This is a genomic window from Haladaptatus sp. QDMS2, assembly GCF_029338295.1.
Classification (GTDB): Archaea; Halobacteriota; Halobacteria; order Halobacteriales; family Halococcaceae; genus QDMS2.
Window position 1 is genome coordinate 2,364,463 of the sequence record NZ_CP119791.1, and the last position, 109,130, is coordinate 2,473,592.

A 109,130-nucleotide genomic window follows, 5' to 3' on the forward strand; every position below is an offset into this window, starting at 1 on the left:
TACGTTCATCCGCGCTTCGGGCTTGTAGATCAGCGGCAGATCGCTTCCTTCGCAAGGAAGAGGCCCCGGGTTCAAATCCCGGCAAGTCCACTATTACTTTCGCGACACAACACGACTAGCCCAGCGAGTTGCTGTGTCGCGTAATCATCGTCCGACGAAGCCGGGATTTGAAGCCCTGTGAGTCTCGTTAGCAGAGCGAACGAGACGGCGGCAGAACGTGTTCTGCCGGGAGTCGCAGCATCCGAACGCAGTGAGGATGACCGTCTCACTCCGGGTTCAAATCTTGAAGCGGCGTTCGCCGCTTCAAAGTTCGCACCTCCGCAGGAGGTGCGCACTCCCGGCAAGTCCATTTCCTTCGTTTCACTCAGTCAATGGACTTGCCGTACCTCGCAAACGCTTCGCGTTTGCTCACTCCCCGGCAAGTCCAAATTACTTACTTTGCGACGCCAAATCGACGAGCGTAGCGGCCAGTAGTGGCCAATTGATTAAAGCAAGACACTGCAGTCTAACCCACATACTCGAGCGATGGCACTCGTAATGTTGGGTTTGGCGTTAGGGCTAGCCGCGGTACACATTTTCGCGAGAAAGCTACGGTTTTTCGATGGAGTCCCCCGCAGCTGGTGGCTCTCTGCTGCCGGCGGTGTCTCGGTTTCGTACGTCTTCGTCCATTTACTTCCAGAAATCGTCAAGCATCAAACGCGCGTGGAGAACGAGACGTTGGCCGCACTCGGCTTCGAGCAAGAACTGTTTCTCGTGGGGTTGCTCGGGTTCACCGTTTTTTATGGGCTCGAACGGTGGGCGAGACGAGCGCGCACGCAGGCTATAGAGCATACGATTCATCGGAACGTCCACTCACGAACGCCACCTCGCGTGTTCTGGGTCCATATCGGCTCGTTCACCGTGTACAATCTGCTCATTGGCTACTTGCTCTTTCACCGCGAAGAAACCGGGTTCGTGAATCTCGTGCTGTATTTTATCGCAATGGCGCTTCACCTCGTCGTCAACGACGTTGGCCTCCGAGAACTCCACGAGCGGGCGTACGACCACATTGGGAAGTGGCTGGTTGCAACTGGCGTCATCGTCGGCGGCGTGATTGGAGCGCTCAGTGCGGTCCCCTCGATTCTCGTGAGTCTCTTGCTTGCATTTATAGCCGGCGGCGTCATCCTGAACGTGATTAAAGAAGAATTGCCGGACGAACGACAAAGCCGATTCTGGGCGTTCGCCGTCGGTGCTGGGCTCTATACTGCACTCATGATAGTGGTTTAAAGGGGAGTATCGGATTCGAGATTCGCGCTGGTCGAGTTGTGCAGTGCAGTTATCTCCGCCCGGGACGAGATGTCGTACGTTTACTCGCGGTTACGATGGACAGAACGACGGTAAATATCAATTAACCACAAATAGCAATCGGGACGATTGTCAAAAGCAGAATCAGTGAGTTTCGACCCACATTATCCATGTTGCGTGAGGTTTCACACAACCGTCCAGAGTAATAGTCTGTTTATACTGACAGTTAGTGAATAGTTTTCTTCTCTAGTCGCGTAATTGCACTCTCAGGTGGTAAATACTATGTCAGCAACAGAACCGTCCGCGATGGAGACTGAAACTTCGACCATGCAGGAAGTAAAGCGGGTCGCGTTTTACATTTCGGTGCTGGCGACGCTCGCTGCCTTCCTCATCACGACCGGGGAGCTGTTCTTGCTCCTCGGACTCGGGTTCGTCATCGGTGAGGAACTCGGCATCCACCAACTACACGTGATGGGCATCGCAATTGGCGTGTTCTTCGCGTTCCTCGGCGTGCTGGTACAACTGTACAAGCCCATACGACGGGTCGCGTCGTTCCAGGCGGCCGCGATTCTCCTGCTCATCGCCGCCATCATCTTCACCGTGATTCCGAACGAGACGGCAGTCATCCTCTACCCGTTCGTCGGCGCGTTCATCCTGATGGGCATCCTGCACCCGGCGGGCACGAAGCTCCTCACGGTACGCAACCGGTACAGTCCGGCGGTCCTCGGACTGACGCTGCTCGCGGCGATTCCGCTGCTCGCGTTCGCTGTCGACCAGTTGACCCTGCAAATGTCCGGTGACGAACACGCGCTCATGGGCCACTACGGCATGATGGCGACGGTTAGCCTGACCATCCTCGCCGCGGGCCTGCTTGTGTCGTTCCAGTCGATTGGCTACCGCCTGCTCGGCTGGCTTACCGCGTTCATGACGGCGTACTTCGGGGTGCTCTCAGTGGCGCTCCAGCCTCAGGCGTCGAACGTCGGCGTCCTCTGGGGCGCGCTCGCCATCGTCTGGGCGATCGCGCTCGTCGTCGCGACCGAAATGACCCTTCGCAACCCGGAGTCGGCCTACTTCAACCGCATCCTGGGCGAGCGCGAGGAGACGGTCACGGGCAAGCCTGCCTGAGCGACCCCTTTTGTCGTCGAAATAGCCCCTTATTAGCGACAATCGATTCATTATCATCTCCTCACCGTACGTCTGTACGCCTACAGAGTGATTTCCATGGCAGTTACAGAATCGACATTCGACCAATCGACGACCACGACGATGCACCGTGTAAAGCGCGTGGCGTTCTACCTCGTCGTCCTCGTGACGCTCGGCATCTTCGTATTCACCGCAGGCGAGTTGCTACCGTTCCTCGTTCTCGGGTTCACGATGGGTGCTGAACTCGGTATCCACCAGTTCCACGTGATTGCACTCGCGAGCTTCGTCGCGTTCGTCACCCTCGGCGTCCTCGTCCAGCTTTACAAGCCCGAGACGAGGGTCGCGACGTACCAAGCGACGTTCCTCGCCATGGCCATCTTGACAGCCCTCTCAGTCTTCACGGGTGACCTGTTCATCCTGCTGTACTTCGTTCCAGTTGTGCTGATCGGACTCCTGCACCCGGCAGGTCGCCGACTGCTCACAATTGGTGAACGATACAGCCCCGCCATCCTCGGCCTGACTCTCGTGACCGCAATCCCGCTGTTGGCCTACGCCGGAAACCAGTTCCAGCTGCAGGCAACCGGTGACGAACACGCGCTGTTCGGCCACTACATGCCGATGGTCGCTATCGCACTCACGATACTCGCTGCGGGCCTGCTCGTGGCCTTCGAGTCCGTCGGCTTCCGGCTGCTTGCGTGGCTGACCGGCCTGTTCGCCGTGTACGTCGGATTCGCGTCCATCGTGCTCCCGACGCTCGCATCGAGTGCTGGCACGCTCTGGGGTGCGCTCGCAATCGTCTGGGCCGTCGCCTTCGTCGCGGCGACCGAACTGAGCGTGCGCGAGTCCGCCTCGTCGTACTTCAGCCGGGTGCGCACCACTCGCGAAGAGAGCGTTCCGGGGAAACCAGTTTGAGCGCCTCCTGAATCGAGCGGGGAACACTGATTTTTGCGCACAAAAGCACGCAGAAAGTCAACACAAGCAATTAACAAGTGTGCCCGTATACACCTAGTCGAACGACCAACGCATGTTACCCGCAGAGCGAAAGCGAAAAATCGTCGAACTGGTCACCGCACGAGACGGGTGTGCCGTAGACGACCTCGCAACGGAACTCGATTTCTCGAAGGCGACGATTCGTCGCGACCTCCGTCAACTCGAAGACGACGGACTCATCGAACGCTCCCACGGCGGGGCAGTCCCGGTGACTGCCGTAGGGCGCGAACAGAGTTACGGCCAGCGCGACGTCCAGCGTCTCGAACAGAAAGCGGCCATCGCGGAGGTTGCAGTCGAGCAGATTCGCCCCGGACAGGTCGTCTTCTTCGACGCGGGGACGACGACGATGCAGGTCGGTAAACGCGCGCCAAAAGACGGATCGTTTCTCGCGGTAACGAATTCACCGCTGCTCGCGATGGAACTTACGAGCGACGAGAACGAAGTGAAACTCACGGGTGGAACACTCCGCAGGCGGACTCGTGCACTCGTCGGCCCGAGTGCGACTGGGTTCATGGAACGCATGAACTTCGACCTCCTGTTTCTCGGCACGAACGCCATCGACAGCGATGGAGGCCTGAGCACCCCGAACGAGGACGAGGCCCTGGTCAAAGAGGTCATGATCGAGCGGGCAGCACGCGTCGTCCTCGTCGCAGATGGGTCGAAAGTCGGAAAGCGGAGCTTCATCGAGTTCGCAGACCTGGAAGGCGTGGACGTGTTCATCACCGACCGGTCGCTCACCCGGGCGGAGCAAGAAACGTTCGACGCAGCAGACGTCGCGGTCCTGGAGACTCCCGAATGATTCTCACTGTCACGCTGAACCCCGCGGTAGACCACACGCTCACCCTCGACCAACCACTCACCCACGGCGCGGTCGCCCGGACCGACGACGCCCAGTACGACGCCGGTGGGAAGGGCATCAACGTTTCGAAGTACCTGACCAAGCGGGACGTCGAGACGTATGCGACGGGCCTCATCGGCGGTTTTCTCGGCGAGTTCATCGAGACGCGTCTGGACGAGACGGGCGTGCATGCGGATTTCGTCGAAATCGCGGGTCGCACGCGGTTGAACACGACACTGCACGCGCCGGATGGCGAGTTCAAGATAAATCAACACGGACCGACCGTCGGTCTTGATGCAATCGACCGAATCGTCGAACGCGCCCACGAACACGACCCGGATTCGGTGGTCGTGGCGGGAAGTCTCCCCAAGGGACTCGACGCGTCTGGCGTAGACCGCATCGCGAGGGCTGGGCCGTGGGAGACCGTCGTCGACGTGGGTGGCGACTTACTCACCGAACTCGACGCGGAGTTCGCACTCTGTAAACCGAATCGAGAAGAACTCTCGGCGGCGACCGGACTTCCGACGGAGACGCTCGACGAGTGTATCGCGGCGGGAAAAGCGCTACAGCGGCGAGGATACGACCGCGTCGCGGCGTCGCTTGGCGGAGACGGTGCGTTGCTCGTCACTCCAGAAACCGTGTTCCACGCGACTGCGCTCGACGTGCGCGTCGTGGATACGGTCGGTGCAGGAGACGCATTCCTCGCTGGATTACTCTCCGCGTACGCACGCGGGACCGGTGACGAAGGAGCGCTGAAAGAGGGCGTCGCAGTCGCCTCAGAAGTGGTCACGACGCCCGGCACCACAGTACCGATACTGTCAAACGTACAACTGAACACCGGTCGTGTGACTGTTTCTGTTTGCCAGTGATTACGAGTTTTCAGCGCGTTATCCGTTGGTTTCGAAGAGATTGTGAAAATCGGTAGGAAAATTTTGACAATATCTTGTGCAGAAACAATCAAATCCGAAACATCTTTTGAACACTCTCTCTAGGTTCTGGGCAGACCATGTCATCTAGCGATTCGGCAGAAACGGCACTTCGAGCACACGTTACCTCCGTAAAGGAGAACCTGATGACCGGGGTTTCGTTCATGATTCCGTTCGTCACCATCGGCGGTATCTTCCTCGCGCTCGGTTTCGCCGTCGGCGATACCAGGACTGTGCTCGACAACACTGGCTCACTCGGCTGGTTCCTCGCACAGATTGGTTCGGCGGGTCTCACGCTCATGGTGCCGGTTCTCGGTGCGTACATCGCGTACGCAATCGCGGATCGTCCGGCGCTCGCACCCGGATTCGTCCTCTCGTATTTGCTCCAGCAGGGAACGATCGTCACTGAGGCGGGCAAGTTCATCGGTCTCGACGCCGGCGGCCTCGGCGCGGGATACCTCGGTGCCCTCGTCGCCGGACTGCTCACCGGATACGTCGCTCGCTTTTTCAAGAACCTGAACGTCCCGCGCGTCCTCGCCCCGATGATGCCGGTGCTCATCATCCCTGTCCTCACGACAGCGGTGCTCGCCCCTGTCGTCCTCTTCGGGATTGGCGCACCGGTCGCCATCGCAAACGAGTCTCTCAACACCTTCCTCAAGAGTTTACAGGGAGGACAGGCGGTCGTCATCGGCCTCATCCTCGGCGGGATGATGGCTTTCGACATGGGCGGCCCCGTAAACAAAGTCGCCTACCTGTTCTCGGTCGGCCTCATCAGCGAGCAGGTGTATGCACCCATGGCCGCCGTCATGATCGCTGGCATGACACCGCCAATCGGCATGGCGATTTCGAACTACATCTCTCCAGAGAGGTACGCATCAGAGATGAAGGAAAACGCGAAAAACGGCTTTCTGATGGGCTTTTCGTTCATCACGGAAGGAGCGATTCCCTACGCCGCGGCCGACCCGCTTCGAGTCATCCCCGCACTCGTGGCTGGGAGCGCTGTCGCGGGTGGCGCTTCGATGTCGCTCGGCGTCACGATGCCCGCCCCGCACGGTGGCATGTTCGTCGTGTTCCTCTCGAATCAACCGCTCCTGTTCATCGGCTGTGTCCTGCTCGGGTCGCTCGTGACCGCGGGCGTGGCAACCGGCCTCAAGTCAGCTGTTGGCGAGACTGTCACAGGAACTACGTCGCAAACGTCCGATTGACTACTCACTCGAACAACTCCACCTTTTGGCTAACCCATGAATCCAGAAACTATCGACACCCTGCTCCCGACGACACACATCTCCCTCTCGGGAGCCCCGACCGAGAAACGCGCGTGTATCGAATACCTCCTCGACCTGTCAGTCGATGGCGGTCGCGTTTCAAACCGAGAAAAAGCCCTCGCTGCACTACTCGAACGCGAACAGCAGACGACGACCGGCGTCGGCATGGGAATCGGCATTCCCCACGCGAAGACCGACGCCGTGGACGAGCCGCTCGTCGCCTTCACCCGCGTCGAAGACGGTATCGACTTCGGCGCGATGGACGACGAACCGGCTCACCTCATCTTCATGATTCTCGTCCCGGCCGCTGGTAGCGATGACCACCTCGAGATACTGAGTTCGCTCTCCCGTGCGCTCATGCACGAGGATGTCCGCGAGTCGTTGTACGAGGCGGAAACAGAGCAGGACGTTCGCGACACCTTAGCGGAGGCGGTCGCCTGATGGAGCGCACCGTGACCGTCGTCCCAGAGGACGGCCTCCACGCTCGCCCCGCCGCTAACTTCGTCGAGACCGCGGGCGAGTACGACGCCGAAATCACCATCGCCCCCGTCTCCGGCGACGCGGTAAACGCCGGGAGCATGCTCGCCGTGACGAGCCTCGGAGTCGCCGCGGGCGACGACGTGGTCATCGCCGCGGACGGGCCGGACGCCAAAGCGGCTCTCGACGCACTCGAAGTGATTCTCACGACATCAGAAGGTGATTGATAGTGGCTCGAACGGCCATCGGAACCGGCGCAACCCCGCTCACAGACGTGGGTACCGCCCGCTGGTACCGGCCCGAGGCTGACCTGCCCGACGACGAGTCGGCCGGGACTCCCACAGAGGAACAGGCCCGATTCGACGCTGCCGTCGAAACGGCCCGTGAGGAACTCGAAGCAGAGCGCGAGCGCACTCGCGAACTGATCGGTGAGGAGGAAGCCGGCGTGTTCGACGCCCACATCCAGTTCCTCGCCGACCCGCAAATCGAAGACAGCGTCATAGACGCTATCGAAGACGGCCTCGCCGCGGGAACAGCCGTCGAGGAGGCATTCGCCGACCCCATCTCGCAGTTCGAAGCGATGGACGGCATGATGGCAGAACGGGCGGACGACCTCCGCGACGTGCGCGACCGCCTCCTGCGCATCCTCGCCGACGGTGAACGAATCGACCTGTCGGCCCTGCCGGCGGGAACTGTCCTGCTCGCAGAGCGCCTTACACCGAGCGACACCGCTCAACTCGACCCCGCCCGAATCGCCGGGTTCGCAACGGTCGAGGGAGGACGGACCTCACACGCGGCGATTTTCGCCCGGTCGCTCGGCATCCCCGCCGTCGTCGGCGTCGGGTCGGAACTCGACGCCATCGAAGCGGGAACCGAAGTCGTCGTGGATGGGGACGCAGGCGAGGTCGTCGCCGAACCGGATTCGGCACGCAAAGCCCGTACAACGGACGAACGCACCGTCGGGGTGCGGAACGAACCAGTCGAAACTGCGGACGAATTCCCCATCGAAGTCGCCGCAAACGTGGGTACGCCCGCGGAAATCGAATCCGCCGTGGAGCACGGCGCGGATGGAATCGGCCTGTTTCGAACCGAATTCCTCTTTCTCAACCGCGAGGCTCCGCCCGACGAGGACGAGCAGTACGAGACGCTAGTGGAGACGCTTTCTGCGTTCCCCGACGGCCGCGTCGTCGTCCGCACCCTCGACGTGGGCGGCGACAAACCGATTCCGTATCTCGACCAGCCAGCCGAAGCGAATCCGTTCCTCGGCGAGCGCGGCATCCGCCGGTCGCTCGACGTGGACGAGTCGCTGTTTCGCACGCAGATGCGGGCGCTCCTTCGCGCCGCCGCGAGCGAGCACGGCGACGGACTTTCGGTGATGTTTCCCCTCGTCTCGACTATCGAAGAACTGGACCGGGCGCTCGAAACGGTCGAAGACGTGGCCGCGCAACTCGAGGCAGAAGGCGAAGCCTGGGCGCGACCCGAACTCGGCGTGATGATAGAGACGCCGAGTGCGGTGTTCGTGGCTCCGGAACTCGCCGCCCGCGTGGACTTCTTCAGCATCGGGACGAACGACCTCACCCAGTACGTGATGGCGACCTCCCGCGAGAACGACCGTATCGCCCACCTCCACGACCCGTGCCACCCGGCCGTCCTTCGGGCCATCGACCGAATCGTCTCGGTGGGCCACGACCACGACTGCTGGGTCGGAATGTGCGGCGAGATGGCGGGAGACCCCGCCGTGCTCGAACTTCTCGTCGGCCTCGGCTTAGACGAACTCAGCATGAGCGCCATCACCATCCCCGATGTGAAAGCCGCGATTACCGAGACGATTCGAGACGACGCGAGGACACTCGCCAGCGACGCGCTGGCCGCAACGACTTTCGATGACGTACAGAAACACCTCAATCCATGAAATTCGTCGCAGTCACAGCCTGCCCAACCGGCATCGCACACAGTCAGATGGCAGCAGAGAACTTAGAACAGCACGCCCCGAAGAAGGGCCACGAAATCAAGGTCGAAGTCAACGGGGCGATGGGCACCGAGAACGAACTCTCGGCGGATGACATCGCCAGCGCTGACGCAGTCATCGTCGCCGCCGACACGAAGGTACAGACCGACCGCTTCGAGGGCAAACCACTCGTCAAGGGGACGGTCAAAGACGCCGTCAACGACCCCGAAGCACTCATCGACGAAGCCGCGTCGGTGGCCGGCGACGCAACCGCAGAAGCTGCACCCGAGACGGAGACGGACGTGACCTCCACCGAGACTGAGTTGGCCGCAGACCAGTCGAGTACCGACGAGGACGACGGCGGCCTGTTCGGTAAGGTCAAAAAGCGATTTACCTGAGAACGTCCGACCCATTTTTCGCGGTTTACCGTGACGCCGACACGTCGCTGAGTAGCGCCAAGGCGCTCGTGTCTGTTTGCTCGACCGGGCGATTAGTCAAGACAGATACCTGTCCAGAATCCATGACAGGAATTTATACCGAATGACCATGTGAGTAATTCACAGTTAGGCACCGGCCATGATTGACCTCACGCTCGAAATGAAGCAGTACGATTGTCCGTTCATCGACACCACAGACGACCTCCCGGTGTCGTTTACCGCGATGCAGTGGGATTTCGACAATCGCTCCCAGCAACTGGAGACGCGGATGCTCGTCGAAGCACCGAGTCGCTCCGCGCTGGACGACGGCCTCCACGCGCTCGCAGACCACAGGCACATGCACGACCTCGAACTGCTCTCGAAGCGCGAGGACAGAGCGCAGGTGAAAACCGCTATCGGCGAGACCCACGCCATGGCGACGGTGCGCGAGTTCGACGGCTACATCACCGGGCCGTTTCACATCGAGGGAGGGTCCGAAACGTGGCACGTGGGCGTAGACGACGGTGGTCTCGCCGACGACTTGCTCGCCGAACTGGAACACCACAACGATTTCGGCGTCGAGGCCCGCCGAACCTACGAACTGAGCGAACTGTTCGACCTGTTGCGAAACGCCGGTCCGGCCATCTCCCTACTCGAAAGCTGTCGGAATCTCTCGACGGTCGAGCGCGACACTCTCACGACGGCGGTCGAATCCGGCTACTTCAACAGTCCCCGGGACGCGAACCTCGCGTCGCTCGCAGACGAGTTCGACATCTCGAAAACCGCCGTCTCGAAGAACCTGCGACGGAGCCAGCAGAAGCTGCTGGAGAACGTCATCGCGGTGATGGCTGACCTCGAGTGAGCCGGACGTTTACATATTAACCCGCTGCTATTTCGCAGTTTGTGAGGAAAATTGGTGTGTGACAGCAGTCGGCATGCGAGACGAAGTCGGTTGTCGATGGACGCAGCCTCTGCACGCGACAGACACACAGCCATGACTCACGAGATTTCTCCAGACGACGGAATGGACCGACGAACGATGCTCAAAGCCGTCGGCGGGACGGCGCTCGCCGCGGCCCTCGCCGGGTGTAGTTCGCTCATCGGTGCGGGCACGAACGAAAACGACACGGGTGGCACGCAGAACGTGCCGGACGAACCGATTCAGGCCGGCCTCCAGACGTTCACCGAGGGGCCGGCGTCCGTTCTCGGCCTGCAAGCCCAGTACGGCGCGGAACTCGCCATCTCCCGCATCAATGAGGCAGGCGGCGTCGCGGGTCGCGAAATCGAACTCGACGTGAAACACGAGGCAGACGCCTACGTCGAGAACTACAAGCAGTTCGTCTCCGAGGGCAAAGACGTCACCTTCGGCCCAATCTCCTCGGGTGGCCATGCCGCGCTCGCCCCGGAAGTCGAGGCACAGGGTGTCGTGAACGTCGCCACCGACGGGACGGTGACCACCCTCTACGAGGAAACGGTTCCGGACCCGACCTACTCGTTTCGCTTCCAGAACTACGACGTGATGGAGTGCGTCTCCGCCGCCCGCGAGACGGTCAACCGCCTCGGCGCGGAGAACGTGAACACCGTCGCGGGCATCAACCCGAACTACGCGTTCGGGAAAGACGAGTGGAAGGTGTACACGACCGCGCTCAAGAAACTGACCGACGTCGAAATCGTCCACGAAGGCTTCCCCGACCTGCTCGCAGACGACATGTCCACCCACATCACCGAGGTCAACAACGAGCAGCCGGACGTGACCTTCTCCAGTCAGTGGGGTGGCGACGTGGTGACCCTGATGAACCAAGCCGCCGCGAACAACATGTTCGAGAACACCCAACTCGTCGGCACGGTGCTCTACTCCGCCGTGAACGACCTGAGCCAGGACGTCGTCGAACAGGCCCAGGCGTTCTCCGGCTCGCGCAACTACTACTGGGGTGAACCGGAGCCATCTCGCTGGAGTCCCGGCCAGCAGCTGCTCGACGACGCTCGCAACCAGTGGGACATCGTCCCGAGCGGGCACTTCATGAGTGGCTACGGTGCAGTAACCGCATGGGCAACCGCCACCCAGAAGGCGGTCGATATGCTCGGCGGGTGGCCAAGCCAGGAACAAATCGCCATGTCGCTCGAAGGACACGGCTTCTTCACGCCCGCCGGCTACCACGTCATGAGCGAGCGACACCAGGGTCTCTCGACTTCTTACTACGGCGAGATGGAGTGGTCCGGTGACGTTGGTGCGCCGATTCTCACCGGCGTCAACTCCTACACGCCACAGGAAGTGTCGCCACCCCCGGGAACGACCGCTATCGACTGGATCGGGAGCTGGTGAGCACGCCCATGAAACCTACTCGAAATCCATGAGCGTCCTCACCAACTTCATCACGCACACGCTCCACGGCATCCAGTACGGGTTCATCCTGTTTCTCATCGCCTCGGGGTTGACCATCATCCTCGGCATCCTGGACGTGCTGAACCTCGCCCACGGCGAGCTGTACGCCCTCGGCGCGTACGTCGCCGCGAGCGTCGTCGGCTACGTCGTGGGTCTCGTCCCGCCACCGACCGACCCAGCCTCGCAGGCCATGTTCGTCGCCGTCGTCCTCGGCGGGGCCGTCCTCACCGCCGCCCTCGTCGTGCCCGTCGGCGCGGCCATCGAGGCGGTGCTGTTGCGCCCCATCTACGACCGCGACGAGGTGTACCAGTTGGTCCTCACGTTCGCGCTGCTCCTCATCATCAAGGACGCAATCAAGTTCGGCTGGGGCCCGCAACCCGTCCGCCTCCAGAGCGTCTTCAGTGGCATCAACAGCATCCCCGCCGCCTCGCTCGTCGGGTTGAACTATCCGACCTACAACCTCGTCATCATCGTGGTCGGGGCGATTACTGTCGTGGGTCTGTTCTACTTTTTCAACCGGACGAAAACGGGGCGCATCATCCGCGCGACGGCCATCAACCGCGAGATGGCGACGGCAATCGGCGTGAGCACCGACCGCACCTTCACGCTCGTATTCGCCGTGGGCGCGTTCTTCGCCGGCTTCGCCGGGGCGATGGCGCTGCCGCCGACGAACGCGACGTTGGAGATGGGTGCGAACCCGCTCGTTCTCTCGTTCGTCGTCATCGTGATTGGCGGGCTTGGCAGCCTCCGGGGCGCGTTCGTCGCCGCGCTCGTCGTCGGAATTCTGAGTCGGTGGGCGACGTGGCAGTACCCGCCCGCCGAACTCGCCGCCCCCTTCGCCATCATGGCGCTCATCTTGCTCGTAAAGCCCGACGGCCTATTCGGAACGTGGGGTGAAATCGATGGGTAGCCGCCTTCCCGGTCTCGTCACCCGCGACGGCGAGCGCAAAGTGCGGGTGATGCGTGGACTCGAACTCACGCTCCGACAAACTGCACTCGCGCTTGTTGGCCTGCTCGTCCTGTTCGCGTTGCCGGACATCGCGCGGCTCTCGCCGTCGATTCAACTCAGCGTCCTCCATCAGGGAATCGTGTTCGGCCTCGCCGCAGTAGGCCTCAACTTGCTCGTCCGGCACACGCAACTCGTCTCGTTCGGGCACGCCGCCTTCTTCGGGACGGGTGCGTACACCACGGCGGTGCTCGCCGCGAAGTACGACGTGACTGAATTCGCCCTCTTGTTGCTCGCGAGTATGCTGCTCGCGACGCTCATGGCGATGCTCATCGGCTTCCTCTCGCTTCGCCACACCGGGCTCTACTTCTCCCTGCTGACGCTCGCCTTCGGCCAACTCCTCTACGCGCTCGTTCAGGGGCAGTCGTTCTTCGGGTCGAGCGACGGCCTGCCCGTCCGCCCGGGGCCGAACATGCGCCCCGACGTCTTCGGGTTAGGGCTGCCGCCGGACGCTTACAGCGTGTTGCTGTTCTACCTCACCGTCATCCTCTCAGTCCTCGGATTGCTGGTGATGTGGCGCATCATCCACTCGCCGTTCGGAGCCGCACTCGACGCCATCGGGCAGGACCGGACCCGCGCGAAGTTCATCGGGATTCCAGTCCGCCGCTACGTCTGGCTCGCGTTCGTCATCTCCGCCGTCTACGGCGGGATGGCCGGCGCGCTCTACGCGATGGTCCAACAGCACGTCCGTCCGGGGCCAGTGCTCTACTTCCTGCGCTCTGGTGACATCCTGTTCATGGCCATTCTCGGCGGGTATCAGACCCTGCTTGGCCCACTCGTGGGTGGCATCGTCCTCGTCCTCCTCCAAGACGTGGGCCGTGACCTGACGAACTACTTCGACGCGCTGACCGGCCTCGTCCTGCTGGCGCTCGTCTTTGGTTTCCCGCAGGGCATCGTCGGGTCGCTCAAGCAGGGCGGGCGCGTCCGCGAGGCCGCCGCGAGTTTCAAAGACGACCCCGCAGTCGTCGGGTCGTGGCTCTCGTCGTTCGCAGAATCGCTCGTCACCGCCGCGAGTCGGTCGGTGCAGAACGTGAAAGTCCTCGTCTTCGGGGTGAAGTGAGATGTTAGAAGCCAAACGCTTGAGAAAGCAGTTCGGAAGTCTGGTCGCGACGAACGACGTGTCGGTCGAATTTGGCCGTCACGACGGTGAAATCGTCTTCATCGTCGGGCCGAACGGCGCGGGCAAGACGACGCTCGTGAACCTGCTGACCGGCCTGCTCGAACCGGATGCCGGCAGCGTCGTCATGGACGGCGAGGACGTGACGGAGATGGCTCCCGAAGAGCGCGTCCACGCCGGCCTCGTCCGTAGTTTCCAGGTCGTCCAGGTGTTCGACGAGATGACCGTCCGTGAAAACGTGCGCACCGCCGTCCTCTCGAAGGAGAAAAAGCTGATGAGCCTGTTCAGCTATCGCGACGAACACGAGGAGGTAGAGCAGAAGGTCGACGACCTCCTCACCAAGTTCGGCCTCGACGAACAGGCCGACTCGGTCGCAGAGGAGTTGCCCCACGGGACGCGCAAACTCCTCGACGTGTGCATGTCGTTCGGTCTCGAACCGGACTACCTGCTGCTCGACGAACCGACCGCGGGCGTCTCCACGAAAGAAAAGGAGTACGTCATCGACACCATCGCGAGCGTCTCGAAGGAAGAGGGCGTGACCACGGTCACAATCGAACACGACATGGACATCGTGAAAGGCTACGCAGACCGCGTCGTGGCGCTCCATCAGGGAGCGATTCACGGCGAGGGCGACCCATCGATTCTCGAAACTGACGCCGAACTTCGCCGCCTCCTGATGGGGGTGGAAGAATGAGCGACCCGCTCCTCACAGTCGAGAAATTGAACGCCGAAGTCGAGGGATTCCAGGTGACCCACGACGTGTCCTTCGAGGTAAACCGGGGCGAAGCAGTGGGCCTCGTTGGCCGCAACGGCGCAGGCAAGACCTCTACGTTCCGAGCCATCATGGGCCTGACCCCCATCCAACGCGGGTCGGTCCGATTCGCGGGCGAGGAACTCACCGCGATGCGTCCAGAACTCATCCCAAAGCGCGGCATTGGCTACCAGCCAGAAGACCGCAAACTGTTCACCGGGATGACGGTGGACGAGAACCTCCGTCTGCCCATCTGGACCGCCGGGAAGGCGCGCGGTATCGACGACGAGGACGCCGTCGTCCGCGACGTCTACGAGGTGCTCCCGGAACTCGAAGAACGGTCGAACGCGAACGTCGAGAACCTCTCGGGCGGACAGGCGAAGATGGCGGCCATCGGTCGCGCGCTCGCGCTCAAGCCAGACCTACTCATCTTAGACGAGCCACTCGAAGGCCTCGCTCCCGTGGTCGTCGAGAACCTGAAAAAACACATCAGAGCCATCAACGAGCAGGGCATCGCCGTGCTCATCGCCGAGTCGAACGTGACCCACGTCCCCGAAATCGTAGACCGCATCGTCGTCGTCGAACGCGGCGAAGTGGTCGATTCGGGCGACCCCCACGAACTGAAAAAGAAGCCGGCGATTCAGGAACTGATGCAGGGCAGCGGCCAGGAGTAGTCAGTTCGCGAGTTCCCGTTCGCGCAGTTCTTTTCGCTGAATCTTCCCGGTCGTCGTCTGTGGCAGTGTCTCGACGAACTCGATTTCGCGTGGATACTCGTACTTCGCGAGGTTCTCTTTGACGAGGTTCTGAATCTCGACTTCGAGCGCCTCGCGCTTCTCGACGTCCGATTTCACCTGCACGAACGCTTTGATAACCTCCCCTCGGCGCTCGTCCGGGACGCCGACGACGCCGACCTGTTCGACGTCGGGGTGTTCGAGAATCGCGCTCTCGACTTCGCCCGGGCCGACACGGTAGCCACTCGTCGTGATGAGGTCGTCGTCGCGCGACTTGAACCAGATGTAGCCCTCGTCGTCGCGCGTCGCGAGGTCGCCGGTGAGGTGCCACGGGCCGACGCGGGAGGCCGCCGTCTTCTCAGGGTCGTTCCAGTACTCTTTGAACAAGACGGGGTTGCCTTCTCGCCTGACCGCGATTTCGCCGACATCTCCCACGGCGCACTCCTCGCCCGTCTCTGGGTCCACAATGGCCACGTCGTGACCGGGAACCGGCTTGCCCATGCTGCCGGGCAGGGCGTCGAACCACTGACGGCAGTTGGTGACGAGCAGGTTGGCTTCGGTCTGCCCGTAGAGTTCGTTCACGGCGACGCCGTCGAGTTCGTCTGCGGCCCAGTCGAGGATTTCCGGCGTGAGCGGTTCGCCCCCCGAGCAGATGGCGTGCAGGGAGAGGTCGTACTTCTCGGTCGGCGACTCGACGTCCATCAGCATCCGGATGGCCGTCGGGGGGAGGAACGTGTCGGTGACGCCAAACTCCTCCATGAGCGAGAAGGCCGTCGCCGAATCGAATTTACCCATCGGGTAGCCGACGACGGGGCGGCCGTAGTGCCACGCCGGGAAGACGAGGTCGCCGAGTGCGCCAATCCACGCCCAGTCTGCGGGCGTCCAGCAGACGGCGTCCTGCACGTCGTGTTCGAAGTACATTCGAAACGCCGGGCAGTGGCCCACCCAGACGCCGTGACCGTGGAGCGCGCCCTTTGGTGGCCCGGTCGAGCCGCTCGTGTAGATGATGATAGCGGGCGTGTCTGCGTTTGTCTCTACGATGTCGAACGTGTCCGGTTGGCCCGCGAGCACCTCCTGAAACGAGGTTTCGACGCTCCCGTCTCCGCCGTCGACTTCGACGACGTGCTGGAGGTCAGGACACTCGTCACGAACTGCCCTCACCACGTCCGTCACGCTCTCGTCTCCGACGACGACCGTCGCCTCGCTGTCGCGCAGGCGATAGCCCACCGCGTCCGGGCCGAACAGTTTCGACAGCGGCAGCGAGATTGCTCCGAGTTTCCAGCACGCGAGGTGGGTGAGCAGGTTCGCCGGTTTCTGCGGGACGAGGACGGCCACGCGGTCGCCGCGCTCGACGCCGAGGTCTGCGAGGCCGTTTGCGAGTTGGTTCGACAGGCGGTCGAGTTCGTGGAAGGTGTACGCCTCGCGTCGTCCGTCGGGATACGCCTGATAGAGGGCAATCTGGCCCGGGTCGGCGTGTTTTCGGACGAGGTCGTAAGCAAGGTTGTAGCTCTTCGGGATGTCCCACTCGAACTGGTCGCGGGCTGCGTCGTAGCTATCCCCCGGAATCGTGACGTGCCATGGCATGGCAAAAATTACGCGGGCTGCTGACTACAATCCGCGGGTTGATATGTGAATTTTATTCGTCGTCTACCGCGTCGTCCTCGTCGTCGTCGGAGACGACTTTGAGCCCGCGGCTGTTGACCGCGTAGGGGTCGAGGCCGACTTCTTCTAAGAACTGCTTATACTGGCGCTCGCAGGTTTCTGCGGCCTTCTGTCGTTCGGAGGCGCGGTCACAGAGTTCGACGAGGTTCTCTGGCACGTCGTTCTGGTAGACGATCCAGTGGTTGATGAGGTCAGAGAGGCGGCGAATCGGGCTCGTGAAGTGGCCGTAAATCTCGAAGTTGAGCGCGTGGTGGCCCCCGAACGGGTCGTTCATGTACTTCGCGCGTGGCATCACCTTCATCACGGCCCACTGAATCTTGTTGAGTTGGCGACCCGGCGCGTTCTCGATAGTCGCGTTCACGGCCTTGCGCGGGTCGTCCCACGTGCTGCCGGGAATCTTCACGCCGTCTAAGTCCTGAATCTCCTGCAGTGCCTTGTCCCACTCGTCGGGCGTTGGCTGTGGGTGAACGCGGTACATCGCCTCGACGCCGCGACCCCACATGAGTTCGTGCGTGACGGCCTTGTTCGCCTTCAGCATGCACTCCTCGATGATGGTGTGGGCGCGGTCGCGGCTCGGGTTGAGCACGAGCGACCCATCTTCCTTGCGCTGTTCGTGGAGCTGGTTCGCCAGTTCGAAGACGAGCGAAATCTCGTCGTGGAGGGCCGCGTCCTCGTCTTCCAGTCGCTTTTCTGCCTGTGAGTAGGTCAGGCGCTCGTCGGACTCGATGACGGACTTGTAGATGTCGATGGACTCGTAGGAGAGCGTCTCCTTGCTGATGTGCATCTCGACGGTGTGGGCGAGGCGCTCCTCGTTTGGCACGAGCGAGCAGACGGTCTCTGCGAGCATCGGCGGGAGCATGTGGATGGTGTAGGCGGGCAGATAGACCGTGTTGCCGCGCTTTACCGCCTCGTCCCACATCTTCGATTCTGGGTGGACGTAGTGGGTCACGTCGGCGATGTGAACCCACAGCGTGTACTCCTCTTCTGACTCTTCGATGCTGATGGCGTCGTCGAAGTCCTGGGCGTCCACGGGGTCGATAGTCCAGGTCTGCATGTCCCGGAGGTCAGCGCGGTTGTCGACTTCCGCGTGGATTTCTTCTTGCACGTCGGTGGTGCGTTCTTCTGCTTCGGCCATGACTTCCTCGGGGAAGGCATCGCGAATCTCGAACTTCTCGAAGAGTTCCTCGCGTTTGTTCGCGAGGTGGCGGGCGAGGTCCTCGTCGATTTCGACGGGGCCCTGGCCCTCGGCCGTCCCGGCGTAGGCCTGTTCGTCAGTCATGTGCTGGGCTACGCGTGTCGAACTGAAAGGCGTATCGACCCGAAAATCAGCTATCGCTCGCCGAGCGATTCGTAGCGGTCGCGAACGGTGGTCGCGTATCGCGCGAGAAATTCGTCCTGAGAGACTTCGCCTGCGCCACACTCCTCTAACAGGTCTTCGAGCCCGGCTCGTGGCTGGTGGCAGAGGTCGGTGTCACACTCCTTACAGAGGTGTTCGAACTGCTTTCCTTCACGCTCCCAGCGGTTGCCGAGTTTGTCGTACTCGCGTGCCTCTTTCCTGAGGACGGTGCTTCCGCAGGCAGTGCAGGTGACCACCGTGCTGGCCCGGGACTTCCGGGGACCCCACATGACCGGGGCTTAGACTCGGTTGTAATTAACTGTATTGGCTGGCACAATTCTGGTCGCACTGGCGGCGTCTCGCGGGGCGCAAAAGAGTCTGTAAGAGTTAATGCCCGGCGGTGACAGGTTCAGGTATGGAAGTCAAATCTCGCCACCACCTCCGGAGTGACGAGGTAACGAAGATTAAACAGGCACTCTCCGCCGAACTCGGCGTGGACCTGGACGCAGATAGTTTCGAACTCGTCGAGTTCAAGGACTCCGCGTTCGACCTCATTCTCGTCGACGGCGACGCGACGGTTGGCCGTCTCGACGGTCGACCGTTTCTCACGGTCCGTGGCGCGAACGATTTCCCACCGGAGCGTAACGTCGTCACCGTGGACGCGGGAGCCGTCTCCTTCGTCTCGGACGGCGCGGACGTGATGCGACCGGGCATCGTCGAAGCCGACGAGACCATCGACGAAGGCGACATCGTCGCAATTGCAGAGGAAACCCACGGAAAGGTGCTCGCCATCGGCAAAGCTCTCACCGACGGTGCCGACATGGTCGGCGACTCCGGAAAAGTCGTGAAGTCCATCCACTTCGTTGGCGACGAACTCTACAACTTCACCGCGTAAAAAAGGGGATTCGAGTTAGTTGTCAGAGGAGTCGAGACCGAGCGCCGCGGCCACGTCGAGCAGGCCGGACCCGGACTCGTTCGCGGCGAGGCCGATGTCTTCTGCTGAATTTTGCAGCGTCGAACGAGCCTGTGAGTTCGAACTCCCGTTCGCCATGAGCTGTGCGCCGGCACCGGCGACGTGCGGCGTCGCCATCGACGTTCCCGAGAACGTGTCGTAGCCGCCGATGACCGACGAGTAGATGTCCGTGCCGGGGGCGGCAATTTCGACTTCTGGTCCCTGCGAGGAGAAACTCGAGAAACCATCCGAGGAGTTCGTCGAGGAAACGGCCATGACCGTCGAGTAGGCGGCCGGGTAGCCGACACAGTCGGTACACGGGCCGCTGTTGCCTGCCGCACCGACGAGGAAGACGCCGTTGTCCACGGCGTACTGACAGGCGTCTTTGAGCGTCTGTGCGCCACTGCTCGCCCCGAGGCTCATCGAACCGACGTCGTAGCCCTGGTCTGCGGTCCACTCGATACCGGCGGCCACGTCGGAGAGGGAGCCGCTTCCGCGCTTGTCGAGCACCTTGACCGCGTGGAGCGTCGCGTCGGGTGCGACGCCGACGACGCCCTCTGCGTTGTCGATACCGGCGGCGATGCCGGCACAGTGGGTGCCGTGGTCGTTGTCGTCGTCCCAGTCGTAGGCGTAGTTGCCCTTTGCTTTCGTGAACGCCCTCCCGGTGCCGAGATTCGCGGCGAGGTCGGGGTGGTCAGAGTCGATGCCGGTGTCGATGATGGCGAGGTCGGCGCCGCTCCCGGTTTCGCCATTTGCGTGAGCGACGTCCGCGTCCGTGCGGTCTACGCCCCACGGCAACGTCTGCGCCTGGGTCGTGACCCCGTCGCCCGGCTTGCCGCCGATGGCGTACATCGTGATGTCCGCTTCGACGTAGCGGACGTCGTCGCGCTTGCGGAGTTGTTCGACCGCTTTGTCCGAAAAGCGCCCGGCGACCGCCTGCCCAATCGAGCCGAAGTCGAGGGTTCTGCTGACGGAGTCCGCCCGGTTTCGTGCTTCTTCACTCGCACCTGGCGAACTCGTTCCGACGATACGACGAGGAGCCCGGTTCGCCGCAGCCGTGCCAACGAACATCGTCCCGACGGCACCGACAGCCGACGTTTTGAGCAAATTTCTTCGAGTTAAATTTACATCTGACATAGATGTAACCTAAACTTTCGTTATAGTTATTTAAAACTTGGCTTATGTTCGCATGGACCACGTAGGTACTACCGTGGGTGTGAGTGACTCTGAGAGGCGGGAAACGAACTCCGTCTGACGTAAAGCCTATACTCGAAGGAACCGGTTTGTGTTCTATGGGACTTATGAGCAAGCTCCTGGGTGAACGTGGGTCTCGCAAGACCGACGACTACCTGGAGCTGAACATCGACGACTTCGAGGCGGCGGCTGGCGACGCCAAGATGCGCGTCCACATCGCGAAAATCGGGAACCAACAGGACGTCATTGCCATCAAGGACGCCATCTATGACGGCGACCTGGTCATCGCGGACATCACCCGACACGCGACCGAGGACCGCACAATGCAGCGCATCAGCGACGAACTCCAGCAGGTCGCCCAGGAGGTCGGTGGCGATATCGTCCAAAAGGACGACGACCAGCTCATTCTCACCCCGACGGGCGTCTCAATCAGCCGCCAGAAGCTCGGCGGCCGCTAGGCTCGCGGTCATTTTTCAGACGCACAAAAAAGTGCCCGGTCGGAATTCCCATGACAGACAGCGCCCTCAGTCCCCGAACCGGTACGCGGGTCTGACTCCCACCAGCCGAGTACCGTGTCTGAGAGCTATTATGTCAATACGTAACACACGACGATAAATCTAGGTATTTTCTCAGTACTATCCTGAAAAGCGAACGGAGGTTAGAAGTCGGGGGAGTCGTCTTCGACTTCGCGTTTCATGGACTCGCGGCGGCTCTTTGCGTCGCGTCCCGTGGCTTCGAGCAGGAAGTTGTTTTTCGCGCTCACGGCGTCTGCGGCGTGGTCTGCGAGCCCCTTGTCGAGGATTTCCTTCGCGTCGTGCTCTTCGAAGTGAACCGCGAGTTTGTCTTTCTTGCCGCTGTACTTGACCGCACCAGCGACGATGCGCTTGAACACCGGATTCTTCGGCTCGCCGACGACGAGGAGGTCGCTCCCTTTGAAGTCCTCCGTCCCCGTGATGGGACCAAAGTAGTCTTCGACGGTCGCTTTCATGTCGGGGATTCGCTCCTCCAGCGTCTCACCGCGGCGCATCTTGTACTCCTTCATAGACAGGTGTTTGCGTAGCCAGGTTTTACTCTTTTCGCGTCGCGACCCGGTCTAAGTAGCCCTGCTTACACGACGGACAGATGTCGCCCTCGCGCAGGGGTGATTCACGAACCGGCGTGTCGAAACCACACTTCGGACACTGGAACACGCCCTCGCCGGGAGCGATTGCTCCCGCATCGGTCGTCTCCTCGACTTCTGGTTCGTCTGCCTCGTCTGCGCCGTTCTGTATCCAACTCGTATCTTTCGGGTCCTCGCGTGCCGGTTCGTCCGGCCACGCGCCGGGTTCGCGCTCCGGTTCGTCCGGTTCGTCGGTGAGGATGACGCCGTCGTCGGTCTCTGCGTCGAGTTCGTCGAACGTCGATTCGGTTTCGATGTCTTCGAGGTCCGGGCTCGTGTCGTGCCCCACGCCGGCGTCCTCGTGGTCGTCGATGATTTCTACGTCCTCCTCGCTCGGGTCGGCGGGCGGTTCGACGGCATCCGCCTCGGAAGCGTTCGTCTCGTCTTCGTGGTCGAACGCCGACGCGTCCTCGTGGTCGAACCCGTCTTCGGCTGCGTCCTCGTCAGCGAGGTCGTCCGTGACGATAACGTCCGGTTCGTCGGGAACTGGCTCCGGTTCGCCCGCGGGCGATTCGGCCGACGTAATCTCCTTTGCCTCGGAGCGAACCTGCGTCCCACCGCAGCGTTCGCACACTTCGATCTCGCGCACCGTGACGACGACTTCACTCCCTCGTTCCTCTCGCTCCCGCTCTACCTCCAGTTCGCCGTAGCGGTGACCGAGAAGCGAACACTTGAGACTCATTGGCAAATGCATCCCCACGTGCGAGTATAAGAGTACTGTTTCCCGGACTGTCCGGCGAGAAAACTGGCAGACGGCCACCACCACGGACGGGCCACGAGAGGGGACAAGGGTAAGATGCATCCCGACATACAGTGGGGTATGAGGGCAAAGCGTGAGTATCGGAACCGCGACGCGACAGAGGTTGCGGTGCTCGACGCCTTGGTCGACCGAAAGGGAGAGGGCATGACCGTCTTCGAGCTCAGAGCACACGCGGACATCTCCATCGACGAACTCGAAGACGCGCTCGCCAACCTGAAAGAAGCAGGCCTCATCGAGGTGACCGACGAGGGGGCGCGAACCGTCATCCTGCCGGACGATAAGGTCGTCCCTGAACCGGGCGAAGCCGAGCTGAAACCGTCGCTCATCGACAGAATCATCGAGAAATTCTCGCCGTAGAGGGCGAAGTTTATTCCCGGGCAGGAAATACCACCAGCCATGACCGTCCTCGAGGGGTTCCACGAAGACCACGGCGCAACGTTCACAGAGCGCGGCGGCCGTCGCGTCGTCGGCAACTATGGACGGCCCGCCCAGGCTCACAAAGCCGTCCGAAACGTCGTCGGCGTCATCGAGATGGGCTACGGGGTCGTCCTCGTCGAAGGCGCAGACCGCGTCGAGTTCGTCGACAACGCAATTTCGAACACCGTCCCGACCGAGGACGGTCAGGGGGTTTACGCCCTTCTGCTCGACCCACAGGGTCGCGTCGAACTGGACATGTACGTCTACAACGCTGGCGAGCGCCTGTTGCTGTTCACGCCGCCGGACGAGGCCGCTCCGCTTGCCGAAGACTGGCGCGGGAAGACCTTCATTCAGGACGTGGATATCACCGTCGCCACCGACGACTTCGCCGTGTTCGGCGTCCACGGGCCGAAGGCCACGGAAAAAGTAGCCAGTGTCCTCACCGGCCCGGGCGCACCCGAGGGAGCGCTCTCATTCGACCGCGGGTCGATGGGCGACGCTGGCGTCACCGTCATCGCGACCGACGCGCTAACTGGCGAGGAAGGCTACGAAGTCGTCTGTGCGGCGGACAAGGCTGAGGAAGTCCTCGACGCTCTGCTCTACTTCGGCATGGCGGCGACCCCCTTCGGCTACGACACGTGGGACTCACTCACCCTCGAAGCCGGAACGCCACTGTTCGAGACCGAACTCGAAGGGCGGATTCCGAACGTCGCCGGCATTCGCAACGCACTGAACTTCGACAAGGGCTGTTTCGTCGGCCAGGAAGTCGTCTCCAGAGTCGAGAATCGTGGCCAGCCAAGCCGACGACTCGTGGGACTCGTCTGCGAAGAAGTTCCCGAAGCAGGCGCAACCGTCACCGCAAACGGCGACGAGGTGGGTGAGGTGACGCGCGCCGTCCAGAGTCCCTCGCGCGACGAGCCAATCGCGCTCGCCTACGTCGAATACGGACTGGACGCAACCGACGTGACTGTCGGCAACACAACCGGCAGCATTGAACCGCTCCCCTTCGTCGAGGGGAGCCAGCAATCCGGGCGACTGCCGACGTATCCGAACTGAAAACAGCTATTTTCGCGACAGCAACGCCTTCAACTGCTCGCGCGAGGCGAGGGTCGTCGGCTTGTCCATGTGGACGCCAATTTCGCCTGCGAGCGTGGTGAGTCCGGTCGTCTGAACGGGTTTCGGCAGCGAGTACGCCTTGCGAATCCACGCACCGAGTCGAATCTCCGTCCGGAGGTCCTCGCGCCACGCCCGCTCGTAATCGCCGAGCGTTCCCGGGTCGTCCGGATTCACGGTTTCAGCGGCGTGGTCTGCAGCGGTCATGCCGTAGACGATGCCGCCGCCGGTGAACGGTTTGGTCTGCGCGGCGGCGTCGCCAATCAACAGACTTCGACAGCCCGTCACGCGTTTTGGCGGGCCAATCGGAATCATGCCCGCACAGAAGTGGGAGGTTTCCACGTCGTAGCCGGAGACGAACTCGTCGAACAGTTCGCGGGCGGTCGGTGAAGAGCCGGGCGGCGCGGCGAGGCCGTATTCGACACCCGCCTCGCCACGTGGGATTCGCCACGCGAAGAACGTCGGCGCAGTCAGGTGGACGTCCACGTATTCGCCGGGGTCGTCCTCCTCGGAAAAGGCGAGAACGCCCTGAAGTTTCTCCTGTGGTTCGGGGAGGCCACACTCGCGGCGCACCCGCGAGACGGGGCCGTCACACCCGACCACAATCTTCCCCGCAAACGTCTCCATGCCGTCTGGCGTTTGCGCAACGACCTCGACGCGGTCGCGACGCTCCGTAACCTCGGTAACGCTGTGGTCTTCGCGCAGGTCCACCCCCGCTGCGACGGCCGCGTCGGCGAGCACTTCGTCGAGTCCTACGCGGTCGATGACGTTCGAGATAACGTCGCGTTTGTAGAAGAGGTGCGAGTCGCTCCCCGGGCCGTCAGTGTGAAAACGCGCACCGGAGATTTCGTTCTGGAGGAGCTTTTCTTTCGTCCCTTCGGGAGTGAATTCCCAGAGGTCGGTGCTGACGTGCCCCGAGCAGGCGAGCGGTTTGCCCACTGTCCCGCGTTCGAGCACGAGCACGTCGTGTCCGTCCTCGGCGGTTCGCCGGGCGAATCGCGACCCGGCCGGTCCCGCACCGACGACGACGAAATCGTACATTGGCTTCGCCTATTCTATCCGTCAGTATATACTTCCCGGCCTGTGGCCGCCGCGTGCGAGGATTTATCAGTGAAGCCGCGGCCAGCACGGCCCATGCACTGAGAACCGCCACGGAGTCGCCGCGGCTGTCCGGCATCCGACTTCGTGGAGCCGATACGCCGGCTGTTTGCCCTTATTCGACGACCGCAAAGCCGCGTGGCGTCATCCGCTCGTAGCGGTCTTTCCACGGTATCGAGAGTGTCGTCCACGACCGACCCATGTCCCCAGAGCGAGCGATACCGTGGTTCGAGAAGGCGTAGACGACGCCCGGTTCGCCGACCGTCGCTAGCTCCGCCCGAACTAACCCGTCACCTTCGTCGAGGTCGCCACCACACCGCTCCCACGGGCCGCCAGTCTCGCGTCGATAGACGTAGGACTCGGCCGACGAAGGGTTGTGCGCCGCGTACGCTCCGCTTGCAGCGGAGAGAACCACCGTGTCCGGGTCGCCCGGGTCTGGTGCGACGCTCCAGCAGTAGCGGTGATTCAACCCCTCCTGGGGGTGCGACCACGACCGCCCGCCGTCACGCGACTCCGCGTAGCCGTCGCCAGCCGCCGCGTAGACCTGGCCCGGCGCGTCCGGGTGGACGGCCAGCGAGTGATTGTCGAACCGCGACCCGGAGGGTCGTTCGTGCCACGATTCGCCGCCGTCCTCGGAGTAGACGAAGGCTCCGGCCTCGATGCCGACGTAGAGACGGTCGGGGTCTTCGGGGTCCACCTCGATCCACCGAACGTGATGGGTGTGCGGCCGCGGCGGGAAGTACCACTCGTCCGCCGAAGGCAGGTCGGTGAGCGGCGAGAGCGCGGTCCACGAGTCGCCGCCATCAGTGGAGCGATAGACCGCGCTCGGTTCCGTGCCGACGTAGACGGTATCCGGGTCGTGCGGACTCACGCGTGCTGACATCACGGCTCCCTCGATGACATCCTCACCGACCGATTCCCAGGTGTCGCCAGCGTCGAGACTCCGCTGGAGGCCGGACTCGAACGTTCCGACGAAGATGCGCTTCGGTTCGGCCGGCGAGACGGCCACGCATTCGAGCGAATGACCGTCGAGTCGCTCGGTTGCCTGCCAGTCCCCACCCCGGCCGGTCGCGACCACGAGCACCTCGCGAAGCGGTGCGTAAATTGAGGTCATACCGAGAGATACGCTCGCCCGACGGAAAGAGGTAGTGCGTCGTTAGTCGTCGGTCGTTATCGCCGGAGCCACACGGTCCGCACGCGGCCCGTCGAGGTCGATTTCCGGGAGCAGGTCGCGCAGATAAAGGCCGGTATAGGAGTCGTCGTCGCGGGCGACTTCCTCGGGCGTACCCGCTGCGACGATTTGGCCGCCGTTCTCACCACCCTCCGGTCCGAGGTCGATGATGTGGTCTGCGTTCTTCACGAGGTCGAGTTCGTGTTCGACGACGACCACGGTGTTGCCGTTGTCCACGAGCCGCTGGAGCACGTCGATGAGCTTGCGCTCGTCCTCCGAGTGCAGACCTGTCGTTGGCTCGTCGAGCAGGTAGAGCGTCTCACCAGTCTGTTTCTTACCGAGTTCTTCTGCGAGTTTCACGCGCTGGGCTTCACCACCAGAGAGCGTCGTAGACGGTTGGCCGAGGCGCATATAGTCGAGGCCGACGTCGGAGAGCAACTGCAGGCGGCGCTTGATGCGTGTGTCTGCTTCGAAGAACGCGAGGGCTTCCTCGATGCTCATATCGAGAACGTCCGCGATGTTCTTGCCTTTGTACGTCACGTCAAGCGTCTCATTGTTGTAGCGGTCGCCGCCACACTCCTCACACGGGACGTACACGTCAGAGAGGAAGTTCATCTCGATTTTGACGGTTCCCTGCCCGCCACACTCCTCACAGCGCCCGCCCTTCACGTTGAACGAGAAGCGCCCCTTCTCGTAACCACGCTGACGGGCGAGTTTCGTCTTCGCGAACAGCTCGCGGATGTAGTCGAAGACGCCCGTGTACGTCGCCGGGTTCGACCGCGGCGTGCGGCCGATTGGACTCTGGTCGATGAGGCGCACCGTCTCGATCTGGTCGAGACCCTCGATGGCGTCGTGTTCGCCGGGGTCGACGCTCGTGTTGTTGTTCATCGTCCGCGCGAGACTCTTGTAGAGAATCTCGTGCATGAGTGTCGATTTCCCCGACCCGGAGACACCCGTAACTGCGGTGAAACAGCCGAGCGGGATGTCAACGTCGAGGCTCTGTAAGTTGTGCTGGCGGGCGCCCTTGATGGTGAGTTTGCCGTCGGATTCTCGTCGGTCCGTCGGCACGCGGATGGCTTTGCGCCCGGAGAGGTACTCGGCGGTGATGGTGTCGGCCTCGAGTATCTCGTCGTACGAGCCCTGAAAGACGACTTCGCCGCCGCGTTTGCCGGGGCCAGGCCCCATGTCGATGATGTTGTCCGCCCGGCGCATCGTCTCCTCGTCGTGTTCGACGACGAGCAACGTGTTGCCGATATCTCTGAGTTCACAGAGCGTGTTGAGCAGGCGGTCGTTGTCGCGCTGATGGAGGCCGATGGACGGTTCGTCGAGCACGTAGAGGACGCCGACCAGTCCGGACCCGATCTGTGTGGCGAGGCGAATCCGCTGGCTCTCGCCGCCCGACAGGGTTGCGGCCTCCCGGTCGAGCGTGAGGTATTCGAGACCAACTTCGCACATGAAGCCGAGGCGGGCGCGAATCTCCTTGAGAATCTCCGTCGCGATGGTTCGCTCGCGGTCGGTAAGGTTCTCTTCGAGTCCCTCGAAGTAGGTGAGCGCGTCGCCGATGCTCATGCGGTTCACCTCTGGAAGGGACGTACCATCCACGAGGACAGCGCGAGATTCGGGCTTCAGGCGCGACCCGTTACACGCCGGGCACGTCGTGACCGACATGAACTTCTCGATGTGCTCGCGGGCGCGCTTGCTGTCGGTTTCGACGTGGCGTCGTTCGAGGTTCGGGATGACGCCCTCGAACGGCTGTTTCTTCCGGCGGACGCCGTTTTTCGTCTGCCACTCGAACAGCACCTCTTCGCGCGTCCCGTAGAGAAAGCCCTCCTGTACCTCGGTGTCCAGCTCTTCGAACGGTGTGGTGAGCGAGACGTCGTAGTGCTCGGCCATCGAGTCGAGCTGGCGGCGGTAGTAGGTCCGGTTGTAGCTCCACGGTTCGAAGACGTGCTTGAGCGGCTGGCTCGGGTCCTGAATGACGAGGTCTTCGTCGATTTCCTTCGTCTCGCCGAGGCCGGAACACTCTGGACACGCCCCGTACGGGCTGTTGAACGAGAAACTGCGCGTCTCCACTTCACTCAGGTCGATACCACAGTGGGTGCACGCGAGGTCCTCTGAGAACTCGACGACGAGTCGGCCATCTTTCTCAGCGTTCGCGCCGAGCGACCCGGTCGAGCGCGTCTCGGAGCCGAGTTTGACGCCGTTCGGCGGGTTTGGCAGGACGACCTTGACGATGCCGTCGGTCTCGCGGAGTGCGGTTTCAACGCTGTCGGTGATGCGAGAACGGGCTTTCTCCGCGATTTTCACGCGGTCGACGACGACGTCGATGGTGTGTCGGAAGTTCTCGTCAAGCGTCGGTTTCTCCACGGTGAGGTCGTACTCCTCGCCGTCGACTTCGACGCGCGAGTAGCCGTCACTCACGAGATCAGAAAAGAGGTCTACGAACGCACCTTTCTGGTCGCGCACGACGGGTGCGGCGATTTTCGCCTTCGTGCCGTCGGGCAGTTCGAGGATGCGACGCACCATGTTCTGGGCGCTCTGTTCGCCCACCTCGCGGCCACACTCGGGACAGTGTGGAATGCCGACGCGGGCGTACAGCAGGCGCAGGTAGTCGTGGAGTTCGGTCACCGTCCCGACGGTCGACCGCGGGTTGTTCGCCCCGTTTTTCTGGTCGATAGAGATGGCTGGCGAGAGCCCTTCGACGCTCTCGACCTGTGGTTTGTCCATCTGTCCGAGGAAGTTGCGGGCGTAGGCACTCAGACTCTCGATGTAGCGGCGCTGGCCTTCTGCGTAAATCGTGTCGAAGGCGAGCGACGATTTCCCCGACCCCGAAAGTCCCGTAACGACGGTGAACGTCTCGCGCGGGACGCGAACGTCGAGGTCTTTCAGATTGTGCTCTTTGGCCCCCCTAACCTCGATGTAGTCCTTGCTCATCTACGCCTGCGTATGGACGCTGGCCGTGAAACGCTGTCGGTTAGGACGTGGTTTGCGCGGCCGAAGGAAGCAGCCAATTTGCCGGCTCGAACACGTTCACCGGCAGCGGTTTTGTCGAGTGCACGTAGAGGGTGTACTCGGGTCCGCCGACCACCAGTCTGCGGAGTCGGCTCTCGTCGCGTTTGAAGCCAAATTCGGCGAGAACTGCCTCGGGCAGCAAGCCGTCTGGAACCTGAAGGAGGGTCGCGTCAGCGTGCTCCTCGCAGAGGTGGAGAAGGATACGTCGGAGGCCGATAGTCCGGTCCGCGTCGCCTTCGAGTGGTGCCACCTCTGCGAGGGTGACGACACGCTTGTCGCCGACCATCTTGATTCGCGTGACGACGGAGGCGAGCGGCACGCCGTAGCGGGTTGCCGTGTAGGTGGTCCACTCGTCCTGTGGGTTGCCAAACCGCCACGCGAGGAAGCGTTCGTCGCGTCGGAGGTGGAGACGTGACGGTGTCACTCGGCGCGAGAGCACCACGAGGTCGTCGATGAACACACCATCGGCCTGTTCGATGGCGAGTTTTTCACCAAGGGTGACGCGCCGGTCGCGGCGGCGGCGGAGGAATCGAGCGAGCGCCGTCGTGACCGTGGCGATTGGTCCGAGCGGTCGGACGAACGCGCCCGGGTCCTGGATTCGGGAGTGCGTTTTCGTGGGTGCGACCCGGATCCAGCCCCAGTGGTCGAAGATGGGGGCGGCCGCGTCGTTGAGGAACGAAAAGAGCACGTCGTGCGTCGCCTCGCCGTGTGAAATTGTCTCCTTCGCGAGTTTCGAGTAGATGCCCGTCCCCCGGTAGTCCGGATGGATGATAGCATCGACAAGCATCGCCCCAGCGAGCGATTCGATGCCGTGGGCGAGCGGGAACGACAGGTAGCCCTGCATTCCGATGACCGTTCCATCGACCTCGGCGACGAGCAGTGAGAAGTCGTCGGCGAAGGGATTGTCGAGATACTTCCAGTCGAACCAGTCGGGCGTTGCAGGCGCGGAGAGACTTTCTTCTACGAGTGCGCAGATGGCGTCACGGTCGCCGTCTGTAGACAGGCGAATGGTGACACCGTTTACATACGCCGTGTGTGTGACGAGTGCCATACCTGTCACGTCTCTGTGATTCACTATTGTTACAGAGTTTCAACAGCCGCGCCGAGACGGGAAGTGGGCTGCTAACTGCGAAGGCGGTTGGAAACTGGCCGGGCGGCAGTTGGAGGAGGGTCGCCGACGTGTCGTGCGAAAGGAGTGGCTACTGAGTGGGGAGAAAATGCTTCGTCCGCGAAAAAACACTCGCTCATCTGTGGCCCTAGATTTAACCGGTGACGTGAGAACCCGTTTGTATGGCACTGGATACCATGTTGCTCGCGGTTGGCCCCCGCGATGCGAACAGTGTGGGCCGACTCGCAGAGACCGTAATCGATGTCGCAAAGCCGACCGGTGCAACCGTCGTCCTCGGGCATGTATTCACCGAAGAGGAGTTCGACTCGGTTCTCGAACGGCTCGACTTTTCTGTGGAAAACCGCGCCGAACCGGGCGAAGTTGCGCGACGGCACACGACGATTCGAGAGCTCACAGACCACTTCGACGAGGCGGGCGTCGAGTACGAAATCGAGGGATCGGTCGGAAACCACGGCGACGCCATCGTCGACCTCGCGGAGGGGGTCGATGCAGACCGAGTCGTCATCGGCGGGCGAAAGCGATCGCCGACTGGCAAGGCCGTGTTCGGTTCGACCGCCCAGGAAGTGCTGTTCGCCGCGCCGTGTCCGGTGACGTACGTCAGGCGGGACTGACCGACCGGGCAAATCTCCTTAACAGTTGCCGGCCAATGTCTACGGTGAGATGCATCACGAAATCGGCCACCGCCCGTCGTTCGCCTTCGTAACCATCCACTTAGATGCAGGAGAGGCAATCGTCACCGAAGCGGGTTCGATGGTCAGCTACACAGACGGCGTCGAAATCAAGACCGCAGCAAACGGCGGCCTGCTCGGGTCGCTCAAACGGTCCGTGCTCGGCGGCGAGAGTTTCTTCATGAACACGTTCACCGCGACCACGGACGGCCACGTCACGCTCGCTCCGCCACTGCCGGGTGACGTGGTGAACCACGACATCGAAGACGAGACGCTCTACGTCCAGTCGGGGTCGTTCCTCGCGGCCGACCCGAGCATCGAAATCGACACCAAATTCGGCGGCGGCCGGACGTTCTTCGGCGGCGAAGGACTGTTCTTGCTCAAACTCACGGGGACCGGCGAGACGTTCCTGTCGAGTTACGGCGCGATTCAGGAAGTCGACCTCGAACCCGGCGAGAAGTACATCGTCGATACGGGACACGTCGTCGCCTTCGAGGAGACGACAGAGTTCACGGTCAACAAAGTCGGCGGTCTCAAGTCCACCCTTCTGAGCGGCGAAGGCCTCGTCGTCACCTTCACCGGCCCGGGCCGCATCTGGATGCAAACCCGGAGCGAGGACGCCTTCCTCTCGTGGCTCATCCCGCAGTTACCGACGAGAAACAGCAGCAACTGAGCCGTCCACGTACCTGACCAAAAACATCATACGTACAACGTGTTTAGGTGAGACATGCGCCGCAGACAGGTCCTCAAAGCCGCAGCCGCAGGCGCCGCCCTCCCCGCATTCGGCCGCTCGGTTTCCGCCCAAGCGGCGGACGAATCGTACACCCCGCTGGGGACGCTTGACCTCGCTCGAGCGAAAGAAGTCGTCGTCAGTGCCGACGGCGAAACCGCCTTCCTCGCCCTGACCGACGGGTTCGCCACCGTAGACGTGAGCGACCCCGCCAATCCGGCCGTGCTCACAGAAAAGCGCGGACTGCTCGGCGACGTGGACGGCGGCCCCCTCCGAAACATCTACGACGTGAAAGTAGACGGCGACACGCTGCTCGTCGCCGGCCCGGCGAACCCGACCGCCGAGGAAAACATCAACGCGTTCATCCTCTACGACGTGTCGGACCCGGCGAATCCCTCCCGCCGCGCCGTCCACGAGACCGACTTCTTCCATCACAACGTCTTCGTCGAAGGTGAGTACGCCTACTTCGGCGACAACGAGCACGCCCAGGACGTGGAGAATCGGCGAAACGAACTCGTCGTCTTCGACATCAGCGGCGAGCCGGAGGAAGTGGGTCGCTGGTCCGTCGTGGACGCGGAAGAAGGCTGGGCAGACGTCGGCGTCGGCGTGTGGACGCTCCACGACCTCTACGTTCAGGACAGCATCGCCTATCTCGTATTCTGGGATGCCGGCACGTGGATGGTCGACGTGAGCGACCCGGCGAACCCGGAGTCACTCGGAAGCGTCCGGTCCCCCGACCCCGAAGAACTGTCGCAGCTCACGAACGACCAGCTCAACCAGATGATTTTCGAGCCCCCGGGTAACGACCACTACGTCACCGTCAACGACGACGCGACGGTGATGGGCGTCGGCGGCGAGTCCTGGGACGTGGACACGAGCGACGACTCCGGTGGTCCGAGCGGCATCGAACTGTTCGACATCTCGGATATGGCGAACCCAGAGCCCCTCGCGATGCTCGAACCGCCCGAAGTCGACGACGCCTCGTTCCAGGGGACGTGGACGACGTCCCACAACTTCGACATCGTGGGCGACCGCCTCTACTCCTCGTGGTATCAGGGCGGCGTGAAGATTCACGACATCTCGGACCCGGCGAATCCCGAGGAACTGGCGTGGTGGCGCGAACCGACGCAGACGAGTTTCTGGACCGCCCAACTCGCGGTTCCCGGAGAGTTCTTCGTCGCCACGAGCCACGAGAACCCCGCCGTCAGTAACGGTGCCAGCGGAGCGGCCCTGTACACGTTCCCCGACCGGGCGGGCGAACAGGAGAACCCGCCGTCGCTTACGGGGACGCCGACGCGGACGGCGACTACCGCACCGACGCAAACGACGAGCACGCAGACCACGACGGCAGCACCGACGACGACGGCCACGAGCACGCCCGAACCGACCACGACGGAGACGACTGGGCCCGGCTTCGGCGTGCCTGCGGCGGTCGCTGGTGTCGGCCTCGGGGCGTGGCGGTATCTGCATCGCGAGCGAAACGAAGATTAAAGCGCCTTTTCGAGCGCGCTCGCCACGCGGCGAGCCTTTTCTGCGAGTTCTGGAGAGATGTTCCCGAGGGCTACTGCAGCGTCCAGTTCGTCGTCGTCGACGCGCTCGACCGTGCCGTCTGCGTGCTTGATGACGTCGACGTGGAGGTCCACGTAGCGGACGGTGTCGGGGAAGATTTCGACTGGCGTGCAGACGTTGACGTACGTCCCCCGTCGGTCGCCGTCCTGACTGCGGTACACCGTCGGATACCACCACTTGCCCTCGGTGAACTTCGTCACCGCCACGTCGCCGGCGCGGCGGGGAACCTCGAGTGCGTCGTAGTTACCGCCGGGCGACATCTTGCGGGTGACCGTGATGCGCTGGTTATCGACTTCGCGGTCGGTCACTTCGCCCGACCCGAGGGTGATGAGTCGCCCGTCTGGTTTCCCGTGGCCGATGGCGACAGTGTCGCCGGCCATCGGTCCAAACTGCCGGGTGACCGCGGCGAAGGGGAACTCGCCCTGTGGGTCGCAGATATCCTCGACGAAATCGACCGCGGCGCTGGCCCGGCGGTCTGCGGCCTTGATGCGGTGGTGGCCGGGCATCGTCGTGGTGACCGCCCGGCGGTGGTCGTCGAGGGCGAATCGTGAGTCGCGACCAAACCAGACCCAGCGCGTCGCCTCGCCGTCGTGGAGCGCGAGGGGTGCCTCGTCGGTCGGGTCGGGGGCGTCGGCGAGTGACCCTTCGATGGCGTCAGCCTGCGCGACTGCCGCCGAAAGCGCGTCGTCGAGCGCGTCGAGACTGGCGTCGTCTGCGTCCCGACCCCAACTCACGTACCAGCCCTCGGGCGGGTCGGTCGGAAGGAGGTCGCCGAGGGCCATCGGCCGGGTGCCGGAGGGTTCGGGACCGCGGACGAGCGTCGCGAGACCGCCCATCACGCGGATTCGTGTGTCTACGACGGGTCGGTCGCCGCTCCACGGTGCGGCGGGGTCGCGAACCTGCACCCGAAGGGCGTCGTTTTCTGAAACCCGGTCGTCAACCTTCGAGTAGGGGAGAAACCCTTCGGCCGCTCCAAGGTCGACGACCGCACCGCTGCCGAGCGTTTCCGTCACGACGACGTTGCAGACCGCGCCGCGCGGGGCCGGGTCGGCCCACGAGAACGTGTCGATACCCACGGCGAGCAGGTCGTGGAGTTCGCCGACTGCCTCGTCGGTTCCGACGACGCCGACGCCCTGCCGGTCTGCCGTGGTTTCGACGGTGGCGTCGTACTCCGCGTCTTCGAACGCCTCGTCGAAGCGGTTACGGATTGGTTCTGAGGCGAGCACGACGTCGTGGCCGGCATCGTGAAGCAGGTGCGTGACCGCCGTCGTGTAGATGCCCCGGACGCGGACGTTCATAGCGCGTCTCTGCTCGCAGCGAAGCGGACGCGGTCGTGGACGGTCGCGCCGAGGTTCAGTTCGACCACGTCGTCGCCGAGGACCCGCCCGCCTTCGATTGGGACGCCCCACGAGTCGAACCGGAGGTAGCCGCGGATGTCCGCCCCATGGGTGAACAGGTCGCAGTACGAGACGGTGTGTTCGGGAAACTCGGCTTTGCTGTGGGCGAGGTCCATGTCGGAGTAGACGGTGTCGTGGTCCTCGAAGAAGGCATGAAGGCGGTCGGCGTCCGCCTGCGTCGCCTCGACGACCGCTCGCGAGACGGCTTTCAGTTCGTCGAGCGAGAGGCCAGCGTCACGAAGCGCCTTCTGCGTTCGCTGGTCGAAGTGCATGGGCGTCGGTTGGGACGGCGGGATTGAAAATAGCGCGGTCTGTCCTCAGTCGTCTGCGGGTGCCGCGGACGGGGCGGCTGAGTCTTGGGCTGCGGTTGCTTCGTCCTCGCTGTTCGACCGTCGGTCGGTTGTCGGCGGTGCGGTGTAGAGTAAGCCACGACTCGTGCTGTACCGTGTCATGACCTACCAGTGGGCGCGAAACCCTTGATAAAACTACTCCTGATACTGTATTAGGTAGCTGAATCAGTGCTAGGACGGCAGAACAATTAGGGTCGGGGCTGCCTTACGAAGTGACATGACGCGAAGACGAGACCCAGTGCAGGCGCGCGCAGACGGGTCACACGACCTCTACGACGTGGCAACGTGGGAGGCACGCTCTCGCCTCGACCGAATCTCTGTCCGACTGCATCGGTGGCTCAACCTCACGCTCAGGGCCGTCGTCATCCTCGCCGCCGTCCTCATTTTCGTCTCGCAGTTCGCCCTCGGCGGCTTCGGCGCGGTAACCGACCCGACCGTGACCGCGCTGGTCGTGCTCTCCGCGCTCCCGGCGCTCGGCCTCGCGTGGTACGTCCACCGCGAAGACGCCACCTCCGGCGAACCGCTCGAACTTCTGGTCGCCACGTTCATCCTCGGCGTGCTGTTCGCCGGATTCGCCGGCATCCTGAACACCGTCGTCGGGTCGAGCGTCCAGGCAATCGGCTCCGGGTTCGGAACCGCCCCGCTCATCGGCCTCATTCTCATGTTCTATCTCGTCGTCGGGCCGGTCGAGGAGGTCGTAAAGTGGCTCGCCATCAGGCTCTACGCCTACCGCTCTGACAGATTCGACGCGGTCATCGACGGCGCGGTGTACGGGGCCGTCGCAGGTCTCGGCTTCGCGACCATCGAGAACGCCCTCTACATCACCCAGAACCTGAATGCGGTGATGCTCGGCAGCGGCAACATCGTCGGCGCTGGCTCCGGCATCACGGCGGTTCGCGCCCTCGCCGGGCCGGGCCACGTCATCTATTCTGCGTTCGCCGGCTACTACCTCGGCCTCGCGAAGTTCAACCCCGAGAATCGCGGTCCCATCGTCGTGAAGGGCCTGCTCATCGCCGCCGTCATCCACGGCACCTACAATACGCTCGTCTCCACCGTCCCAGACATCGTCGTCGCGCTGGTTCCGGGAATTTCGCCGTTCACCGTCTTCCTCGGGTTCGTCATCGTCTTCGACGGCATCTTCGGCTACATCCTGCTGCGGAAGATTCGCCGCTACAGCCGCACCTACAAGGAACTTCACCACGGCAAGGACGCGAGCGAATTCGAAGTCGCGAAAACGGAGTACGACGCCTAAAGCAGCTGTTCTACGTACTTCGCGATGACGTCCACTTCGAGGTGGACGCGGTCGCCAACTTCCTTTTCAGAGAGGTTCGTCAGGTCGTAGGTCGTCGGGATGATGGCCACGGTAAAGGCGTCTTCCTGTCGGGCTGCGACCGTGAGCGAGATGCCATCGACGGTAATCGACCCCTTCTCGACGACGTATTTCGCCGATTCTGCGGGTAGTTCGATTTCGAACTCCCAGTCCTCGCCGAGTTGCTCGATGCGGCGAATTTCTGCCGTGCCATCGACGTGTCCCTGCACGATGTGGCCGTCGAACCGACCGTCCGCGGGCATCGCGCGTTCTACGTTGACCATGTCGCCTTCCTCGACCGCGTCGAAGGCGGTGCGCGAGATGGTCTCCTGCAGCAAGAAGACGGAGAACCACCCGTCGCCGTGTTCCTCGACGGTGAGACACGCGCCGTTTACGCTGATGGACTGCCCGTGGGTGAGGTCGGTGAAGGGGACGCCGAGTTTCAGCCGCCGGCCACCCTCGGTGTCGGTGACCGCGAGCACGTCGCCCGTGGTTTCGACGATTCCGGTGAACATGCCGAGAGGTAAGCAGGGCGCAGAAAAGAATCCCCCGCCTCGAAAGCCGTGGTGTTTTTGCTCGCGGACGCGGACTCTCGATTAATGGGAAAGGGCATCATCGGTACCATCCAGTTGGCCATCGCGCTCGCGTTCGCCATCCCTGTGGGCCTGCTCGGCCTTGACATGCTTTCGCGGGGCGAGACGCTCATCGGCGCTGGCTTCATCGGCCTCGCCGTGCTGATGATTGCGATAGAGGAGTACATCACCACCCCCGGAGACCTGCCGGGCATGGCCGCAAAGAAGGTGGCCGGCGTGGTGATAAAAGAGAAAGACGAAGAGGAGTAGTCAGTCGGCGGAGATGGGTTCGACGGCTTCTGCGAGCAGTTCGTCGAGCGGTTTGTCCACCGGACGGTTGTGTAACAACACGTCGATGGGGAGCGTCGGCGCGCCGTCCACGAGATTCTCCATCATCACGAGGCGTTCGCGGGCACGACTCATCCCGACGTAGAAGACGCGACGTTCGTTGTCGGTCATCATCGGAATCGGACTCGTGCGCTTCGTGAACTCCACGTCGGGCGAAAGCGAGGGGTCCTGTTCGATGAGCGCCGCCATCTGTTCGACCACCTTTTCGGTGAGGTCGGTGGCGACGAACACGTGGTCTGCTTCACGACCCTTCGCCGAGTGGATGGTGCCGATGCGGACTTTGTCGCGGTCCAGGTGCTGGTACTCGCCGCTGAAGTAGGCTTTGAGCGAGCGTTTCTGGAAGGAGGTAACCTTCCGAAGCATGTCCGCGGCCGATTCGGGGGCCGGGACGAACGGCGCGAACTGACGGATGAAGTCGGGGTCGAATTCGAGGTTCGTGAGGTCGTCTTCCTCGTGTTCTTCTTTTGCTTCCTCGATGGCCTCGAACAGCGCTTCGCGGTCGTTGGTCCCGAACGCGGAGTCCGCGAGCATGTTCGCGAGACGGCGTGCCTGCAGTCCGTCTACGTTCTCGCCCTCGGCGATGGCTTCGACCGCGGTGACGTACTGGTAGAGGCGGTCGGTCCACATCCGCTGGTCGGTGAGCACGCGGAACGGGATGCCCTCGCCGATGAACTCGTCCATGAACTGGAACATCTGGTAGCGGGCGCGAAACAGCACCATGATGGTTCCCTCCTCGTCGGCCACCGTCCGACGGAGTTCGCGCACGAGGTCCAGCATCGACGGCGAATGCATCGCTTCGACGATGCCGCCCTCCTTGCGGGGCTTGAGCTTCTTCTCCTGGCGCTCCTCGATGTGTCGAATCTCGTGTTGGACGACGTTCAGAATCTTCGACGGAAGGCGGTAGGAGTTCGGAAGAATCACGTCCTCGCCACCTTCGTTGAGCAGGAGTTTCGGGTCCGCACCCTGCCACGCATAGACGACCTGGTCGTCGTCACCGGCGATGAGGACGTGTTTCATGTGCTTTTTCCACTCCTCGTACACGGCGTACTGGAGCGTGGTGATGTCCTGGAACTCGTCGATGACGAGGTAATCGACGCTCGGCAGGAGCGAGCGCTGGTGGACGCGTTCGAGCATGTCGGCGAAGCCGACCTTGTCGTTTTTGCCCTTGTAGGACTGCCACGCCCGGATGGCCTCCGGGATGTCGATGCGCTTGTCGTCGGAGGGCCACGTCGGCGTGTACTTGTTGCCCTCCTGTGCGTTCGGGTCGATTTCCGGTGGCAGGCGAACCTTCTCTACGTTCCACTGGAAGGGCACGTCGTACCAGTCGGCCACGTCCCGGCGGGTGCGCTGGAGCCACTGGCTCGTGGCGATAATCTTGTTTCCGATGGTGGTCGAACGGGCGGTGCGGCGGCGCGAACTCGAATATTCGTCTTCGAATTCGAGGCCGTACTCTTCGCAGAACTCCTTTTTGTCCTTCTCGCCGACCACGTCCTTGCGCGAGAGGTCGAGCAGTTCGTACGCTTTCGCGTGCATGGTCGAGACGTTCCCCTGCAACGAGCGGGGGCTCACGTCGAGGCGTTCTGCGAGGCGTTCGCGGATTTCTGCGGCAGCAGCGCGGGTGTAAGAGACGACGAGGACGTCGTTTATCTCGACACCGTCGCGATTGAGGATGTCTTCGACTTCGTCGAGAAGCGCCGTCGTCTTCCCGCTCCCCGGCCCTCCGAACAATCGAGTGACCGTGGGTTCGGCGTCAGTCATTGTCCAATTGGTAGAGTCGGTCATGGATAAACCTCAGGGTTAAAATTTGCGGGGTTCAGGGGTGGTCAGGAGCTGCGCGGCGAGCGTGCATCGCGGACGGCAGCACCTTCTCGAATCTTGTCGGTACAGCGGGGGCAGACGCGGGGGTCGTCGATTCCAGTCGGGGTGAACACACGAGCGTAAGCGTCGGTGACGAAGGAACCGCAGTTCTGGCATTCGGGCATATTTCCTACCTAATGTTGTGGAAATTATGTATTATATCTCTATCCCCGGCGTACTCTGCCTCTATTTAACGGGCCGCAAAAATTGACGAATGTGGAGAGCGGCGTTATACCGTTCGCGGGGTCCATCCGCAGACCGAACACTCTGTCGCGTCTGTATCGTGAAGCCCCATACACTCTGGGCACTGGAGTTTGTTATAGTTCTGCTGCCAACCGACGGAAGCAGTTTCGTGGCCACGTTGCGACAGGAACTCGTCGAATACGGTATCGTTCGGTGCTGAGGCCATACATGGTATGCTATACCACGACAGTACTTAGTGTTTCTGGCACCCGTAGTTAAGCAATTGACAGGACAAAAGCTGACTATTTGTCATCAAATGGGCAGTAAAATGGAAAGAAGATAACTTTTCGACTCAGTCGAGGGCGTACAGGTCGCTGTACTTTTTCGTCGTATAGTCGATGAAGTAGTCCGCCGTGTACGCCTCGCCAGTCGCTTCCTTCACCAGTTCGGGCGTCGTGTAGCGTTTGCCGTGGTCATGGACGTTCGTGTTGAGCCACTCGTGGAGCGCATCGAACGACCCCTCCCGGGCCCGGTCGTAAACATCCGGGATGGCGTCTTCGACCCTCGAAAAGAGCTGCGCCGAAAGGACGGATCCAAGCGAGTACGTCGGGAAGTACCCGAAGCTGCCATGACTCCAGTGGATGTCCTGCAGACAGCCCTGTGCGTCCGTCTCGGGGCGAATGCCGAGGTACTCCTCCATCTTGTCGTTCCAGACCTGTGGAACCTCGGAGACCTCGATGTCGCCATGGATGAGCGCCTGCTCAATTTCGAACCGGAGGACGATGTGCATGTGGTAGGTGAGTTCGTCCGCCTCGACGCGGATGAAGTTGTCATCGTAAACCCGGTTGACCGCGCGGTAGGCGTCGTCCGTGCTCACGTCGCCGACCTGCGGGAAGCGGTCTTTGAACGACGGCAGGAATCGCTCCCAGAAGGCCCGCGACCGACCGATGTGGTTCTCCCAGAGACGCGACTGGGACTCGTGGACGGTCAGGTCGCGCGCCTCACCGAGGGGCGACCCGTAGGCATCCTGTGGCAGACCAAGGGTGTACTGGGCGTGGCCGAACTCGTGGATGGTCGCGGTGAGCGCGTCGATTGGGTCGTGTTCCTGGAAGCGCGTCGTGATGCGCGAGTCGAACTGCGTCCCGGTCGAGAAGGGGTGACTGGAGGAATCGAGGCGGCCGCGCTCCCAGTCGTAACCCAACAGCGAGAGTGCGTCGCGACAGAGTTCGTTCTGGACGCCCGTGTCGAAGGTTCCCTGGAAGGGGCGGGGGGCTTCGACCCCACTCGCGGCGATGTCTTCGATGAGGGGAACGAGGTTGTCTCGGAGCCGGGTGAGGACGCGGTCTGCGGTGTCGAGTTCGATGTAGGGTTCGTAGTCGGCAAAGAGGACGGCGTAGGGGTCTGCGTCCGGGTCGATGTGGGCGGCGTATTCACGTTTCAGTTCGACCATGCGTTGGAGCGTCGGCGCGAACGACCCGAAGTCGTCTCTGTCCTTTGCCTTCTCCCAGACGGGGAGTGCCTCGGAGGTGGCGCTCGAAATCTCTTCGACGAGCGACGTCGGAACGCGGGTGGCCCGCTCGTACTGGCGGCGGATTTCGCGGACGGCAGCGGCCTGTTCGCCGGAGACGTTACCGTCGAGCGAGGAGAGTAGGTTGCCGATTTCGTCCGCCGTGAGTAGTTCGTGGCTCGTCGCAGAGAGCGCAGAGAGTTGGCGAGAACGCGCACCGGTGCCGCCTGGCGGCATCATGACCTGCTGGTCCCACGAGAGCAGGTGGCTCGCGTATTCGAGGTTCGAGATTCGACCGTACTTCGAGAGAAGGGTGTCGTATGCGTCGGGTGTGTCCGATGCCATAGATTCACAAGGAACCGGCACACGTATCAATCCTCTCACACGGTCGCTGGCTCAAAGCGTCTCTGCGACTTCGCGGTAGATGGCCTCGCAGACGGCGAGCGTGTCGATGGAAACGCTCTCGTCTTTCGTGTGGGCTTCGCCCTGCTCCGCCGCGCCGCAGATGACGCAGGTCGTCCCGGCCTGCGCCAGCCACCCGGCGTCTGTGGCGTGGGGCTTCGTGACCTGTTCTGGGCTGACGTCCTGTGCGTTCTCGGCCGCCCGGAGCACGAGGTCCGCGAAGTCGGCGTCGTCGCAGGCCATCGGCGGGAGGTCCTGGTCGACCGCCCACGACACGCCCTCGATTGTTTCGACCCGTTCGAGCGGGGCGTAGCCGCCGGGAACCGTCCGCTCGTCTACCGTCACAGTACACGAAGCGGGGATGACGTTCCAGCCACTCCCGCCCTCAATTTCCGTAACCGCGACGCTCCCGGTCATGGCGTGGCCAAGCACCTCGGCGGTCGGAAAGTCGAGGTCACGGACGACGTTCACGGCGTCGCAAGCGCGATAGATTGCGTTCTCGCCTGACTCGACTTCGCTCGCGTGGGCCGCCGTGCCTTCGGCGGAAATCGTACTCCCGCGACGTCCCTTGTGGGCGACGGCCACGTCGGTGACGCCCACCGCCGAGTAGCCAGTCGAGCCTTCCCCGACGATGGCGAAATCGGGGGCGAAACCGTCGTCGATGGCGGCGCGTGCGCCGGTTCCGCCGACCTCTTCGCCGACGAACGACGCAAAGATGAGTTCACAGGAGGGGTCGGCGTCGCGGAAGGCGACCATGGCGGCGGCGACGGCCCCTTTCATGTCGGCGGCTCCCCGACCGTAGATGCGCCCGTCGCGGGTATCGACGACGTACTCGCCGGCTTCGACCTGCGAGTCGTCTGGCGCGACCACGTCGTGATGGCCGACGAGGGCGAGCGACCGGTCGCCGTCGCCTTTGCGAGCGATGACGTTGCCCGTATCGTCGCGCGTCACGTCGCCGTCCGTGTTCTCGCGAAGCCACTCTTCGATGATGTCTCCGACAGCCGTTTCGTCCTCGTGGCTCGGAATCGAGACGAGGTCTCGGGTGAGGTCTGCGACGGTCATTGGCGTGCCTTCGGGGCGAATCACCTTACGCTTCGGGAGTGGAGAGTCCCCTCACCTGGGTGACTGTTGAACAGTCTTATCAGGCCTCGCGGGCGTACAAGGGGTATGAATGTCGTACCGGATACGAGTGTGGTCATCGACCACCGCGTGTCCGAACGAGTCGAAAGCGGCGAATTCGCTGGCGCGACCGTTTACGTTCCGGAAGCAGTCGTTGCAGAGCTGGAGTCGCGGGCCAACGACGGCCACGAGAGTGGCTGGGAAGGCCTCGGCGAACTCCAGAAGCTCGCAGCACTCGCCGACGACGGCGAGATTACCGTCGAGTACGTCGGCCGCCGGCCGAGTTCCAACGAGCGCGGGCGAGCGAAACAAGGTGAAATCGACGCGCTGATTCGCGACCTCGCCTCGGAACACGACGCCACGTTCGTAACGAGCGACGTCGTCCAAAGCGAAGTTGCGAAGGCGAAAGGCCTCGACGTCATCTACCTGGAGCCGACCATCCGGCAGGTCGGCACTCTCGAAATCGAGGAGTTCTTCGACGACCAGACGATGTCCGTCCACCTCAAGGTGGGCGTCCGTCCGATGGCGAAACGCGGCTCCGTCGGCGAGATGGCCTTCGAGAAGATTCGCGAAGACGTGCTCACCGAGAGCGAACTCCGCGAGATTGCCGTCGAAATCGAACACGGTGCCGAGGACGACGAGGAAGGCTTCGTCGAACTTTCCGAACCCGGCATGACCATCGTGCAGTTTCGCGACTACCGCATCGCCATCGCCTCGCCGCCGTTTTCCGACGCACTCGAAATCACGGCCGTTCGGCCAATCGTCAAGACCTCGATGGCAGACTACGAGGGCGCAGACACCATCAAAGAGCGCCTCCTCGAACGCCAGCGCGGCGTGCTCATCTCCGGGTCCCCCGGCGCCGGGAAGTCCACCTTCGGCCAGGCCGTCGCCGAGTTCCTGAACGACGCCGGATTCTCCGTCAAGACGATGGAGAAACCCCGCGACTTGCAGGTCGGCCCCGAGATTACCCAGTACACGGAACTCGCCGGGTCGATGGAGAAGACCGCAGACTCCCTGCTGATGGTCCGGCCTGACTACACCATCTACGACGAGGTGCGAAAGACGAGCGACTTCTCCGTGTTCGCAGACATGCGCCTCGCCGGTGTCGGGATGGTCGGCGTCGTCCACGCGACCCGCGCTATCGACGCCCTCCAGCGCCTCATCGGACGGGTCGAACTCGGCTTGATTCCGCAGGTCGCAGACACCGTCGTCTACATCGAGGCCGGACAAATCGCCAAAATCTACGACGTGACGACCGAGGTCAAGGTCCCCGAGGGCCTCATGGAAGAGGACCTCGCCCGTCCCGTCATCATGATTCGCGACTACGAGACCGGCCAGCCCGAGTACGAAATTTACACCTTCAACCGGCAGGTCGTCACCGTCCCCGTCGGCGCGACCGGCAGCCGCGACAAGGGCGTGAACAAACTCGCGAAGAAGGAAATCGAACGCGAGATTCGCTCCATCGCCCGCGGCCACGTGGACGTCGAAATCAAGAGCCAATCGAGCGCCGTCGTGTACGTCGAGGACAAGGACATCTCCTACGTCATCGGCAAGGGCGGCGGCCGGATTCAGGACGTCGAAGAACGCCTCGGCATGAGCATCGACGTGCGAACCCTGGACGAACGTCCCGAGGAACGCAAAGAGTCGAAACCGGTGAAGGGGTCGAAATCGTCGGGTGAGGTCGTGACACCAGAGATTTCCTCACGCCACGTCGTCATCTCCATCGGCACCGACCGCGCCGGTAAGACCGTCGAAGTGCAGGCTGACGGCGAGTACCTGTTCACCGCCACCGTCTCGCGGGGTGGCGACATTCAGGTTTCCCGCGGCAGCGCGATTGCAGAAGAGTTAGAGCGTGCTATCGACCACGGCAAGCAGATTTCGGTCATCTCGTCCTAGGCCGATTCTGTCGGTTTCCGAACGCGTTTTCACCCGGTTCGTGTCGCTTCGACCACAACGTTCAGCATCGTCGTTCGCGAGCAACTGGGACGTGACGAACTGAGCCGTCGCTCAAAACGGGGAGAGAGAAAAAAGCCGGGTGCCTCGTTATGTTCAGTCGTCGCAGACGGCAGGGTCCGCGCCGCCGTCTGCCGCCATCAGCTCAGCCGGAATCTCGTAGAGGTTCTGTCGGGCGTCTGCAAAGTAGACGTCCTCGCTCACCGCGCCAATCTCTTCGAGGCGTTCGAGGGCGTATCGAACGGTGCGCGCGGAGAGCATCGACTCTTGTACGATTCCTTTCTGCGTGAGCGGCCCGTTGTACTCGAGCACTTTGAACACCAGTTTCGCGCTCGGTGGAAGGTCGGAGAGTCCCTCCCCATTAGTTTCAGCCATTACTGTAAATGACTGTGGCGCTGGAAGCATAAAGATTGAGGGCACGCGAACGAACGGCTTTTTACGTTCCATAGCCCAACACACCCGTATGGCAACCGAAACGCTCGACCGCCGTAAGGCCCATATGCGCGGGGTTACGGTCACGTCAATCTCGGCCCTCGCGGGGGTCGCCGGTGCGGTCGTCTCCGCGATGGTAGCGACGGGCCCCCAGGACACCACGGCGGTGTTCGCCCTCGTTGGTGCGATACTGGTGCAGCTGCCGCTGTTGCGCCTGCTCGGCATCGACGTACAGGACTTCTCGACGAAGGACTACCTGTACGTGGGCTTCATGACCTTCTCGCTCTGGTTCGTTTCCTGGACGCTCTTGCTGCAGGGTAGCGTCTTCTAAACATGGCCGAAGACAGCATCGCCGTCGTCGATTTAGACCGGTGTTCGCCCGACCGCTGTAACTACGAATGTGCGAACTACTGCCCACCGAACCGGACGGGCAAAGAGTGCATCACACAGCGCGGTGAGGACACCGTTCAGGGCAAACCCGACCAGATTCGCATCTCCGAAGAGATCTGTCTCGGCGAGACCTGTGGCATCTGCGTCAACAAGTGTCCGTTCGACGCCATCGAAATCATCAACCTCCCACAGGAGCTCAATCAGGAGCCGACCCACCGCTACGGCGAGAATGCATTCGCGCTGTACGGCCTGCCGGTTCCGGAGGAGGGACGCGTCACGGGCATCCTCGGACCGAACGGTATCGGTAAATCGACCGCCGTGAAGATTCTCTCCGGCGAAATCGAACCGAACCTCGGCGACTACGGCAACGCCCCCGGCTGGGACGCCGTCATCGACGAGTACCGTGGGACCGAACTCCAGGACTTCCTCGAAGCCCTGCAGGACGGCGACCTCACGGTGGCCCGCAAGCCCCAGTACGTAGACCAGATTCCGAAGACGTTCGACGGCAACACCCGCGAACTGCTCGAACGAACCGACGAACGCGGCGTGCTCGACCAACTGGTCGACCGCCTCTCGATTCGCCCGGTGATGGACCAAGATATCGACTCCATCTCCGGCGGCGAACTCCAGCGCGTGGCCCTCGCGGCGACGCTCGCCCGGGACGCCGACTTCTACTTCCTCGACGAAATCACGCCGTATCTGGACATCGGCCAGCGCATGACCGCGGCGCGACTCGTCCGCGAACTCGCAGAGGAGGAAAACCGTTCGATGCTCGTGGTCGAACACGACCTCGCGATTCTCGACATGCTCGCAGACACCCTCCACATCGCCTACGGTGAACCCGGGGCGTTCGGTGTCATCACGAGCAACAAGTCCACTCGGAATGGCATCAACGAGTACCTCCAAGGCTACCTGAACAACGAGAACATGCGGATTCGCCCGAACGCCATCAAGTTCGAAGAACACGCCCCTCGCGAGACGGCGAAGGGCGACCTGCTCGTCGAGTACCCGAACCTCAAGAAGTCCTACGGCGACGGCGAGTTCAGCCTCGAAGTCGAGGCGGGCAGCATCTACAAGAGCGAAGTGCTCGGCATCGTCGGGCCAAACGGGATTGGGAAGTCCACGCTCGCGAAGATTCTCACGGGCGACCTCCAGCCAGACGAGGGCGAACTCGACTGGCGGCTGGACATCTCCTACAAGCCACAGTACATCGAAATCGACCAGCCGATGCGCGTCGACGTGTTCCTCTCCTCGATTACCGACGACTTCGGCTCGTCGTACTGGCAGACGGAGGTCGCCGGACCGCTCCAACTCGACCGCATCATGGAGCAGAACCTCACCGACCTCTCCGGCGGTGAGCGCCAGCGTGTCGCCATCGCCGCCTGTCTGTCGAAGGACGCAGACCTCTACCTGCTCGACGAACCGTCTGCTCACCTCGACGTCGAGCAGCGCGTTCGGGCAACGACGGCGATTCGCCGCTACGCCGAGAACCACGACGCGACGGTCATGGTCATCGACCACGACATCTACATGATCGACCTGCTCGCAGACCGCCTGATGGTGTTCGACGGTGAACCCGCGGTCCACGGGCACGCCGCCCCGCCGATGGAGATGCGCGAGGGGATGAACGAGTTCCTCTCGAATCTCAACATCACCTTCCGGCGCGACGAGCGCGTCGGCCGTCCACGCATCAACAAACTCGACAGCCAACTCGACCGCGAACAGAAAAAAGCAGGCGAGTACTACTACGCGCCCTGAACCTGCGGACTCGTTTTTCGCCAGTGGTCGATGATGAGCATGCCAACCCTGACGAGGGTGTAGAGCGCAACGGTCGCGGTTGCGGCTTGGAGGACGAGCCAGAAGCCGAGGATGCCGCCGATGATGGCTCCCTCGCGGATGGCCCAGCGTGCGCTTGACCGGGCAGATTGTTCAGACATTACAAAGGTCAGGACTTCTCGCAAGGAGATAACCGTCTCGAAAATGTATGCTACGTTACAGTACTTGCCGATTACACGTTCCACAGAGGTTCTGCTCTTTCAAGTCAACCTCGCGCACGGTGGGTGAGAAGTTCATCACACACCGGCTGTTGTCGCAGTGTTCGAGGCCGAGTGTGTGGCCGATTTCGTGGACGACCTCCTTGCGGACGCGGTCTGCGAACACGTCCTCGGAGGAGCGATTCGAGAACCCGCCGTCGGAGGAGGTTCGGAGGCGGTAGGTCGAGATGACGCTGCCGTTGCCCGAGAGGTAGGCGAGTCCGAAGACGTAGTTTCGCCGACGGTAGTAGAGGTCCTGGGCGGTGATGGCGATGTTTTTGTCCCCCGACCCCACCCGGCTGGCGAGTTCGATGAAGTCCTCTGCCCGGTATTGGTTGCGACTCGAATCGAACGCATCGTCTGGGATGTCGAGTGCGTCGTGGAGGGTGACGTCACAGCCGTAGACTGCCCGAAGTCCGGCCGACGCTTCCCGTTTTACCAGCGCCGGCACCTCGCCCACCGGCACGATGTCGACGTGCATGGCAACACATTTGTCTGCGTCAATGATAAACACACCGACGTGGACAACTCCACCGAGGCACTCGTCTCTCGATTAGCGCGGTACGACCGGTTGGTCGAGGTGGGCATCGGCCGGCGGACCGACGTCGCCGCGGGCCTCGTCGCCGCGGGCAAGGACGTGACAGCGGTCGATATCTACGACGTGCCAGTTCCAGACGGCGTGACGTTCGTGATAGACGACGTCACCGACCCAGGCCTCGGTGTGTACGACCTCGCCGACTGCATCTATGCGCTCAATTGCCCACCGGATTTGCAGGGTGCAGTTGCGGACATCGCCCGCCGCGTGGGCGCTGAGTTCTACTTCACGACGCTCGGGACGGACCCCGCGGTCATCCCCGCGACGCCCGAGATGCTGCCGGACGACACCCTGTTTCACGCACTCGAACGCGGACGAACCCGTTATCACTGACCGCCCAAACTGTGAGATATGCGCGTAGACACGGTCGTCCTCGACATCGACGGCGTGCTCGTCGACGTGGCCGACTCCTACCGGAGAGCCATCATAGAGAGCGTCGAGTCGGTGTATGGCGACACAATCGAGAAGGCCGACATCCAACTGTTCAAGGACGCGGGCGGGTTCAACAACGACTGGCAACTCACCTACGCGGCGGCGCTCTACATCCTCGCCCGCCGCGAAGGAATCGACCTCACGCTCGAAGAATTTACAGACGCCATCCACCGCGAGGGCGGTGGCCTTGGCGCGGCGAAGCAAGTCGTTCGCGCACTCCTCGACGAACCCGACGCTGTGTTCGACGAGTGGGAGCCAGAACGCCTCCACGACGTGTTCCAGCATCTCTACCTCGGAAGTGACCTGTACGAGGAACTCGAAGGTCAGGAGCCGACGATGGAGACCCGCGGGTTTATCCACGACGAACCGGTGATTCTCGAAGCAGAGACCATCGACCGCCTGACCGAGCGATTCGACGTGGCCGTCCTCACCGGGCGACCCGAGGGCGAGGCGAAGATTGCCTTAGACCGCGTGGGACTGGACGTCCCAGACGACCTGCGCTGGACGATGGACGACTGGGAGGAGGGCAAGCCCGACCCACGCGCCCTCATCCGGTTGGCCGACCGGACGCGGGCGGCCCACGTCGCCTTCGTCGGCGACACCTTAGACGACGTGAAGACCGCCCTGAATGCAGATCGCGGCGACGGCGCACGGGTGTACTACGGCATCGGCGTGCTGACCGGCGGCTTGACCGGCGATTCGGGCCGCAAGAAGTTCGCCGACGTGGGCGCGGCGGCAGTGCTCGAATCGGTCAACGACGTGGCCGACTTGCTGGACTAGCAATCACCGCCTCTCTCCAAACGTTTAATCGCCCATCACCCGAGGGTCACGTATGCGAATCGCACTCCTCGGCGGCACCGGCGATATCGGCGAAGGACTGGCCCTGCGGTGGGCGTACGACACGAACCACGAGGTCGTCATCGGGTCGCGCGACCCAGAACGCGCTCGTGGGAAAGCAGAAGAGTACATGACCGAACTCGACAGCCGTGGCCGCGACGTGAAGGTGACGGGCTTCACCAACGAGATGGCCGCAGACCGCGCCGACGTAGTCGTCCTCGCGGTTCCGGCCTACCACCTCGTGGACACCATCGAATCGGTCGCAGACGGGTTAGACGAGAACACCGTCATCGTCAGCCCCGCCGTGGGCATGAAACGCGACGACAGCGGCTTTCACTACAACGCACCGAGCGCGGGGAGCGTGACCCAACTCGCCGTAAACGCGGCCCCCGAGGGCACGCCCGTCGTCGGTGCATTCCACAACCTTCCGGCGGCTCGTCTCGCAAATCTCGACGCCGACCTCGACATCGACACGCTTCTCGTCGGCGACGACGCGGACGCGAAAGAGACGGTTCGAATGCTCGCGGCGGGTATCAAGGGCCTGCGGCCGCTCGACGCGGGCGGCCTCGGAGCTGCCGCGGAAGTCGAGAGCGTGACGCCGTTGCTCATCAACGTCGCGATGAACAACGACGACATGCACGACCTCGGCGTCACGTTCCACTAATCGGGGGTGAAAACGGAGAAAAACGGGTCGCGCTTACGCGCTCGCTTTTTCGAGGGCCGCTTCGATGTCCTCGCGCTGGGTGACACCGACGAAGCGTTCGACGACGCCGTCGTCGTTCTCGATGATGAGTGTCGGGAGCGAGCGAACCTGGTACTCGTTTGCGATGTCCTGTTCTTCGTCTACGTTCACCTTCTCGAAGCTGACGTCGCCCCAGTCCTCCTCGAGTTCGTCGAGGATTGGGTCCTGCGTCTTGCACGGGCCACACCAGTCTGCGTAGAAATCCTTCAGCGTGACGGTCATGGATATGTCTGCTCAATGCTTACTCAGCCTCGCGCATAAGGGTTTCCACTACGGGCATTTCCGGTGCACAGACGGCTGTCGAAACGTTTAGGGTACTCCTTGCGAGTAGTGACTGTATGAGCAAAGGCCAGAATTCCGGCGGTCTCATGTCAAGCGCCGGTCTCGTGCGCTATTTCGACGCAGAGGACCGCAACGCCATCCGCCTCGACCCGAAGACGGTCGTCGCCTTCGGCATCTTCTTTGGCATCCTGATTCAGGTGCTGAACGCACTGTAGCGCGCCCCGACGCAGAAACCGGGTCTTTTTCGCCGTCTCTTTCCTACCGTCAGTTATGAGTCTGAAAGCCGGCGTCATCGCCGTTCAGGGTGACGTAAGCGAGCACGCGGAGGCCATCGAAAAGGCCGCCGAGTCGCTCGGCGAGCGCGTCACCGCAGTCGAGATTCGCAAATCTGGCATCGTCCCCGACTGCGACATGCTCCTCCTCCCCGGCGGCGAATCGACCGCCATCTCCCGATTGCTCGAAAAGGAGGGCATCGACGAGGAAATCAAAGCCCACGTCGCGGCCGGAAAGCCGATTCTCGCGACCTGTGCGGGCCTCATCGTCGCGTCCGAGGATGCCCACGACGAGCGCGTCCAGACCCTCGACATCATCGACGTGACCGTCGAGCGCAACGCCTTCGGCCGACAGAAAGACAGTTTCGAGGCCCCCCTCGACGTGACTGGTCTCGACGAACCGTTCCCGGCCGTATTCATCCGCGCGCCGCTCATCGGCGAGGTCGGCGACGACGTGGAAGTGCTCGCCGAATGGGACGGGCGCCCCGTCGCCATCAAGGACGGAAACGTCATCGCGACCTCGTTCCACCCCGAACTGACCGCTGACGCCCGCATCCACCGCCTCGCCTTTTTCGACCGGCAGTGACACCCTTTTTACTCGTCCCCCCATGGGGATGGGTATGAACGCCAGTATCGAGGCCGTCCGGGTCGCCAACACGCCCGACGGCCCCGTGCCCGTGGTCTTACTCGCCGTGGAGGACGAGACGGACGTCCTCCCCATCTTCATCGGGTTCGAGGAAGCCGCGAGCATCGCCCGCGGCATGGACGCCATCGACATCGGACGCCCCCTCACCCACGACCTGATGTTGGACCTCGTAGAGGAACTCGGCGGCCGCATCGACCACGTCGAAATTAGCACGCTCGAAGACGAAACTTACATCGCAGACCTCTATCTGAACACGCCCCGCGAGACGACCGTCATCGACGCCCGTCCGAGCGACACCCTCGCCCTCGTCTCCCGCACGAACGCCCCAATCCACATCTCTGAGGACGTGTTCGAAGACGGTCGTCGCCCGCTCGAAGACTTCGACGAACTCAGAGACATCCGGGAGGTCGGGCAACTGTGAGCGACGACGTCATCGACGAGCTGTTCGCCCTCATCGAATCGCGAAAGGAAGAGCTTCCGGAAGGCTCCTACACGACGTCGCTGTTCACCCACGAGAAGGGCGAGAACGCGGTCCTCGAAAAGCTGGGCGAAGAGGTGACCGAACTCATCCTCGCCGCCAAGGACGACGACCACGACGAACTGGCTCACGAAGCAGCAGACATCGTCTACCACATGCTCGTCCTCCTCTCGATGAAAGACATGGACGTCGCGGACCTGCGGGCCGAACTCAACGCTCGACGCTAACCTTTTTACCGGAAGCCGGGACCAGCCCCGGTATGTCCTGACCCACCGCCGCGACGGGGTTGCAGTCGCACGGTTCGACCCGTCGCGCGTTCGCAGAACCGTCTATTCGCCAACCCACAGCGTCACACACCTGAGACGGCAACGAACGGGCTTTTATGTCCCCATTGCATAGCGAGGGACATGATTTTCGAGGACCTTCCGACCACACCCCGGTCGGACGAACTCATCGATAAAGCCTTCTCGCGGGCAGCGCGAGCGGGCCGCGCCAAGAAGGGCCTCGACGCCCAGCAGTCGATGCTGATGACGGCCGCCAACATCCTCTCTGACAATCTCCAGAACGTCGGCACGTCGTGGCCCGACTTCGACGAAGTCGACCCCTTCTACTACGAACTCGCAGACGCGCTCGTCGACGTAGACGAGCTTCGAAAGAGCCTCTCCGAGGTGATGTGGGCCGGTCGCAAGTGCGCCGACATCCGCCAAGAGTACCAGCGCCGCGTCAGTGGCGACGTCGACACCGCCCGGAAGGTGCGAAAACAGGCGTTCGCCCGCCTCGCAGACGTCACCGAGGAGGTCGACGACGACCTGAAACGCCTGAACGAGGCGCGCGACATCCTCCGTAAACTGCCGGACATTCGCCCGGAGGAGCCGACCATCGTCGTCGCCGGCTACCCGAACGTCGGCAAATCGTCGTTCGTGAACGCCGTCACGAACGCGCGCAACGCGACGGCGACCTACCCATTCACGACGACGCAGGTCCACGTCGGCCACATCGAGCGTGACCGCATCCGCTATCAAATCGTGGACACCCCGGGCCTGCTCGACCGCCCAGCAGACGAGCGAAACGACATCGAAGCCCAGGCCGTGAGCGCACTGGAACACCTCGCCGACGTCGTTCTCGTCTTCGTGGACGCGAGCGAGTCGTGTGGTTACCCGCTCGCCGACCAACTCGCCCTCCGCGACGCACTCCGCGAGCAGTTCACCGAACAGCCCGTCATCACCGTCGCCAACAAAATCGACCGCTCTGACGACGTCGAAGCCGACTGCTACATGAGCGTCACCGAAAGCGAAGGCATCGAAGAGACGCTCGACGCCGCCGTCGAAGCAATCGGCTACGAACACGACTTCACCGTCTAACCGGTCGCGTTGTAAACCACCTGGACCTGTGCGGTGATCATAACCGGACCCGGTTCGATACTCGTCGAACCATCTCCGCCGCGTTCGAACGCGGGGAAGAAGCTCTGTTCTACGGTTTCGACGGAGTGAACGTCCACGATAGTTAGCGCCCCAGCGTCAGCGAGCGTCTCGCCTTGCTCCCGAGCGTTTTCCATGGCAGCGGAAAGCGCGGCTGCCCGCACCTCGCGCTCCCGGTCGTCCGAGAGTGTAAACTGAACATTCTGGACGTCCGTCGCACCGTTTTGGATAGCGACGTCGATAATTTCACCCACAGAATCGACGTCAGTGAGCGTAATCCGGAACAGGTGCGTCGCACGGAACCCTCGCACATCGGTTTCGTCGCTCTGTGGATCCTCTCCGATGAAGAACGCCGTCGTTTGAATTTGGTCGTCTGTAACGCCGGCATCACGGAGTGCAGCCCGCATCGACGACACGTTCGTCGCGACGCGGTTTCGCGCGGCATCTGCCGATTGTGCGACAGCGGTCACGCCGATGGTAAGCACCGCTTCGTCGGGTTCGCCGCTCGCCGTACCGGTGGCGGTAACCTGAATCGTTCGTGGTCCGACACCGTCTGCTGACCCTGGAGTATTGATACTACCCAGACAGCCAGCGAGAACGACGAATGCGGCGAGGACAAGTGCTCGCGTCATGAATCGCGACTCCATAGCGTGACTACGGCTTGATTGGAGAAAGCGCGAGCGTCTATCAGGCAGATTGGAGTTCGACGAATCGAACCTGCAAATCGACGTCGTATCCGAAATTCTCTGTGATAGCCGCATCGAGTTCAGCCGCGAGCGGCGGCTTCTCCACGTCCGGCGGTAAACCCACCGTGACGACGACTTCGGAGGGAGAGCGTGTGAGTGCGCTTTCGGTGAATTCTACCTCCACGTCCAACAGGGTCACCTCGTCGTACGCCGGTCGGTCGAGCGTGGTCTCGATTTGGGTCTGGATGTTCTCTTCTGCGTTGGCACTCGAGAACGACGCGAGCGTTACGCCCCCGAGGAAAAGCGAGAGTACGAGGATGGCGGCGATGAGGACGCCAGCCCGCTTGAGCGTTCGCGACCGCGCGGAGTCGAGTTTGAACCAGCGGTCGGGACGGTAGCCGGTGTACCAGAGCGTCGTGATTGCGGCGAGATTGATAGAGAGGGCGTTGACGAGCGCGAGCACTCCCGAACCGAGTACGACCATCGGGAGTCCCCAGGCGATACCGATGCCTACGGCAGCCGCCGGCGGGACGAGCGCCACGGCAATCATGACGCCGACGAGCGAGGCAGAGACGCCGGCAGAGAGGCTGAACGCGCCGGCAACGCCAGCACCGAGAGCGACCATCAGCGAGAGGAAGTCAGGTGAGAGTCGCTCTCTCACCTGCGCGATTTCGGTTGGGTCGATGCCCGGAGGAATCAAGTGAATCGTCTTGACGAGCCACGAAAAGAGCGCCGCTGCAGCGATCGCAGCCGCAAAGCCGATGAGCTGGAGCTTGACGCCCCGGAGGAACAGGTCACGGTCGTCGATGACCGTGCCGACGCTCGCCGCCATCGCCGGACCGATGAGCGGCGCGATGACCATCGACCCGACGACGACGGCCGGCGAGTCGAGGAGGAGCCCTGCCGTGGCGATGACGCCGCTCACGACCGTCATGGTGAGGTAGGTCACCATCGACGGGGCGAGGTTCGTCGCCGTCGTCACCAACTCTTCGCGGGCGATTCGTTCGTCGCTTTGGTCGCTCTCGTCGTACTTCTCCTGTAATGCCTCGAAGCGCCGCGAGATGACGGTCTCTGCGTCGATGACGACAGTGTAGGCTTCGTCTTCGACGCCGACCTCGCGGAGGCGTCCGAGTACGTGTTCGACGGCGTTCGTCGGGAGCGGGAACGACACGACGCCCGTAAACTCGCGTCCGCTCGTCTCGTCGGTGAGGACGTAGTCGATGCCCTCGTCGTCTAAGGTATCGAGAATCGCCTCCCGTTTGCCCGCTGGAATGGTAACCTGTACGAGTCGCACACCGGAACCGATGCAGGCGGGCGAAAAATAACCCGCGGTGGTTTTGAGGGCGGAGCGAAAAGGAAGGGTATGTTCGAAAATCGCCCCGACCGCGACACGGAAATCGTACTCGTCGGGCGGTCAAACGTCGGCAAATCCACGCTCATGCGCCTGCTCACCGGCCACAAGAAGTTCAACACGGGCAAGAAACCCGGCGTTACCCGCCAGCCGAACCACTTCGACTGGGCACCAGAGAGCTTCATGCTAACCGACCTCCCCGGGTTCGGGTTCATGTCCGGCGTCGAGGAGGACCACCGTGAGGCAATCAAGACCAACATCGTCCAGTACATCGAGGAGTACGCCGACAACATCACGCTCGGCATCCTCGTGGTCGACGGCAAGAGCGTCATCGACATCATCGACCGTCACACGACGGAGGATTCCATTCCCCACGACGTGGAGATGTTCTACTTCCTCCAGGAACTCGACATTCCCGTCATCGTCGCGGTCAACAAGATGGACAAGGTGGACGACAAAGACGAACGGCTCAACGACCTCTGTGATCGCCTCGGCCTCGCCCCGCCGTGGCAGCAGTGGCAGGACGTCATCTGCCCCATCATCGCCAAACGCGGCACCATCGACACGCTGAATGAGGCGATTCGAGAGCACTTGCACGCTGAGAAACGGGACGATTTGCTCAAATTCTTCTAGAGCAACTTTTTACGCTTCGGGTGCGCTTCGCGCACCGCTCAGCGCAAAAACTTTCATGAAAAAGGCCGGATGCTCGCTTCGCTCGCATCCGGGTGCCGACAGTACCGCACAGCACCGCTATTAAATACTTGTAGGAAATATTTCAATAATGACTGTCGATTTGCTCGGTTCGGAGGTTTTCTTCAATGCCGGCTGGGCACTGGTGTTCGTCAGCTTCGTCGCCCTCTTTTGTGCGCTTGGGTTCCTCGTCTTTCGCACGTATGGCATCCTCCTCGGTGCGGCAGTAGGATTCGTCGTCTTCGCCTCAATGCACGCCCGGGGCGAGCGTACGTCACTCAATTAACGTCGAATACGGCGGGGGCAACAGGACGTCGGTGTCGGGGTAGCGCGCTTTCCAGTCACCCCACGTCGTGACTTCTGATGGGCGAATGGTGAGGCGTTCGCCTTCGAGCGGGCCGCAGATGGCCCGACCGAGAATTTGACTCCAGTACGAGCGCGTTGCCTCGTCGTACATCACGAGGTTCGCGTTGTTTCGGACCTGTTCTGAGACGGCGGAACTGTTCTCGTAGGCGACGAACGTTCGGTTGTCGAGTTCGCTCGCGGCGGCGTACACACCAGGCGCTTGCCAGAGCAGCCCCGAGACGAAGAATCGAGTCGGTTCACCCGCTACGACGCTGTCCGCGACGAGGCCGCTGCCACAGAGCGGGCAGTAGGTCACCATCACCGGGCCGCCGAAGTCGTCGTTCACGATTTCGTGCCACCAGAGAATCGTCAGGGGGTAGGCTCGTGCCCGGTTGCCGTCGCGGAGGCCAACGACCGTCTGATGGTCCGAAAGCGTCTGCTGGTTCCGGCGCAGGTACTTGCGTTCGACGGTGAGGCCGTCCCAATTCGTACCGAATCGTGGTTCGACGACGGCGCGGATGGTCTTCTCTTTGATTTCCTCTGCGCAAATCGTGCTTGGGAAGCCCTGTTCTGCGAGCGTCAGGGGTTCGACTGGCGTCCCGGTCGTCGGTTCTGCGTCGCCACCCGTCCTGGCGAGACAGCCGGCGAAACCGCTCACACCAGCGGCTGTGGCGGCGAGAAATCGACGACGGTCCATGCGAGTGGTAGGCACGAGAGAGATGTAACTGATTCGCGCGTGGGTGGCCGTCGCTCACAACTGGTCTGAGAGTGGGCGGCTCAGGAATTGAGCGTCGTCACAAGGGGCTCAGTGGGGGTAACTGTCGTCACCGCCGCCCATCGGGACGTACCCGACGGAGGGATTTGACGCTTACCAATCGGCGAGTCCACCGAGTTCAAGCGCGACGGTGGCCACGTCTCGGGTGTCGAACGGGCCGGCTTCGGTGGCGATATACCGCACGAGTTGGGGCGGCGTCCGGTCGAACGTCGGGTTCGACACGTCGATGGCTTTCTCGCCGTCGTACAGTTCAGTGGCGGCTCTCGGTTCCGGGTCGTACTGGTTTCGCGGACTCACCTTGTCGAGCGAGCACACCGCGTAGAAGGGGATACCGAGGGAGACTGCGGCGCTCGCGGCGGTTCGCGTCCCCACCTTGTTCACGATGCTGCCGTCGGGGAGCACCGTGTCCGCTCCGACGAGGACGGCGGAGACGTCCAATTCTGCGAGTGCCTGCGCGATTCCGGCGTCAGAAACGAGCGTGACCGCCGTTTTGGCGGCCAGTTTTTCGGCTACGCCAACGCCCTCGCGTCCGGGGCGCGACTCGGCGACGACGACTCGCTCGGGAGCCGTCTGTTCCAGCGTCCGGGCGACCGTACCGGACCGCGAGAGGGTGCATATCGTCCCGCCATCGAGGAGCGTCGCGGCTTCGGCGGCGGCCTGTGCGTCGGCGGCCGTGGCCCGGTCACGGACCTGCTTGGCGTGGTCTGCGACGGAGTCCGGGGTGTGGTCGGCGGCGTGCATCACGCGGTTTACGCGGTTCTCGATGACCACCATGCTCGGGCGGGCGGCGACGAGTTCGCGTGCGGTTTCGACCACCGAGTCCCACGCGGTGGCGTGCGTTGCGACGTCTCGCAGAACGTCGAGCGCCCACAGCGAAAGCTGCGCAGAACCGTGGTCGCGGTCCTCGCGAATGGTTTCGACCGTCAGGTCGGGAGCCATACCTGTCTCTTCGACCGGCGAACATTTAGATGGGCGGGCGGCGAACCACCGGCCATGCCACGTGTGGCACTCATCAGCGACACGCACATTCCCTCCCGAAAAGAGACCATCCCGGAGTGGGTAGTCGAAGCCGTCGAAGCAGCCGACTACACCATCCACGCCGGCGACTTCGACTCCGACGCGGCGTTCGAGCGCGTTCGGGAAATCGCCGGCGAGACGCTCACCGCCTGTGCCGGCAACACGGACCCGCCCACGCTCGGACTGCCCGACGTTGCGACCCTCGACGTGGAGGGCGTCCGCTTCGTCGTCACCCACGGGACGGGCGACCCGGACACCTACAAGGAACGCGTTGCGGGAATCGCCGCAGAACACGGCGAGGGGACCGTCATCGGCGTCTCGGGACATACCCACCGCGTCCACGACGAGGTGGTGGACGGCGTGCGATTGCTTAACCCCGGCAGCGCGACGGGGGCCGCACCCGCTCTCACGACGACGATGCTGGTCGTCGATGTCGAAGGCGACCACATCGCAGTCTCTCGGGTCGAAGGCTAGCTTGCACCTATCGGGTCGCTTTTTACGGGACGCGGGCGAGCAACAGGTATGGAACTGTTCGCGGTGCCCGACATCCCCGAGGTGCGTCCGGGCGACGACATCGCCGCGCTCGTAGCCGAGCGCGTCTCGCTCGAACCGGACGACGTCGTGGTGGTCGCGAGCACCATCGTCTCGAAAGCTGAGGGGAGGCAGGCGAACCTGTCTGACTTCCCCGCCGGGCCGCGTGCCCGGGAAATCGCGGCGAATCTGGCGTCGATTACGGGCGACGAGAAAGACCCGCGATTCGCCCAGGCCGTCCTCGAAGAGTCGACGGACATCGTGATGGACGCCCCGTTTTTGCTCACCGAAACGCGCTGTGGACACGTCGGCGTGAACGCCGGCATCGACCGGTCGAACGTCCCCGACGCGGACCTGTTGCTCCTCCCGAAACGGCCAAGCGAAAGTGCAGCGCGAATCCACGACGAACTCGGCGTTCCCGTCGTCGTGACCGACACCTGCGGGCGGCCGTTCCGCCATGGCCAGCGTGCCGTCGCCATCGGATGGGCCGGCATGCCCGCGAGTCGAGACTGGCGTGGGGAAACCGACCGAGACGGCCGGGAACTCGGCGTCACGGTGCAGTGTGTCGTGGACGAACTGGCCGGCGCGGCGAACCTCGTCTCCGGCGAGGGCGACGACGGCACGCCCGTGACCGTCGTCCGGGGCTGGGAGTTCGGCGACCACGGCGGTAGCGACAATCTCTTTCGACCGGTGGCATCGGATTTCGTCCGCCAAGCGCTACGGGGGTGGTCGTATGAAGGGCATTGAACTGACGCCCGAACATTCGGTTTCGACCCTCGCCGAATACGGCGAACGCGCCGAAGTCGCCGGGTTCGACACCATCTTCGCCTCCGCACACTACAACAATCGCGACCCCTTCGTCGCCCTCGACCGAATTGGGCGGGCGACCGAGGAGATTCGCGTCGGGCCGGGCGTCGTCAACCCGTACGAAACCCATCCCGTGTCGCTCGCCTCCCGCGTCGCGACGCTCGACGAAGCGACCGGCGGCCGGGCGGTATTCGGCCTCGGCGCGGGCGACCGTTCGACGCTCACGAATCTGGGGTACGACCGCGACCGCCCACTCCGGCGAGTGCTCGAAGCGATGAAGGTCTCCAAGCAGCTGTGGGCCGGCGAGCGAGTGACCCACGACGGGACGTTCGTTGCACGGGACGCGGGTCTCAACTACGACGTGGGTGAGATTCCGGTGTACGTCGGCGCACAGGGACCCCACATGCTCAAGATGAGCGCGAAACACGCAGATGGCGTGCTCATCAACGCGTCACATCCGGCGGACGTCGAGTGGGCGGCAGGGCAGATTGCAGAGGGGTTGGAAGCGCGCCCCGACGACCGCGGAGCGTTCGACGCCGCGGCCTACGCCAGCGTGAGTGTAGCCGAAGACCGTGAGGCGGCACGAGAGGCGGCGCGGCCACCGGTCGCGTTCATCGCCGGGGGCGCAGCGCCGCCGGTGCTCGAACGCCACGGCATCGACCCCGAAGCTGCTGAACGAATCGGGGAGCGAATCGGTGCGGGCGCGTTCAGCGAGGCGTTCGGCGCGGTCACCGAGGAGATGATAGATGCCTTCTGTATCGCCGGAACGCCGGACGAGGTCGAGAAGAAGGTCGCGGCGGTCCTCACGCACGTCGACAGCATCGTGTTGGGGTCGCCGCTCGGGCCAGACGTGGAGACGGCTATCGACCTTGCTGGGGCGGTCCCTGCGTGAGGTCGCCAACGAGCGCGTCGCCGACGGCACCGAGGGCGAGATAGCCTATCACGAGGACCGAAAAGCCCGTCAGAAGCGCGCCCATCGTGAGCAGGAGTGCAGAGAGTGGGTCACTCAGCGCGACGTCGGTGAACCGCATCGTGAGTTCGACGACGTTGTTCAGCAGTTCGAGAGCGATGTTTGCCATACCCGAGGGATTGTACTGCGGGTATTTGATTGCTACTGTCCGCCACGGCTAAGACCGGGCGGGGGTAATCGGGCATTATGGAGAAGGATTCGACGCTCGATTCGTTTCTCGGCGGGTCGGTGGAGTCTGACGAGACTGACGAGGAGACGCCGTCCCCGGCGTCGGTTTCGCCGCAGGCTGAGGGGGCGCCCACCTCAGCGTCGGTCTCACCGGCCACGTCCACCTACGCGTGGTCGCCCGAAGGCGTCGCCTGCGCCGTATGTGATGAGGTGGTCACCCGCCGCTGGCGAGACGGTGACGAATTAGTCTGTGAATCCTGTAAGTCCTGGTAGCGTACGTGTCGAGCCAGCCAGTAAGGTTAGATGCGTCGGGCCGCTATAAGGGGCGAAGAGGAACGATTCGGGTTGGCCACATGACAGAAAGCATTTGTAAGCGGCCTCCCGAGTGTCAGACAACCTCATTGTAGAGTTTGAGCACCCCTCCCATGACTGACGCCGAAATCACTAGCGCCGAACCGAGTACCCCCGAAACAGCCCTCTCTATCGAGGAAGCGGGGAATCTCGCACAGGACATCATCGACAACGTAGAACAGGTAATCGTCGGGAACCACGGCACCGTCGAGCAGATCGTGACGGCCATCCTGGCCCGTGGGCACGTGCTGCTCGAAGACGTTCCCGGCGTCGGGAAGACGATGCTCTCTCGCGCCGTCGCCCGCTCTGTGGACTGTTCGTTCAAGCGCGTCCAATTCACCCCCGACCTGTTGCCCTCCGACGTGACCGGCGTCAACGTCTTCAACCAACAGACCCGGGAGTTCGAATTCCGTCCCGGCCCGATTTTCGCGAACTTCGTTCTCGGCGACGAGATAAATCGCGCCCCGCCGAAGACCCAGAGTTCGCTGCTCGAAGCGATGGAAGAAGAACAGGTGACCGTAGACGGCGAAACCCACCGCGTCCCCCGCCCGTTCACCATCATCGCGACGCAGAACTCCGTCGAGCGAAATCGCACCTACGAACTGCCGATGGCAGAGATCGACCGGTTCATGAAGAAACTCCACCTCGGCTACCCCGACGAGGACGCAGAGAGCGAGATGCTCCACCGGGTAGTCGGCCACCACCCAATCGAGAAACTCGAACCAGTGGCGACGGGCGAGGACCTCCAGTCGGCCCGCGAAACCGTCGCAGGCGTGTCCATCGAGGAGCCGATTCGCCGCTACGTCACGCAAATCGCGGGCTACACCCGCAACAACGCCGTCCTCGGCGTGAGTCCCCGCGGTTCGATTTCCCTCCTGCGGGCCGCCCAGGCACGGGCGGTCATCGACGGGCGTGACTACGTCATCCCCGACGACGTGCAGTCAGAAGCCGTCTCCGTGCTCGCCCACCGTATCCAACTCGGGGCGGACGCTGCGGGCACGACCCGGCGCGAGCTCGTCGAGGCGGCCCTCGAGCACGTCTCCGTGCCATGAGTCTGACGCGTCGGGGCTACGTGGTGGTGGGCGTGTGCGCCCTGTCGCTCGCGATGGCGTTCATGTTCGGGAGTCGGGCGCTCAACGCCGTCGTCGTCCCGGCAGCCGTCGCGCTGGTCGCCGGTGCGATTCAGAGTATGCGACTGCCGAAACCGGACATCACCCGCAGCCAGCCCGCCCCGGGGTTTCCGGGTGAAACGCGCTCGGTAACCCTCTCGTTCGAGGGAACCCACACCGCGAGCGCGAGCGTCGAGGAAGGCGTCAGCGAGGGCCTCGCCACCAATCACACTCGATTCGAAACCTCGGTTCCCGGCACGCTCACCTACGACGTCGAATACACCCGGCGCGGGGAGCACGAACTCGGACCCGTCACCGTGGCCGTCCGAGATATGTTCGGCCTTTTCGAGCGAACGTTCGAGTATCCACTCACGACGAAGACGCTCGTCTACCCGCGCTTAGAAGACCTCTCGGACGACGCCCGCCACGCGCTCAACCTCCTGTTCGACGAGATGGCGGTCGTCACTCGCCAGGAGTTCGACAACCTGCGTGAGTACGTCCCCGGCGACCCGCTTCGTGACATCCACTGGAAGACGAGCGCCAAGCGCGACGGCGACCTGCTGGTCGCAGAATTCATCGGCGAAGCAGAGGAAGACGGCCTCTCCATCGTCGCGGAGGGCGACGCCGGCAAGGCAGACGAGATGGCCTGCGCCGCCGCGAGCGTGGCCGCCTACATCATCGACGCGGGCCTCGCCTGCGACGTGACCGCGCCCGGCGGTCGAGTTTCCCGCGCTCGTGGCGATACACAACGAAACCGCGTGCTCACCCTGTTCGCCCAGACCCCCGCCGGTCGGGTCGCGACGACGCGCCGCGAGCTGGCAGATGTGCACATTTTCGTCCCGAGTGAGGGTGAAACGACCGTTCGGCTTCGTGACCGCGAGGTCACATTTACCGACCTGACTCGTGGGACTGCCGTCGCCGCAGACGGCGGGCGGGTGGAGCCATGAGCACCCAGACCCGAACCATCGTCGAGCGCACGGAACTCGGCCTGCGCGACCCGCTGCGCCTGCTCTCGTTGGTCACCGCCGCGCTCCTCACGATTTCCTACGTGAGCGTCCTGCTTTCGGTGACGAACGTGGTCGGCGGGTCGAGCGACCTGCTGGTCATCGTCGGCGTGACGCTCGTCGTGAGCACGCTGCTCGCCCGGTATCTCTCCTCGTGGGTTGCGCTCGTACTCGCCGGCGTCCTGCTCGTGGGTGGGATGGCGTTCTACCTGACTTCGATTCCCGATGGCTTCGCGCTGTTGTGGCAGACCGAACGCATCACGAGCGACGTGACCGCGCTGCTGACCGGCCTCTCCATCCTGCGCGTGACCAAAGCGAGCGTGTGGGCGATGGCTATCGCGCCCGGCCCCGTGTTCCTGTCGTGGTATTTCGTCATGCAGCGACGCTACGCACTCGGGGCCATCGTCGGGGCGGCCCCGCTCGGACTATTCGTCCTCACGGGCGACGCGGACCTGCTCATCACCGCGATGGGCGTCACCGCGGCCGCCGCGCTCGTCGGGTTCGGCGAACTCGAACGCCACAACGCCTCGCTTGGGCAAGCAGACCTGCTGACGGTCGTTCTCGCGACGATGGTCGTGCTTTCACTCACCCTCAGCGTGGTTCCCGGCGGCGCGTCGAACCCCCTGTTCTCCGGCCACAGCGGCGGGGAGACAATCGAGTCGAACCTCCTGACCGCAGACGAGGAAGTTGCCATCCTCGGCAGCATCAACCTCTCGCCGGAAGTGCGCTTCAGCGTGGAATCCGAGAGCGCTCAGTACTGGAAAGTCGGGAGCTACGACCGCTACACCGGCGGCGGCTGGGTCCGGACGGGCGAGAGCGAACTGTACACCTCCTCGCTTCCACGACCGGAGGGTGACTCCCGACGACTCGTCCAGAACTTCGAGATAGAGACCGCCCGGATGGCGACCATGCCCGCTGCGTGGAAGCCAGTCGCCGTCCGCGGGGCGCAGGCAGACCGGACGCGCGTGACCCAGCACGACGGCATCCAGCCGCTCGGGGCGCTGCGCGCGGGTGACGAGTACACCGTCGTAAGTCAGGTTCCGCGGACGCATCCCGACCAGTTGCGTGCCGCGGGGACGGAGTACCCTGACCACATCAAAGACCGCTACCTCCAGCTGCCCGAATCGACGCCCAGACAGGTCGGTGAGTACACGAGCCAGCTGACCGCGAACGCGAATAACCCGTACGACACGGCGCGTGTCATCGAAACCTGGCTCGAAGACAACCGCCAGTACTCACTCGACGTGGAGCGACCAGAGGGCGACATCGCCTACGCCTTCCTCTTCCAGATGGACAGCGGCTACTGCACCTACTACGCGACGACCATGGTGACGATGCTGCGCACGCAGGGCATCCCGGCTCGCCTCGCTGTGGGCTACACGCCCGGCGAACAGGTCGCAGAGGACAAGTGGGTCGTCCGCGGGCTGGACGCCCACGCCTGGGTAGAAGTCTACTTCCCCGGCACTGGCTGGGTAGAGTTCGACCCGACCCCGGCCGACCCCCGGGAGAACGCAGAGACCCAGCGTCTGAACCAGGCGCGCGCCGCTGACGAGCCGAACGTGGACACCAACGAGACGGGCGAGAACGCCCAGACCCAGACGACGCAGACGCCCGACACGGCGACGACCACCGCGACCAACAACTCGACCTCCACCGGACCGTCCGACGACCGCCTCTCCGAGATTCTCGGCGGCGACCCCGGCGTTCAGACGACCGTTGGACCGAGCACGCCGCCCGGCGGCCCCGAGGGAACCGACCCGAACACCGACGAAGACGAGAACGGGGGCATCCCGATGCCGACTCGTGAGCAGGCCGCCGTTGGCCTGATTGCGCTCGTCGGTATGGCCGCGGGGGCCCACCGAACCGGCGCGTCGAGACGCGCCTATCGCGCCCTCTGGTTGCGCTGGCCGCAGTCTGGAACCCCGAGCGAGGACGCCGCCCGGGCGTTCGCCAGACTCGAATACCTGCTCTCGCGTCACCACGGGCCCCGACGCCCCGGCGAGACGCCGCGCCAGTTCCTCTCCCGCGTCGAGGCTGACGAGGCCGCCCGTCGGGTCGGAACCATCTACGAACGGGCGACCTACGCGGGTCGAGTGACCCGTGCGGAAGCAGACGAGGCGCTCGCCATCGTGAGCGACAAAGTCCGCGAACGAACGCCGGTGCTCAAGCGATTGAGCCGGTAGGACGACAGCGACGAACCGGAAACACCCGTCGGGTGGCCCGGCAGGCGGCGGCGCTCGATTTTTGCCCTCTACTACCCGACAGCGTTTTGTAGAACCCTTTCGTAATTCGGGACGTAATGAGTGAGGTATGCTCGACATGCGGGCTGCCTGAGGAACTCTGCGTCTGCGAAGACGTCGCACGAGAGTCTCAGCAAATCAACATCCGCATCGACGAGCGTCGCTATGGGAAGGAGGTAACGATCATCGAAGGTCTCGACCCGAAAGACGTCGACATGGACAGTCTTTCCTCGGACCTGAAGTCGAAGTTCGCCTGCGGTGGCACCGTCGAAGACGGCTCCATCGAGTTACAGGGGAACCACACGGGCCGCGTAGAGGACTTCCTGCGCGATAAGGGCTTCAACGTCGCCTAACCTTCGACCGAATCGTTATCCGGCCCCGGCTGGGCCCAACCATCCACGTTCTATTTTATTCAGAGCGACCGCGTTTTCGAGAAGGAGCGCGGCGCGGCAGGTAGCAGAGCGGCGAGGCAGGAATTAGAACGGCGAGTCAGGCCCCTCGTTGGCCTGTGCTGAGTCGGTTTCGTTCCCGGAGACGATGTCGTACTTCCACGCATCGAGGCCGCCAGCCATGCTCTCGACGCTGGCATGGGCAGTGCCCTCGTACGAGGCGATGAGTCGCGCCGCCTGCACGCTCGAAATCCCGTGTGGGCAGACGGTCACGATGTGGTCTGCGTCGGCGAGCGTCGGAATCTTGCTCACGAGGCTGTGAAACGGGATGTTCTCGCTGCCGGGGATGTGTTCCCGGGCGAACGCACCGGGCGAGCGGATGTCCACGACGCGCACGTCTGCGCCCTCGTCGAGGAGCGATTTGACCTCGTCCGGCGCAATCTCGTCGTCGCTGAGGTCGGTCATATAGGGTTGGTACTAGTTCAGATAGGATAAGCGTCTGGGTTCATACGGAGCTGAATATTTGTGAGTCAAAACAGTTGTTTCGAACACCTCGAAAGCCCCCGAGTGCTCGGCTCCCGCGACCACAGCTGCGCTCCTCACTCGCTTCGCTCGTTGCGGTGCTTGCTGGGTCGGGGTTCGCCGACCCCTCGGCCCCTTTCAGTCCCGCCCCGTAGTCCCGCCTCAGCAGACCTGCCCTTCCCCGGGTCGCGCGACGAGACGCGCGTCCCGGCCCTCGTGGTTGAGGCTGGTGATTGTGGCTGGTGATTGGGGCTGGTGGTTAGTGCTGGTGATTGAATTTAGATGAGCCCTTCTTCTTTCGCGAGCAGAATCCCCTCGATAGTCGCGTCGTTTGCGGGTTCCTGTCGGGCGACGTCGAGGGCGTCTTCGACGGGAACCGAAGTCACGGTGATGAACTCGTTGCCGTCCAGTTTGCGTTCGACGGGCCGCAGACCCTCCGCGAACACGATACCTCGGCGGTGGCGAAGCACCCCGGTCGAACACCAGAACTCTTCGAGCAGGGCGAGGCTGTCGGGGGCGAAGCCGGTTTCCTCTTGCAGTTCCCGCGCTCCGGCCTGCGTGTAGGATTCGCCCTGCTCGACGATACCGGCGGGGAGTTCGAGACACTGCTCGCCGATGGCCGGACGATACTGGTCGACGAGGATGACTTCGTCGTCTGCGACGGCGACGACCACCACGGCGGCGGGCAACTCCGCCCAGTAGTACTTCTTCTCCGTGCCGTTCGGTTGAGAGACGAGATCGTAGCCGCCGGTGTACCAGCCGGTTTCGTACTCGGCTTTCGATTCGAGGACGGGCCAGTCGTGGTCGCGAGAATCTGTCATACGTCCTGTGTGATAGCCACCCGATAAAGTGTGCCGTTCTGGGTGACGTACACGGTGTCTCCCTCGACGGCCGCAGGGTTGCGATTCCCGAGGGCGGAGCGTTCGTCGAACGGCGAGTGGGTGAAGGCTTCTTTGAAGCCAACCGGGCCGTCCCAGTAGGGTTCAGACTGGCCGTCTGCGAGCGCGGCCGTGGTGAACGGATAGCGGTGGCTCGGCAGTTCGGAACCGTTTACCGCCTCGTGGTCGCCCTCTGCGGGCGTCGCGGTCAGGTAGTAGGGGTCGCCGCTCTTGAGCAGGCTCGGAACCGCGCCGAGCGCGAGCAGGAGGACGATGAGTGCGCCGATTGCGAGCAGCGCGTTGCGGGTGACCGTGCGCATGGTCGTCCTTCGGGCCGGACGCGAAAAAGCACCTCGTTAGTCGAGCAGCACGTCGCGGTAGATGCGACCGAACGCCTGGCGACGGAGCGTAGCGATGGCCGCCTCGGGTTCGTTCTGGAAGGTCGCCGCGACGACGGTGTCGGCGAAGGGCGCGACGTGCCAGACGACGTTGTCCACCGTCTCGCTCCCGGCTTCGATGACCTCGTAGCTCTGGTGGGCCGCACACCACTCGTCGAATTCCTCGCGGGTGCCCACGGTGACGGTAAGCAGCGACGAAAAGAGGGCGTTTCGCGCGGTCGTGACCACGTCGCCGGTGACGCGCTCGTGGTACTCCGTGCGGTCGAAGTCCATCGCTTTCGCCGTCTCGCGGACGACGAGTTGGGCGGCCGGGCCGACCTGTTCGAACTGCTCGCGGGCGTCGGCTACCGTTTCGGGTGCGAAGAGGCCGTCTTCGTGCATGGGTGGTGAACGTGGGCGGGGCAGTTACGCGTTTTCGTCTTCGTCGGCCTCGCGGTGGGCCTTCGCCATGCGTTTTGCCTCCTCGATTGCTTCCTGCGTTTTTGCGTCGAGTTGTGGCGACTGCTCCGGTGGTTCGATGTCGTGGGGGGGGTTCTCGGTATCGTCCTCGAACAGGTCGCCCGGGCGCACGTCGTCGTCGTGTTCGTGGTCGTGTTGGTCCGTCGTGTCCTCGAACACCTGCGGATACTCGCGTTCCTCAGCGAACTCGGTGACGCGGGCGGCGAGTTCGCGATGTCCCTCGTCGGACCAGCCCGGCGCGTGCTCGTCGAGCCACGTTTCGTGGTCGGCGTTGCCGAGCATCGCGGTGAACGCGAGGTGGTTGGCGAGGTGTTTTCCGTCCATCTGTGGCGCGTCACAGACCGGGCAGGCGTATCCCATGTCCGGCTAGACGGGGGCCGTCGAAAAAAGGGACTCGTCTCAGTTGTCGGACTTGACGAACACGAGCGCGTCCTCGCCATCCTCGTAGTAGCGAGGAATCCGGTGGTGGGGCATAAAGCCGTACCGCCGGTAGAGCGACTGGGCCGCCTCGTTCGACTCCCGGACTTCGAGTTTCACCGTCTCGACAGCGTTGGTTGCGAGGACGACCAGTGCCCGCTCAAGGAGGCGTGCGCCGATGCCCTGGCCGCGATGGTCGGGCGCGACGGCGAAATCTTTGATGTGGCCGATTGGCCGCCCGTGGTTCGGCACGATGTCTGCGACGACGTAGCCGACGACCTCGCCCGCCTCGGCGACGAGGAAGCCCGGTTCGTCGACGAAAAACTCGAAGGCAGCGTAGGGCCACGGCTGGGGGAACGACTGGCGTTCGATGCGAAATACGGCGAGCAGGTCTGCGAGGGTCGCTTCCCGAATCTCGACCGGTCCGCCCGCACCCTCGGCCGTCGTGGTCACGAGAGAGGGTACGCACTGGACGCTATATATCACGTTTGGACGAAAGTTTTTTTAACTTACAAATGCAGTGTAATAATTGCACCCAAGTGAGGGTGTTCCCCCAACCCCAACCTCAGTATCCTTTTCGGGACACCGCAGAACATGTTAGCAGACGCTCAGGTTCGTAAAAATCGAAAACGTGAGAGGTTCGTTAGTCGTCCGCCGGTGCGGCGCCGCCTTCGGTCTGCATCTTCGTGTGTGGCAGTTTGCCACCGTCTGCGAGGATGCGGCGTTCGCGCTCGGAGGCTTCGAGTTCGGCGGTGAACTCCCAGTCGTCGTTGACGCGGACCGTGAACTCTTCTTTGCCCTCACGGACACCTTCTGCGACGTCGTCGACGATTTCGATGTCGTCGCCCTGTTCGAGCGTGGTGTACGTCTCCTCGTCGATGACGAGCGGGACGAGTCCGAAGTTGAACAGGTTCGCCTTGTGGATGCGGGCGAACGACTGTGCGAAGACGCCCTTGATGCCGAGGTACATCGGACAGAGGGCGGCGTGTTCGCGGGAGGAACCCTGCCCGTAGTTCTCGCCGGCGACGAGGAAGCCGCCGTCGGAGTCGAGGGAACGCTGGGCGAAGCTCTGGTCGACACGCGAGAGCGTGAACTCGGAGAGCTTCGGGATGTTAGACCGGTACATCAGGATGTCCTGGGTTGCAGGGATGATGTGGTCGGTCGTGATGTTGTCCTCCATCTTGAGGAGTGCCGAGCCTTCGAGGTGGGCGTCGAGTGGGTCCTTCAGCGGGACGTCGCCGATGTTCGGGCCCTTCACGAGGCTGTCGTCGACGGCCTCGTCCGGCGTGATGATGTCGGCCTTCGAACCGTCGTACTTCTCGGGCAGTTCTGCGCCGGGTGCTTCGAGGTCACCGAGTTCCTCGGCGAAGTCTCGTGGGTCGACGATTTCGCCCTTGAGACCGGCGGCGGCGGCGACTTCCGGCGAGCAGAGGTAGACGTTGTCGTCCTCGATGCCGGAGCGGCCTTCGAAGTTGCGGTTGAACGTCCGCAGGGAGACGGAGTCGGAGGCTGGCACGTGACCGATACCGATACACGCACCACAGGTTGCCTCGGAGAAGTTGACGCCAGCGGCCATCATCTCTGCGACCCAGCCCTCACGGGCGAGGAGTTCCGCAGACTGCTTGGAACCGGGAGCGACGATGAACTCCGTCTTCTTGTTGACTTCGCGGCCTTTGACCATCTTCGCGGCCGGGAGCATGTCGGTGTAGCCACCGTTGGTACAGGAGCCGACCATGACCTGGTCGACTGCGGTGCCAGCGACTTCGCGGACTGGCACGACCTTGTCCGGCATGGACGGGCACGCGATGAGCGGTTCGATGTCGGAGAGGTCGATGACGATTTCGTCGTCGTACTCCGCGTCCTCGTCCGGCTGGAGGTCCACGTATTCGTCCTCGCGGTTGACCTTCGAGAGGAAGTCCTTCGTCTTCTCGTCGGTTGGGAAGATAGAGGACGTCGCGCCGAGTTCCGTACCCATGTTGGTGATGGTCGTACGCTCGGGGACGGTGAGCGTCTCGACGCCGGGGCCGGTGTACTCGAAGATTTTGCCGACGCCGCCCTTGACCGAGAGGCGACGGAGCATCTCGAGGATGACGTCCTTCGCGGTAGACCACTCTGGAAGCTCGCCTTCGAGGCGAACGTTCACGACTTCAGGCATCTCGACGTAGTACGGGCCACCGCCCATGGCGACGGCGATGTCGAGGCCACCCGCGCCGATGGCGAGCTGGCCGAGGCCGCCGGGCGTTGGCGTGTGCGAGTCAGAGCCGAGGAGCGTCTTGCCGGGTGCGGCGAAGTTCTCCTTGTGGACGTTGTGACAGATACCGTTGCCGGGGCGAGAGAAATATGCGCCGAAAGTCCCGGCCGCAGAGCGCAGGAAGCGGTGGTCGTCGGAGTTCTTAAAGTCGAACTGGTAGGTCTGGTGGTCGCAGTACTGGGCTGCGAGTTCCGTCTGGACCTCGTCCATTTCCAGGGCTTCGAACTGGAGCCAGACGAGCGTCCCCGTCGTGTCCTGTGCGAGGACCTGGTCGATCTCGATGCCGATTTCCTCACCTGTCTCGAGTTCCCCCTCGACGAGGTGGTCAGCAAGAATTTTTTCCGTAAGCGTCTGTCCCATAACGGCTTGAGATGCAGGCTACACGGTTATAAATCCCGTGAAATTAGCCATGGAAAACCATCATAAACACCGGTTTCGTCGGCAACTTTCTCGAAATTATTGCCATTTTCTTGGAATCTGATAGACACATGGTAACGTACACGGTTTTGAATTTCGGCAGACCTTTGCTATCGGGCCAGTCACCCTCCAGTATGTTCAGAAGCGGGCAATTCGTCGCAGACCACGTTACCCCCGTCACCGCCGACCAGATTCAACCGAACGGCATCGACCTCACGCTCGAAGCGGTGTTCGAACAGCGCGAACCCGGCCGCATCGGCATGGACGGGAAGGAAGTGGGCGACCGCCAGAAACTCGCGGGCGAACAGGTCGTCGAAGTGCCCCCGGAGGACCCCGACCCGAACGACGCTTACTACCTGCCACCGGGCGGGTACATCGTGCGCTACGCCGAAATCGTCTCCATCCCCGAGGACCACGTCGGGTTCATCTACCCGCGCTCGTCGCTCCTTCGTAACTCCTGTATGCTGAACACGGCCGTCTGGGACGCCGGCTACGAGGGCAAAGGCGAAGGCCTCCTGCAGGTCCACCACGACATCGAAATCGAACACGGCGCACGCATCGCCCAGCTCGTCCTCGCCGACGCGGACCACGAGGGTGTCTACGAGGGGAGCTACCAGGGCGAAAATATCGACTGAGAGCTTTCAATTTTATTAATTAAATTATAAATTAATTCCGATAGCGACAGATTTTAATTGAGCTTGCCCGTGGAAGGTTCCATGGCACGTCACAACACGCCACGACGGACCTTCCTCAAAGGAATCGGCGCGGCTGGACTCGGAACGACACTCGCCTCCGGCAGTGCAGGAGCCTCCCTCCCGCTCGTCGACGACCTGCTCAACCTCACGAGCGACGACGCACAGGAAGTCCTCGTGGTGTTCGACCAGAGGGAGAACGTCTCACTGCTCTCCCAGCTGGACCTGCTCGACGGGTTCGTCGGGATGAACGTCTTCCCCATCGGGTACACACGACTCACCGGCAGTCAAATCGAAGAAGTCGCCTCCTGGGACAGCGTCCGGCGCATCGAGGCGAACAAGGAACTCGACTATCACAACGCGGACGCCCGCGAGGTGACCGGCGTCTCCACCGTCCAGTCGGACCTCGGTTACAAGGGAGACAACGCCCACACCGCTGTCATCGACTCCGGAATCTCCGCCCTCCACCCCGACCATCAGGAGAACCTCCAGCACAACTACCGCTATCTCAACCCGCTCGGGTCCTCGGGCACGACGTTCTGGGTGGACGTCGGTTCCATCGACACCGACGACAATGGCCACGGCACGCACACGAGTGGCTCCATCGCTGGCGACGGGTCGAACACCGAGGCCAACCGCGGGATGGCTCCGAGCGCGGACCTGACCGTCTACTCGGCGGGCCTGACGCTACTCGTCATCCACGCCGTCTCGGCGATGGACCATCTCGTTTCCGAAAAACTCGCCGGGAACACCGACGTCCAGGTCGTCTCCAACTCATACGGGAGCGCGAGCGGGAACGACTACGACCCCGACGCCGCGCTCAACGTCGCGACGTGGGAAGCCTTCGAGGCGGGCATCCTCCCCGTCTTCTCCGCGGGCAACAGCGGCCCGGCGAACAACACCCTCAACGACTACGCGAAAGCCCCCCACGTGCTCAGCGTGGCTGCGACGAACGACCAGAAAGCAGTCACCGACTTCTCCTCGCGCGGGCGGGCGTCCTCGTACGCGGGCGAGACGAACTACGACCGGCAGACGGCACTCGACAACCTCCGCGCCCATCACGACGGCGAGTCGGTGAGCGGACCGGTCGGCCTCTACCGCAACGGCGTCGGCGCACCCGGCAACGCTGTCGTGAGCACGCTCTCACCGCTCGACCCGCTCAACGCGACGGGTGGCGGCAACGACCTGTACTACGGCCCGCTCAGCGGGACGAGCATGTCCTGTCCCGTCACCGCCGGAATTGCCACGCTCGTCGTGGACGCCTACTACGACGCGACGGGGTCCTACCCCGACCCGCTCGACGTGCTGAACACCATCGAAGCCGAGAGCAACGAAGTCCGTGCGGACTACACCCCCGCGAACATCGGTGCCGGGTTCGTCGACGGTGACGCCGCCGTCACCCGGGCCGCGAACGGAAACCTCGCCGACTTCAGCGAAGTCGACATCGTCTCGGAATAATCAGACCACTCTGGTAGACTCCCGGAGGACCGCTCCGGAGTGCCACACCAGATGCTTTTCCTCTGCGTGCAGTTCCGCGTGCTCGAACGCCTCGTACTCGCTGCTCGCCCGGACGCGGAAGCCACAGTCCGGAACCGGACATTCGTACTCGTATGCCATGCTAGAGATACACACTCAAAGAAGAAAGCGTTGTGTTGGGTCAGATTGACGAACTGTTTGCCGAACCAAGCAGACAGTTGGATGGTTTTGTCAGAACACTGTTTTATAGATACGTGTTGGCTAGTGCCATGCGCTTCAGTAGACGCAGTGTACTCAAAGCGACGGGCGCGGCGGGCGCGGCGACACTGCTTCCATATACGGGAAGCGGCGTCGCACAGACACCGACTATCGACGGGCAGCTCGAGACGGACTCGGCCGACCTCCAGGAGGTGCTGGTCGTCTTCGATTCGAACGACAACGTCGATTTACTCTCGCAGTTCGACCTGGATGCAGGGTACTTCAAATTCGACGTCCTCCCGATTGGCTACGCGAAACTGACCGGCGACCAGATAGCGACGGTCGCCGAGATTCCAGCCGTTCGCTACGTTCAGGCCAACCGTGAACTCGACTATCACAACGAGGACTCCCGCGAGGCGACGGGCGCGGACATCGTCCAGAACAACCTGTTCTACACCGGCGAGACAGCCCACTCGGTCGTCATCGACTCCGGTATCGACGGCGACCACCCCGACCACGAGACGAACCTCCAGCACAACTGGCGGTACGTAGACCCCCTCGACGAAGGCACGATGTGGGTGGACGCCGGCCCCGCGGACACCGACGACAACGGTCACGGCACCCACACCTCGGGGTCGGTGGCCGGCGACGGCACCGCGAGCGACGGGAAGTACAAGGGGATGGCTCCGGACGCCGAGTTGACCGTCTACTCTTCGGGTGCAACCTTGCTCATCCTCCAGGCCGTCGGCGCGTACGACCACCTGCTCTCGCGGGTCGAACAGGGCAAAACCGAGGTGCAAATCGTCTCCAACTCCTACGGTACCTCCAGTCCGGACGACTTCGTGCCGAGCGACGCGCTCAACGTCGCGACGTGGGAAGCCTTCCAGCGGGACATCCTGTCCGTCTTCTCCGCGGGCAACGCCGGGCCCGGCGAGAACACGCTCAACAACTACACCAAGGCACCGCACGTCCTCGGCGTCGCGGCGACGATGGACGACAAGAGCGTCACCGACTTCTCCTCGCGCGGCCGGTTCGCCGACTACGACGGCGGCGGCGAGGGCGCACAGTACGACCGCGAACTCGCCCTCTCGAATCTGACCGACTACTTCGACGCGAACCTCGCAGACCAGCCAGTGCTCACCGAGGAATCCTACTCCGGAACCGTCGGTCCCGGCTCCAGCGATGCCGGTGTGGGCGACTCAGTGTACCAGGAGTGGACCGCCCCCGAACAGGCGGGCTACGTCGAAGCCGACGTGTCGTGGACGCCACCTGGACAGGACTTGGACATCTACCTCCATCAGGGGGCGAAAGACGGCCCCGTCGTGGCCAGCGGCGCGACGCTCGACAATCCAGAGCACGTCGCAGGTGCGGTCAACGGTGGCCAGACGTACTTCTTCGAAATCGTCCCGTACGCGAACGTCAGCGCGTCCTGGACCATCGACCTCGTCTCACGCGAGGCCCCGCCGAAGGGCCAACAGCCCGAAGGGCCGTTCGGCATCTATCGCAACGGCGTCGGCGCGAACGGCAACCTCGTGATGAGCACGCTGTCGCCGGACGACCCACTCCAGGCATACGCCGGACTGAGCGGTCCAGAAGAACAGGACAGTGAAATCTGGTACGGACGCATCTCCGGGACGAGCATGTCCTGTCCCGTCACGGCGGGCGTCTGCACGCTCGTCGTGGACGCCTACTACCAGAACCACGGCGAATACCCCGACCCGCTCGACGTGCTCCTCATCATGGAGGCGAGCGCGAAGGACGTGCGCGGCGACTACAACCCGGCGAACATGGGTGCCGGATTCGTCGATGCGGTGGCCGCCGTCAAACTCGCAGAAGAGAACAAACCGCATCCGGCGAAGTTCAAGGACGTGGACCTGACGAGTCTCGATTCGACCGCCACGGACACCGTGTTCGAGGCCACGGGGTCCCGGGCCGACGACGGGTCGGTGTTCACCGCGGGCCAGACCAATCGCGTGGACATCACCGTGGACAGTTCCACCGGCTCAGCGTTCGTCCGTGACGCGATTCCGTTCGACTGGACGCTCGTCGGCGGTGACGACGCCACCGTCTACACCGAAGACGGCACGCGCTACGTCGAGTTCACGAACCCGGTCGGCACCGTCGGCGAAGACGACGACCCGGTCACCCGGACGTACTTCCTCGAAGCGCCAGACTCGACGGGCACCTACGAGTTCGGCCCCGCAGAAGCAATCTCGACGTTCGACGAGTCGAAATCCGTCACTCTCACCGGGACGGACAGCAACACCGTCGGCGGCGTCGACACTAGCTAATCGACCTCTCGACTTTTCGAACCATCGGCTTGATTCCCGAACGAACCGTATTCTCTGGTTCTGAAACTCCGCCACGGGAGTTACATACGGCAAATATTGTCAACACGACCCACACCTAACGGCTTTGGTTGTGCCTACTTGTCGGCTGTCCGCTCATCACGTATTGCCTGAATAATCGTGATGATGATGCGTCTTTCCTCCACATGTGTCAGCCGTACAGACTCGAACGACCTCCTCGACCACGACGGGCGTGCGACCGTCTTCTCCGTCATCCGCGAGTCACCCGGTATCTGCATGTCCGCCGTCGCGGTTCGCGCCGACATTCCGCTTTCGACGACCCGCCACCACATCCGCGTCCTCGAACGCGGAAACCTGGTCGCGGAAACCAAGATTCGTGGCAAACGCCGGGTGTACGCCTCGAACGCGACCAACATCGAACTGGCGGCGGCGCTCGCAGACGAGGCCACCGCGGCTGTCCTCGACGCACTCTCACGACTCGGGCCGGTCTCTGTCTCGGCCCTCGCAGACGACCTGGCACGCGACCCGAGCACGGTCACCCATCACCTCCAGCGCCTCGCCGCCGCTGGCCTCGTTGAGCGCGAGCGACAGGGCCGAGTCGTCATCAACGCCCTCGCCGGAGAGGCAAAAGATGCACTTGCCCCGGCGGTGCGTGAGGAATCGATGCCACAACCCCGCCTCATGGCCGACGGGTCGGGGTTCGGCGAAGACGACTGCTGACCTTCTCAAAAAAGCCGCTGTCGCGGTCTACGTGCTCTGTCCGAGCACCGTGTTGTCGTCGCTCGTGCCAGCCACCGCGACCCAACCGTCGCCAGCGTAGGCGTCGCGGTTGACTGGGAGGACTTCGACATCGCCGAAGGTGTAGACGTTACTCTCTTCGAGCGAGGCAGGTGCCTCGGCGAAGTAGCTCGCAGCGAGTGACTCGACGCCGTCGCCCGACGTGCCCGTGAGGTAGACGTACTGGACGCCGTCGCCCTGTTCGACGGACACGACGTCGCCGTATTCGGTGTCCACCGTCCACGCGGCGGGGACCACGTCACGGACGTACATCGGCCCGTCTGCGTCGCTCAGTTCGATGTCCACCTGATTCGTCTGCCCGCCGGTGAACACCGAGCCGTCGTCGCTGCGCGTTCCCGTGACCGAGAACGGAAGTTCCGTCCGCGTCGTGTCGAGGTCGAAGTGGGCCTGCACGTCGTAGCCGTTGACCGCGCCGGGGACGTTCACGAGTTTCGCGACGACGTAGTAGACGCCGGATTCGAGTGTGAAGGAGACAGCGGCGTCGCCCGTGAGCCCCTGTGCCTTCGTCACGACGTTCGGCTCGCCGTTCGCCGCCGGGTTCGCGGCGTCGTAGACGAACAGGTCGAAGTGCGGGTTCTCCTCGGCCATGCCCTTGTTCCCGCCCGCGTAGTGGCTGAACGAGAGGTCAACGGTGTAGACGCCGGGTTCCGTGAGATAGCCAGCGACCGCCCGGGAGTCCGCGGGGACGTTCAGGCCGAGGACTTCCGCGCCCTTGTCCGTGAGTGGGGTCGTCACGGCATCCACCGCGGCGTCCGGGTTCACCCGGCCGAAGCCCTCGTACGGGTCGCGGCCGCCGAACTCGTAGGTCGGCACGTGCGCCCGGTGGTACGGCGCGGCGGTAAAGGCCGTCTCCGTGGCCGTGGCCAGAAGCACCTGTTTGAGGCGCATCACGTCGTCGAACTCGGTCTGTGCTGGCTCGGGGAGGCGGATTGCGGTGGGTGCCTCTGTGCTCTCCATCGCCTCCGCGACGAGACCCGTCGTGCCCGTGACGTACGGCGCGGCCATCGACGTGCCCGCCTTGCCCGTGTAGTCGCGCACGTCTGCGTCGTCGTCCTCGATGTCGGAACTGAGCGCCTCTGCTGCGTTCGCGAGGTCGGTGAGCGACCCGCCGGGTGCAGTGACGTCGGGTTTCATGTAGACGCTGTCGTCGTCTTCGTCGACGCCGCCGACGCCGCCCGAGGAGTAGGCGACCAGTCCGTCGCGCGGGCCGGTCGCAGCCACGGAGACGGCCTCGTCTGCGATGCCGGGTGCACCGTTGCCGTTGGCTGGCGTCGCCGCGTTACCTGCCGCGGCGAGCGTGAGGATGCCGCCCTCTGCAATCTGTTTGATGCTCGCCGGAATATCGTCGAGGAAGCCACCAGCCGCGCCAAGCGGGAGGCCGCCGATGTAGCCCCACGACATATTGACCGCGCGCATGTTGAACGTACTCGCGAAGGATTCTGCGTGGGTGCCGAGATCTACCGTCGGGCCGGAGAGTCCCTGAAGGCCGACGAGACTCGCGTTCGGCGCGAGGCCGGCGTGCAACGAGAGGTCGCCTGTTTCGAGGCGGTCTGCGACCGTCTCGTCCGGGGCGAGGAACGCGCCGACGCGAACCGAATCCACCGTGCCTGTCGAGGCCGCCTCGCCGCCCGCGGGCCGGACGTAGCACGTGTAAGTTCCGGACTGGGTGACCGGCGCTTCGGCCACGTTGTTGTCCACGAGGCTCGTGTCGCTGCCGACCTCGGAGCTGTCGAGTTCCTCGCCGTTTGGTCCCTCGATGATGAGTTCGATGGCCTCGCCGTAGGCGCTGATGAAGACGCCCGTGCCCGCCTCCGCTGGGACGGAGTATTCGAGGAAATCACCGGCGGTGAGGACGGCGTTCGGTTCCTCTTTGACGACGGTGGTCGCGTCTACGGCGCTCGCCCGCCCGGATCCGCCCATGATGGACGAACAGTGTGACCCGTGGCCGTCGGGGTCGCGGGGTTTGTCGAGACTCCCGTAGCGCGTGCCAGCATCGTACCAGCCGACGACTTTCGGCATCGTCGAGGTGACGTCGTCTGCGTCTACGTCCGCGAAGGCGACGCTCGACGACGCCGGATACGTCGTCATTTCGCCCGTCGTGTAGACGTACCCGCCTGCGATGGTGTAGTCCGCGATGACGTTGATGTAGGATTCGACGACGAACCGATAGACTGCCTCGGGTTCGACGATTTCCAGAATCTCCTCCGGTTGTCCGGCGTTCGTAGAGGAGGCGACGCGCTGCCAACTGCCGTCTGCCTGTTGCTTGTCGAGGTAGAGTTCGAGGTCCTCGCCGGCGCTCGTGACGTCTGCGTCCTGGTTCTCCGGTTCCCAGGTCATCGTGGCGTCGATTTCGAGTTCGTTCGCTTCGTCGGGAAGCGCAGGGGTCGTGAACTCGTGGGTGGCCGTCGTCGGCGTGACGAACGTGCCCGTCGCGAGCGTGCCCGTGTACTCGTAGGTTTCGCCGTCGAGGGTGTGCTCCGTCAGGTCGTTTTCGGCCGGTCGCGTGAGTTTGAGTTCGCCGTCGCGGACGAGCGCGAGGACGCCGTTCCACGGCCCGATGTCCGGGTGGCGAGCGTCGATGCCCGAGTCGGTCAGCCCGATAGCCCGGTCGGCTCGGCCGCGATAGCCGCGCGCCCAGACCTTGCTGGCCTCTAAGACGCGGAAGTTCGCATATTCCGGATGAATGTTCGCGTGTGCTCGTACGTTGCCGGTTGCCTGTGTTCCGAGGAGGCCGGCTCCCGCCGCGAGGCCCGTCGCCTGGAGGAGTGCCCGCCGCGAAAGCTCGATGGTGGGTGTGTTTTGTTCTGTCATACGCGTTGCGCATGTCACTCGTAACCACCTGTCTAAAAAGAAATTCTGACAACTCTGTCCAAACGTGGGTCTGAACAATCGTGATAGAACCACAATGTATATCCGGTTGTACAGGAAAATCGGAGTATCAGCGGTGCAGGCAGGTATCCCGTGTCATGAAAATCATTGACAACAGTGGGGGGTTACGGGTGCTGGGAATAATGCTCGTAGTCGCATCACTTCTCGCCGTCCCGGCCACCGTCGCGGCGACGCCTGACGACCCGCTTTCTGACGACGGAACGACGACGAACACGACGACCACCGACACGCTCTCCGACACGCAGACGACCACCGAGACGACGACAACGACCGAAGCACCGACCGCGACTGACACGCTCACAGACAGCACAGAATCCACGAGCACAGCGGTCAAGGACGAGACGAGTGAGACGCTCGACGGAACGGACGAATCCGTCGAAGAAACGAGTGAAACCGTCGAGGACACCGCCACCGCAGTCGAGGAGACGGCAACGGACACGACCGACGACGCCCAGACGACCGTGACCGACACCGTCGATTCGACGCTCAATGACGCGGCATCGACCGCCGAGGACACGGATTCGACCGTCGAAGATGGGGCAAAGACCGTGACCGAGACGGTAGACGACACGCTCTCGGACACCGACGAGACCGTCGAAACGGTCACCGAGAAGATGGACGACGCGACGGAGACCGTCGCCCCCTCGCCAGATGGCACGACCGAGGTCTCACTCGGCGACACCGGAGACGCCGAACTCGACGACGGCACGGAGACGCCAGCATTGGATGCCGGCAATGAAACACCCCAACTCGATTCTGGGACGGAAACCTCACAGCTCGACGGGGACACAGAGAATCTCGAGACGGTAAGCGAACCCGTCACGGACACGGTAGCGACGGCCGGTGAGAGCGTCCCCGGCGCGGACGACGCGACGCTGAGCGAGGACGCGCCGGCCACCACGACGTTTGTCGGTGACGACGAGCAGTCAGGTGACGGTGCGGAAACTCCCGCCCCGGCGAGCGACGACGCGCGTGCGACGGCCGACGAGACTGACGAGCGCAAGGAACCCGACAGAGAGACCCCCGCACCCGCCGGCGGGGCCGCCTTCGACGGTGACTCTGGAGGCGCACAGATCGAAGGCGGCGAAAAAGACGGGCGGACGCCAACGGGCGATTCGACCGGGACCGACGGCGCACTTGCCGCGCTCTCCGCGGTCAACATCCCCGAACCAGTAGACGACGAGACGGGTATCGCCCTCGGTATCGGCGCAATCGTCACCGCCGGCGTCTTCCGCTATGGCTCCGCCGTCGACCTCTCAGGATTCGGACAGGCGGCAGGGCAGGCGACCCACCCGCTAGTGAGGACGCAAGTCAACAGGGTCACCGACGCGATAGAACGCCTGTTCCGCATTGTCGCGCCGTTCCGGTACAGTCGGTTCGATGACTCCGACCCACTCGAACACGACGGCCGCGAAGCCGTCTACGAGGTCATCAACGAGTCGCCCGGGGCGTACCTCTCGGAGGTGGCGACCCGCGCCGACATTCCGCTCTCGACGACCCGCCACCACATCCGCGTCCTCGAACGCGAGAAGTTGGTCTCGGGGGCGAAAGTCCGCGGCAAGCGCCGCTTCTACGTCTCGCAGGCCGCGGACATCGAACTCGCCGCGGCGCTTGCAGACGAGGCCACCGCGGCCGTCCTCGACGCGCTCTCGCGACTCGGCCCCTCGTCTGTCTCCGACCTGGCCGGGGACTTAGAACGCGACCCGAGCACGGTCACCCACCACCTCCAGCGCCTCGAGGAGAACGACATCGTGAAGCGCGAGCGAGAGGGCCGTGCGGTCATCAACCGACTCTCGCCTGCGGCGAAGGCGGCGCTGTCGCCCGACCTCGAACCGACGCCAGGCGAACCACAGCGCGTCATGGCCGACGGGTCGGGGCTAGAAGAACGCTGACTGCAGGAGGGAGAGCTGTTTTTCGAGGTCTTCGGGCGTGTGAACAACCTGTCCGAGGATGACCTCGTCGAACCCGAGGCGTTCGACGGCGGCGAGGTCGGCCCGCATGTCGTCTGGGGTGCCGGTGAGACAGAACTCCTGTGCGTAGTCGAAATCCCGGTCGGCCGCGAGGAAGTCCTCGAAGGCCGCCTTTTGCTCGCGATGGGCCACCTCTCGGTCGTCAGTCTCCACGACGTGGACGTACTGGAGCATCACGCGACGCAGCGAGTCGGGGTCGACGCCCCGGTCGCGGGCGTGGTCCGCGATGATGTTCCACTCGGCTTCGAGTTTTTCGGGGTTGGTCGGCCGGGCCAGCCAGCCGCCGCAGTCGAGGATTCGGTCGAGGATGGGCCGCGGGATGCGTCGGTTTCCGTCTTCGTCGCGAACCGACGACCCGCCCGCGAGCAAGTTCGGCGGCGCGTCCAGTACCGGGTCGATGCGTACGTCCTCGAACTCGTGAAATCGCCCAGAGAAAGACGCCTCTCCGGCGAACAGGCGGTTCAGTACCTCCACGGCCTCGCTGAGACGCGGCCCGCGTTCGTTGTGCGGGACGCCCGTCACCTCGAATTCTTTTGGCACGTACCCCGCGCCGAGGCCGAGGGTGACCTGCCCATCGCTCAAGTGCTGGAGCGAGAGCGCCTGCGAGGCGATGTTCGCGGTGCGCCGCAGCGGCGCGATGAGAATCGAGGTGCCGAGGTTGGCGGCGGGCGCGACGGCCGCGGCGTGCGAAAGTGCGATGAGGGGGTCTAGAAGACTGGTCCGGTACGGTTCTGGCTTCACGACGTGGTCGAGCGCCCAGAGGCCGTGAAAGCCGGCGTCGGTCGCTTCGCGGGCCCACCAGCGAATCGTCTCCGCGGGGACGCGGTACTCGCCGGTACAATGGGTTGGCAGCATACTCCCGAGGTGCATGGGTTCACAATCGGGTGTGTGGATAAGTAGCTAGCCCAGGACGCAACCGTTGCAACTTACGTCTCGAAGTACCGGTCGTGATGAGCGCGACAGCCCGGATTGAACTCCGCCTCACACGCGGGACACTCGTTCGCCGCGTCGAGGTACTCGGTGACCGTGAGTTCCGTCTCGCAGACGCCACACAGCACCGCCGGTTCGTCGAACCGGTCGCGGAGCCAGACCGTCGCCGGGTGGTCGGCCACCGCCTCGTGGCACTCGAAACACGGGTAGTACGTCTCACAGCAGGCGAACTTGAGCGCGACGACGTCGAGCGACGAGTCGTAGTGGGCACACCGCGTCGCTGCGTCCACGGCGACGCCCCTAACATCGGGCATGGGTGAGAGTTCTGCGTGGGGTGGGTTGAAGGTTCTGTCACTGCGGCCAGCTCAACGCTTTTGTCACTCGTCGAAAAATGGGAGCCATGGCCAGCTCGTCTGCATCGCTCTCTGAGCCGTACGTCCTCGCGCACACGAAACGGCGGCTCTTCCCGAACGCGGAGGACCCCCAGAGCTACGCGGTCACGGACACGCAGTTTTCGACCGGAACGTGGCTCGCGGGCGAGCAGATACGACAGGATGTGGTCGCGGAACTCGCCCCCTTCAACCACGTCCAGATTGGGAACGGCTACCCCGACCTCGTCGGCGTCACCCGACTCGACCCCGAGTTGCTCGCCGTCGACCGCCTCGGTGACGACCCGCCGCTCGTCGTGGTCGAATCGAAGGGATACACCGCGAACCGACTGGTGGACACGGAACGGGGCATCGTGCAGGCGTACAACCGCCTCGACGAGGCGAACGCGGCCTTCCTCGCGGCTCCAGCCGACGCAATCACGCAAACCGACGAGACCCTCGCCCGCGAGTTGAACGTCGGCATCCTCGGCGTCGGTCCGGGTGGCACCGTCGAACCGGCCGTCGTCCCGCGGCTGGTCGGGCATCGCGGCGCAGAGGGGGCGAACGCAATCCGCTTTCAGGCGAGCGCACAGGGCGTCGCGAACAAGTCGTTCGGGTTGAATCATCCGAAAAATTATCTCGGCTACGCGCTGGCGATGGCTGAGGCGCAGCACCGAGAGGAGGCAGACCGGCTTCTCGAAACGCACGTCGTCGGGGACACGGCGAGCGCCAGACAGGGGGCCGCGTTTCTCGGCCTCGTTGACACCTCCCTCGGACGCGACCGACTGACGCCGCTTGGCCGAGAAGTTGCCCGATTCGCCCAGGAGCAAGAGGGGTCTGTGCGGGCGGCGCTCGAACGGTTCGCAGACTGGAAGCGGACGCGAAGTCGCTTTTCGACCGAGGCTCCACGGTGGGGACAGCTCGCCCGGCGCGTCGTCTTCGCGTACCCGGCGACCCAGTTGCTCGTCGCGGAACTGGAGGAACTCCACGAGTGGAACGAGCCAAATCCGACGCTCGTCGACCTCGTGACCTCGTTGTTCACGCAGCATCCCTCGTTCACCGTCGAGTTGTTCATCCGCGGAACCGCCGAGGCCCGGCAGGCAGTGCTGGACACGGACGGGAAGCTCCGGCAGGCGGCGCTCGCAGACGGCGACGTGTACCACTCACCCACCGTATTTCAGTTGAAAGCGATGCTCTATCACGTCGGATTGCTCACGGAACGAGGACGCGAACCGAACCGACTGGACCCGGAGACCGACGTCTGGGCGCTTCGTAATCCAGTCAGTCGGTGAAAAATGCCGCGTGGGTCACGCCCGCGAACCGGTGTCGGCGCGTCGATACCGGCCGAGGCGACTGTATCCCTGTATCGACCCGTCACCCGCGATGAGCACCTCGTACTGGCCGAGGATGTCCTGGGTGTCGGGAACCGAATGGCGTTCGACGACTTCGACGACCGCTCGCCAGCCCTCGTCGCCGTCCTGCATCACTTCGGTGACGCCGTCGAGGTCGTGGCCGATGAGGTCGGCTGATGTCGTTTCGACCTTCGAGCGAACGTCGAGGATGGACGAGACTGAGTCGTCTTCCTGCTGGCCACCGTCCGCCTGTCCCGTCTCAGCTTGCTGGGTATCTTCCGTCGATTCCTGCTGGTTGGCGGCGTCCTGGGACTCGTCCGCGTCGTCCACGGTCGGGTCGCTCTCGTCGTGTTGGTAGCAGAACTTCCCGTCTGCGGCCGTCCGGCCACAGCGCTCGCCACCCTCGGTGAGCGCGTGACACTGGGCTGCCTCGGAATCGCTCATGACTCTAGCTCGTCGCCTTGATTTCGAACTCCTGGATGTCCTCTAAGTCACCAGATTGTGTTACCTGCTCTATCCTGCTCATCTCCGCCGCGTACTTGAGGAACGTGTCCACGGAGGCGGCGACGACGCGCGCCTCGACCGTGAGCAGTTCGATGCCCACGACCGACAGGCGGGCGAACACGTCAATGACGACGCCCTTGTCGAGGATGCGGTCGAGCACGTCTGCGAGACTTGAGGTGTCTGGTTGGGAACCTGCCATAGCCTCTACCCATCTCTCGTGAGGCCCTTTATTCGTTGAGGCCAACATTTAAATTTTCCAGAACGTTTGGCCGTCACTATTAGAAGGTGGTACCGCAAACGGTTACGGGAACGATGAACCGCCAGACCGAACACAGCCGGGCAGTGGGGCGATGACGAGCAACTACTACGTCTACGGCGTGCTGGAGAAAACGACGCTCGACCTCGAAGTGGCGGGCGTGGAAGGCGCGAGTCACGTCTCCACCGTCGATTACCCGCCGTTCTCCGCCGTCGTCTCGGATATCGACGTGGAGGACCCAGAGGAAACCGACGAGAACGCCCGCGCTCACGACGACGTGTTGCAGGCCGTGATGGAGCACGGTGGCGGACACACCGTCGTCCCGATGCAGTTCGGGATGGTGTTCGACTCCGCACGCGGCGTGAAGAACATCCTGCGCGGGGGCCGCAGAGCCTTCACCAAGGCACTCCGCGACACCGAGGGGATGGTCGAACTCGGCGTCAAACTCGTCGCAGAACAGGACACCGACGTGGACACGGAGACGATTCGCGAGGACGCGGCGGAGCGTCTCGCCACCGTAGCCGACGAAGTCGCAGAAGGCGACCTGTTCAGTGACCTCATCGTGTTGAACCGGTCGTATCTCGTCGCCCGCGAGAAGCGCGAGGCATTCGACGAGGCGGTTGACGAACTCGAAGCCGACTACCCGGACCTCCGGGTCCAGTACACCGGCCCGTGGGCCCCGTACAACTTCGTAGACATCGAAATCAGCGGCTCTCGGAGCAATGTTCCTCATCGATGACCTGCTCTTTCGACCGCTGCTCGCCATCCTCGACGCTATCCACTCGGTCGCGCTCACCGAGCTGTACGACGTCGAGGAGATACGCGACCGTATCAAGGAAAACCGGTTGCTGTACGAACTCGGCGACCTGTCGAAAGCCGAGTACGAGGAACGAAAGGCAGCGCTGGAAGCCGAACTGGAGGCGGCCCGCCGCGCCCACGAACGGGTCGGGAGCAGAATCGAGGTGAAACGCTAACCATGGATTCAAACACCGAAGACAAACTGGACAAGGCAAAAGACGTCGCGGCCGACGTTGCAGAGACCATCTCCGAGGAAGTCGAAGACCGTGCCCCGGAGAAAGTAAACCGTGTGAAGACGGCGAAAGACGAGGCCGAAGCGATGGCCGAGACCATCAACGTGAGCGAACTCGTGCAGGCCATCAATCTGCGCGAAGTTCCCGACGCCATCGACGAGGACGACCTGAAAGAGGCCATCACGGAGCGCGACGTGGCCGAGGCACTCGACGTGGCTGACGTGCCCGACGCCGCAGACGGTGAGGACGCATGGGAGGCGATGGACGTCCGCGAGACGTGGCGACACGGCCGAAAACTGGTCGCGGCGCTCAAAGGCGACGAGGAACTCGACGTGCCGACGCCAGACGTCGAAGACGAGGTAGTGGACTCGCCGGACGATTTAGACGAGTTCAGCCAACTCGCCATCCAGAAGAAGGCGAGCGACGCCGTAGACGAGTTCCGCGAGGAACTGCTGAAGACGCGCGCTCGGCTGAAGGAACTCCACGACAAGAATCGCGAGAAGACGACGCCCGATTCGAGAAAACCGAAGTCGAGAAGTCCAACCGCCGTCTCGACCGTCCCGAACAGCAAGCCGAAATCGACGCCGGGAACGCGCTACTCGACCGTGCCGTCAGAGACGAAGTACTCGACCGCACCGAATCGAAAGCGCATCTACGGCAATCGGTTCGAGGACGACGATGGATAGTAGCCGCCCGACCCGCCAGCAGGGCGACCTCGCAGACATGGTCGAGATGCTCTTGGACAAGGGGGTCGTCATCAACGCCGACATCGCGGTGTCGGTCGGCGACACCGAACTGCTCGACATCCGGATTCGCGCCGCGCTCGCGTCGTTCGAGACGGCCGCCCAGTACGGCCTCGAATTCCCGAGTGGCACCGACATGGAGCGCGTCGAACAGGCGTCCGGCCGGCCCGAACTCGAAGAAGAGCCAATCGACGCAACATCGATGACCGTCGAGTCGGAGCACGATGACGACGATTGACGTAGACGGAGAAGACGGCGGCCTCGTCACACTCGTCGCCACGATTGCGGACGTGTTGCTCGAAGTGATGGAGCGCGAAGCCATCCGTCGAATGGAGTCAGAGACGCTCACCGACGAGGAGATAGAACGCCTCGGCCAGCGACTCGCGACGCTCGAAGACGAACTGGAACAGTTCAAACGCGACCAGGGAATCGAAGACGACGTCGACCGCCTCAGAGGTGACCTGAACGGCCTCATCGAGTCGGCGCTCGAACTCCCCGACGACGCGGCTGGACTGGAACGGAGGGCGCAATGACCGCCGACCGACGGTACGTCTTCTGTGCAGTCTCAGTCGCAGACGGACCGGACACCTACCGCACCGTCGGGCTTGACGGAACCGACGCCTACCTCGTCCGAGAGGGGGCGGTCGGCGCACTCGTCCAGCCACAGGACGCCGCCTTCGAGCGCGACGACGACGAAGCCGTCCAGCGCCTGCTCGTAGACCACCTCGCCATCGTCGACGAGGTGGGCGAGACGTTTGGCACGCCGCTTCCGCTGCGCTTTAACACGGTGTTCGAAGGCGGTGACGACGGCGTCCGCGAGTGGCTTCGAGACGACAGCGAGCAAATTGCGACCCAGCTCGACCAACTTGCCGGCCACTGGGAGTACCGCATCGAGGTCGTCTGGACTGACGACCGCCCGGCGACCGACGAGAACGACGACCGACTTGCGGAACTCGACGCAAAACTCGAAGATGCGGCTCCCGGCAAACGGTTCCTCCTCGAAAAGCAACGCGACCAGCGGGTCGCCGAATTGGCCCGAGAGCGAAAAGCCGCAGTACAGGACGACCTCGAATCCCGGGTTGCGCCACACGCGAAGGCGGTCGCGGCGCTCGACGACCAGTCGCTCGAAATCGGCGGGCAGGAAACAGAAGGTGAGGTCGTCGCCCGCGTGTCGGTCCTCGCGACGGACGAGGGGGCGAGCGCCATCGGAGACCTGCTCGACGAGGTGGCCGCAGAAGAGGGTGTCGAGGTCCGGTACACCGGCCCGTGGCCCCCCTACACGCACGTCTCGGAGGGCGTGCCGGAATGAAGCCGACCAAGAAAAACGAGGAAGCGCTGGCCGACTTCGTGGACGTCGTTCTCAGAGAGGGCGTCGTCGTGCAGGCCGACCTCGTGATTTCGGTCGCCGACATTCCACTCGTCGGCATTCAGCTCTCGGCGGCGGTCGCCGGCATGCAGGCGATGACCGAGTACGGCCTGCTCACTGAGTGGGACGAGGAGATTCGAGCAAGCACCGAGGAGACGACGGACGAGACGCCCGACGTACCCACTGACCGAACACTTTAATTTCTTGTCACGCCTGAGAGATGGTAATGCGGCCCCCTGAAGAGTTCACAACCGGTGCGCTGATTTCTATCGACTACGTCTCGCCTCGCTCCCACAGACTCCAGACGGTAAGTGGTCGGATTACCGACATCGACCCAGAATGTATCACCATCCGTGAGCTGTGGCTGGGGGAACAAACGCACCCCCACCGACTCGTCCAACTCGACACGGTCGACCGCGACCTGGTCTCGGTGACGACGAACCGGACCACGCTACTCGGCCGCGCACACCGCGTCGCCCTCCAGGCGCTCGCAGACCAGACCGACGACGAGGGGCTGTGCCAGTCGGTCGAGGCGCACTTCGCAGACGAGGTGCACCGGTACTTCGGCGGGTTCTACGAATCGTTCGCCGCGCCGCGCCACCCCACTGAGAGCATCTACTGAGACTGCGCTTAGGCGAGCCTTCGGGAAGTTCAGATAGAAGTGGTCGCACGTCGAATCCCCTCCCGTGACAGAGCACGTAGACGACACCCCGACCGTCACCTGTTCGCGCTGTGACCGGGAGTGGGACCTCTCCTACGAACTCGACCGACTCGGCGTCGGCAACCAGTCGTTCGAGCAGTTCGCGCTCGACCACATGCGCCACACCGGGCACTTCCCCGACGACGTGACGCCGTGGATAGCCGACTGCGAGCAGTGCCCCGACGGCGACCAGTTCCTTTCGGAGGGGCCGGCCCGACGCTGGGCCGAGACGCACGTCCGCCACACTCGCCACGCAGTCGTGCTTGAACACGGCGATGACGACGCGACGCGAATCGACTCAGTGGGCGACGAAGCGTACTGACCAACTGACGTCGGTGTTACTGCCCGTGTTATGGGGCTGTCTCGAGTAGTTTCAGGTACGTTCGGCGTCTCGACGCGCCGACGGCGACACGTGACCATGAGTTCCGAGATACCCGTCACCCACGACCTGCCCGAGAGCCCGATTCACACCACCGGTACCGACCACATGACCATCTGGGGGAGCAACGAGGCCGACACAGTTGCCTTCTACCGTGACCTGCTCGGCATGCCGCTGGTGCTCCGGCAGCCAAATCTCGACGACCCCTCCCAGACGCACCTGTTCTTCGACACGGGCGACGGCCGCATCGTCACGTTCTTCGTGAGCGACGACCGCAAGTCGAATCCTCACGGTCAGCGCGGGGCCGTCGGGTCGGTCCACCACCTCTGTTTCCGCATCGCGCCCGACCGCTTCGAGGAGATGGTCGAAGCCATCGAGGATGACGACCGGCGCTACAATATCTTCGACCGGGGCATCTTCTTCTCGCTCTACACCCACGACAACAACGGCCTGGTCATCGAACTCTCGACCGACAAGTACGACATTCCCGACGACCGTCGCGGTGAGGTGCTGGCGAAGGTCCAAGAACTGCGCGAAGCCGACGGCTCCGATTTCGCCGAAGACCGCCACATGAAAGCCGCACTGGAGGCGTTAGGAATGGACGCGACGGTCCACGACCTGCCCGCCGCGCCGACCGGGACTGGGGTCTGAGGAACGGCTAGCGGGTCGATCTCCAGAGGTGCCACGCGACGGCGACGTTGACAGCGATTGCTCCGAGACCGACGAACGCAATCTGGTCGAGGACCGGAAAGTCGAACTCTGGGCCGAGGCGGTGGAATGTGATTCCTGCTGCCGCAAACAAGGCAGTACCCTGCCACGGTCGCTCGCCGACACCGGTTCGGTACGCAGCCGAAACGAGAACGAGTCCGTACACGATGAACGGGAGCTGGAAGAGGGTGTAGATTATCGGGAACCCACCGCTCCAATAGGTATCGAGTTGGTAGTACTGACCCTCGTAGACGATGGCGTACTGCCCCTGCCCGGGGTGGCTGTAGTCGCTGTAGAAAAACTCGTCTGGCATATCCTCTCGCCCGAAGATGGTGAGGCGGTTGTCCGGTGACTCGATCGTTCGCCGAACCACGGATTGCGCCTGTGACGAGAGATTCTCGTACTGAAGAACCGGCATCTCTGCACGAAGTTCTGAGCCGTTGGTTTCGTCGACCGAAAATGACGCCTGCTCGCCCCAATCGCCCATCGTGACAGGTGCAGCGACGAGGGAAAACCCGACGAGGGCAGCGACGAACGCGAGCACAGCGCGGCGGTCCATATCTCAACAATCAGGGTATTTGATAAGTACTTTCTGTGGAATATTGCCAACACGGTGACGACGACCTTCCCGCGGGCGTGACCCGTCTCGACTCGCAGGTTACGTTTTCACTGCTCACGTTGTTCGCAGGAAAATGGACCCGACGGGACTCACGCGAGCGTCAGCGAGTGTGAGTAAGTCGGGTAGCGAACCATTCCGCAGGAATGGTGAGTGGACCGACAAGACCGAGCAAAACCGAAGGTTTTGCGACGGTCGTCGGGGAGTGAGACTTCGCGAAGCGAAGTCGAACGGACCCGACGGGATTTGAACGCCATGTCAAGAACCTGGAACTTCGTTCCAGAACCTCTCCTTGATTCGCACTCGCACCGCTCGTGCTCACCCGCGACATCTCGGTACTCACTCGCTTCCGCTCGCTGCGCTTCCGACTACCTCGGAACCAAGCATCACCGCCACGTGGACGGGCCGGCCGGCATCGGTTTGCAGGACAAGACCAATGAGAAACCTGCAACCAATCAGCCCATCCGAAGCTGTAGAACTGTACCTTACCGAACGCGCAGCAGAAGTCTCCAAACAGACACTCTACGCCCACACCTCCCGTCTCAACTTCTTCCTCCAATGGTGCGACGAGAACGAGATAGACAACCTCAACGACCTCACCGGCCGCCAGCTCTACGAATACCGCATCTGGCGACGCGGCGACGGGAATCTCGCCAAAGCCACGTTGAAAACACAGATGGCGACCCTCCGCGTGTTCATCCGCTGGTGTGAAACCCTCGACGCCGTCGAACCCGACCTCCACATCAAAGTGGTCTCCCCGACGCTCAGCAAAGACGAAGCCAGTCGCGATGTCATGCTGGAGACCGACCAGGCTGAGGAAATTATCGCGTACCTCGAACGCTACCACTACGCGTCCATCCACCACGTCGTGTTCGTGCTGCTCTGGCACACCATGATGCGCCGTGGAGCCGCTCGGGCACTCGACGTAGAAGACTACCACCCTGATGAGCAGTACCTCGAAGTGAAACACCGCCCAGAGACGGACACGCCACTGAAAAACAAAGAAGAAGGCGAGCGACTGGTCGCGCTCAGTCCCTTCGTGTGCAAGGTGCTCGACGACTGGATTCGCGACCAACGCCACCCCGTCCAAGACGAGTACGGACGTAATCCACTGTTGACGAGCGGACGAGGCCGCATCTCGGCGGGAACCATCCAGAAGTACGTCTACGCATACACCCGGCCGTGTGTGACGACGAACGAGTGCCCCCACGGGAAGGAAATTGAAAACTGCAAGGCAGCACGCGCCGAGGGATACGCCTCGATGTGCCCAAGTAGTGTCTCACCGCACGCCGTTCGCCGGGGCGGTATCACCGACTGGCTCAAGCGTGATGTCCCGACGCGAGTGGTGAGTGACCGAGCGAACGTCTCCCAGGACATCTTGGACAAGCATTACGACCGGCGGACGGAGCGTGAGAAGATGGAGCAGCGTCGTCAGTTCCTCGATAATGATTGAGTCGGATGCCGTCGCTGCTGGATGGAGAAGGTCGAACCACCCCCTCCGGAAGTGATACTTTTCTGGCACGCCAAAGAGAACGGGTGATGAGTGCCAGAAGCCCCGACCCACGACCCCATATCATCATTGAATACACCGGTGAGCAGCGCGATCCCGGCTGGGAGACCGACCACAACCCGCTCCACGTCCCCATCGAGAGCCCAGCCATGTACGACATAATCGTGAAGGTGTTCCACCGACTCCTCACCGAGCCGGAACCGCTCTCCCAGCTCTCGCTCACGGAGTTCCTGACCGATGCCCAGCGAGAGGAAATCGAGGCCCGGTTCAAGAAGAAAATCTTGGAGATGGGATTCGACCCCGACACCGGCGTTCGCAAAACTACCAGGTGGTTCACTGCACAACAGGCGTTGGCGTATATCGAGACACTGCTCACTGAAGGCGAAGAGTCCTACGAGTTCACGCTCAAACCAACTGGCGACCCCGACCAGACCCAATACGAAATTGGCATCGTGCAGCTCGGGTGGAGCGACGATGATAACGCGTTTGTGCCGCGCTCAGATGTGGAGAACAATGGTTCTGAGCTACCGGGCGACAATACCCTATGAGCGGCGGTGAAGGCGCAGTCAAACTCCTTGTCGGTATTCTCGTAAGTGCACTCATCGCTCTGACCGTTGTGGTCATTTTCGATGCGCTCCTTCAGACTGGTCTCAGCCCGAAGCCAGGCGACCCGCTGTACCCCGCGTGGGTGAACCAGGTCAATGCGAACACCGTTGTGTTGCCGTTGACCGTCGTTGGTGTTGGTACGGTGGCCGCATTCCTCATCGCGCAACTGAGGGGAGGTTTCTGACCGAGTTGGCTCAATCTTGAAAATCCACTATTTGACCTTTCGGCGGACTATGAGTTTGTAGTCAAGCAATCACAATCAAAAATACAACAAGACCGATAACCGTGGCAAATGCGATGATGGGTATTGCGTAGTGTCTGAGCAAGGCAAGGGCGGCTCGAATCGTGTAGAAGATTGAATATGGGATTCTGAGCAGTGCAGAGAGAATCGATGAGCCAAAGCCAGAATTTAACTTGTCACTCTCAACTGAGAGCTTGGGCACGTCACCTGCAAGCGTCCCATCGGGATTGGTATCTGGGCCGGCGTCTCCGCCACTGAGCTTTCCAAATTCGGTACGTTGGCCTGATTGACCTCTTGGCTGTGGTGAATCGGAGCGCTCAAACTCTCGTGAGGATGTTGGCTCGTGTTCCTGTCTTCTGGTTTTGTGCTTCTGTGTAGGTTTGTATCGAGCACCGCGCGTTCCAGGTTTTTCGACAGCAGCAGAGAATGCGCTTTCAAATCGCCTGCTATCAGCACTCGTCGAGGTGACACCGAGACACTGATGGTTTTCTGGAAGGCGGTGTTTGCTGCAGAAGGTACCCTCACAGTACTTGCAGCGATAGGGCATGTCGTCGTCATCAGTGCAGTACTCGCATATGCTCATTCTATCTGAATACTCGTGTTGAGAGCTCTCGGTCGAAGCGTTACTCACCAGACATTAATATCAGACAGAACATAATTCATGCGGTGGTGAATATTTGGTCGAAGACTGGGCCCCAGGTATAGAAATTCGGCTCTGTTGAAATCCACAGAAGTTGACAGAACTTGCGTGCTGAATACAGAGGTTACATTCATCATATCAGATGAATAAGGGATATTATGAGAGCAGCCGAGAGGTGGGCACGGAGGGACGCCGATACGCCGCCAGTATCGAAGACTCCTGACTGTGTAATCCGATGACTCGCCTCCCGCTACTGTTCGCTGTCTTCGCCCTCATCGGACTTACCGCTATTTCCGGCTGCACGTACCCGTCGGCGAGCGAGAATAGCGTTGAGTTCAGCGGCGACATTGAGCGCATTGACGGGCAGTTCCGCATGGCGGGTACCGTGTTCGTCGATGGAACGAATAGGCGGGATGTAACCGACGTGGCCGTGGTGCTGTATGACGAGAACCAGACGGTCATCGACCGCATGCCCGTAGGGTCGATTTCGAGTCACTCCGAAGGACCGTATCCGACCAGACAACCGGTCAACATCACGACCGACCGCTTGCCAACTTACGTCATCATCGAATCGCCCGACATCTGGACACCCAACATCTGGGGGAACAGTGTTCCATCAAGGGCATCCCGCTGGACTCGGTACGGATACTACCAAGATTACTGGGTCGCGAGTGAGGACGAACGATTCCCATCGGCATGAGCCACATAATTCGAACCATACCTACGCTCTGCAAGATATGCGCGCTGAGTTCAGCACGACCGCAGAAACCTATCACTGATTGAGGGGTTCAACAGGACCACTTATTTCGAACCTCGGACTCCCTTCGCGGCTCCCGGTAAGTATTACAAGGACTACCGAGAGTGGCGTCTGAACACCGGACGCTGCTCAAGTCACATCACGCGACTCGTTCGACTGGACTGGCACATCGGTCGCCTCGGTGCCGGATGTGCTCGTGATTGCGTCAAGCGCGGCGAGTTCCTCCTCAGAAAGCCCCGACCCAAGACCCTCCCCAGCAGAGTGTTCGATGGAGTGCTTTTCCGGTTCGGTTTCGATTGCGCCGACCTCACCGAGCCACTCAGCCCACCAGCGAGCGACCTGTGCTGCGCGGTAGTGTTCGCCGTCTTCGATGAGATTCAGCATGGCCCCTTGCAGCACGCTGTCCATCACGAACTGGTGGCTCTCACCAAGATGCTCGTTTACGTAGGCTGCGAGCCTGTCCAGGTCTTTGCTGATTTGCTGCTGGGAGACGCCGTAGCGCTTGGCCAGTTCGGTCTGATTGAGCGCACGGGGGTGGCCAGCTTCGCGGATGCGTTGTAGGAGGTCGGCCCGCCGTTCGACGTACGTGTACGCAGTCGGTGCTTTTTGCTCAGGAACAGCGACCGAATCGTAGGCGATGTCACTACTCATTACTACTCGAATGTGGCTCGGTTGGAGTGAACCAGAAATGGGATGTGACTGGTTGCGGATCGATGTGGTTGGAATGCGCGGGACATCTGTACGTGTACCTTTGCTCGACTGCGTGAGTCACCAGCGCCGGACCAACAACATAGGGCTCAGCGTGACGTGAGTCGGCGCAAAGCCATCCAAGAAAAGGGGATTCGGTGGTCAGCAAGCTGCTGCCGAGCTGCCTGCGATTCCGCCGCCGTTCAAAACCTCGTTTCGGGGGCGACTTGCGAGCCCAACGAATAGCGTGATGCAGGGTCAGCATCTGGGTGAGTGTCGTCGAGCACTGGGAGTTCCACTTGACCGTGGTCGTTGACCCGGTGGAGGCCATTGGCCAAATAGACGTAGCCCCGACCCTCGACACGACGGTTGAGGACTCCGAGCTCAGCAAGGCGTGCGAGGTGTGTCCGTACCTGCCGGTCGGAGATGGTCACGGCAGAGTGAGAGCTTACGTCAGCGCGTGTCCAGTCGCCGGGGTGCGTCTTTGCAAGGTCACGACAAGCATCGAGCACCGCACGCTCGCCGTCGCTCCGCGTGCGAACGATATGCCCTTCGGCACAAATTGGGAACCAATCTGGGAGCGCTCCAGTGTGGACATAGACGGTTGCGCCATCACCGTCACGACCGAAGCGGAGCACCGCCTGTACGGTTTGGTGTTCGCGCATATGGCGGAGGACGCGGTCGCCATAGTCACCGTAGGAGAGCCCCATCCCCCGAGCGTCTGGGTCACTCCGGTCGGGAGTGACAACCGACTCACCGGCGAGGGCGGTCCAGAATTTGACGTAGGCGTCGCCATAATGGCGCGACCCATAGACGACACCGAGACGAGCCTGCTTGTGTCGGTTCGAGCCGAGCAAATCACCGTACCACCGACCACCGCCGTCAGGGTCAGACCCACGCAGATAGTCGGGAAGGAGATCGTCAGGAAATAGCTCTTCATCAGCGTTCTGGAGCGCTTTACAGGCGTTCCGCGAGGTAATCACGCGTGGTGTTTGGTCATGAGTGGCTCTGATTTCATCAAACAGAGCTGCGGCGTCCTTTGGTGAAACGTGCTCACTGGAGGAGACAGGATGCGCGTTCTTGGTGGTCTGGATGACCCGCAGACCAAGCGTGTCGCGGACATACTCAGCACATTCGTCGTCGATGAGCACTTGACGGGTCGTCAAGTCAGTATCGAGCACATCCTCCCACATCCCGTGTGTGGGAGTCCCATCAAGAGCGAGTAGGGCAGTTGCGTAGTCGAACACCGGTGGACGGTGAATGTGAACGGCGCGGTGACCAGAGTTGGTCGCCCCGACGACGGCGTATCCCTCGTCGTTCGGAAGCGTGACCCGCCACCAGCCATCACCACACGCCTGACATTCGATGTCGAGGTCAGAGAGGGCGTCAGCATCAGCGCCTGTAGCGAGTCGAACGAAGGTGGCGTGTGCGGCGAGCGCATGCCCAGACTTCGATGACGCGGCGTGGGCAGGGTCATCACGAAGGCCGTTGGTGGCGAACCACGTGAGGGCGTCAGCCACCTCAGCGGCCCGGTTAGGGTCAGTGAGTGCGGCGTCAAGGTCGGCGATGTCGGCGAACGGCAGTGCAGGCTGCTCTCGAAGATAGGCGTTCACGACCGGATCGTCAGGTGGCCCGGCTACTGCTGGGTCGTCGCTAAACGAGGTCGTGAAAGCCTGTTCGGGGAACTCATCAATAGCTACCGCCCGGCCAGCTACGACAGTCGGGACGTACGCATGACCGTAGTGACCGAGAAGCACGCCATACGCATCGGAGTCGAATTCCCACTCCACCGAGTACGGGCACGCACCGTCTTCGTTGCACGGCAAGGGACGACCAAACCATTGCTCTGCGTGCGTATGGAGGGCAACGGGCGGGACACCGCGGGCGTGTAGGTCGCGGACACGTTCACGCCAGTTCTCGCCGTGCTCGCCTGTGAACGTCGGGCAGTCACGGTGGGCGCTGGGCAGGGTGAAGTGCGTAAGGTGATGCTGGTCGGCCCATTCGCGTGCTTCTCGGTACTGTTCACGGTTCCCGCGTGGGAGAAGCAACGTGAGTGGTGTATTTGTTTCAGCCGCCGCTGCGATACTCCCAGAAGTCTTACCCGCACCAGGAAGAGCATGGAATAGGGCCTGTGAACCTCCGCGAAGAACGTCAGCCAAGGCCTTGCTCGTTCTGTCACGGACTGCGTTGAGCGATAGTGAATCGTCCTCAGCATGGCGGTCATCGGGACGAATACCACCCCACTTACCCTCGCCGGAGTCGGCGGGGAGGACGGCCCGAGGAACTGTCTCAGTATCCGTTGTAGGCAGGTCGTATCCAGCCGCTCTCGCAGCGCTGAAAATTTCCCGCCACGTTTCAGTTTCGAGACTATCTGTCGTCCACTCGCCACACGAAATAATTCCCTGCTCCACCCCGATGAGATGGTAGGCGTTGCCAGCACAGTCGTGCCCTTCGCGCCAACACTGCCAGGTCTCACCGCCTGGGTACACATGGAAATTCGACCCGGTCGAAGAGCCGTGGAACGGATGAGGTCGTCGCTTGCCCTCGGGGTACTCCTCGCGTGAAAGGACATCGTACACCGAGAGCGAGACCGTATCTTCACCGCTGCTGCTATTCGAAGTGTCCCCGACCCGGAAGTGTCCCGTACTATTCTCTATACGTGTGACTTCCGGGTCACCCTCCGCATCCTGTGGCTGAGTTCCTTGGTTGAACTGAGCAGAGACTTCAGCGTAGGAGGGGTGTTCACGAGCAGGCTTCGCACTGCATAGGACGGCACCGAGAGACCCGTTCATCCAGTGGAGATAGTCGTCAAGGTCTACTTTGTCGAGGCCGAGGCGTGGAAGATGTCCGAGACGCACGTCAAGTCCCCAGTCAGCGACGGAATCAAGCGCAGCAGCCGTGCGAAGTGACCCTTCCTCTCCGGCCCCAAGTTGTGGGATGTGGAGTGCTTTGAGGCCACGTTCTTCGGCGTTCTTACCAAGCGTGCTCTCGGGCCGTTCGGCGTCCTGAACGATGTACACTCGCGGCACATCCCATCTTCGAAGGATGTCGAGCAGCGGTTCGTGGTGGTCGTCCTTGAACTGTTTCGTCACCGGTGAGATGCACGGATAGCCGTACTGGTGCGCGGTGATGGCATCGGCAATCCCCTCGGTGATAATGACCGGGGTGTCTACTTGGAGTGAGCCGAGACCGAAGATTGGCTCCGTGACGTGGGAGTAGTCCTTTCGCGAGATACATTTCGTGTATTTCTGGTCAGCCTTCGGGTCAGCTGGGTGGTCTGCCGACCGGCTGATAGCGTACACGGGTCTGTTCTCTGCGTCAAAATACGGGAACACGTAGCGCCCACGGAAGTGCGGCGTGAGTTCTTCGTAGAAGAGCCCCGTCGCGAGAATGGCAGCTCGCGGGTGCCCCTGCTCAAAGAGATGGTCTCGGAGGGCGGCTTCGTCAATCGGTGCCCAGCCGAGGCGCTTTTCGGTGATTGTTTCGCGGTTCCATCCCCGTTCCTGCGTGAAATATGCCTCTGCTTCCTCGCCGATGGTACCATCATTCTCAACGACCGGGCGGTTGAGTTGGTCGTGGAAGTAGTCCATCGCATCTGAGAACGCCGCCCTCACTGCATCGTCCGAGATGTCACCGTTCATCGCGACCCGCCTCCGGGAAGAAGGGGCAGTCTGGCCACGCGGCCAGTTGGTCGGGGTGCGCGGTCTCTACCGCCTGCGCTCCAAAAGTCTCCTTGACCGCTTCCAGATACGTTACAACGGTCGCTTCGGTCACACCCACGCGTTTGGCGATACCACTGCGGGAATACCCCAATCGGCGGTATGCGAGTGCAAGCGGGATAGAGCGGCGGTCATCGTCACCCCACGGTGTTTTACGTCGAAGGTACTGAGCACGACGTTCGGCGACTCGATCATCACCAGCTTCTCGCCACCACGCCGAATCGGTGGGATTCACTGGCCCTCACCTCGGGTCTCGGCGCAATCGACACAACATCCCGTGCTGACATCACGCACGAGACCGGTACCGGACAGAGATCGTCCACCGGGGACCACCTCGTGCACAGGTTGGTTTCGATGGCTTACGCGAACCACGCCCGAGACAGTCGGTGGACTGGAGAGCCTCGGAAAGAGGTTGCCGTCGTGAGTGCAATGAACAGCCGTCCAGATAGTGGACGAAGGTCCGACGGTCATCGCTCCTCCTCCACGCCACAGGCGTAGTAGACTTCGCGCCAACTCGCATGGTTATCGAGCGTTCGCAGCCCGACATGGCGACGGTCGCTCGGCTCAACACGAGCTGGTGCCCGGTCGAACCAGTCCTTCGGCGGGACTCTGGAGGTCATTTCGACCGCGCCTCCGTTCCCACGTCAAGGTACGGACTCTCGCCATCACACCGCGGGCAGTAGAGTCGGGGGATGCCACCCCGAGTTGTCCCTCGGGAGAGCGGGCCTGCAAATTCAGGGCAGTGCAGTCCGGTCATGCGCATCGCTCCTGGAGGGGCAGGTTTTGATTACCAACAGTAATCATAAGGCGTGACAGGCCGTTAGATGACATGACGGCCCTCGTCGTAGGTGGTCGTCGATAGCTTACTCGTACTTCCGCGATGGGCGGTGGGACGCCCATCTATTTTCGCTGGCCAATGCGACGAATGGACCGTGTAATTTTGCGTCATTCAGTTCGTACTTTGAACGAGTGAGCGAGCGACCCCCCCAGCAAAACAGGAAGATACGTCAATTAACGAATTCGGCCAAGTCAGGTGACGAGGGGGAAAATTAATATCGGAGAATGTGACAGTGATTCCGAGAGTTTACTGACCATTTGTTCGCTTCTCTTGGTCCGTCGCCACAGTTTGACTTCGCTCCCCCGCGCAAGATTGTCGAAACTGAGATGGTAGTGGGTGGCGTATGACTCTGTGCAAATCGATAACCGGAAAGCCCGCGAGACGCAGGCGTCATGCTGCGTGACGGACTCTCTTCTCAGTATTCTGAGAGTAGTGATAAGGGAGGCGGCGCTGTCGAGTGATTCCGCATCGCCACAAAATCGAACGGACCCGACGGGATTTGAACCCGCGACATCTTGGTCCGGAACCAAGCACTCTGTCCACTGAGCTACGGGCCCTCACAGGTGAATTCCTCGCAGGGGGGTAAAACCGTTGTGAGTCAGTCCTCACCGTCGGCGGCCCCTCGCGGTTGGTCGATGACCGACCGCTTCCAGGTGCCGCGGGTGAACCACGCGACGGCGGCGATTGCGCCGACGATGTTGCCGAGGGCCATCCCCCACCAGATGCCGGTCGGACCCATGCCCTCGACAAAGGCGAGGTAGTAGACCGTCGGCACGCGGCCAATCCAGAGGGCGACCATGGAGAAGACGAGCGCCGTCTTCGTGTTGCCCGCGCCGCGGTAGGCTCCGAGGACGACCTGGAGGACGCCGATGAAGGCGAATTCGACGGAGCGAATCCGGAGGTACTCGCTGCCGAGGCGGATGGTTTCTGCGGCTTCGGCCGTCCCGGTCGCCATGAACACGCCGACGATGGGTTCGGGGAACAGCGCGGCGATGACGGCGACGACGAGCATGACGCCCGCGCCGGTGACAGCGGCGAGTTTGACGGCGCGTTCTGCACGGGCGGTTTGGCGTGCGCCGAGGTTCTGGCCGACCATCGTGTTGGTCGCGCGGCCGAGGCCCATCGCCGGGAGGAACACGAGCGAGATGAGGCGGTTGCCGAGGCCGTAGGCGGCGACGACGGGTGGGGAGAACGTGACGACCATCGCGGTGAGGGTAATCATCGCGAGGGCGCTCGCGGACTGTTCGAGCGCGCTCGGCACGCCGATAGAGACGATTTTCTTGATGATGTCGAGGTCGGGTTTCAGGTCGGGGAGGCGGACGTCCGGGCCGGATGGCGTCCGGAAGAGGACGTAGAAGCCGAGGGCGGTTGCGACGGCTCTGGAGACGAGGGTCGCGAGTGCCGCGCCTTCGATTTCGAGGCGCGGGAACCCGAACCAGCCGAAGATGAAGATTGGGTCGAGCACGACGTTGAGCGCGACGCTGATGGCCATGATACGCATCGGGGTCCTGGTGTTGCCGTACCCGCGCATCAGCGCGGAGAAGACGAAAAAGCCGAACAGGAACGGCGTCCCGAGGAAAAACACCTGCATGTAGTCGGCTGCCAGTGGGACGACCACAGCAGCAGTCTCCGGGTCGCTCGGCAGCACGCCGAGCATGGGTTCGGTGGCGAGGAAGCCGAGGATACCGAGAACGATTGCGAGAACCGTGACGAACGAGAGCGTCTGTCCGGCGACCATGCCCGCGGAGCCTTCGCTTTTTGCGCCTGTGTACTGGGCGACGAGGGTGCTTCCGGCGACGGTGAACCCGCCGCCGACCGAGAGCAAGAGGAAGATAAGGGGAAACGCGAGGCTCATCGCGCCGACGGCGGCGGTCGAAAGCCGGCCGAGCCAGATGGTGTCGGCGATGTTGTAGGCGACCTGGAGGAGCTGGGTGATGACGATTGGCCACGCCAGCCGGAACATCGGTCCGGCCAGTCCCCCTTCGGTTATCGAACTCTGCGTGTGGCCACTACTCACTATTGTTACCCACTTGAAGGAAAGATATCAGCGCTGTGGTTCCGGCGCGTTACGGCGTCTCGCCGGTTTCGAGCGTGAACGGCTTCTTCGGGTAGGCGACGCAGGTCAGCATGTAACCCTTGCCGAGTTCTTCCTCGCCGAGCATCTGCTGGTTGTCGTGAACGACGAAGTCCTCTGCGTTCTCGCCGGAGGCGACCTTGCCTGCACAGGAGATACACTGGCCCTGACGGCAGGCGTAGGGGAGGTCCCAGCCCTCGTCTTCGCCGGCGTCGAGGAGCGTCTCGTTGTTCGCAACTTCGATTGTCTTCCCCTCTTTCGCGTACTCGATTTCGAAGTACTCGATTTCGTCCTCGGGGATGTCAGCCGGGCTCGAAGAGCCAGCGGCCTCGCCGCCTTCTTCGAGTTCGCCGCCAGCCTCGCCCCCGGCGACTGCGCCGACGGCGCCGCCACCAATCGAGCGGTTCATCGGTTCGGGGAAGTCCGTTTCGACGACGGACGCGGCGCGCCGCTCGAGGACCTGTTCGGTGATGTCCTCTGGAAGCGGCTTTGCCGTCCCCGTCGAGTAGTGCAGGGCCACCGCGATGAGCGTTAACAGCAGCCCGAGCGCGACACCCAGTACTTCAACCATGGTCGGCGGTACGGAACCCTAGTTTAACAGCATTTTGATTAGGGCGGACCGATTGGGGGCAAAAATTGGAATTCGCGGCCGTATCAGGGTTCGATTCGCGCGAGCGAATCACCCCGACGGAACTCGTCGCCCTCCGCGACGAGCACCTCTGTGAGCGTCCCCGACTGCGGGGCGGGCACGTCGACGCTCACTTTCTCGATTTGAATCTCGCAGATGGTCTTGCCCGCCTCGACGGTCGCGCCCTCGCGGACGAACCAGTTCGAGACGACCGCTTCGTCTACGTCCATCGCGTCGTCCGGCCAGACCGACGCCGAATCGACGAGGATGGCTGCTTCGCTCATTGGGTGTCACGGACGGCGTCTGCGATTTGCTCGACGCTCGGGTTGACGTGCGTTTCGAGCGGGCGAGCGTACGGAATCGGTACGTCTGGAATCGCGAGTCTGCGAACCTCCTCGAGGTCATCGAGAGCGTGCTCTGCGACGCGGGCGATGACCTCACCCGTCACGCCGAACGACCGATAGTCCTCGTCGACGACGATGAGGCGGCCCGTCTTCTTCACCGAATCCACGATCGTCTTGGTGTCGAGTGGGACGAGCGTCCGGAGGTCTACGATTTCCGCGTCGATGCCCTCGTCTTCGAGTTCGCCGGCGGCTTCGAGAGCGCGGTGGACGTGCAGTCCAAGGGTGACGACGGTCGCATCTGCGCCTTCGCGCTTGATGTCGGCCTGCCCGAACGGAATGGTGTAGGGGTCTTCCGGCACGTCGTTCTTGGGCCCCGCGGGCGCTGGCATCCAGCCAAGACCCATGAGTCGTTTGTGGAACATGTATACGACCGGGTCGTCGTCTCGAATCGCGCTGTGCATCAGCCCCTTCGCGTCGTAGGCCGTCGACGGCACGACGACCTTCATGCCGGGCAGGTGGGCGAAGGTTCCGTACAGCGTCTGCGAGTGCTGAGCCGCGTCGGAATACGTCCCGCCGACGGCGGTCATGAGCACCATCGGGACGCTGACCGCCCCGCCGCTCATGTAGGTGTTCTTCGCCATCTGGTTGTAGATCTGATCCATCGCGACCCCGAAGAAATCGACGAACATGAGTTCGGCAATCGGCCGCATGCCGGCCTGGGCCGCGCCGACGGCCGCACCGATGAACGCCGTCTCGCTGATGGGGACGTCCATCACGCGGTCGCGGCCGAACTCGTCTAACAGGCCCGTCGTGGAGCTGAAGATGCCGCCGTAGTCGGCGATGTCCTCGCCCATGAGGAACACCTCTTCGTTCGCTTCCATCTCCTGTTTGATGGCCTCGACCATCGCACGGCTCATCGTCAGTTCTCGTTCTGCTACTTGCTGGCTCATTAGTCGTCACCTCCCTGTGTGGCGGCCTGTTGTACCGCCTGCTCCCACTCCTCCGGTGGGTTGTGGAACACGTCTTCGAGCGACTCGTGTGGCTCCGGTTCCGGTTGCTGTTTCGCCCATTCGATGGCTTCGTCCACGCGTTCGTGGGCGCGCGTTCGAATCTCGTCCAGTTCCGCTTGCTCGACGCCCTCGGATTTGAGGTCCTTCTCTAAGCGTGGGATTGGGTCGAGTTTCTTTACGCGCTCGACCTCGTCGTCGGGCCGGTAGCCCTCTGCGTCGCCCATGAAGTGGCCCATGTGGCGGTGGACCTGCACTTCGAGCAGGGTCGGACCGTTGCCGTTTCGGGCGCGGTCGACCGCCTTCTTCGCCGCCTCGTAGACGGCGATGGCGTCGTTCGAGTCGATGCGCTCGCCGGGCATGCCGTGGCCCTTCGCGCGAATCGACCCGTCTTTGACGTCAGTGACGCGGTCTTTCGGCATGCTGATGGCCCAGTCGTTGTCCTCGATGACGAAGACGACCGGGAGTTGCTGGACCTGTGCGAGGTTCAGCGACTCGAAGAAGCCACCCTGGTCGATGGCCCCCTCGCCGAGGAACGCGACAGCCACCGAGTCGAGGCCGCGCTTTTTGGCGGCCAGGGCCGCGCCGACGGCGGGCGGACAGCCCTGCGCGATAATGCCGCTGCACGCGAAGTTGACCGACGGGTCGAACAGGTGCATGTGGCCACCTTTCCCCTTGCAGAGACCGGTTTTCCGGCCGAAAATCTCCGCGGTCATCTTCTTCAAGTCGACGCCCTTCGCGATGGCGATGTGGTGCGGTCGGTGCGGGCCGGTGACGGTGTCGTCGTCGCGCAGGTGGATGCAGACGCCTGCACCCGAGGCCTCGTGGCCGGCGGCCAGATGCAATTCGCCTGGTATTGGGCCGGCGGAAATATCGAACGCCGGTTGCTTGCCTTCCAGATACTCCTCTTGAAGCCGTTCTTCGTAGTACCTGGCCAATACCATATTTTCGTACATTTCTTGTAATTCGCTAACACTTGGCATGGATTCCCCTCGCACAGGGAACTTGCACCCAAGGTAAATTAAACGTTCACGTCTGTGGAGAGAACTGACTCAGGAGGGTGAGCGTCCAGAAAAATGGGGGTAAGGGGATTGGGGTAGTGGGGATGCGGTACGGTGGGGGATTAGCACATAGACCGGAGGTCCTCGACGAAGTGGTCTCGCTCGATACGAATCCACTCTGTGTTGCCGAGTACGCGGAGTTTGTCGACAGTAAGTTCGACGTACTCGCCGCGGTACGCGACGTCTAGCGTGCTGTTCTCGTACTCCAGGTCCACCGCACGGGGCGTCCCGTCTTGGTTGGCCTGCATCAATCTGTGCTCAGGAGTAGGAGGTACTTAAGGTAGCGAAACCGGCGAATAACGCAAAAAATGATTATATTCCCAAAAGTTGATGCTATGATGAGACATAGCACGATTCCGGCGGTGTCTGTCTGAAATCGACTATTCAATCCCGTAGATAGTCACGCAATCGTAAACGAAGAGACGACCAATCGACCGGCTGTCGTGTCTGCATAGGAACACGATGAGGCGTCGCTTCGCGGCGTTCTACTCTTTGCGCGCGACTTCGTGCCGACCGAATCCGTAGCGAAGGCGGTTCGCAAGGCGACGGGCGAACCGCTCCTCGGTCCGACTCTCGAAGCGTTCTGCGAGCGACTGGTAGATGAGGGGGACGGGAACTTCCTGCTCTAAGGCCTCCTGTACCGTCCACGTGCCCGTCGAACCACCGGCGACGTGGTCTGCGACGTCGCCCAAATCGTTGCCCTCCTCCGCGAACGCTTCCTCACAGAGTTCGAGGAGCCACGAGCGGATGACCGCACCGTTGTTCCACGTGCGGGCGACGGCTTCTAAGTCGAGGTCGTAGCGTCCGTTCGCGAGCAGGTCGAAGCCCTCGCCGTAGGCTTGCATGAGCGCGTACTCGACGCCGTTGTGGACCATCTTCACGTAGTGGCCAGAACCTGCTTCACCCATGCGGTCGTGGCCAGCTGGGCCAGTTGCGACAGCGTCGAAGACCGGCGTCAGCTCGTCGTAGGCCCACTCGGGGCCGCCAATCATGAGCGAGAAGCCGAGTTCCGCGCCCGCGGGGCCGCCCGAGGTCCCGCAGTCGAGGTACGCCGCCGGGCAGTCCTCCGCGCGGCGCGTGGACTCCTTGAAGAACGAATTGCCCCCGTCCACGACGACGTCCGCGTCGGTGAGCGACGGGTTCAGTTCCGCGAGCGTGGCGTCCACGGCGTCGCCCGCCGGAACCATGAGCCAGATGCGCTTTTCTTCGCCGAGTTGCGAGAGGAAGTCGTCGAGGGTGGTGGCCGGCGATGCGCCCGCCTCCGCGGCGGTGGCGACTGCCTCGTCGCTGAGGTCGTAGGCGACGACGTCGTGGCCCGCGTCTACGACGCGATTGACGACGATTTGCCCCATTCTACCGAGTCCGATGACGCCGAGTTGCATACTGCACCCTCCGTGGTCGCAAAGTAAGGGATTGTGGTTCGGCGCGCGGCGCGCTGTGGGGCGGAGACGGGAACCTTTATCAAAATACGGGCAATCTCTCAGGGTATGAGCGTGATGTCGTCGGTAGTATATTGCCGACTGTAAGTCAGTGGGAGCTCTCGACGACACCCGGTCGTCGAGTATACACACCCAGTTACAGTCGACGATATACGCCACTAGCGCGAGTACATCGCGCATGTTTCTTCAGCCGACACAGACCCGTCAGTACCGGGTCAGGCCCTGCTCAACCGAGTGCTTTCAAACTATGACAGAGATGCGAGAGAACTACGACCCCGACACGATCGAGCGAAAATGGCGCGACGCCTGGGAAGACTCCGACGTCTACGCCTACGACGACGACGAAGAACGCCCAGACTACATCATCGACACGCCCCCACCGTACCCCACCGGCGACTTCCACATCGGCAACGCCCTCGGCTGGTGTTACATGGACTTCGCCGCCCGCTACCACCGCCTGAAAGGCGACGACGTGCTGTTCCCGCAGGGCTGGGACTGCCATGGCCTCCCGACCGAGGTCAAAGTCGAGGAGAACCACGGGATTCACCGGACGGATGTCCCCCGCGACGAGTTCCGCCAGATGTGTATCGAGCACACCGAGGCGCAAATCGACGCGATGTACGAGACCATGCAGACACTCGGGTTCAGCCAGGACTGGGACCACGAGTTCCGCACGATGGACCCCGAATACTGGGGTAAGACCCAGCGGTCGTTCGTCGAGATGGCGGACAAGGACCTCGTCTACCGCGACGAACACCCCGTCAACTGGTGTCCGCGCTGTGAGACGGCCATCGCAGACGCCGAAGTCGAGAACATCGACCGTCAAGGGAATCTCTACTACATCACCTTCCCCGGCGTCGACAACGACGAGATAGAGATTGCGACGACCCGTCCGGAATTGCTCGCCGCCTGTGTCGGCATGGCGGTCAATCCGGACGACGAACGCTACGCGGACCGCATCGGCGACACCTTTGAGGTGCCACTGTTCGGACAAGAAGTCACCCTGCTCGCGGACGACGACGTGGACGGCGACTTCGGGACCGGCGCGGTCATGATCTGTACCTTCGGGGACAAACAGGACGTTCGCTGGTGGGCAGAACACGACCTAGACCTGCGGCCGGTGTTCACCGAAGACGGCCACCTGAACGAACTCGCCGGCGAGTTCGAGGGGCTGACCATCGCCGAAGGGAAGGAGGCCGTCGCGGAGAAACTCGACGCAGAAGGCTTCCTCAACGACACCCAGCCGACCGAGCAGTCCGTCGGGGCCTGCTGGCGCTGTGACACCCCAATCGAAATCCTGAGCAAGGAACAGTGGTTCATCCGCGTCGACACGGACGAAATCATGGCGAAGGCCCAGCAAATCGAATGGATTCCAGAGCACATGTACACCCGCCTCGAAGACTGGGCGGAAGGCATGGAGTGGGACTGGGTCATCTCCCGCCAGCGCGTCTTCGCGACGCCGATTCCGGTCTGGTTCTGTGGCGACTGTGACTACGTCCACGTCGCGACGGTCGAGGACCTGCCAGTGGACCCGACCGAGGAAGGCCCGTCCATCGGCGACTGCCCAGAGTGCGGGGGCGACCACTGGCACGGCGAAACCGACGTCATGGACACGTGGATGGACTCCTCCATCTCCGCGATGCACGTCGCAGGCTGGCCGGAAAACGAGTTCTCGCCCGTCCAACTGCGCGAGCAGGGCCACGACATCATCCGGACGTGGGCGTTCTACACCATCCTCCGCACCGCGGCGCTCACCGACGAGATTCCGTGGGAAGAAGCCCTCATCAACGGGATGGTCTTCGGCGAAGACGGCCACAAGATGTCCAAATCGCGCAACAACTTCGTCCAGCCAGAGGAAGTCGTCGCCGAACACTCCGCGGACGCCTTCCGCCAGGCCATCGCCCTCGGCGGCCAGCCCGGCTCCGACATCCAGTTCCAGCGCAAGGAAGTCACGAGCGCGACCCGCTTCCAGACGAAGGTGTGGAACATCACCCGGTTCGCCCTCCAGCACTTAGACGAGGACACGCCGAAGATTCAGGACCCGGCTTACCGCGACGCCGACAAGTGGATTCTCTCGAAACTCGCCCGCACCGCCGACGACGTGGCCGAAGACATGGACGCCTACCGCTTCGACTCGGCGCTCCGCACCGTCCGCGACTTCGTCTGGCACGACCTCGCGGACGACTACCTCGAACTCATCAAGGGCCGCCTCTACGAGGGCCGACCAGGCGAGCGAAACGCCGCCCGCCACGCCCTCTATACCGCACTCAAATCCTCGCTCGTCATGCTCGCGCCGTTCGCGCCGTTCTTCGCGGCAGAAGCCTACAGCCACCTGCCCGGCGACGACGACGGCGTCCACGAGGCCGCGTGGCCGAACCTGAAATTCGAAGACGAGGAGGCAGAAGAACGCGGCAACCTCGTCGCCAACGCCGCCTCCGCCATCCGCGCGTGGAAATCCGAGGAGGGCATGGCGCTCAACGCCGAACTCGACCGCATCGAGGTGTACCCAGACGACAGCATCTCCTTCGACACCTACGACCTCTCGGGCACGGTCAACGCCCCGGTCTACATCGAACAGGGCATCCCCGACGTGGACCTCGTCCCCGTCGGCGTTGACCCCGACCACAGCGTCATCGGGCCGAAATTCCGCGGGAAGGCAGGAGCCGTCATCGGGGCGCTCGAAGCCGCAGACCCCGCCGACCTGAAGAAAGAAAAGCGCAAGGGCCACGTCGACCTCGAAGTCGACGGCGAGACCATCTCACTCGACGCAGACGCCTTCGACATCAAAGAAGAACAGCAGGCCGCGACGGGTGAGGAAGTCGAAGTGCTGGAGATTGACGGGGCGACGCTTCTTCTTTTCCCCAGCCACGCACCTTTTTACTCGTCGGGTGCGCGAAGCGCACCTCTCCGAGTAAAAATCTGCACCAAAAAAGCCGGTCACGAGCGAAGCGAGTGACCGGGTGCAGTGCATGAGAAACTACCGCAGACCGCACCTGTTTTTGCCCCGCCTTCGGTAGAGAGGCCATGGACGAGCGAGTGCGCGAACACGCCCGAACCCTCGTAAACTGGAGTGCGCGAATCGAACGCGGTGATTACGTCGTCGTCAACGTCGGCGAAGACGCCCACGACCTCGGCGTGGCCGTCGCCGAGGAACTCGGAAACGTCGGCGCGACCATGTTCGTGACCTACGGTTCCGGAGAGATGCTCCGGGCCTATCTCAAGAACCACGACGGCGACTTCGAGGACGTCGCCGGGCCGGAACTCGCCGCCTACCAGAACGCAGACAGCGTGCTCTTTCTCGGCGGCGGACGAAACACCACGGAACTGGCCGACGTGAGAAGCGAGGTTCGCCAGGCGTACAACCGCGCGACCAACGAGGCCCGCGAGGCCCGGATGGACACCGACTGGGTCTCGACGGTCCACCCGACGCGCTCACTCGCCCAGCAGGCCGGGATGGCCTTCGCCGAGTACAAGGACTTCGTCTACAACGCCGTCCTCCGCGACTGGGAGTCGCTCGCAGAGGAGATGGCCCAGATGAAGGAGATTCTCGACGAAGGCAGCGAAGTCCGCCTCGTCAAGGAAGACACCGACCTCACCATGAGTATCGAGGGACGCATCGCCGTGAACTCCGGGGCCTCCGTCGCCTACGACTCGCACAACCTGCCCTCCGGCGAGGTGTTCACCGCGCCGTACGACACCGAGGGAACCGTTTACTTCGAC

At 62.8% G+C, this 109,130-nt stretch carries 120 protein-coding genes, 2 tRNA genes and 1 pseudogene (1 of these 123 running past the window's edge); 69 read left to right on the plus strand and 54 right to left on the minus strand.

Annotated features, from left to right (window positions below; all coding sequences use genetic code 11):
• Window positions 1-18: 18 nt before the first annotated feature.
• From P1M51_RS12845 to P1M51_RS12925, 17 genes are all read left to right on the plus strand, one after another.
• Window positions 19-90 (plus strand) — tRNA-Ala (locus P1M51_RS12845).
• A gap of 612 nt (window positions 91-702) precedes the next feature.
• Window positions 703-1,266, plus strand: a complete 564-nt coding sequence (locus P1M51_RS12850; RefSeq protein ID WP_276245570.1) for a hypothetical protein — start codon at window positions 703-705, stop codon at window positions 1,264-1,266.
• Between the two features lie 300 nt (window positions 1,267-1,566).
• Window positions 1,567-2,409: a hypothetical protein gene (locus P1M51_RS12855; protein ID WP_276245571.1), complete on the plus strand. Its 843-nt coding sequence runs from the start codon at window positions 1,567-1,569 to the stop codon at window positions 2,407-2,409.
• Window positions 2,410-2,505: 96 nt separating this feature from the next.
• Window positions 2,506-3,339: a hypothetical protein gene (locus P1M51_RS12860; protein ID WP_276274570.1), complete on the plus strand. Its 834-nt coding sequence runs from the start codon at window positions 2,506-2,508 to the stop codon at window positions 3,337-3,339.
• Between the two features lie 112 nt (window positions 3,340-3,451).
• Window positions 3,452-4,216 (plus strand): HTH-type transcriptional regulator GlpR, encoded by a 765-nt coding sequence (gene glpR, locus P1M51_RS12865; RefSeq protein WP_276245573.1) that lies wholly within the window; start codon window positions 3,452-3,454, stop codon window positions 4,214-4,216.
• Window positions 4,213-5,124 (plus strand): 1-phosphofructokinase, encoded by a 912-nt coding sequence (gene pfkB, locus P1M51_RS12870; RefSeq protein WP_276245574.1) that lies wholly within the window; start codon window positions 4,213-4,215, stop codon window positions 5,122-5,124. The genes glpR and pfkB overlap by 4 nt, the downstream gene beginning before the upstream one ends.
• A gap of 137 nt (window positions 5,125-5,261) precedes the next feature.
• Window positions 5,262-6,386 carry a PTS fructose transporter subunit IIC gene (locus P1M51_RS12875; RefSeq protein ID WP_276245575.1) on the plus strand — a complete coding sequence of 375 codons (1,125 nt, stop codon included), beginning with the start codon at window positions 5,262-5,264 and terminating at the stop codon, window positions 6,384-6,386.
• A 36-nt stretch (window positions 6,387-6,422) separates the two neighbouring features.
• Window positions 6,423-6,887 (plus strand): PTS sugar transporter subunit IIA, encoded by a 465-nt coding sequence (locus P1M51_RS12880; RefSeq protein ID WP_276274571.1) that lies wholly within the window; start codon window positions 6,423-6,425, stop codon window positions 6,885-6,887.
• Window positions 6,887-7,150, plus strand: coding sequence for an HPr family phosphocarrier protein (locus tag P1M51_RS12885; protein WP_276245577.1), 264 nt, complete (start codon window positions 6,887-6,889; stop codon window positions 7,148-7,150). Before P1M51_RS12880 ends, P1M51_RS12885 begins: the two co-directional genes overlap by 1 nt.
• The gene (gene ptsP / locus P1M51_RS12890; protein ID WP_276248443.1) at window positions 7,150-8,835 is read left to right on the plus strand and encodes a phosphoenolpyruvate--protein phosphotransferase; all 1,686 of its coding nucleotides are present in this window, start codon (window positions 7,150-7,152) and stop codon (window positions 8,833-8,835) included. Before P1M51_RS12885 ends, ptsP begins: the two co-directional genes overlap by 1 nt.
• A complete protein-coding gene (locus tag P1M51_RS12895; protein ID WP_276245578.1) occupies window positions 8,832-9,269 on the plus strand; it encodes a PTS fructose transporter subunit IIB in 438 nt (145 codons plus the stop codon). Before ptsP ends, P1M51_RS12895 begins: the two co-directional genes overlap by 4 nt.
• Before the next feature lie 178 nt (window positions 9,270-9,447).
• Window positions 9,448-10,149 carry a helix-turn-helix domain-containing protein gene (locus P1M51_RS12900; protein WP_276245579.1) on the plus strand — a complete coding sequence of 234 codons (702 nt, stop codon included), beginning with the start codon at window positions 9,448-9,450 and terminating at the stop codon, window positions 10,147-10,149.
• Window positions 10,150-10,326: 177 nt separating this feature from the next.
• The gene (locus tag P1M51_RS12905; protein WP_369685107.1) at window positions 10,327-11,610 is read left to right on the plus strand and encodes an ABC transporter substrate-binding protein; all 1,284 of its coding nucleotides are present in this window, start codon (window positions 10,327-10,329) and stop codon (window positions 11,608-11,610) included.
• A gap of 28 nt (window positions 11,611-11,638) precedes the next feature.
• Window positions 11,639-12,580, plus strand: a complete 942-nt coding sequence (locus P1M51_RS12910; RefSeq protein WP_276245581.1) for a branched-chain amino acid ABC transporter permease — start codon at window positions 11,639-11,641, stop codon at window positions 12,578-12,580.
• Window positions 12,573-13,736 (plus strand): branched-chain amino acid ABC transporter permease, encoded by a 1,164-nt coding sequence (locus P1M51_RS12915; protein WP_276245582.1) that lies wholly within the window; start codon window positions 12,573-12,575, stop codon window positions 13,734-13,736. The genes P1M51_RS12910 and P1M51_RS12915 overlap by 8 nt, the downstream gene beginning before the upstream one ends.
• 1 nt (window position 13,737) lies before the next feature.
• Window positions 13,738-14,487, plus strand: coding sequence for an ABC transporter ATP-binding protein (locus P1M51_RS12920; RefSeq protein WP_276245583.1), 750 nt, complete (start codon window positions 13,738-13,740; stop codon window positions 14,485-14,487).
• On the plus strand, window positions 14,484-15,218 hold the full coding sequence (locus tag P1M51_RS12925) for an ABC transporter ATP-binding protein (protein ID WP_276245584.1): 735 nt from the start codon (window positions 14,484-14,486) through the stop codon (window positions 15,216-15,218). Before P1M51_RS12920 ends, P1M51_RS12925 begins: the two co-directional genes overlap by 4 nt.
• Here the strand turns inward: P1M51_RS12925 and P1M51_RS12930 are convergent, their stop codons facing one another.
• Genes P1M51_RS12930 through P1M51_RS12940 form a run of 3 tightly spaced genes read right to left on the minus strand, consistent with a single transcriptional unit; the run spans window position 15,219 to window position 18,563 of the window.
• The gene (locus P1M51_RS12930; protein WP_276245585.1) at window positions 15,219-16,859 is read right to left on the minus strand and encodes an acyl-CoA synthetase; all 1,641 of its coding nucleotides are present in this window, start codon (window positions 16,857-16,859) and stop codon (window positions 15,219-15,221) included.
• Window positions 16,860-16,911: 52 nt separating this feature from the next.
• The gene (locus tag P1M51_RS12935; RefSeq protein ID WP_276245586.1) at window positions 16,912-18,216 is read right to left on the minus strand and encodes a ribonuclease R family protein; all 1,305 of its coding nucleotides are present in this window, start codon (window positions 18,214-18,216) and stop codon (window positions 16,912-16,914) included.
• Window positions 18,217-18,266: 50 nt separating this feature from the next.
• Window positions 18,267-18,563, minus strand: a complete 297-nt coding sequence (locus tag P1M51_RS12940; protein ID WP_276245587.1) for a hypothetical protein — start codon at window positions 18,561-18,563, stop codon at window positions 18,267-18,269.
• A gap of 125 nt (window positions 18,564-18,688) precedes the next feature.
• On the opposite strand from P1M51_RS12940, the gene P1M51_RS12945 reads away from it, so the two are divergent.
• Window positions 18,689-19,168, plus strand: coding sequence for an RNA-binding protein (locus P1M51_RS12945; protein ID WP_276245588.1), 480 nt, complete (start codon window positions 18,689-18,691; stop codon window positions 19,166-19,168).
• Window positions 19,169-19,183: 15 nt separating this feature from the next.
• Here P1M51_RS12945 and P1M51_RS12950 read toward each other — a convergent pair whose 3' ends face one another.
• A complete protein-coding gene (locus P1M51_RS12950; RefSeq protein ID WP_276245589.1) occupies window positions 19,184-20,332 on the minus strand; it encodes a S8 family peptidase in 1,149 nt (382 codons plus the stop codon).
• A gap of 185 nt (window positions 20,333-20,517) precedes the next feature.
• Between P1M51_RS12950 and sepF the strand changes: the two genes are divergently transcribed.
• Window positions 20,518-20,877 carry a cell division protein SepF gene (gene sepF / locus P1M51_RS12955; protein ID WP_276245590.1) on the plus strand — a complete coding sequence of 120 codons (360 nt, stop codon included), beginning with the start codon at window positions 20,518-20,520 and terminating at the stop codon, window positions 20,875-20,877.
• 200 nt (window positions 20,878-21,077) lie between these two features.
• Here the strand turns inward: sepF and P1M51_RS12960 are convergent, their stop codons facing one another.
• Both P1M51_RS12960 and P1M51_RS12965 read right to left on the minus strand, forming a co-directional pair.
• A complete protein-coding gene (locus P1M51_RS12960; RefSeq protein ID WP_276245591.1) occupies window positions 21,078-21,461 on the minus strand; it encodes a DUF5611 family protein in 384 nt (127 codons plus the stop codon).
• Between the two features lie 25 nt (window positions 21,462-21,486).
• Window positions 21,487-22,260 (minus strand): hypothetical protein, encoded by a 774-nt coding sequence (locus tag P1M51_RS12965; protein WP_276245592.1) that lies wholly within the window; start codon window positions 22,258-22,260, stop codon window positions 21,487-21,489.
• Between the two features lie 138 nt (window positions 22,261-22,398).
• Between P1M51_RS12965 and P1M51_RS12970 the strand changes: the two genes are divergently transcribed.
• Together P1M51_RS12970 and P1M51_RS12975 are read left to right on the plus strand one after the other, a co-directional pair.
• Window positions 22,399-22,695 carry a DUF6432 family protein gene (locus P1M51_RS12970; protein WP_276245593.1) on the plus strand — a complete coding sequence of 99 codons (297 nt, stop codon included), beginning with the start codon at window positions 22,399-22,401 and terminating at the stop codon, window positions 22,693-22,695.
• A 39-nt stretch (window positions 22,696-22,734) separates the two neighbouring features.
• On the plus strand, window positions 22,735-23,811 hold the full coding sequence (locus P1M51_RS12975; RefSeq protein WP_276274572.1) for an aminomethyltransferase family protein: 1,077 nt from the start codon (window positions 22,735-22,737) through the stop codon (window positions 23,809-23,811).
• A gap of 6 nt (window positions 23,812-23,817) precedes the next feature.
• Here P1M51_RS12975 and P1M51_RS12980 read toward each other — a convergent pair whose 3' ends face one another.
• From P1M51_RS12980 to P1M51_RS12995, 4 genes are all read right to left on the minus strand, one after another.
• A complete protein-coding gene (locus P1M51_RS12980; protein ID WP_276245595.1) occupies window positions 23,818-24,909 on the minus strand; it encodes a geranylgeranyl reductase family protein in 1,092 nt (363 codons plus the stop codon).
• Between the two features lie 172 nt (window positions 24,910-25,081).
• Window positions 25,082-26,080: a hypothetical protein gene (locus P1M51_RS12985; RefSeq protein ID WP_276245596.1), complete on the minus strand. Its 999-nt coding sequence runs from the start codon at window positions 26,078-26,080 to the stop codon at window positions 25,082-25,084.
• A gap of 42 nt (window positions 26,081-26,122) precedes the next feature.
• A complete protein-coding gene (gene uvrA / locus P1M51_RS12990) occupies window positions 26,123-29,071 on the minus strand; it encodes an excinuclease ABC subunit UvrA (protein ID WP_276245597.1) in 2,949 nt (982 codons plus the stop codon).
• Window positions 29,072-29,111: 40 nt separating this feature from the next.
• Window positions 29,112-30,200 (minus strand): GNAT family N-acetyltransferase, encoded by a 1,089-nt coding sequence (locus tag P1M51_RS12995; protein WP_276274573.1) that lies wholly within the window; start codon window positions 30,198-30,200, stop codon window positions 29,112-29,114.
• 239 nt (window positions 30,201-30,439) lie between these two features.
• On the opposite strand from P1M51_RS12995, the gene P1M51_RS13000 reads away from it, so the two are divergent.
• From P1M51_RS13000 to P1M51_RS13010, 3 genes are read left to right on the plus strand one after another with little or no spacing between them, the layout of a single operon-like run.
• Window positions 30,440-30,889: a universal stress protein gene (locus P1M51_RS13000; protein WP_276245599.1), complete on the plus strand. Its 450-nt coding sequence runs from the start codon at window positions 30,440-30,442 to the stop codon at window positions 30,887-30,889.
• Window positions 30,890-30,938: 49 nt separating this feature from the next.
• On the plus strand, window positions 30,939-31,619 hold the full coding sequence (locus P1M51_RS13005) for a TIGR00266 family protein (RefSeq protein ID WP_276274574.1): 681 nt from the start codon (window positions 30,939-30,941) through the stop codon (window positions 31,617-31,619).
• Between the two features lie 54 nt (window positions 31,620-31,673).
• On the plus strand, window positions 31,674-33,167 hold the full coding sequence (locus P1M51_RS13010; protein WP_276245601.1) for an LVIVD repeat-containing protein: 1,494 nt from the start codon (window positions 31,674-31,676) through the stop codon (window positions 33,165-33,167).
• Here the strand turns inward: P1M51_RS13010 and P1M51_RS13015 are convergent.
• Genes P1M51_RS13015 through P1M51_RS13025 form a run of 3 tightly spaced genes read right to left on the minus strand, consistent with a single transcriptional unit; the run spans window position 33,164 to window position 35,094 of the window.
• The gene (locus P1M51_RS13015; RefSeq protein WP_276245602.1) at window positions 33,164-34,543 is read right to left on the minus strand and encodes a DUF402 domain-containing protein; all 1,380 of its coding nucleotides are present in this window, start codon (window positions 34,541-34,543) and stop codon (window positions 33,164-33,166) included. The genes P1M51_RS13010 and P1M51_RS13015 overlap by 4 nt on opposite strands.
• Complete coding sequence (locus tag P1M51_RS13020; RefSeq protein ID WP_276245603.1) at window positions 34,540-34,914, minus strand: hypothetical protein; 375 nt, start codon at window positions 34,912-34,914, stop codon at window positions 34,540-34,542. Before P1M51_RS13020 ends, P1M51_RS13015 begins: the two co-directional genes overlap by 4 nt.
• A gap of 45 nt (window positions 34,915-34,959) precedes the next feature.
• The gene (locus P1M51_RS13025) at window positions 34,960-35,094 is read right to left on the minus strand and encodes a hypothetical protein (protein ID WP_276245604.1); all 135 of its coding nucleotides are present in this window, start codon (window positions 35,092-35,094) and stop codon (window positions 34,960-34,962) included.
• A gap of 115 nt (window positions 35,095-35,209) precedes the next feature.
• Between P1M51_RS13025 and P1M51_RS13030 the strand changes: the two genes are divergently transcribed.
• Window positions 35,210-36,244, plus strand: a complete 1,035-nt coding sequence (locus P1M51_RS13030) for a PrsW family intramembrane metalloprotease (protein WP_276245605.1) — start codon at window positions 35,210-35,212, stop codon at window positions 36,242-36,244.
• On the opposite strand, the gene P1M51_RS13035 is transcribed toward P1M51_RS13030, so the two are convergent.
• Window positions 36,241-36,816, minus strand: a complete 576-nt coding sequence (locus tag P1M51_RS13035) for a riboflavin synthase (protein WP_276274575.1) — start codon at window positions 36,814-36,816, stop codon at window positions 36,241-36,243. The two genes, P1M51_RS13030 and P1M51_RS13035, sit on opposite strands and share 4 nt — an antisense overlap.
• 84 nt (window positions 36,817-36,900) lie before the next feature.
• Here P1M51_RS13035 and P1M51_RS13040 point away from each other — a divergent pair, with 84 nt between their 5' ends.
• Window positions 36,901-37,143: a hypothetical protein gene (locus tag P1M51_RS13040; RefSeq protein ID WP_276245607.1), complete on the plus strand. Its 243-nt coding sequence runs from the start codon at window positions 36,901-36,903 to the stop codon at window positions 37,141-37,143.
• Here P1M51_RS13040 and P1M51_RS13045 read toward each other — a convergent pair whose 3' ends face one another.
• The 5 genes from P1M51_RS13045 to P1M51_RS13065 form a co-directional block, all read right to left on the minus strand.
• Window positions 37,144-38,979, minus strand: a complete 1,836-nt coding sequence (locus P1M51_RS13045) for a UvrD-helicase domain-containing protein (protein WP_276245608.1) — start codon at window positions 38,977-38,979, stop codon at window positions 37,144-37,146.
• A gap of 65 nt (window positions 38,980-39,044) precedes the next feature.
• Complete coding sequence (locus tag P1M51_RS13050; RefSeq protein ID WP_276245609.1) at window positions 39,045-39,203, minus strand: hypothetical protein; 159 nt, start codon at window positions 39,201-39,203, stop codon at window positions 39,045-39,047.
• 104 nt (window positions 39,204-39,307) lie between these two features.
• A complete protein-coding gene (locus P1M51_RS13055; RefSeq protein WP_276245610.1) occupies window positions 39,308-39,487 on the minus strand; it encodes an HVO_0416 family zinc finger protein in 180 nt (59 codons plus the stop codon).
• Window positions 39,488-39,613: 126 nt separating this feature from the next.
• Window positions 39,614-41,113 (minus strand): carboxypeptidase M32, encoded by a 1,500-nt coding sequence (locus P1M51_RS13060; protein ID WP_276274576.1) that lies wholly within the window; start codon window positions 41,111-41,113, stop codon window positions 39,614-39,616.
• Window positions 41,114-41,164: 51 nt separating this feature from the next.
• A complete protein-coding gene (locus tag P1M51_RS13065; RefSeq protein ID WP_276245612.1) occupies window positions 41,165-42,232 on the minus strand; it encodes a M20 family metallopeptidase in 1,068 nt (355 codons plus the stop codon).
• A gap of 105 nt (window positions 42,233-42,337) precedes the next feature.
• Here P1M51_RS13065 and P1M51_RS13070 point away from each other — a divergent pair, with 105 nt between their 5' ends.
• Window positions 42,338-44,185 (plus strand): PINc/VapC family ATPase, encoded by a 1,848-nt coding sequence (locus tag P1M51_RS13070; protein ID WP_276245613.1) that lies wholly within the window; start codon window positions 42,338-42,340, stop codon window positions 44,183-44,185.
• A 153-nt stretch (window positions 44,186-44,338) separates the two neighbouring features.
• Here the strand turns inward: P1M51_RS13070 and P1M51_RS13075 are convergent, their stop codons facing one another.
• Window positions 44,339-44,617, minus strand: a complete 279-nt coding sequence (locus tag P1M51_RS13075) for a helix-turn-helix domain-containing protein (RefSeq protein ID WP_276245614.1) — start codon at window positions 44,615-44,617, stop codon at window positions 44,339-44,341.
• A gap of 88 nt (window positions 44,618-44,705) precedes the next feature.
• Here P1M51_RS13075 and P1M51_RS13080 point away from each other — a divergent pair, with 88 nt between their 5' ends.
• Together P1M51_RS13080 and P1M51_RS13085 are read left to right on the plus strand one after the other, a co-directional pair.
• The gene (locus P1M51_RS13080) at window positions 44,706-45,005 is read left to right on the plus strand and encodes a hypothetical protein (protein ID WP_276245615.1); all 300 of its coding nucleotides are present in this window, start codon (window positions 44,706-44,708) and stop codon (window positions 45,003-45,005) included.
• Between the two features lie 2 nt (window positions 45,006-45,007).
• Entirely contained in the window at window positions 45,008-46,822 is a 1,815-nt protein-coding gene (locus P1M51_RS13085; protein WP_276245616.1) for a ribosome biogenesis/translation initiation ATPase RLI, read from the plus strand.
• On the opposite strand, the gene P1M51_RS13090 is transcribed toward P1M51_RS13085, so the two are convergent.
• Complete coding sequence (locus tag P1M51_RS13090) at window positions 46,810-47,001, minus strand: hypothetical protein (RefSeq protein WP_276245617.1); 192 nt, start codon at window positions 46,999-47,001, stop codon at window positions 46,810-46,812. The two genes, P1M51_RS13085 and P1M51_RS13090, sit on opposite strands and share 13 nt — an antisense overlap.
• A gap of 55 nt (window positions 47,002-47,056) precedes the next feature.
• Complete coding sequence (locus P1M51_RS13095) at window positions 47,057-47,578, minus strand: archaemetzincin family Zn-dependent metalloprotease (protein ID WP_276274577.1); 522 nt, start codon at window positions 47,576-47,578, stop codon at window positions 47,057-47,059.
• 39 nt (window positions 47,579-47,617) lie between these two features.
• Here P1M51_RS13095 and P1M51_RS13100 point away from each other — a divergent pair, with 39 nt between their 5' ends.
• The 3 genes from P1M51_RS13100 to npdG are packed head-to-tail and all read left to right on the plus strand — an operon-like array spanning window position 47,618 to window position 49,625.
• Window positions 47,618-48,025: a UPF0146 family protein gene (locus P1M51_RS13100; RefSeq protein WP_276245619.1), complete on the plus strand. Its 408-nt coding sequence runs from the start codon at window positions 47,618-47,620 to the stop codon at window positions 48,023-48,025.
• Window positions 48,026-48,043: 18 nt separating this feature from the next.
• Window positions 48,044-48,904: a TIGR01548 family HAD-type hydrolase gene (locus P1M51_RS13105; RefSeq protein WP_276245620.1), complete on the plus strand. Its 861-nt coding sequence runs from the start codon at window positions 48,044-48,046 to the stop codon at window positions 48,902-48,904.
• Between the two features lie 52 nt (window positions 48,905-48,956).
• A complete protein-coding gene (npdG, locus tag P1M51_RS13110; protein ID WP_276245621.1) occupies window positions 48,957-49,625 on the plus strand; it encodes an NADPH-dependent F420 reductase in 669 nt (222 codons plus the stop codon).
• A 33-nt stretch (window positions 49,626-49,658) separates the two neighbouring features.
• On the opposite strand, the gene P1M51_RS13115 is transcribed toward npdG, so the two are convergent.
• The gene (locus P1M51_RS13115; RefSeq protein ID WP_276245622.1) at window positions 49,659-49,925 is read right to left on the minus strand and encodes a co-chaperone YbbN; all 267 of its coding nucleotides are present in this window, start codon (window positions 49,923-49,925) and stop codon (window positions 49,659-49,661) included.
• 116 nt (window positions 49,926-50,041) lie between these two features.
• On the opposite strand from P1M51_RS13115, the gene P1M51_RS13120 reads away from it, so the two are divergent.
• From P1M51_RS13120 to P1M51_RS13140, 5 genes are all read left to right on the plus strand, one after another.
• On the plus strand, window positions 50,042-50,200 hold the full coding sequence (locus tag P1M51_RS13120) for a preprotein translocase subunit Sec61beta (protein WP_276245623.1): 159 nt from the start codon (window positions 50,042-50,044) through the stop codon (window positions 50,198-50,200).
• A gap of 55 nt (window positions 50,201-50,255) precedes the next feature.
• On the plus strand, window positions 50,256-50,843 hold the full coding sequence (gene pdxT, locus P1M51_RS13125; protein WP_276245624.1) for a pyridoxal 5'-phosphate synthase glutaminase subunit PdxT: 588 nt from the start codon (window positions 50,256-50,258) through the stop codon (window positions 50,841-50,843).
• Between the two features lie 34 nt (window positions 50,844-50,877).
• A complete protein-coding gene (locus P1M51_RS13130) occupies window positions 50,878-51,324 on the plus strand; it encodes a bifunctional nuclease family protein (protein WP_276245625.1) in 447 nt (148 codons plus the stop codon).
• Window positions 51,321-51,608 carry a phosphoribosyl-ATP diphosphatase gene (gene hisE / locus P1M51_RS13135; RefSeq protein WP_276274578.1) on the plus strand — a complete coding sequence of 96 codons (288 nt, stop codon included), beginning with the start codon at window positions 51,321-51,323 and terminating at the stop codon, window positions 51,606-51,608. The genes P1M51_RS13130 and hisE overlap by 4 nt, the downstream gene beginning before the upstream one ends.
• A 180-nt stretch (window positions 51,609-51,788) precedes the next feature.
• Entirely contained in the window at window positions 51,789-52,742 is a 954-nt protein-coding gene (locus P1M51_RS13140) for a GTPase (RefSeq protein ID WP_276245627.1), read from the plus strand.
• On the opposite strand, the gene P1M51_RS13145 is transcribed toward P1M51_RS13140, so the two are convergent.
• Window positions 52,739-53,431 carry an SIMPL domain-containing protein gene (locus P1M51_RS13145; protein ID WP_276274579.1) on the minus strand — a complete coding sequence of 231 codons (693 nt, stop codon included), beginning with the start codon at window positions 53,429-53,431 and terminating at the stop codon, window positions 52,739-52,741. The two genes, P1M51_RS13140 and P1M51_RS13145, sit on opposite strands and share 4 nt — an antisense overlap.
• Window positions 53,432-53,486: 55 nt before the next feature.
• The gene (locus P1M51_RS13150) at window positions 53,487-54,779 is read right to left on the minus strand and encodes a TIGR00341 family protein (RefSeq protein ID WP_276274580.1); all 1,293 of its coding nucleotides are present in this window, start codon (window positions 54,777-54,779) and stop codon (window positions 53,487-53,489) included.
• Between the two features lie 69 nt (window positions 54,780-54,848).
• Here P1M51_RS13150 and engB point away from each other — a divergent pair, with 69 nt between their 5' ends.
• Together engB and P1M51_RS13160 are read left to right on the plus strand one after the other, a co-directional pair.
• A complete protein-coding gene (engB, locus tag P1M51_RS13155; RefSeq protein WP_276245630.1) occupies window positions 54,849-55,469 on the plus strand; it encodes a GTP-binding protein EngB in 621 nt (206 codons plus the stop codon).
• Window positions 55,470-55,617: 148 nt separating this feature from the next.
• On the plus strand, window positions 55,618-55,812 hold the full coding sequence (locus P1M51_RS13160) for a hypothetical protein (protein WP_276245631.1): 195 nt from the start codon (window positions 55,618-55,620) through the stop codon (window positions 55,810-55,812).
• On the opposite strand, the gene P1M51_RS13165 is transcribed toward P1M51_RS13160, so the two are convergent.
• Together P1M51_RS13165 and P1M51_RS13170 are read right to left on the minus strand one after the other, a co-directional pair.
• Window positions 55,801-56,568 (minus strand): DUF3179 domain-containing (seleno)protein, encoded by a 768-nt coding sequence (locus P1M51_RS13165; RefSeq protein ID WP_276245632.1) that lies wholly within the window; start codon window positions 56,566-56,568, stop codon window positions 55,801-55,803. The two genes, P1M51_RS13160 and P1M51_RS13165, sit on opposite strands and share 12 nt — an antisense overlap.
• Before the next feature lie 171 nt (window positions 56,569-56,739).
• Entirely contained in the window at window positions 56,740-57,585 is an 846-nt protein-coding gene (locus P1M51_RS13170; RefSeq protein ID WP_276274581.1) for a translation initiation factor eIF-2B, read from the minus strand.
• Window positions 57,586-57,639: 54 nt separating this feature from the next.
• On the opposite strand from P1M51_RS13170, the gene P1M51_RS13175 reads away from it, so the two are divergent.
• From P1M51_RS13175 to P1M51_RS13185, 3 genes are read left to right on the plus strand one after another with little or no spacing between them, the layout of a single operon-like run.
• A complete protein-coding gene (locus P1M51_RS13175; RefSeq protein WP_276274582.1) occupies window positions 57,640-58,137 on the plus strand; it encodes a metallophosphoesterase family protein in 498 nt (165 codons plus the stop codon).
• A gap of 48 nt (window positions 58,138-58,185) precedes the next feature.
• On the plus strand, window positions 58,186-58,941 hold the full coding sequence (locus tag P1M51_RS13180; RefSeq protein ID WP_276274583.1) for a coenzyme F420-0:L-glutamate ligase: 756 nt from the start codon (window positions 58,186-58,188) through the stop codon (window positions 58,939-58,941).
• On the plus strand, window positions 58,928-59,893 hold the full coding sequence (locus P1M51_RS13185; protein WP_276245636.1) for a 5,10-methylenetetrahydromethanopterin reductase: 966 nt from the start codon (window positions 58,928-58,930) through the stop codon (window positions 59,891-59,893). The genes P1M51_RS13180 and P1M51_RS13185 overlap by 14 nt, the downstream gene beginning before the upstream one ends.
• Here P1M51_RS13185 and P1M51_RS13190 read toward each other — a convergent pair.
• A complete protein-coding gene (locus P1M51_RS13190) occupies window positions 59,862-60,080 on the minus strand; it encodes a hypothetical protein (RefSeq protein ID WP_276245637.1) in 219 nt (72 codons plus the stop codon). The genes P1M51_RS13185 and P1M51_RS13190 overlap by 32 nt on opposite strands.
• A gap of 77 nt (window positions 60,081-60,157) precedes the next feature.
• Between P1M51_RS13190 and P1M51_RS13195 the strand changes: the two genes are divergently transcribed.
• The 5 genes from P1M51_RS13195 (at window position 60,158) to yciH (ending at window position 65,196) form a co-directional block, all read left to right on the plus strand.
• Window positions 60,158-60,412: a hypothetical protein gene (locus P1M51_RS13195; protein WP_276245638.1), complete on the plus strand. Its 255-nt coding sequence runs from the start codon at window positions 60,158-60,160 to the stop codon at window positions 60,410-60,412.
• A 152-nt stretch (window positions 60,413-60,564) separates the two neighbouring features.
• On the plus strand, window positions 60,565-61,542 hold the full coding sequence (locus tag P1M51_RS13200; protein ID WP_276274584.1) for a MoxR family ATPase: 978 nt from the start codon (window positions 60,565-60,567) through the stop codon (window positions 61,540-61,542).
• On the plus strand, window positions 61,539-62,546 hold the full coding sequence (locus P1M51_RS13205; RefSeq protein ID WP_276245640.1) for a DUF58 domain-containing protein: 1,008 nt from the start codon (window positions 61,539-61,541) through the stop codon (window positions 62,544-62,546). Before P1M51_RS13200 ends, P1M51_RS13205 begins: the two co-directional genes overlap by 4 nt.
• A complete protein-coding gene (locus tag P1M51_RS13210; RefSeq protein ID WP_276245641.1) occupies window positions 62,543-64,786 on the plus strand; it encodes a transglutaminase domain-containing protein in 2,244 nt (747 codons plus the stop codon). Before P1M51_RS13205 ends, P1M51_RS13210 begins: the two co-directional genes overlap by 4 nt.
• A gap of 116 nt (window positions 64,787-64,902) precedes the next feature.
• A complete protein-coding gene (yciH, locus tag P1M51_RS13215) occupies window positions 64,903-65,196 on the plus strand; it encodes a stress response translation initiation inhibitor YciH (protein WP_276245642.1) in 294 nt (97 codons plus the stop codon).
• Window positions 65,197-65,319: 123 nt separating this feature from the next.
• On the opposite strand, the gene P1M51_RS13220 is transcribed toward yciH, so the two are convergent.
• From P1M51_RS13220 to P1M51_RS13250, 7 genes are all read right to left on the minus strand, one after another.
• Entirely contained in the window at window positions 65,320-65,697 is a 378-nt protein-coding gene (locus tag P1M51_RS13220; RefSeq protein WP_276245643.1) for a rhodanese-like domain-containing protein, read from the minus strand.
• A 335-nt stretch (window positions 65,698-66,032) separates the two neighbouring features.
• On the minus strand, window positions 66,033-66,575 hold the full coding sequence (locus P1M51_RS13225) for an NUDIX hydrolase (protein WP_276245644.1): 543 nt from the start codon (window positions 66,573-66,575) through the stop codon (window positions 66,033-66,035).
• Complete coding sequence (locus P1M51_RS13230; protein ID WP_276245645.1) at window positions 66,572-66,952, minus strand: hypothetical protein; 381 nt, start codon at window positions 66,950-66,952, stop codon at window positions 66,572-66,574. The genes P1M51_RS13225 and P1M51_RS13230 overlap by 4 nt, the downstream gene beginning before the upstream one ends.
• A 36-nt stretch (window positions 66,953-66,988) precedes the next feature.
• Window positions 66,989-67,411, minus strand: a complete 423-nt coding sequence (locus tag P1M51_RS13235; RefSeq protein WP_276245646.1) for a DUF5809 family protein — start codon at window positions 67,409-67,411, stop codon at window positions 66,989-66,991.
• Window positions 67,412-67,435: 24 nt separating this feature from the next.
• Window positions 67,436-67,849: a DUF5810 domain-containing protein gene (locus P1M51_RS13240; RefSeq protein WP_276245647.1), complete on the minus strand. Its 414-nt coding sequence runs from the start codon at window positions 67,847-67,849 to the stop codon at window positions 67,436-67,438.
• 39 nt (window positions 67,850-67,888) lie between these two features.
• Entirely contained in the window at window positions 67,889-68,359 is a 471-nt protein-coding gene (rimI, locus tag P1M51_RS13245; RefSeq protein ID WP_276245648.1) for a ribosomal protein S18-alanine N-acetyltransferase, read from the minus strand.
• A gap of 190 nt (window positions 68,360-68,549) precedes the next feature.
• Window positions 68,550-70,517 carry an aconitate hydratase gene (locus P1M51_RS13250; RefSeq protein ID WP_276245649.1) on the minus strand — a complete coding sequence of 656 codons (1,968 nt, stop codon included), beginning with the start codon at window positions 70,515-70,517 and terminating at the stop codon, window positions 68,550-68,552.
• A gap of 191 nt (window positions 70,518-70,708) precedes the next feature.
• Here P1M51_RS13250 and P1M51_RS13255 point away from each other — a divergent pair, with 191 nt between their 5' ends.
• Window positions 70,709-71,209 carry a deoxyuridine 5'-triphosphate nucleotidohydrolase gene (locus P1M51_RS13255; RefSeq protein ID WP_276245650.1) on the plus strand — a complete coding sequence of 167 codons (501 nt, stop codon included), beginning with the start codon at window positions 70,709-70,711 and terminating at the stop codon, window positions 71,207-71,209.
• Window positions 71,210-71,290: 81 nt separating this feature from the next.
• Window positions 71,291-72,724 carry a S8 family serine peptidase gene (locus tag P1M51_RS13260; RefSeq protein WP_276274585.1) on the plus strand — a complete coding sequence of 478 codons (1,434 nt, stop codon included), beginning with the start codon at window positions 71,291-71,293 and terminating at the stop codon, window positions 72,722-72,724.
• Here P1M51_RS13260 and P1M51_RS13265 read toward each other — a convergent pair whose 3' ends face one another.
• Entirely contained in the window at window positions 72,725-72,883 is a 159-nt protein-coding gene (locus tag P1M51_RS13265) for a DUF1059 domain-containing protein (protein WP_276245652.1), read from the minus strand.
• 128 nt (window positions 72,884-73,011) lie between these two features.
• On the opposite strand from P1M51_RS13265, the gene P1M51_RS13270 reads away from it, so the two are divergent.
• Complete coding sequence (locus P1M51_RS13270) at window positions 73,012-75,231, plus strand: S8 family serine peptidase (protein ID WP_276274586.1); 2,220 nt, start codon at window positions 73,012-73,014, stop codon at window positions 75,229-75,231.
• A gap of 183 nt (window positions 75,232-75,414) precedes the next feature.
• Complete coding sequence (locus P1M51_RS13275) at window positions 75,415-75,969, plus strand: helix-turn-helix domain-containing protein (protein ID WP_276274587.1); 555 nt, start codon at window positions 75,415-75,417, stop codon at window positions 75,967-75,969.
• A 27-nt stretch (window positions 75,970-75,996) separates the two neighbouring features.
• Here P1M51_RS13275 and P1M51_RS13280 read toward each other — a convergent pair whose 3' ends face one another.
• Complete coding sequence (locus tag P1M51_RS13280; RefSeq protein ID WP_276274588.1) at window positions 75,997-78,858, minus strand: S8 family serine peptidase; 2,862 nt, start codon at window positions 78,856-78,858, stop codon at window positions 75,997-75,999.
• 200 nt (window positions 78,859-79,058) lie between these two features.
• Here P1M51_RS13280 and P1M51_RS13285 point away from each other — a divergent pair, with 200 nt between their 5' ends.
• Window positions 79,059-80,828 carry a helix-turn-helix domain-containing protein gene (locus P1M51_RS13285; RefSeq protein ID WP_276245656.1) on the plus strand — a complete coding sequence of 590 codons (1,770 nt, stop codon included), beginning with the start codon at window positions 79,059-79,061 and terminating at the stop codon, window positions 80,826-80,828.
• Here the strand turns inward: P1M51_RS13285 and P1M51_RS13290 are convergent.
• Window positions 80,814-81,761, minus strand: coding sequence for an LLM class flavin-dependent oxidoreductase (locus P1M51_RS13290; protein ID WP_276274589.1), 948 nt, complete (start codon window positions 81,759-81,761; stop codon window positions 80,814-80,816). The genes P1M51_RS13285 and P1M51_RS13290 overlap by 15 nt on opposite strands.
• A 71-nt stretch (window positions 81,762-81,832) precedes the next feature.
• Entirely contained in the window at window positions 81,833-82,150 is a 318-nt protein-coding gene (locus tag P1M51_RS13295; protein WP_276245658.1) for a CHY zinc finger protein, read from the minus strand.
• An 86-nt stretch (window positions 82,151-82,236) separates the two neighbouring features.
• Here P1M51_RS13295 and P1M51_RS13300 point away from each other — a divergent pair, with 86 nt between their 5' ends.
• Window positions 82,237-83,496, plus strand: a complete 1,260-nt coding sequence (locus P1M51_RS13300) for a hypothetical protein (protein ID WP_276245659.1) — start codon at window positions 82,237-82,239, stop codon at window positions 83,494-83,496.
• A 15-nt stretch (window positions 83,497-83,511) separates the two neighbouring features.
• Here P1M51_RS13300 and gvpO read toward each other — a convergent pair whose 3' ends face one another.
• Entirely contained in the window at window positions 83,512-84,000 is a 489-nt protein-coding gene (gvpO, locus tag P1M51_RS13305) for a gas vesicle protein GvpO, halophile-type (protein ID WP_276245660.1), read from the minus strand.
• A gap of 4 nt (window positions 84,001-84,004) precedes the next feature.
• The gene (gvpA, locus tag P1M51_RS13310; RefSeq protein WP_276245661.1) at window positions 84,005-84,259 is read right to left on the minus strand and encodes a gas vesicle protein GvpA; all 255 of its coding nucleotides are present in this window, start codon (window positions 84,257-84,259) and stop codon (window positions 84,005-84,007) included.
• A 151-nt stretch (window positions 84,260-84,410) separates the two neighbouring features.
• Here gvpA and P1M51_RS13315 point away from each other — a divergent pair, with 151 nt between their 5' ends.
• The 10 genes from P1M51_RS13315 to P1M51_RS13360 all read left to right on the plus strand — a co-directional run bounded on the left by P1M51_RS13315 (window position 84,411) and on the right by P1M51_RS13360 (window position 89,186).
• Entirely contained in the window at window positions 84,411-85,055 is a 645-nt protein-coding gene (locus P1M51_RS13315; protein WP_276245662.1) for a GvpL/GvpF family gas vesicle protein, read from the plus strand.
• Window positions 85,039-85,290: a gas vesicle protein GvpG gene (gene gvpG, locus P1M51_RS13320; RefSeq protein ID WP_276245663.1), complete on the plus strand. Its 252-nt coding sequence runs from the start codon at window positions 85,039-85,041 to the stop codon at window positions 85,288-85,290. The genes P1M51_RS13315 and gvpG overlap by 17 nt, the downstream gene beginning before the upstream one ends.
• 2 nt (window positions 85,291-85,292) lie before the next feature.
• Complete coding sequence (locus tag P1M51_RS13325; RefSeq protein ID WP_276245664.1) at window positions 85,293-86,033, plus strand: hypothetical protein; 741 nt, start codon at window positions 85,293-85,295, stop codon at window positions 86,031-86,033.
• Window positions 86,026-86,328, plus strand: a complete 303-nt coding sequence (gvpJ, locus tag P1M51_RS13330; RefSeq protein WP_369685066.1) for a gas vesicle protein GvpJ — start codon at window positions 86,026-86,028, stop codon at window positions 86,326-86,328. The genes P1M51_RS13325 and gvpJ overlap by 8 nt, the downstream gene beginning before the upstream one ends.
• On the plus strand, window positions 86,315-86,623 hold the full coding sequence (locus P1M51_RS13335) for a gas vesicle protein K (protein ID WP_276245665.1): 309 nt from the start codon (window positions 86,315-86,317) through the stop codon (window positions 86,621-86,623). The genes gvpJ and P1M51_RS13335 overlap by 14 nt, the downstream gene beginning before the upstream one ends.
• Window positions 86,620-87,399, plus strand: coding sequence for a gas vesicle protein GvpL (gene gvpL, locus P1M51_RS13340; RefSeq protein ID WP_276245666.1), 780 nt, complete (start codon window positions 86,620-86,622; stop codon window positions 87,397-87,399). The genes P1M51_RS13335 and gvpL overlap by 4 nt, the downstream gene beginning before the upstream one ends.
• Complete coding sequence (gvpM, locus tag P1M51_RS13345; RefSeq protein WP_276245667.1) at window positions 87,396-87,656, plus strand: gas vesicle protein GvpM; 261 nt, start codon at window positions 87,396-87,398, stop codon at window positions 87,654-87,656. The genes gvpL and gvpM overlap by 4 nt, the downstream gene beginning before the upstream one ends.
• Before the next feature lie 26 nt (window positions 87,657-87,682).
• Window positions 87,683-88,078: a hypothetical protein gene (locus P1M51_RS13350; protein ID WP_276245668.1), complete on the plus strand. Its 396-nt coding sequence runs from the start codon at window positions 87,683-87,685 to the stop codon at window positions 88,076-88,078.
• 64 nt (window positions 88,079-88,142) lie between these two features.
• Complete coding sequence (locus P1M51_RS13355) at window positions 88,143-88,478, plus strand: hypothetical protein (protein WP_276245669.1); 336 nt, start codon at window positions 88,143-88,145, stop codon at window positions 88,476-88,478.
• A 96-nt stretch (window positions 88,479-88,574) separates the two neighbouring features.
• Window positions 88,575-89,186, plus strand: a complete 612-nt coding sequence (locus P1M51_RS13360; protein ID WP_276245670.1) for a VOC family protein — start codon at window positions 88,575-88,577, stop codon at window positions 89,184-89,186.
• 7 nt (window positions 89,187-89,193) lie between these two features.
• Here the strand turns inward: P1M51_RS13360 and P1M51_RS13365 are convergent, their stop codons facing one another.
• Window positions 89,194-89,802 carry a hypothetical protein gene (locus tag P1M51_RS13365; RefSeq protein ID WP_276245671.1) on the minus strand — a complete coding sequence of 203 codons (609 nt, stop codon included), beginning with the start codon at window positions 89,800-89,802 and terminating at the stop codon, window positions 89,194-89,196.
• 493 nt (window positions 89,803-90,295) lie between these two features.
• Here P1M51_RS13365 and P1M51_RS13370 point away from each other — a divergent pair, with 493 nt between their 5' ends.
• The 3 genes from P1M51_RS13370 to P1M51_RS13380 all read left to right on the plus strand — a co-directional run bounded on the left by P1M51_RS13370 (window position 90,296) and on the right by P1M51_RS13380 (window position 92,159).
• Complete coding sequence (locus tag P1M51_RS13370) at window positions 90,296-91,312, plus strand: site-specific integrase (RefSeq protein ID WP_276274590.1); 1,017 nt, start codon at window positions 90,296-90,298, stop codon at window positions 91,310-91,312.
• 86 nt (window positions 91,313-91,398) lie between these two features.
• Window positions 91,399-91,917 (plus strand): hypothetical protein, encoded by a 519-nt coding sequence (locus P1M51_RS13375; protein ID WP_276274591.1) that lies wholly within the window; start codon window positions 91,399-91,401, stop codon window positions 91,915-91,917.
• Complete coding sequence (locus P1M51_RS13380; RefSeq protein ID WP_276274592.1) at window positions 91,914-92,159, plus strand: hypothetical protein; 246 nt, start codon at window positions 91,914-91,916, stop codon at window positions 92,157-92,159. Before P1M51_RS13375 ends, P1M51_RS13380 begins: the two co-directional genes overlap by 4 nt.
• Before the next feature lie 61 nt (window positions 92,160-92,220).
• On the opposite strand, the gene P1M51_RS13385 is transcribed toward P1M51_RS13380, so the two are convergent.
• Window positions 92,221-92,799 carry an AN1-type zinc finger protein gene (locus tag P1M51_RS13385; protein WP_276274593.1) on the minus strand — a complete coding sequence of 193 codons (579 nt, stop codon included), beginning with the start codon at window positions 92,797-92,799 and terminating at the stop codon, window positions 92,221-92,223.
• A 292-nt stretch (window positions 92,800-93,091) separates the two neighbouring features.
• Here P1M51_RS13385 and P1M51_RS13390 point away from each other — a divergent pair, with 292 nt between their 5' ends.
• Complete coding sequence (locus P1M51_RS13390; RefSeq protein ID WP_276274594.1) at window positions 93,092-93,556, plus strand: hypothetical protein; 465 nt, start codon at window positions 93,092-93,094, stop codon at window positions 93,554-93,556.
• A gap of 186 nt (window positions 93,557-93,742) precedes the next feature.
• Here the strand turns inward: P1M51_RS13390 and P1M51_RS13395 are convergent, their stop codons facing one another.
• The 11 genes from P1M51_RS13395 to gnd form a co-directional block, all read right to left on the minus strand.
• Window positions 93,743-94,264 (minus strand): hypothetical protein, encoded by a 522-nt coding sequence (locus tag P1M51_RS13395; RefSeq protein WP_276274595.1) that lies wholly within the window; start codon window positions 94,262-94,264, stop codon window positions 93,743-93,745.
• A 239-nt stretch (window positions 94,265-94,503) separates the two neighbouring features.
• Window positions 94,504-97,941 carry a hypothetical protein gene (locus tag P1M51_RS13400; protein WP_276274596.1) on the minus strand — a complete coding sequence of 1,146 codons (3,438 nt, stop codon included), beginning with the start codon at window positions 97,939-97,941 and terminating at the stop codon, window positions 94,504-94,506.
• Between the two features lie 545 nt (window positions 97,942-98,486).
• Window positions 98,487-98,639: a hypothetical protein gene (locus tag P1M51_RS13405; RefSeq protein WP_276274597.1), complete on the minus strand. Its 153-nt coding sequence runs from the start codon at window positions 98,637-98,639 to the stop codon at window positions 98,487-98,489.
• 702 nt (window positions 98,640-99,341) lie between these two features.
• Window positions 99,342-99,414 (minus strand) — tRNA-Arg (locus P1M51_RS13410).
• A 41-nt stretch (window positions 99,415-99,455) separates the two neighbouring features.
• On the minus strand, window positions 99,456-100,820 hold the full coding sequence (locus P1M51_RS13415) for an MATE family efflux transporter (RefSeq protein ID WP_276248444.1): 1,365 nt from the start codon (window positions 100,818-100,820) through the stop codon (window positions 99,456-99,458).
• A gap of 103 nt (window positions 100,821-100,923) precedes the next feature.
• Complete coding sequence (locus P1M51_RS13420; RefSeq protein WP_276245672.1) at window positions 100,924-101,502, minus strand: 2Fe-2S iron-sulfur cluster-binding protein; 579 nt, start codon at window positions 101,500-101,502, stop codon at window positions 100,924-100,926.
• Window positions 101,503-101,585: 83 nt separating this feature from the next.
• Complete coding sequence (locus P1M51_RS13425) at window positions 101,586-101,843, minus strand: lipoyl domain-containing protein (RefSeq protein WP_276245673.1); 258 nt, start codon at window positions 101,841-101,843, stop codon at window positions 101,586-101,588.
• On the minus strand, window positions 101,840-102,853 hold the full coding sequence (locus tag P1M51_RS13430; RefSeq protein ID WP_276274598.1) for an alpha-ketoacid dehydrogenase subunit beta: 1,014 nt from the start codon (window positions 102,851-102,853) through the stop codon (window positions 101,840-101,842). Before P1M51_RS13430 ends, P1M51_RS13425 begins: the two co-directional genes overlap by 4 nt.
• Complete coding sequence (locus tag P1M51_RS13435; protein WP_369685315.1) at window positions 102,853-103,866, minus strand: thiamine pyrophosphate-dependent dehydrogenase E1 component subunit alpha; 1,014 nt, start codon at window positions 103,864-103,866, stop codon at window positions 102,853-102,855. Before P1M51_RS13435 ends, P1M51_RS13430 begins: the two co-directional genes overlap by 1 nt.
• 167 nt (window positions 103,867-104,033) lie before the next feature.
• Complete coding sequence (locus P1M51_RS13440; protein WP_276245676.1) at window positions 104,034-104,219, minus strand: hypothetical protein; 186 nt, start codon at window positions 104,217-104,219, stop codon at window positions 104,034-104,036.
• Window positions 104,220-104,456: 237 nt separating this feature from the next.
• Window positions 104,457-105,353: a phosphogluconate dehydrogenase (NAD(+)-dependent, decarboxylating) gene (gnd, locus tag P1M51_RS13445; protein WP_276245677.1), complete on the minus strand. Its 897-nt coding sequence runs from the start codon at window positions 105,351-105,353 to the stop codon at window positions 104,457-104,459.
• A 304-nt stretch (window positions 105,354-105,657) separates the two neighbouring features.
• Here gnd and P1M51_RS13450 point away from each other — a divergent pair.
• Both P1M51_RS13450 and P1M51_RS13455 read left to right on the plus strand, forming a co-directional pair.
• Window positions 105,658-108,270 (plus strand): annotated as a pseudogene (locus P1M51_RS13450) (valine--tRNA ligase); the annotation flags it as partial.
• Window positions 108,271-108,434: 164 nt separating this feature from the next.
• Window positions 108,435-109,130 carry the 5' portion of an aminopeptidase gene (locus tag P1M51_RS13455; RefSeq protein ID WP_276274601.1) on the plus strand. 402 nt of this gene lie beyond the right edge of the window, so 696 of the gene's 1,098 nt are visible here — the first part of the coding sequence; the start codon lies at window positions 108,435-108,437; its stop codon lies off the right edge, out of view.

What these genes read in the sequence shown, in the direction of transcription:
- P1M51_RS13115 (WP_276245622.1), bottom strand. Translation starts at nt 49,925, where the DNA reads ATGACCGTCACGCTGAAGGATTTCTACGCAGACTGGTGTGGCCCGTGC.
- P1M51_RS12985 (WP_276245596.1), bottom strand. Translation starts at nt 26,080, where the DNA reads ATGACCTCAATTTACGCACCGCTTCGCGAGGTGCTCGTGGTCGCGACC.
- P1M51_RS13030 (WP_276245605.1), top strand. Translation starts at nt 35,210, where the DNA reads ATGACGCGAAGACGAGACCCAGTGCAGGCGCGCGCAGACGGGTCACAC.
- P1M51_RS13425 (WP_276245673.1), bottom strand. Translation starts at nt 101,843, where the DNA reads ATGAGCGAAGCAGCCATCCTCGTCGATTCGGCGTCGGTCTGGCCGGAC.
- gnd (WP_276245677.1), bottom strand. Translation starts at nt 105,353, where the DNA reads ATGCAACTCGGCGTCATCGGACTCGGTAGAATGGGGCAAATCGTCGTC.
- P1M51_RS13050 (WP_276245609.1), bottom strand. Translation starts at nt 39,203, where the DNA reads ATGCCCGAATGCCAGAACTGCGGTTCCTTCGTCACCGACGCTTACGCT.
- P1M51_RS13240 (WP_276245647.1), bottom strand. Translation starts at nt 67,849, where the DNA reads ATGGGATACGCCTGCCCGGTCTGTGACGCGCCACAGATGGACGGAAAA.
- P1M51_RS12945 (WP_276245588.1), top strand. Translation starts at nt 18,689, where the DNA reads ATGGAAGTCAAATCTCGCCACCACCTCCGGAGTGACGAGGTAACGAAG.
- P1M51_RS13190 (WP_276245637.1), bottom strand. Translation starts at nt 60,080, where the DNA reads ATGGCAAACATCGCTCTCGAACTGCTGAACAACGTCGTCGAACTCACG.
- P1M51_RS12880 (WP_276274571.1), top strand. Translation starts at nt 6,423, where the DNA reads ATGAATCCAGAAACTATCGACACCCTGCTCCCGACGACACACATCTCC.
- P1M51_RS13430 (WP_276274598.1), bottom strand. Translation starts at nt 102,853, where the DNA reads ATGAGCCAGCAAGTAGCAGAACGAGAACTGACGATGAGCCGTGCGATG.
- P1M51_RS13360 (WP_276245670.1), top strand. Translation starts at nt 88,575, where the DNA reads ATGAGTTCCGAGATACCCGTCACCCACGACCTGCCCGAGAGCCCGATT.
- P1M51_RS12975 (WP_276274572.1), top strand. Translation starts at nt 22,735, where the DNA reads ATGACCGTCCTCGAGGGGTTCCACGAAGACCACGGCGCAACGTTCACA.
- P1M51_RS13280 (WP_276274588.1), bottom strand. Translation starts at nt 78,858, where the DNA reads ATGACAGAACAAAACACACCCACCATCGAGCTTTCGCGGCGGGCACTC.
- P1M51_RS13090 (WP_276245617.1), bottom strand. Translation starts at nt 47,001, where the DNA reads ATGTCTGAACAATCTGCCCGGTCAAGCGCACGCTGGGCCATCCGCGAG.
- P1M51_RS13270 (WP_276274586.1), top strand. Translation starts at nt 73,012, where the DNA reads ATGCGCTTCAGTAGACGCAGTGTACTCAAAGCGACGGGCGCGGCGGGC.
- P1M51_RS13105 (WP_276245620.1), top strand. Translation starts at nt 48,044, where the DNA reads ATGCGCGTAGACACGGTCGTCCTCGACATCGACGGCGTGCTCGTCGAC.
- P1M51_RS13400 (WP_276274596.1), bottom strand. Translation starts at nt 97,941, where the DNA reads ATGAACGGTGACATCTCGGACGATGCAGTGAGGGCGGCGTTCTCAGAT.
- P1M51_RS13405 (WP_276274597.1), bottom strand. Translation starts at nt 98,639, where the DNA reads ATGACCTCCAGAGTCCCGCCGAAGGACTGGTTCGACCGGGCACCAGCT.
- P1M51_RS12860 (WP_276274570.1), top strand. Translation starts at nt 2,506, where the DNA reads ATGGCAGTTACAGAATCGACATTCGACCAATCGACGACCACGACGATG.
- uvrA (WP_276245597.1), bottom strand. Translation starts at nt 29,071, where the DNA reads ATGAGCAAGGACTACATCGAGGTTAGGGGGGCCAAAGAGCACAATCTG.
- P1M51_RS12855 (WP_276245571.1), top strand. Translation starts at nt 1,567, where the DNA reads ATGTCAGCAACAGAACCGTCCGCGATGGAGACTGAAACTTCGACCATG.
- P1M51_RS13370 (WP_276274590.1), top strand. Translation starts at nt 90,296, where the DNA reads ATGAGAAACCTGCAACCAATCAGCCCATCCGAAGCTGTAGAACTGTAC.
- yciH (WP_276245642.1), top strand. Translation starts at nt 64,903, where the DNA reads ATGAGTGAGGTATGCTCGACATGCGGGCTGCCTGAGGAACTCTGCGTC.
- P1M51_RS12925 (WP_276245584.1), top strand. Translation starts at nt 14,484, where the DNA reads ATGAGCGACCCGCTCCTCACAGTCGAGAAATTGAACGCCGAAGTCGAG.
- P1M51_RS13185 (WP_276245636.1), top strand. Translation starts at nt 58,928, where the DNA reads ATGAAGGGCATTGAACTGACGCCCGAACATTCGGTTTCGACCCTCGCC.
- P1M51_RS13195 (WP_276245638.1), top strand. Translation starts at nt 60,158, where the DNA reads ATGGAGAAGGATTCGACGCTCGATTCGTTTCTCGGCGGGTCGGTGGAG.
- P1M51_RS13220 (WP_276245643.1), bottom strand. Translation starts at nt 65,697, where the DNA reads ATGACCGACCTCAGCGACGACGAGATTGCGCCGGACGAGGTCAAATCG.
- P1M51_RS13315 (WP_276245662.1), top strand. Translation starts at nt 84,411, where the DNA reads ATGACGAGCAACTACTACGTCTACGGCGTGCTGGAGAAAACGACGCTC.
- P1M51_RS13075 (WP_276245614.1), bottom strand. Translation starts at nt 44,617, where the DNA reads ATGGCTGAAACTAATGGGGAGGGACTCTCCGACCTTCCACCGAGCGCG.
- P1M51_RS13160 (WP_276245631.1), top strand. Translation starts at nt 55,618, where the DNA reads ATGACTGTCGATTTGCTCGGTTCGGAGGTTTTCTTCAATGCCGGCTGG.
- P1M51_RS13440 (WP_276245676.1), bottom strand. Translation starts at nt 104,219, where the DNA reads ATGCAGGCCAACCAAGACGGGACGCCCCGTGCGGTGGACCTGGAGTAC.
- P1M51_RS13295 (WP_276245658.1), bottom strand. Translation starts at nt 82,150, where the DNA reads ATGCCCGATGTTAGGGGCGTCGCCGTGGACGCAGCGACGCGGTGTGCC.
- P1M51_RS12960 (WP_276245591.1), bottom strand. Translation starts at nt 21,461, where the DNA reads ATGAAGGAGTACAAGATGCGCCGCGGTGAGACGCTGGAGGAGCGAATC.
- gvpO (WP_276245660.1), bottom strand. Translation starts at nt 84,000, where the DNA reads ATGAGCGATTCCGAGGCAGCCCAGTGTCACGCGCTCACCGAGGGTGGC.
- P1M51_RS13045 (WP_276245608.1), bottom strand. Translation starts at nt 38,979, where the DNA reads ATGACTGACGCCGAACCCACGGTCACTCGATTGTTCGGAGGGCCGGGG.
- P1M51_RS13235 (WP_276245646.1), bottom strand. Translation starts at nt 67,411, where the DNA reads ATGCACGAAGACGGCCTCTTCGCACCCGAAACGGTAGCCGACGCCCGC.
- P1M51_RS13040 (WP_276245607.1), top strand. Translation starts at nt 36,901, where the DNA reads ATGGGAAAGGGCATCATCGGTACCATCCAGTTGGCCATCGCGCTCGCG.
- pdxT (WP_276245624.1), top strand. Translation starts at nt 50,256, where the DNA reads ATGAGTCTGAAAGCCGGCGTCATCGCCGTTCAGGGTGACGTAAGCGAG.
- P1M51_RS13035 (WP_276274575.1), bottom strand. Translation starts at nt 36,816, where the DNA reads ATGTTCACCGGAATCGTCGAAACCACGGGCGACGTGCTCGCGGTCACC.
- P1M51_RS13140 (WP_276245627.1), top strand. Translation starts at nt 51,789, where the DNA reads ATGATTTTCGAGGACCTTCCGACCACACCCCGGTCGGACGAACTCATC.
- P1M51_RS13170 (WP_276274581.1), bottom strand. Translation starts at nt 57,585, where the DNA reads ATGGCTCCCGACCTGACGGTCGAAACCATTCGCGAGGACCGCGACCAC.
- P1M51_RS13180 (WP_276274583.1), top strand. Translation starts at nt 58,186, where the DNA reads ATGGAACTGTTCGCGGTGCCCGACATCCCCGAGGTGCGTCCGGGCGAC.
- P1M51_RS13005 (WP_276274574.1), top strand. Translation starts at nt 30,939, where the DNA reads ATGCATCACGAAATCGGCCACCGCCCGTCGTTCGCCTTCGTAACCATC.
- P1M51_RS13080 (WP_276245615.1), top strand. Translation starts at nt 44,706, where the DNA reads ATGGCAACCGAAACGCTCGACCGCCGTAAGGCCCATATGCGCGGGGTT.
- P1M51_RS13015 (WP_276245602.1), bottom strand. Translation starts at nt 34,543, where the DNA reads ATGAACGTCCGCGTCCGGGGCATCTACACGACGGCGGTCACGCACCTG.
- glpR (WP_276245573.1), top strand. Translation starts at nt 3,452, where the DNA reads ATGTTACCCGCAGAGCGAAAGCGAAAAATCGTCGAACTGGTCACCGCA.
- P1M51_RS13225 (WP_276245644.1), bottom strand. Translation starts at nt 66,575, where the DNA reads ATGACAGATTCTCGCGACCACGACTGGCCCGTCCTCGAATCGAAAGCC.
- P1M51_RS12920 (WP_276245583.1), top strand. Translation starts at nt 13,738, where the DNA reads ATGTTAGAAGCCAAACGCTTGAGAAAGCAGTTCGGAAGTCTGGTCGCG.
- P1M51_RS13120 (WP_276245623.1), top strand. Translation starts at nt 50,042, where the DNA reads ATGAGCAAAGGCCAGAATTCCGGCGGTCTCATGTCAAGCGCCGGTCTC.
- P1M51_RS13385 (WP_276274593.1), bottom strand. Translation starts at nt 92,799, where the DNA reads ATGAGCATATGCGAGTACTGCACTGATGACGACGACATGCCCTATCGC.
- pfkB (WP_276245574.1), top strand. Translation starts at nt 4,213, where the DNA reads ATGATTCTCACTGTCACGCTGAACCCCGCGGTAGACCACACGCTCACC.
- P1M51_RS13175 (WP_276274582.1), top strand. Translation starts at nt 57,640, where the DNA reads ATGCCACGTGTGGCACTCATCAGCGACACGCACATTCCCTCCCGAAAA.
- P1M51_RS13285 (WP_276245656.1), top strand. Translation starts at nt 79,059, where the DNA reads ATGCTCGTAGTCGCATCACTTCTCGCCGTCCCGGCCACCGTCGCGGCG.
- P1M51_RS13025 (WP_276245604.1), bottom strand. Translation starts at nt 35,094, where the DNA reads ATGACACGGTACAGCACGAGTCGTGGCTTACTCTACACCGCACCGCCG.
- P1M51_RS12995 (WP_276274573.1), bottom strand. Translation starts at nt 30,200, where the DNA reads ATGGCACTCGTCACACACACGGCGTATGTAAACGGTGTCACCATTCGC.
- P1M51_RS12980 (WP_276245595.1), bottom strand. Translation starts at nt 24,909, where the DNA reads ATGTACGATTTCGTCGTCGTCGGTGCGGGACCGGCCGGGTCGCGATTC.
- P1M51_RS13250 (WP_276245649.1), bottom strand. Translation starts at nt 70,517, where the DNA reads ATGGGACAGACGCTTACGGAAAAAATTCTTGCTGACCACCTCGTCGAG.
- P1M51_RS12875 (WP_276245575.1), top strand. Translation starts at nt 5,262, where the DNA reads ATGTCATCTAGCGATTCGGCAGAAACGGCACTTCGAGCACACGTTACC.
- P1M51_RS12910 (WP_276245581.1), top strand. Translation starts at nt 11,639, where the DNA reads ATGAGCGTCCTCACCAACTTCATCACGCACACGCTCCACGGCATCCAG.
- P1M51_RS13275 (WP_276274587.1), top strand. Translation starts at nt 75,415, where the DNA reads ATGATGCGTCTTTCCTCCACATGTGTCAGCCGTACAGACTCGAACGAC.
- gvpJ (WP_369685066.1), top strand. Translation starts at nt 86,026, where the DNA reads ATGGATAGTAGCCGCCCGACCCGCCAGCAGGGCGACCTCGCAGACATG.
- P1M51_RS13165 (WP_276245632.1), bottom strand. Translation starts at nt 56,568, where the DNA reads ATGGACCGTCGTCGATTTCTCGCCGCCACAGCCGCTGGTGTGAGCGGT.
- P1M51_RS13390 (WP_276274594.1), top strand. Translation starts at nt 93,092, where the DNA reads ATGACTCGCCTCCCGCTACTGTTCGCTGTCTTCGCCCTCATCGGACTT.
- npdG (WP_276245621.1), top strand. Translation starts at nt 48,957, where the DNA reads ATGCGAATCGCACTCCTCGGCGGCACCGGCGATATCGGCGAAGGACTG.
- P1M51_RS12895 (WP_276245578.1), top strand. Translation starts at nt 8,832, where the DNA reads ATGAAATTCGTCGCAGTCACAGCCTGCCCAACCGGCATCGCACACAGT.
- P1M51_RS12915 (WP_276245582.1), top strand. Translation starts at nt 12,573, where the DNA reads ATGGGTAGCCGCCTTCCCGGTCTCGTCACCCGCGACGGCGAGCGCAAA.
- P1M51_RS13065 (WP_276245612.1), bottom strand. Translation starts at nt 42,232, where the DNA reads ATGACCGTCGCAGACCTCACCCGAGACCTCGTCTCGATTCCGAGCCAC.
- P1M51_RS13350 (WP_276245668.1), top strand. Translation starts at nt 87,683, where the DNA reads ATGCGGCCCCCTGAAGAGTTCACAACCGGTGCGCTGATTTCTATCGAC.
- P1M51_RS12885 (WP_276245577.1), top strand. Translation starts at nt 6,887, where the DNA reads ATGGAGCGCACCGTGACCGTCGTCCCAGAGGACGGCCTCCACGCTCGC.
- sepF (WP_276245590.1), top strand. Translation starts at nt 20,518, where the DNA reads ATGGGACTTATGAGCAAGCTCCTGGGTGAACGTGGGTCTCGCAAGACC.
- P1M51_RS13290 (WP_276274589.1), bottom strand. Translation starts at nt 81,761, where the DNA reads ATGCTGCCAACCCATTGTACCGGCGAGTACCGCGTCCCCGCGGAGACG.
- P1M51_RS13375 (WP_276274591.1), top strand. Translation starts at nt 91,399, where the DNA reads ATGAGTGCCAGAAGCCCCGACCCACGACCCCATATCATCATTGAATAC.
- gvpL (WP_276245666.1), top strand. Translation starts at nt 86,620, where the DNA reads ATGACCGCCGACCGACGGTACGTCTTCTGTGCAGTCTCAGTCGCAGAC.
- P1M51_RS13210 (WP_276245641.1), top strand. Translation starts at nt 62,543, where the DNA reads ATGAGCACCCAGACCCGAACCATCGTCGAGCGCACGGAACTCGGCCTG.
- P1M51_RS13325 (WP_276245664.1), top strand. Translation starts at nt 85,293, where the DNA reads ATGGATTCAAACACCGAAGACAAACTGGACAAGGCAAAAGACGTCGCG.
- P1M51_RS13020 (WP_276245603.1), bottom strand. Translation starts at nt 34,914, where the DNA reads ATGCACTTCGACCAGCGAACGCAGAAGGCGCTTCGTGACGCTGGCCTC.
- P1M51_RS13395 (WP_276274595.1), bottom strand. Translation starts at nt 94,264, where the DNA reads ATGAGTAGTGACATCGCCTACGATTCGGTCGCTGTTCCTGAGCAAAAA.
- gvpM (WP_276245667.1), top strand. Translation starts at nt 87,396, where the DNA reads ATGAAGCCGACCAAGAAAAACGAGGAAGCGCTGGCCGACTTCGTGGAC.
- P1M51_RS13435 (WP_369685315.1), bottom strand. Translation starts at nt 103,866, where the DNA reads ATGTACGAAAATATGGTATTGGCCAGGTACTACGAAGAACGGCTTCAA.
- P1M51_RS13145 (WP_276274579.1), bottom strand. Translation starts at nt 53,431, where the DNA reads ATGACGCGAGCACTTGTCCTCGCCGCATTCGTCGTTCTCGCTGGCTGT.
- gvpA (WP_276245661.1), bottom strand. Translation starts at nt 84,259, where the DNA reads ATGGCAGGTTCCCAACCAGACACCTCAAGTCTCGCAGACGTGCTCGAC.
- P1M51_RS12940 (WP_276245587.1), bottom strand. Translation starts at nt 18,563, where the DNA reads ATGTGGGGTCCCCGGAAGTCCCGGGCCAGCACGGTGGTCACCTGCACT.
- P1M51_RS13085 (WP_276245616.1), top strand. Translation starts at nt 45,008, where the DNA reads ATGGCCGAAGACAGCATCGCCGTCGTCGATTTAGACCGGTGTTCGCCC.
- P1M51_RS13000 (WP_276245599.1), top strand. Translation starts at nt 30,440, where the DNA reads ATGGCACTGGATACCATGTTGCTCGCGGTTGGCCCCCGCGATGCGAAC.
- P1M51_RS13070 (WP_276245613.1), top strand. Translation starts at nt 42,338, where the DNA reads ATGAATGTCGTACCGGATACGAGTGTGGTCATCGACCACCGCGTGTCC.
- P1M51_RS13095 (WP_276274577.1), bottom strand. Translation starts at nt 47,578, where the DNA reads ATGCACGTCGACATCGTGCCGGTGGGCGAGGTGCCGGCGCTGGTAAAA.
- P1M51_RS13055 (WP_276245610.1), bottom strand. Translation starts at nt 39,487, where the DNA reads ATGGCCTCAGCACCGAACGATACCGTATTCGACGAGTTCCTGTCGCAA.
- P1M51_RS13130 (WP_276245625.1), top strand. Translation starts at nt 50,878, where the DNA reads ATGAACGCCAGTATCGAGGCCGTCCGGGTCGCCAACACGCCCGACGGC.
- P1M51_RS13010 (WP_276245601.1), top strand. Translation starts at nt 31,674, where the DNA reads ATGCGCCGCAGACAGGTCCTCAAAGCCGCAGCCGCAGGCGCCGCCCTC.
- P1M51_RS13260 (WP_276274585.1), top strand. Translation starts at nt 71,291, where the DNA reads ATGGCACGTCACAACACGCCACGACGGACCTTCCTCAAAGGAATCGGC.
- P1M51_RS13335 (WP_276245665.1), top strand. Translation starts at nt 86,315, where the DNA reads ATGACGACGATTGACGTAGACGGAGAAGACGGCGGCCTCGTCACACTC.
- P1M51_RS12900 (WP_276245579.1), top strand. Translation starts at nt 9,448, where the DNA reads ATGATTGACCTCACGCTCGAAATGAAGCAGTACGATTGTCCGTTCATC.
- P1M51_RS13365 (WP_276245671.1), bottom strand. Translation starts at nt 89,802, where the DNA reads ATGGACCGCCGCGCTGTGCTCGCGTTCGTCGCTGCCCTCGTCGGGTTT.
- P1M51_RS13380 (WP_276274592.1), top strand. Translation starts at nt 91,914, where the DNA reads ATGAGCGGCGGTGAAGGCGCAGTCAAACTCCTTGTCGGTATTCTCGTA.
- P1M51_RS13060 (WP_276274576.1), bottom strand. Translation starts at nt 41,113, where the DNA reads ATGGCATCGGACACACCCGACGCATACGACACCCTTCTCTCGAAGTAC.
- P1M51_RS12935 (WP_276245586.1), bottom strand. Translation starts at nt 18,216, where the DNA reads ATGACTGACGAACAGGCCTACGCCGGGACGGCCGAGGGCCAGGGCCCC.
- P1M51_RS13300 (WP_276245659.1), top strand. Translation starts at nt 82,237, where the DNA reads ATGGCCAGCTCGTCTGCATCGCTCTCTGAGCCGTACGTCCTCGCGCAC.
- engB (WP_276245630.1), top strand. Translation starts at nt 54,849, where the DNA reads ATGTTCGAAAATCGCCCCGACCGCGACACGGAAATCGTACTCGTCGGG.
- P1M51_RS13200 (WP_276274584.1), top strand. Translation starts at nt 60,565, where the DNA reads ATGACTGACGCCGAAATCACTAGCGCCGAACCGAGTACCCCCGAAACA.
- P1M51_RS12970 (WP_276245593.1), top strand. Translation starts at nt 22,399, where the DNA reads ATGAGGGCAAAGCGTGAGTATCGGAACCGCGACGCGACAGAGGTTGCG.
- P1M51_RS12965 (WP_276245592.1), bottom strand. Translation starts at nt 22,260, where the DNA reads ATGAGTCTCAAGTGTTCGCTTCTCGGTCACCGCTACGGCGAACTGGAG.
- P1M51_RS12930 (WP_276245585.1), bottom strand. Translation starts at nt 16,859, where the DNA reads ATGCCATGGCACGTCACGATTCCGGGGGATAGCTACGACGCAGCCCGC.
- gvpG (WP_276245663.1), top strand. Translation starts at nt 85,039, where the DNA reads ATGTTCCTCATCGATGACCTGCTCTTTCGACCGCTGCTCGCCATCCTC.
- P1M51_RS12905 (WP_369685107.1), top strand. Translation starts at nt 10,327, where the DNA reads ATGCTCAAAGCCGTCGGCGGGACGGCGCTCGCCGCGGCCCTCGCCGGG.
- P1M51_RS13420 (WP_276245672.1), bottom strand. Translation starts at nt 101,502, where the DNA reads ATGGTTGAAGTACTGGGTGTCGCGCTCGGGCTGCTGTTAACGCTCATC.
- P1M51_RS13255 (WP_276245650.1), top strand. Translation starts at nt 70,709, where the DNA reads ATGTTCAGAAGCGGGCAATTCGTCGCAGACCACGTTACCCCCGTCACC.
- P1M51_RS13415 (WP_276248444.1), bottom strand. Translation starts at nt 100,820, where the DNA reads ATGTTCCGGCTGGCGTGGCCAATCGTCATCACCCAGCTCCTCCAGGTC.
- P1M51_RS13230 (WP_276245645.1), bottom strand. Translation starts at nt 66,952, where the DNA reads ATGCGCACGGTCACCCGCAACGCGCTGCTCGCAATCGGCGCACTCATC.
- P1M51_RS13205 (WP_276245640.1), top strand. Translation starts at nt 61,539, where the DNA reads ATGAGTCTGACGCGTCGGGGCTACGTGGTGGTGGGCGTGTGCGCCCTG.
- P1M51_RS13265 (WP_276245652.1), bottom strand. Translation starts at nt 72,883, where the DNA reads ATGGCATACGAGTACGAATGTCCGGTTCCGGACTGTGGCTTCCGCGTC.